This window comes from Adlercreutzia agrestimuris (genome assembly GCF_943193125.1).
Lineage (GTDB): Bacteria > Actinomycetota > Coriobacteriia > Coriobacteriales > Eggerthellaceae > Xiamenia > Xiamenia agrestimuris.
This window is the reverse complement of sequence record NZ_CALPCX010000002.1, coordinates 115343-230685: the sequence shown is the minus strand read 5'-3', so window position 1 is coordinate 230685 and position 115343 is coordinate 115343. Positions and strand designations below refer to the sequence as shown.

At 49.1% G+C, this 115343-nt stretch carries 89 protein-coding genes, 2 tRNA genes and 1 riboswitch (2 of these 92 running past the window's edge); of the genes, 16 read left to right on the top strand and 75 right to left on the bottom strand.

Going from position 1 to position 115343, the window contains the following annotated elements:
• The 5 genes from NFR28_RS04150 to NFR28_RS04130 all read left to right on the top strand — a co-directional run.
• A protein-coding gene (locus tag NFR28_RS04150) for a lipoprotein intramolecular transacylase Lit (protein WP_251178565.1) crosses the window boundary here: on the top strand, window positions 1–720 show its 3' portion. Its footprint begins 42 nt before the window's first position; 720 of the gene's 762 nt are visible here — the last part of the coding sequence; its start codon lies off the left edge, out of view; the stop codon is at window positions 718–720.
• Window positions 721–783: 63 nt separating this feature from the next.
• The gene (gltX, locus tag NFR28_RS04145; protein WP_251178564.1) at window positions 784–2325 is read left to right on the top strand and encodes a glutamate--tRNA ligase; all 1542 of its coding nucleotides are present in this window, start codon (window positions 784–786) and stop codon (window positions 2323–2325) included.
• On the top strand, window positions 2326–3399 hold the full coding sequence (locus tag NFR28_RS04140) for a 4Fe-4S binding protein (protein ID WP_251178563.1): 1074 nt from the start codon (window positions 2326–2328) through the stop codon (window positions 3397–3399).
• Window positions 3400–3553: 154 nt separating this feature from the next.
• The gene (locus tag NFR28_RS04135; protein WP_251178562.1) at window positions 3554–4711 is read left to right on the top strand and encodes an acyltransferase; all 1158 of its coding nucleotides are present in this window, start codon (window positions 3554–3556) and stop codon (window positions 4709–4711) included.
• A 188-nt stretch (window positions 4712–4899) separates the two neighbouring features.
• Window positions 4900–5841, top strand: coding sequence for a MarR family transcriptional regulator (locus NFR28_RS04130; protein ID WP_251178561.1), 942 nt, complete (start codon window positions 4900–4902; stop codon window positions 5839–5841).
• Window positions 5842–6407: 566 nt separating this feature from the next.
• On the opposite strand, the gene NFR28_RS04125 is transcribed toward NFR28_RS04130, so the two are convergent.
• Genes NFR28_RS04125 through NFR28_RS04110 form a run of 4 tightly spaced genes read right to left on the bottom strand, consistent with a single transcriptional unit; the run spans window position 6408 to window position 10136 of the window.
• Window positions 6408–7190 (bottom strand): hypothetical protein, encoded by a 783-nt coding sequence (locus NFR28_RS04125; protein WP_251178560.1) that lies wholly within the window; start codon window positions 7188–7190, stop codon window positions 6408–6410.
• A gap of 2 nt (window positions 7191–7192) precedes the next feature.
• A complete protein-coding gene (locus NFR28_RS04120) occupies window positions 7193–9043 on the bottom strand; it encodes an FAD-binding protein (protein WP_251178559.1) in 1851 nt (616 codons plus the stop codon).
• Window positions 9044–9550, bottom strand: coding sequence for an FMN-binding protein (locus NFR28_RS04115; protein WP_251178558.1), 507 nt, complete (start codon window positions 9548–9550; stop codon window positions 9044–9046).
• A gap of 19 nt (window positions 9551–9569) precedes the next feature.
• Window positions 9570–10136 carry a cytochrome c3 family protein gene (locus NFR28_RS04110; protein WP_251178557.1) on the bottom strand — a complete coding sequence of 189 codons (567 nt, stop codon included), beginning with the start codon at window positions 10134–10136 and terminating at the stop codon, window positions 9570–9572.
• Window positions 10137–10484: 348 nt separating this feature from the next.
• Between NFR28_RS04110 and NFR28_RS04105 the strand changes: the two genes are divergently transcribed.
• The 3 genes from NFR28_RS04105 (at window position 10485) to NFR28_RS04095 (ending at window position 14020) form a co-directional block, all read left to right on the top strand.
• Window positions 10485–11648 (top strand): DUF5692 family protein, encoded by a 1164-nt coding sequence (locus NFR28_RS04105; protein WP_251178556.1) that lies wholly within the window; start codon window positions 10485–10487, stop codon window positions 11646–11648.
• A gap of 372 nt (window positions 11649–12020) precedes the next feature.
• A complete protein-coding gene (locus NFR28_RS04100) occupies window positions 12021–13517 on the top strand; it encodes an alanine/glycine:cation symporter family protein (protein WP_251178555.1) in 1497 nt (498 codons plus the stop codon).
• 158 nt (window positions 13518–13675) lie between these two features.
• Window positions 13676–14020, top strand: a complete 345-nt coding sequence (locus tag NFR28_RS04095) for a hypothetical protein (RefSeq protein ID WP_251178554.1) — start codon at window positions 13676–13678, stop codon at window positions 14018–14020.
• 137 nt (window positions 14021–14157) lie between these two features.
• Here the strand turns inward: NFR28_RS04095 and NFR28_RS04090 are convergent, their stop codons facing one another.
• The 9 genes from NFR28_RS04090 to NFR28_RS04050 all read right to left on the bottom strand — a co-directional run bounded on the left by NFR28_RS04090 (window position 14158) and on the right by NFR28_RS04050 (window position 21601).
• Window positions 14158–14361: a cold-shock protein gene (locus tag NFR28_RS04090; protein ID WP_120360801.1), complete on the bottom strand. Its 204-nt coding sequence runs from the start codon at window positions 14359–14361 to the stop codon at window positions 14158–14160.
• 214 nt (window positions 14362–14575) lie between these two features.
• Window positions 14576–15073, bottom strand: coding sequence for a hypothetical protein (locus tag NFR28_RS04085; protein ID WP_251178553.1), 498 nt, complete (start codon window positions 15071–15073; stop codon window positions 14576–14578).
• A gap of 8 nt (window positions 15074–15081) precedes the next feature.
• A complete protein-coding gene (ruvB, locus tag NFR28_RS04080) occupies window positions 15082–16170 on the bottom strand; it encodes a Holliday junction branch migration DNA helicase RuvB (protein ID WP_251178552.1) in 1089 nt (362 codons plus the stop codon).
• Window positions 16171–16193: 23 nt separating this feature from the next.
• Entirely contained in the window at window positions 16194–16781 is a 588-nt protein-coding gene (gene ruvA, locus NFR28_RS04075) for a Holliday junction branch migration protein RuvA (RefSeq protein WP_251178551.1), read from the bottom strand.
• A gap of 13 nt (window positions 16782–16794) precedes the next feature.
• A complete protein-coding gene (gene ruvC / locus NFR28_RS04070) occupies window positions 16795–17298 on the bottom strand; it encodes a crossover junction endodeoxyribonuclease RuvC (RefSeq protein ID WP_251178550.1) in 504 nt (167 codons plus the stop codon).
• A 210-nt stretch (window positions 17299–17508) separates the two neighbouring features.
• Entirely contained in the window at window positions 17509–18309 is an 801-nt protein-coding gene (locus tag NFR28_RS04065; RefSeq protein WP_251178549.1) for a YebC/PmpR family DNA-binding transcriptional regulator, read from the bottom strand.
• A 97-nt stretch (window positions 18310–18406) separates the two neighbouring features.
• The gene (locus NFR28_RS04060) at window positions 18407–19408 is read right to left on the bottom strand and encodes an acyl-CoA dehydratase activase (RefSeq protein WP_251178548.1); all 1002 of its coding nucleotides are present in this window, start codon (window positions 19406–19408) and stop codon (window positions 18407–18409) included.
• Window positions 19405–20604: a 2-hydroxyacyl-CoA dehydratase gene (locus NFR28_RS04055; protein ID WP_251178547.1), complete on the bottom strand. Its 1200-nt coding sequence runs from the start codon at window positions 20602–20604 to the stop codon at window positions 19405–19407. The genes NFR28_RS04060 and NFR28_RS04055 overlap by 4 nt, the downstream gene beginning before the upstream one ends.
• Window positions 20597–21601 carry an acyl-CoA dehydratase activase-related protein gene (locus NFR28_RS04050; RefSeq protein WP_251178546.1) on the bottom strand — a complete coding sequence of 335 codons (1005 nt, stop codon included), beginning with the start codon at window positions 21599–21601 and terminating at the stop codon, window positions 20597–20599. The genes NFR28_RS04055 and NFR28_RS04050 overlap by 8 nt, the downstream gene beginning before the upstream one ends.
• Before the next feature lie 224 nt (window positions 21602–21825).
• On the opposite strand from NFR28_RS04050, the gene NFR28_RS04045 reads away from it, so the two are divergent.
• Window positions 21826–22995 (top strand): 3-phosphoglycerate dehydrogenase, encoded by a 1170-nt coding sequence (locus NFR28_RS04045; protein WP_251178545.1) that lies wholly within the window; start codon window positions 21826–21828, stop codon window positions 22993–22995.
• Here the strand turns inward: NFR28_RS04045 and NFR28_RS04040 are convergent.
• From NFR28_RS04040 to glmS, 17 genes are all read right to left on the bottom strand, one after another.
• A complete protein-coding gene (locus NFR28_RS04040; RefSeq protein ID WP_251178544.1) occupies window positions 22992–23924 on the bottom strand; it encodes a diacylglycerol/lipid kinase family protein in 933 nt (310 codons plus the stop codon). The genes NFR28_RS04045 and NFR28_RS04040 overlap by 4 nt on opposite strands.
• Before the next feature lie 124 nt (window positions 23925–24048).
• Complete coding sequence (gene moaC / locus NFR28_RS04035) at window positions 24049–24567, bottom strand: cyclic pyranopterin monophosphate synthase MoaC (RefSeq protein ID WP_251178543.1); 519 nt, start codon at window positions 24565–24567, stop codon at window positions 24049–24051.
• A 7-nt stretch (window positions 24568–24574) separates the two neighbouring features.
• The gene (gene moaA, locus NFR28_RS04030) at window positions 24575–25576 is read right to left on the bottom strand and encodes a GTP 3',8-cyclase MoaA (RefSeq protein ID WP_251178542.1); all 1002 of its coding nucleotides are present in this window, start codon (window positions 25574–25576) and stop codon (window positions 24575–24577) included.
• Between the two features lie 88 nt (window positions 25577–25664).
• Window positions 25665–26777 (bottom strand): sulfate/molybdate ABC transporter ATP-binding protein, encoded by a 1113-nt coding sequence (locus tag NFR28_RS04025; RefSeq protein WP_251178541.1) that lies wholly within the window; start codon window positions 26775–26777, stop codon window positions 25665–25667.
• Window positions 26778–26779: 2 nt separating this feature from the next.
• Window positions 26780–28159: a molybdate ABC transporter permease subunit gene (gene modB, locus NFR28_RS04020; RefSeq protein ID WP_251178540.1), complete on the bottom strand. Its 1380-nt coding sequence runs from the start codon at window positions 28157–28159 to the stop codon at window positions 26780–26782.
• 69 nt (window positions 28160–28228) lie between these two features.
• Window positions 28229–29155 (bottom strand): molybdate ABC transporter substrate-binding protein, encoded by a 927-nt coding sequence (locus NFR28_RS04015; protein WP_251178539.1) that lies wholly within the window; start codon window positions 29153–29155, stop codon window positions 28229–28231.
• A gap of 216 nt (window positions 29156–29371) precedes the next feature.
• On the bottom strand, window positions 29372–30004 hold the full coding sequence (locus NFR28_RS04010; RefSeq protein WP_251178538.1) for an ABC transporter ATP-binding protein: 633 nt from the start codon (window positions 30002–30004) through the stop codon (window positions 29372–29374).
• On the bottom strand, window positions 29997–30914 hold the full coding sequence (locus NFR28_RS04005) for an ATP-binding cassette domain-containing protein (RefSeq protein ID WP_251178537.1): 918 nt from the start codon (window positions 30912–30914) through the stop codon (window positions 29997–29999). The genes NFR28_RS04010 and NFR28_RS04005 overlap by 8 nt, the downstream gene beginning before the upstream one ends.
• A 3-nt stretch (window positions 30915–30917) precedes the next feature.
• Complete coding sequence (locus NFR28_RS04000; RefSeq protein WP_251178536.1) at window positions 30918–31763, bottom strand: ABC transporter permease; 846 nt, start codon at window positions 31761–31763, stop codon at window positions 30918–30920.
• Window positions 31760–32824 (bottom strand): ABC transporter permease, encoded by a 1065-nt coding sequence (locus tag NFR28_RS03995; protein WP_251178535.1) that lies wholly within the window; start codon window positions 32822–32824, stop codon window positions 31760–31762. Before NFR28_RS03995 ends, NFR28_RS04000 begins: the two co-directional genes overlap by 4 nt.
• A gap of 4 nt (window positions 32825–32828) precedes the next feature.
• A complete protein-coding gene (locus NFR28_RS03990; protein ID WP_251178534.1) occupies window positions 32829–34523 on the bottom strand; it encodes an ABC transporter substrate-binding protein in 1695 nt (564 codons plus the stop codon).
• Between the two features lie 241 nt (window positions 34524–34764).
• Window positions 34765–35100 (bottom strand): CxxCxxCC domain-containing protein, encoded by a 336-nt coding sequence (locus NFR28_RS03985; protein ID WP_251178533.1) that lies wholly within the window; start codon window positions 35098–35100, stop codon window positions 34765–34767.
• A complete protein-coding gene (ligA, locus tag NFR28_RS03980) occupies window positions 35100–37193 on the bottom strand; it encodes an NAD-dependent DNA ligase LigA (RefSeq protein WP_251178532.1) in 2094 nt (697 codons plus the stop codon). The genes NFR28_RS03985 and ligA overlap by 1 nt, the downstream gene beginning before the upstream one ends.
• A 150-nt stretch (window positions 37194–37343) precedes the next feature.
• On the bottom strand, window positions 37344–37874 hold the full coding sequence (locus tag NFR28_RS03975; RefSeq protein WP_251178531.1) for an HdeD family acid-resistance protein: 531 nt from the start codon (window positions 37872–37874) through the stop codon (window positions 37344–37346).
• Between the two features lie 152 nt (window positions 37875–38026).
• Window positions 38027–38911, bottom strand: coding sequence for an NAD(P)H-hydrate dehydratase (locus NFR28_RS03970; RefSeq protein WP_251178530.1), 885 nt, complete (start codon window positions 38909–38911; stop codon window positions 38027–38029).
• Between the two features lie 11 nt (window positions 38912–38922).
• Complete coding sequence (gene acpS / locus NFR28_RS03965; RefSeq protein WP_251178529.1) at window positions 38923–39495, bottom strand: holo-ACP synthase; 573 nt, start codon at window positions 39493–39495, stop codon at window positions 38923–38925.
• 24 nt (window positions 39496–39519) lie between these two features.
• On the bottom strand, window positions 39520–41349 hold the full coding sequence (glmS, locus tag NFR28_RS03960) for a glutamine--fructose-6-phosphate transaminase (isomerizing) (protein ID WP_251178528.1): 1830 nt from the start codon (window positions 41347–41349) through the stop codon (window positions 39520–39522).
• Between the two features lie 38 nt (window positions 41350–41387).
• Here glmS and NFR28_RS03955 point away from each other — a divergent pair, with 38 nt between their 5' ends.
• Together NFR28_RS03955 and NFR28_RS03950 are read left to right on the top strand one after the other, a co-directional pair.
• A complete protein-coding gene (locus NFR28_RS03955) occupies window positions 41388–41543 on the top strand; it encodes a hypothetical protein (protein WP_251178527.1) in 156 nt (51 codons plus the stop codon).
• 103 nt (window positions 41544–41646) lie between these two features.
• Window positions 41647–47415: a VaFE repeat-containing surface-anchored protein gene (locus NFR28_RS03950; protein ID WP_251178526.1), complete on the top strand. Its 5769-nt coding sequence runs from the start codon at window positions 41647–41649 to the stop codon at window positions 47413–47415.
• 130 nt (window positions 47416–47545) lie between these two features.
• On the opposite strand, the gene NFR28_RS03945 is transcribed toward NFR28_RS03950, so the two are convergent.
• From NFR28_RS03945 to NFR28_RS03935, 3 genes are all read right to left on the bottom strand, one after another.
• Window positions 47546–49618 (bottom strand): elongation factor G, encoded by a 2073-nt coding sequence (locus tag NFR28_RS03945; protein WP_251178843.1) that lies wholly within the window; start codon window positions 49616–49618, stop codon window positions 47546–47548.
• A gap of 243 nt (window positions 49619–49861) precedes the next feature.
• Entirely contained in the window at window positions 49862–50800 is a 939-nt protein-coding gene (locus NFR28_RS03940) for a 3-hydroxyacyl-CoA dehydrogenase (RefSeq protein ID WP_251178525.1), read from the bottom strand.
• 247 nt (window positions 50801–51047) lie between these two features.
• Window positions 51048–52349 carry an amidohydrolase family protein gene (locus NFR28_RS03935; protein ID WP_251178524.1) on the bottom strand — a complete coding sequence of 434 codons (1302 nt, stop codon included), beginning with the start codon at window positions 52347–52349 and terminating at the stop codon, window positions 51048–51050.
• Between the two features lie 258 nt (window positions 52350–52607).
• Here NFR28_RS03935 and NFR28_RS03930 point away from each other — a divergent pair, with 258 nt between their 5' ends.
• From NFR28_RS03930 to NFR28_RS03920, 3 genes are all read left to right on the top strand, one after another.
• Window positions 52608–53468 carry a P-loop NTPase gene (locus NFR28_RS03930; protein ID WP_251178523.1) on the top strand — a complete coding sequence of 287 codons (861 nt, stop codon included), beginning with the start codon at window positions 52608–52610 and terminating at the stop codon, window positions 53466–53468.
• Between the two features lie 118 nt (window positions 53469–53586).
• A tRNA-Ala gene (locus NFR28_RS03925) sits at window positions 53587–53662 on the top strand.
• 819 nt (window positions 53663–54481) lie between these two features.
• A complete protein-coding gene (locus NFR28_RS03920) occupies window positions 54482–55912 on the top strand; it encodes a S1C family serine protease (protein WP_251178522.1) in 1431 nt (476 codons plus the stop codon).
• Window positions 55913–55953: 41 nt separating this feature from the next.
• On the opposite strand, the gene panD is transcribed toward NFR28_RS03920, so the two are convergent.
• The 32 genes from panD to NFR28_RS03750 form a co-directional block, all read right to left on the bottom strand.
• Window positions 55954–56352 (bottom strand): aspartate 1-decarboxylase, encoded by a 399-nt coding sequence (gene panD / locus NFR28_RS03915; RefSeq protein WP_251178521.1) that lies wholly within the window; start codon window positions 56350–56352, stop codon window positions 55954–55956.
• 50 nt (window positions 56353–56402) lie between these two features.
• On the bottom strand, window positions 56403–56996 hold the full coding sequence (locus NFR28_RS03910; RefSeq protein WP_251178520.1) for a cysteine hydrolase family protein: 594 nt from the start codon (window positions 56994–56996) through the stop codon (window positions 56403–56405).
• A gap of 241 nt (window positions 56997–57237) precedes the next feature.
• On the bottom strand, window positions 57238–57537 hold the full coding sequence (locus NFR28_RS03905) for a CDP-alcohol phosphatidyltransferase (RefSeq protein WP_251178519.1): 300 nt from the start codon (window positions 57535–57537) through the stop codon (window positions 57238–57240).
• 138 nt (window positions 57538–57675) lie between these two features.
• The gene (locus tag NFR28_RS03900; protein WP_251178518.1) at window positions 57676–60252 is read right to left on the bottom strand and encodes a homocysteine S-methyltransferase family protein; all 2577 of its coding nucleotides are present in this window, start codon (window positions 60250–60252) and stop codon (window positions 57676–57678) included.
• Window positions 60242–60946, bottom strand: a complete 705-nt coding sequence (locus tag NFR28_RS03895) for a vitamin B12 dependent methionine synthase (RefSeq protein ID WP_251178517.1) — start codon at window positions 60944–60946, stop codon at window positions 60242–60244. Before NFR28_RS03895 ends, NFR28_RS03900 begins: the two co-directional genes overlap by 11 nt.
• A 5-nt stretch (window positions 60947–60951) precedes the next feature.
• Entirely contained in the window at window positions 60952–61863 is a 912-nt protein-coding gene (locus NFR28_RS03890) for a methylenetetrahydrofolate reductase (protein ID WP_251178516.1), read from the bottom strand.
• Window positions 61864–61879: 16 nt separating this feature from the next.
• Window positions 61880–63385, bottom strand: a complete 1506-nt coding sequence (gene cysS / locus NFR28_RS03885; protein WP_251178515.1) for a cysteine--tRNA ligase — start codon at window positions 63383–63385, stop codon at window positions 61880–61882.
• 97 nt (window positions 63386–63482) lie between these two features.
• Entirely contained in the window at window positions 63483–64187 is a 705-nt protein-coding gene (cysE, locus tag NFR28_RS03880) for a serine O-acetyltransferase (protein ID WP_420840397.1), read from the bottom strand.
• 51 nt (window positions 64188–64238) lie between these two features.
• On the bottom strand, window positions 64239–64784 hold the full coding sequence (gene ispF / locus NFR28_RS03875; protein WP_251178514.1) for a 2-C-methyl-D-erythritol 2,4-cyclodiphosphate synthase: 546 nt from the start codon (window positions 64782–64784) through the stop codon (window positions 64239–64241).
• Window positions 64781–65623 carry a 2-C-methyl-D-erythritol 4-phosphate cytidylyltransferase gene (ispD, locus tag NFR28_RS03870; protein ID WP_251178513.1) on the bottom strand — a complete coding sequence of 281 codons (843 nt, stop codon included), beginning with the start codon at window positions 65621–65623 and terminating at the stop codon, window positions 64781–64783. The genes ispF and ispD overlap by 4 nt, the downstream gene beginning before the upstream one ends.
• Window positions 65624–65735: 112 nt before the next feature.
• Window positions 65736–68303: an ATP-dependent Clp protease ATP-binding subunit gene (locus NFR28_RS03865; protein ID WP_251178512.1), complete on the bottom strand. Its 2568-nt coding sequence runs from the start codon at window positions 68301–68303 to the stop codon at window positions 65736–65738.
• A gap of 397 nt (window positions 68304–68700) precedes the next feature.
• A complete protein-coding gene (locus NFR28_RS03860; protein ID WP_251178511.1) occupies window positions 68701–68982 on the bottom strand; it encodes an LPXTG cell wall anchor domain-containing protein in 282 nt (93 codons plus the stop codon).
• 188 nt (window positions 68983–69170) lie between these two features.
• Window positions 69171–69473 carry a hypothetical protein gene (locus NFR28_RS03855; RefSeq protein WP_251178510.1) on the bottom strand — a complete coding sequence of 101 codons (303 nt, stop codon included), beginning with the start codon at window positions 69471–69473 and terminating at the stop codon, window positions 69171–69173.
• Window positions 69474–69594: 121 nt separating this feature from the next.
• Complete coding sequence (locus NFR28_RS03850; RefSeq protein WP_251178509.1) at window positions 69595–70743, bottom strand: PucR family transcriptional regulator; 1149 nt, start codon at window positions 70741–70743, stop codon at window positions 69595–69597.
• Window positions 70743–72089 (bottom strand): U32 family peptidase, encoded by a 1347-nt coding sequence (locus NFR28_RS03845; RefSeq protein ID WP_251178508.1) that lies wholly within the window; start codon window positions 72087–72089, stop codon window positions 70743–70745. Before NFR28_RS03845 ends, NFR28_RS03850 begins: the two co-directional genes overlap by 1 nt.
• Window positions 72090–72119: 30 nt before the next feature.
• Window positions 72120–74132, bottom strand: a complete 2013-nt coding sequence (gene lysS / locus NFR28_RS03840; protein ID WP_251178507.1) for a lysine--tRNA ligase — start codon at window positions 74130–74132, stop codon at window positions 72120–72122.
• 9 nt (window positions 74133–74141) lie between these two features.
• Complete coding sequence (gene greA / locus NFR28_RS03835; protein WP_251178506.1) at window positions 74142–74612, bottom strand: transcription elongation factor GreA; 471 nt, start codon at window positions 74610–74612, stop codon at window positions 74142–74144.
• A gap of 78 nt (window positions 74613–74690) precedes the next feature.
• Window positions 74691–74999: a twin-arginine translocase TatA/TatE family subunit gene (gene tatA, locus NFR28_RS03830; protein WP_251178505.1), complete on the bottom strand. Its 309-nt coding sequence runs from the start codon at window positions 74997–74999 to the stop codon at window positions 74691–74693.
• Between the two features lie 234 nt (window positions 75000–75233).
• A tRNA-Pro gene (locus tag NFR28_RS03825) sits at window positions 75234–75310 on the bottom strand.
• Window positions 75311–75463: 153 nt separating this feature from the next.
• Window positions 75464–75973, bottom strand: coding sequence for a PaaI family thioesterase (locus NFR28_RS03820; protein ID WP_251178504.1), 510 nt, complete (start codon window positions 75971–75973; stop codon window positions 75464–75466).
• Between the two features lie 23 nt (window positions 75974–75996).
• Window positions 75997–77052, bottom strand: a complete 1056-nt coding sequence (locus tag NFR28_RS03815) for a lysylphosphatidylglycerol synthase transmembrane domain-containing protein (RefSeq protein ID WP_251178503.1) — start codon at window positions 77050–77052, stop codon at window positions 75997–75999.
• Window positions 77049–78197 (bottom strand): ATP-grasp domain-containing protein, encoded by a 1149-nt coding sequence (locus tag NFR28_RS03810; protein ID WP_251178502.1) that lies wholly within the window; start codon window positions 78195–78197, stop codon window positions 77049–77051. The genes NFR28_RS03815 and NFR28_RS03810 overlap by 4 nt, the downstream gene beginning before the upstream one ends.
• Before the next feature lie 21 nt (window positions 78198–78218).
• Window positions 78219–79787: a lysylphosphatidylglycerol synthase transmembrane domain-containing protein gene (locus tag NFR28_RS03805; RefSeq protein WP_251178501.1), complete on the bottom strand. Its 1569-nt coding sequence runs from the start codon at window positions 79785–79787 to the stop codon at window positions 78219–78221.
• A 259-nt stretch (window positions 79788–80046) separates the two neighbouring features.
• Entirely contained in the window at window positions 80047–81816 is a 1770-nt protein-coding gene (locus NFR28_RS08935; RefSeq protein ID WP_420840396.1) for a CAP domain-containing protein, read from the bottom strand.
• A gap of 165 nt (window positions 81817–81981) precedes the next feature.
• Window positions 81982–83160: a phosphoribosylaminoimidazolecarboxamide formyltransferase gene (locus NFR28_RS03785; RefSeq protein WP_251178500.1), complete on the bottom strand. Its 1179-nt coding sequence runs from the start codon at window positions 83158–83160 to the stop codon at window positions 81982–81984.
• 39 nt (window positions 83161–83199) lie between these two features.
• Entirely contained in the window at window positions 83200–83835 is a 636-nt protein-coding gene (locus tag NFR28_RS03780) for an IMP cyclohydrolase (protein WP_251178499.1), read from the bottom strand.
• 65 nt (window positions 83836–83900) lie between these two features.
• Window positions 83901–83995, bottom strand: a riboswitch (ZMP/ZTP riboswitch).
• 104 nt (window positions 83996–84099) lie between these two features.
• On the bottom strand, window positions 84100–85089 hold the full coding sequence (locus NFR28_RS03775; protein WP_251178498.1) for an XdhC family protein: 990 nt from the start codon (window positions 85087–85089) through the stop codon (window positions 84100–84102).
• Window positions 85082–85714: a phosphoribosylglycinamide formyltransferase gene (purN, locus tag NFR28_RS03770; protein ID WP_251178497.1), complete on the bottom strand. Its 633-nt coding sequence runs from the start codon at window positions 85712–85714 to the stop codon at window positions 85082–85084. The genes NFR28_RS03775 and purN overlap by 8 nt, the downstream gene beginning before the upstream one ends.
• A gap of 177 nt (window positions 85715–85891) precedes the next feature.
• A complete protein-coding gene (locus NFR28_RS03765) occupies window positions 85892–92254 on the bottom strand; it encodes an isopeptide-forming domain-containing fimbrial protein (RefSeq protein ID WP_251178849.1) in 6363 nt (2120 codons plus the stop codon).
• Between the two features lie 328 nt (window positions 92255–92582).
• Entirely contained in the window at window positions 92583–93668 is a 1086-nt protein-coding gene (gene purM, locus NFR28_RS03760) for a phosphoribosylformylglycinamidine cyclo-ligase (RefSeq protein WP_251178496.1), read from the bottom strand.
• Between the two features lie 123 nt (window positions 93669–93791).
• Entirely contained in the window at window positions 93792–94838 is a 1047-nt protein-coding gene (gene srtB, locus NFR28_RS03755; protein ID WP_251178495.1) for a class B sortase, read from the bottom strand.
• Between the two features lie 311 nt (window positions 94839–95149).
• Window positions 95150–96847: a polyphosphate--AMP phosphotransferase gene (locus NFR28_RS03750; RefSeq protein WP_251178494.1), complete on the bottom strand. Its 1698-nt coding sequence runs from the start codon at window positions 96845–96847 to the stop codon at window positions 95150–95152.
• A 166-nt stretch (window positions 96848–97013) separates the two neighbouring features.
• On the opposite strand from NFR28_RS03750, the gene NFR28_RS03745 reads away from it, so the two are divergent.
• Complete coding sequence (locus tag NFR28_RS03745; RefSeq protein WP_251178493.1) at window positions 97014–98000, top strand: Ppx/GppA phosphatase family protein; 987 nt, start codon at window positions 97014–97016, stop codon at window positions 97998–98000.
• Window positions 97972–100518, top strand: coding sequence for a polyphosphate kinase 1 (gene ppk1, locus NFR28_RS03740; RefSeq protein ID WP_251178492.1), 2547 nt, complete (start codon window positions 97972–97974; stop codon window positions 100516–100518). The genes NFR28_RS03745 and ppk1 overlap by 29 nt, the downstream gene beginning before the upstream one ends.
• Window positions 100519–100647: 129 nt before the next feature.
• Here the strand turns inward: ppk1 and glmM are convergent, their stop codons facing one another.
• The 10 genes from glmM to NFR28_RS03690 form a co-directional block, all read right to left on the bottom strand.
• Window positions 100648–101982, bottom strand: a complete 1335-nt coding sequence (gene glmM, locus NFR28_RS03735) for a phosphoglucosamine mutase (protein WP_251178491.1) — start codon at window positions 101980–101982, stop codon at window positions 100648–100650.
• Between the two features lie 100 nt (window positions 101983–102082).
• Window positions 102083–102604: a phosphoribosyl-ATP diphosphatase gene (gene hisE, locus NFR28_RS03730; RefSeq protein WP_251178490.1), complete on the bottom strand. Its 522-nt coding sequence runs from the start codon at window positions 102602–102604 to the stop codon at window positions 102083–102085.
• Between the two features lie 99 nt (window positions 102605–102703).
• A complete protein-coding gene (locus tag NFR28_RS03725) occupies window positions 102704–107101 on the bottom strand; it encodes a DNA-directed RNA polymerase subunit beta' (RefSeq protein ID WP_251178489.1) in 4398 nt (1465 codons plus the stop codon).
• The gene (gene rpoB / locus NFR28_RS03720; RefSeq protein ID WP_476723726.1) at window positions 107102–110644 is read right to left on the bottom strand and encodes a DNA-directed RNA polymerase subunit beta; all 3543 of its coding nucleotides are present in this window, start codon (window positions 110642–110644) and stop codon (window positions 107102–107104) included.
• Window positions 110645–110846: 202 nt separating this feature from the next.
• On the bottom strand, window positions 110847–111761 hold the full coding sequence (locus tag NFR28_RS03715) for a DUF4097 family beta strand repeat-containing protein (RefSeq protein ID WP_251178488.1): 915 nt from the start codon (window positions 111759–111761) through the stop codon (window positions 110847–110849).
• Window positions 111762–111770: 9 nt separating this feature from the next.
• Window positions 111771–112457: a helix-turn-helix domain-containing protein gene (locus NFR28_RS03710; RefSeq protein WP_251178487.1), complete on the bottom strand. Its 687-nt coding sequence runs from the start codon at window positions 112455–112457 to the stop codon at window positions 111771–111773.
• Window positions 112458–112598: 141 nt separating this feature from the next.
• The gene (locus NFR28_RS03705; protein ID WP_251178486.1) at window positions 112599–113135 is read right to left on the bottom strand and encodes an NYN domain-containing protein; all 537 of its coding nucleotides are present in this window, start codon (window positions 113133–113135) and stop codon (window positions 112599–112601) included.
• Window positions 113136–113172: 37 nt separating this feature from the next.
• Window positions 113173–113952 carry a 23S rRNA (guanosine(2251)-2'-O)-methyltransferase RlmB gene (gene rlmB, locus NFR28_RS03700; protein ID WP_251178485.1) on the bottom strand — a complete coding sequence of 260 codons (780 nt, stop codon included), beginning with the start codon at window positions 113950–113952 and terminating at the stop codon, window positions 113173–113175.
• A gap of 58 nt (window positions 113953–114010) precedes the next feature.
• The gene (locus tag NFR28_RS03695) at window positions 114011–114910 is read right to left on the bottom strand and encodes a trimeric intracellular cation channel family protein (RefSeq protein WP_251178484.1); all 900 of its coding nucleotides are present in this window, start codon (window positions 114908–114910) and stop codon (window positions 114011–114013) included.
• Between the two features lie 26 nt (window positions 114911–114936).
• Window positions 114937–115343, bottom strand: partial view of a response regulator gene (locus NFR28_RS03690; protein WP_251178483.1) — the 3' portion only. It continues 1870 nt past the right edge of the window; the window shows 407 of its 2277 coding nt (coding positions 1871–2277); the start codon falls outside the window, past its right edge; its stop codon occupies window positions 114937–114939.

Below are 115343 nucleotides of genomic sequence, written 5' to 3'. Positions count from 1 at the left end.
AAACGCCCATTGGGCTTTGCGGGGGCCCTTATCTGTGTGCTGGCTACGCTTTTTTTGGCGGTGAGTTTCATATATATAGGTTTTGAAGTATGCGCAACTCCCGATATAACCACACGCCTGCTTGCTTCCGCCTTCAGCAATGACGCCGATTCTCCTTTTACTAAAGAGCAGTTAGTAGACGCAGCCGTTGTCAGCAAAGACTACACGGTGGGAAGCCACAACGAACAAGAAACCCTTGACATGATGGCTCTGCTTAATGGGAGAGACACACCTGCAACCGCCGACGCCCTTGCTGACCTAGACGACACCCACATTCTTTCTACTGATGCACTTAGCCATCTTGATGACGTTTTTTATGTGGTGCAAGACGCACGTGTGTGGTTACGCGTGATCTGTGCGCTTGCTCTCTTTTTGTGTATAGTCTGCGCATTTACGGGCGGCAAGCGACGCCTAGGCGCAGTCCTCACATGGACCGGATGGCTTGTCGTTGGCCTCTTTGCTGCTTTGGCTCTATGGGTTGCAATTGACTTTAATGGCTTTTTCGCCGCTTTTCATTCGCTCTTTTTTGCGGCCGGAACATGGACATTTGCCTGGGATTCACTTTTGATCTGCATGTACCCACCTAATTTTTGGATTGGCATGGGAGTCGTCTGGCTTGTTGTTACCGTATTCCTTTCAATCGCAGCAATTTTCATAGGCAACCACCTCCGCAAAGCTTAGGCTTGTGTGTGGTAGTATTTTCGTCAATCAGATACTTCAAATGAACACGAAGGAAGGACGTTCATGACTGATAAGGACAAGAAGGTTCGTGTACGATTTGCACCTTCGCCAACAGGACGCTTACACGTCGGAGGCGCGCGCACCGCAATCTATAATTGGGCTTTTGCAAAGGCCACAGGCGGTGATTTCATTTTACGCATTGAAGACACGGATCCTGAGCGCTCAACACCGGAAAACACGCAAGTCATCTTAAATGCCATGAATTGGCTAGGGCTTGAGTGGGATGAAGGTCCCCTTGTTGGCGGCTCAACAGGTCCTTACTTCCAAACCCAGCGTATGGACACCTACCGCGACGCACTGGAGCGTCTCAAAGAACGCGGCGCAGTCTATCCTTGTTTTTGCACCAAAGAAGAGCTTGACGCAAAGCGAGAAGCAGCCGAGAAGGAACATGGTGGATACGCAGGATACGATCGCACCTGCCGCTCACTTGATCCCGCCGAAGCGCAGGCACGTATTGATGCAGGTGAAGCGCATGTATGGCGCCTTAAAGTGCCGCTGGATCATGGTCCTATTGAGTTCGTTGATGCCGTATATGGCCCGATGAGCTTTCCCGCTGATGTCATGGACGACATGATTGTTGTTCGCAGCGATGGAACACCAACCTATAACTTCGCCGTGGTCTGCGACGATGCAAACATGGGCATCACGCACGTCATTCGCGGCGACGATCACCTTTCAAACACGCCGCGCCAAATCCTCATTTATGAGGCGCTTGGTTTTGACATCCCAACCTTTGCCCACCTCTCTATGATCTTAGGCCCAGATGGCAAGAAACTCTCTAAGCGCCACGGAGCGGCATCGGTTGAAGAATTCCGCGATCGCGGCTATCTACCTGATGCTATGGTGAACTTCTTGGCGCTTTTAGGTTGGTCGCTTGATGGTGAAACTACAATCATCACGCGTGATGTGCTTTGCAAAGAGTTCTCGCTTGATCGCATTACCAAAAAAGACGCTGTTTTTGACGAGACGAAACTTGACTGGATGAACGGCGTCTATATCCGCGAAATGCCTGCCGAGGCGTGGGTTGAAGCAGCAACACCTTGGCTGATTCGCGCATTCTGTGGATGCAGTGCTGATCAAGAGCCCACCGACGAAGAAGCTGTTTTAGGTGCAGCAGACATTGAAGTGCGACCTGAATGGTACGAGTCACTCTACCCGCTTGTTGCCGAACGCCTGGTTCGTCTTGACGAAATTCCCGAGAAGCTTGCTTTTATGTTCTGGGGCGATGAAGTAAAAACCCTTGACGAAAAAAGCGTCCAAAAGGTGCTTCTCAAGGAGGGCGCTCGCGCTGATGAGGCGCTTCGTGCATGCAGAGAAGTACTTGCTGACCCCTCTCTTGCTTGGGAAGCCGAGCCGCTCCAAGAAGCTTGCCGTGCACTCTGTGAGCCACTAGACATCAAGCCAAAGTTTCTGTTCCAACCGCTTCGCGTAGCAGTATGCGGCAACATGGTATCTCCGCCGCTTTTTGAGAGCATAGAGCTTTTGCCGCGCGAAGATATATTGGCACGCATCGACAACGTGTATAACCAAGTTTTCGGCGCATAAATGGACGACAGCAACACCATATTAGTTCTTCAAGACTATTGCATTCGCATGAGGGGTGCCAGCTGTGAGCGTTGCTCGCTGGCATGCCCTCATGCTGCTATCACCTACGCAGAAAATGAACGCCCTACTATCAACCTTGATACTTGCAGCAACTGCGGGATCTGTTTGGGTATTTGTGACGCTTTCACTTCTACACGCGTTACCATGATTGACCTTCATGCACGCATGCGCCGCATAGCACTCCGCGGCGAAGAGGTCATAATTACCTGCGGGGTATACGTTGATGCAGCCATAGAAGCTGGTAGTATTACAGCAGCTGATGAGCTTGCCCACAATGTGGTTGTGCTGCCTTGCATAGCAGCGCTTTCTCCTGAGTTTTGGACCGTGCTTCTCTCTGAGGATCTCACCGTTTCAGTAGCCTGTGATCTTGGGCTTTGCGATGTATGCACACGCGCCCCTGGTATGGGCGAGCCTCTTTTTACGCATGCAATTGCCGAAGCGGAACGCTGGTGTAGTACCGCAGTTGGTTTTTCCGAATATCTCCCTGAAAAGGAAAATCTTGTTCGCGGCCTGGCAAACACTGAAAGCGTTGATCGGCGAAGCGTGTTTACCAACCTTGCATCCGATGTATCCGACATCACATCAGGCAGACGCCGACTTCGCAATTCTGAAACACTACAAAAGTTTTACGAGCAAAAGGAGCGCGCTCGCGCACGCGCTCAACTGCAACTCAACGATGTAGGACACCTTAACAATTTCGCACCACTAGGGCGCGTCAAGCAAACCATGTGGCCAAAACGCCAACTCCTCTTAGAAGCATTGGACAGAAAGCCTGAAATTGGCACGCGAATAACGCTGGCAATTTCTGAAACTGATCTGGATATGTGCACCAACGATCTTGCATGCACGCGCGTGTGTCCAAGTTCTGCGCGCTATCCTGATCCGTCCACCGGCCAGCTGGTATACGATCCGCGCTACTGCATTGCATGTGATCTTTGCGTGGGCGCGTGCCCTCAAAAAGCAATAACTATTGTCGAAAAACCAGCTAGCTCACTTCATGACGACACAGAATGATCTCCTCATAAGTGAACTGAGGCGAATTCGCAAACCTTCAATCATGTTGACACAAGCGAAGCAGCACAAATAGCTTACAATCTATACCGCCGTGCGCCAGACATCGGTCGCACACGACAACACTCAAGCCTATCAATAAACAGCGAGGTTATTTGTGAGCAAGCAAACGAGCACCACTCGTGCAACGAACTGGGATCTTTTACGCGCTTTAGCTATGTTTTTAGTGGTTGTCACGCATGCATCGGGCTACCTCGGTCCGATCCATGGACAGGGCACCCACGGTCTTGTTTCAGCGGCGGCGCTCATTTGCGACCCTATCTTTTTTGCGCTCTCGGGTTATTTCGCCATCAAACCTATGAGACGAAACCTGAAGAGCTACTACCTCAATAAAGTATGCACTATCATCTTGCCGCTTATTCTCTACTCAATCTTGCTTTATTGCTACACAACGCGATTAAGCGGGATTTCGCTTGGTGATTACTTTTTATACTTTTCTAACATTTTGGCTGGTGGCTGGTGGTTTATACCCGCATTGATCCCCTGCCTTGTTGCAGCGCCTTTTATTACCAAAGGCTTCGAGGCGCTTTCCGATAAACAGATACTCATTTTAGGAATAGTGCTTGGGGCACTTTTCTGCTCAGGTGCAATTTTTACGTATCTTTCCTGGCTATTTGCGTCTTGGGGAATTGAGACGCTTTCTAACTTCTCGTCTCTTATGCTCAATCTCGTGCCGCCATCAATTCTGGTCCGCGAGCCTGCTTACTTTGAGTTTTTCCTACTGGGCGGCATTTATCGCCGTCTTGCCCCTCATATCAGCAAAAAGGTCAGCACACGAATCATCCTTGCTGGTCTTTTATGCTGGGCAACTGATGTTCACTTCGCCTATTACGGCATTCCGCGCCAAGATCCAAGCTACTTCTGGCTCTTTATTGCGTTTGCGGCAATGGCACTTTGTGATCGCATTCGCATCAGTGCGCCTACAGCCCAAAAGGTTATCTCGTGGGCAGCGCAACGTTCCTATTCCATCTATCTTTTGCAATACACCACGCTGGCCATTGCGGCGGGGCTTTTTTATGAGCAATCTGTTTTTGGCGTAATTGCCGACATGGCTGCGCCTTTCCGCATTCTGCTTTGGGTTGCCATGATTTTGATGGCTTACCTTCTTGCCCTTGCCGTTGCCAGTCTTGTGGATCCTTTTGTGCTCAAGCCTTTGCAAAATCTCTTCAATAAAGTCAGTGCGAAGTGGCTTACACCCAAAGAACCCGCTTTGCAAACACCCCCTGCTGACAAACCCCCAACACCCAAGCTTTAAGCTGAGAATTGTGTAGGCAATGTGCGTCTTTTAGCAAACTGTGCATCCACTTTGCTTCATTAAGAATATACTTATTGTTACATTTATGAAGTAATAGCTTTGCGTATTTGGAGTCATTATTTCTTCGATAATTCTCCTTCCTACGCCTAATCATACACTCTATATTTCCAGCTTACAGGGGCATTACTATGACAGTAACAAACAGCGCAGCGCCTTCAATGGATCGCTTTAATCTTGATTCCACATACTTCATTGCGTTCGAAATGGCACATGAAGCATTGCTTCGCGGACTAAATAGCGCAAGTGATTTGAACGTTACGCAATATCGCATTCTCACTAAACTACTTCAAGCTGGAAAACCTTTTAGTCAGGGCAAGCTCGGTACCATTTTGGATCTGAAAGCCAACGTCGTGACACAGGGCGTTAACGCTCTTGCAGAGCACGGCTTTGTCAATCGCGAAGCAGGCTCTAAAGATGGACGTACACGTATGCTTTCAATCACCCCTGAAGGTGAAAAGCATGTTTCAGTAGTGAATGACGCTATTGTCGAGAGCCTTTATTCGCACTTCCCTACCGAAAACCCTACCTACCGCACCATTTTAGAAGCAGCAGTTTCAGCTGCTGCCCAAATTGAACCGCCGCTGAATGGAACCATTGCAAAACGTTTCCCCGCCACACGTTCGCTCGTTTCCATCGAGCTTGTTCGTGCAGAAACCGAGCGTACGCTGCGTGAAGCAACAGGGGCTTCCATGAACGAATGTCGTATCGTACAGCGGTTAGGAGAAAGCAACCACCCGGTACGCATTGGCGCGCTTGCCGAAGCGCTCCATATCTCTCCAGTCAACGCAGCGCGTGCCGTTGAAAGACTTGCGCAGCGCGGTTGGGTAAAGCGTCTCAAGTCTCCCAAAGACAAAAAAGCAGTATATGCCGCGCTCACCGAAGAAGGCATCTACGAGGGCTTTCTCATCAGCGCAACCGTCAACGAGCTTGCCGCGAATAAGCTCTGGAAACATCTTACTCCTGATCAACGCAGCGCCATTGAGCAAGTAGGCCATGTTGTTGTTGCTGATCTTGATGCTCAACGCCAGGCACAAGAGCTTGCCGAGATAGATCAGCTACAAGAGGTCTAGTTGCACTACCACCATCCGCATGCGTGGTGCGCATCATGCCTGGTACGCGTTCCCAGTTCGCACGCGTGATAAAATTTGCAATAAAACACCAAACTTTGGCAGGAAATGTGCCCAATTAGGCGGATTGGGCCTCAAATTGGCTGGAAAAGTCGCCAATTAGGTGGGTCAACCTTCAAAAACCGCCTAATCGTACACATTCCCTGCCACACTTCGCCAAAAACCGCCATATTTTAGTTCAGCGCTGTAACAAAATTCTGGCACAATTTAACAAGATTGTGCCAGAATTCGCCATAACTCCTAATCAAGACAAGGTAGCTATCTTTATGCACTTGATGCCGGTTTTTGGTGCTAGCTCTTGGCGCCGGATCTTGTGGCTTTGATAACGGCTTTTGGCTACAAAAGACACAACTTTTCCCTGGCACACTCCCTCTTCTCTACCCCCGAGCTTTCTTGCACCACAAAAAAGGGGCGCACTCTTGAGCGCGCCCCCGCATTCATCAGATAACGACCCTCTGAAATGAGTCTCAGACTCTCGCTATCTTCCTACTCAACAAACAACTCTTGTTTTAGGCCGCACCATTCGCAGTCTGCGCACGACCAGCCTTCTTTTGGCTGCTCTTATTTTCTCGTGGCTCTTCAGCTTTTTGCACAAACCCACGTGCTGTGAAGAGAATAGCCAGATTCATAATGATGTCAGCAACGAACCAGGTTCCTAAAACCGGCAAATTAATTGCCGTCGTATTCAAGGAGGCGAAAGTACCAACAGTCAGCACCATAACGATCAATCCGCAGACCGTTACAGCAAGAGCCAATTTTGCACCCAAGCTTCCTTTACGACGCGCACGTGCCACACAAGCGCAAACCACTTCTGCAGCAGCGCCCAAAAGCGTACCCAAGAAAGCAGCAAAAACAATCACGCCCAAAATAATAACGGGCATACTTGGAAGCTTTGAAGACATTGATCCAACTTGAACCGCAGATAGAATACCAAGCGCTAAAATCACCAAACTCACAATGGCTACTAACGCTGTTGCCCATCCAGCCAAAAATGCCGTTATGGGACGAGCCTTAATATCACCACGCGCATAAAGAGCCCCATAAAGCACAACACCTGCTGTTGATGCACAAAGAGCAAGACCTGCTGCAAAGAGGAACGCAACAAATGCACTGCCTGTCAGAATTGAGCAAATGACATCTAAAATGGCCACGCCTGATGCCGATATATAGTCAAATGCAAGCACGCCAGTAGCGCCCGCAATACCCAAACCAATTCTTCCAATAATCGCAATGATTAATACTAGAGCGAACAACCAACCAAATGGTTTCACCATCTTCTTCGCGTCAGCCATATCTATGCTCCCATCTCATTTTCAACAGCGCTTGTACCACAGAGGTAGCCACCACAGAACGCCAGACCCACATCGCCCATCAATGAACCTAAAATTGGATCACCAATGTAGCTATTTTCACCACATGCGCCGCCAGCTGTATGCCAGCCTGCATAGAGTCCAGCAATGGGACGTCCATTTGTACTTATAACCTGCATTTGATCGTTAATCATAAGACCAGCTTTGGTTCCATAGAGATTGCCACCGATGCGACAACCATAAAACGGTGGTGTTGTAATCTCATGCAACCACTCTGCGGGCATAGGATACAAAAAGTCATCTTCACCTGCGGCGCATGTTTCATTCCACTTTGCAACAGCCTCCGTCAAGACACCCTCAGCAAGTCCGAGATCAGCCTCTAGTTCTTCCAACGTGTCGCGACGCTTCAAAACGTCAGCGTCTATTGCGTCTTGTACGCCATGATGCCAGTCTCGATAATGCTCGGGAACCTTGTCAATCTGCTCCAAGTCTGGCGTAATGAGTTTGCGGCAATGCTCCTGCGCAAATCCTGCTAGATGGTCTTCGTAATTTGCGTCAAAAATGATGTAGGAACGGTGACCCGGAGGCGTCATCTGAATTGTAGCCAGATCACCCAATGCATAAATTGCATTTGCGCCGTCTTCGCCAACACGAGAGTCCATATAGCGAAGCCTGTTGCCGCAACGATCTATGGTCAACCACGGCTGACGAGAAAGCTGCGTCATGCCGTCATATAAAAAGCGTGCCCACTGACCGCCTTCAGCTTGCCAATCAACTCCGCCGTCAAACGATGCCGAGCTATTAAAGCCAGACACGTCAGCGCCAACGCCCAGTCCCATACGGAAGCATTCCCCGGTCTCGGAAGCAGTAAGGTAGCTTGAGGCGCATCCCATTGCAGCGGTGGGAATGTATTTATCCAACAGCGCTTTGTTGTTGCAAAAACCTCCAGCGGTCAGTATGACAGCGTTGCGCGCATGTATATAGCGCTCGTCGCCATAATCCTCATTGATCACTACACCAACAATGCGATCATTGTCGTCTTGTACGAGTGCAACAGCAGGACTTTGGAACTTATAGTCAACACCATGACGCTGTCCATAAGCAAACATTGCATCCGTTGCATCTTTCATCTTAAGCACATGATGATCAAGCGTAGAGTTTTTCGGTGCAACATATACGGGTACTTCGCCCAAACGCCACTGCACGCCGCACTCTGCCATCCAGTCAAGCGAATGGCCGCCCTCACAAGCAATCTTGTAAATCAAGTTCGGGTCGGCTGCATAGTGATACTCGTCCATTGCCCAATCAGTAAGCGCTTTTGCGTCAAACGGATAGCTCGGGAAAGCAAACTGCTTCTCTTCTTGCCCCGAATATCCACCAAGAATGCCGCACATACCTGCTTCTTGCGCATTTCCCCCCGGAAGCCCAAGCGCCTCAACGCAGATGGTCTGAGCCCCAAGCTGAGCCGCACGAGCAGCCGCGTTCAAGCCACCGCCACCAGCACCAACAACACAAATGTCGCATTCATAGTCCCAGACATCTGGAACCGAACGCGGCGGAATTGGTGTTGCATCATTTGCCGGAAACGCTTCAGCATTGTGCTCACGATAAGTTCCATCTGGTGCACTGGCATTAGATTCATTGCTTGCAGGAAGTTTGAAGTCTTGTCCATCTTTTGACCAGCTTCCAATGCGCTCTGAGGCAGGTCCGTTTACCTCAGCCGCATGCGCCGCCTCACTGCCAAGCACAGCGGCAGCTGCAGCACCAGCAGCAGCCATAGCGCCACCTGCAAGAAAATCTCTACGCGAAAAACTGCGAGAACTTTGTTTTTTCATTTATTGTTCGCCCCCTTGTGCAGCAGACTGGTCTTCTACACCCTGCTCAGCTTTTTCAAGCGCATCCTCAACCGCTTGCTTGACGCCTGCCGTTGTGATGGTTGCGCCCGAAATCGTGTCAATATCAGCACTTTGTGCAGCTTCTATCATCTGAGCATATTTGCCATCGCGAATAGCTTCATAGCCACCGCGGCTTTGGCTTTCGCCTTCTTGTGTCATCTCTAAGCAGGTGATGCGGTTGTCCTCAACTAAAAGCGTGACAGTAATGGGGCCTTCCATGCCCTTACCCTCGCCTACATATACGCCATCATGCAAGTTACCTTCAGCCTTTGCCGCAGGGTCGGCTTGGACCTCTACCGCCCACGGATCATCAGTACGCAAGGCAAGTTGCTCTGCCGATGCCGCATCTTTAGAGCCCGAACCTTCAAAGGAGGCTCCGCAACCCGACAGCGAAAGCGTCAGAACGGCGAATCCACACGCTGCAGTTGTTAGTGCACGTTTCTTCATGTCAATCCTCCTTTAAGATTTACGCGGTTGCTGCAGTAGTTGATGCTGGTTCAGCCCAGCCATCAGGTACTGCGAATTCGTGACAGGTGTTGCAATACATATACGATTGACCGTGTGCGGTATGGCAGCTGCTGCAATCAAGAGCGTATCCTTGGTGCGAATCATGAGGATTGACTCCTGCTTCACCACCCCAATCTTGCGTGGCCGCCACAATCTCTTCCATATCGTGGCATCCGCTTGTTGCGCACATGTTTTTGTCTGCGCGCACACCTACGGTAGCAAGCATGCCATCTTCATCCATTTCGTAATCACCATTCACCCAAACCAGAGCTTCGTGAATCTGCTCGTCAATCTTAGGCTCATGACACTGAAGACAGGTCACATCTTCAACTTGATGCGTGTATGACATTTGCGAAGGATCCTTATAGTAACCTTCTACATAGGCATCCATCGGTTCATGGCAAATCGCATTACAAAAACTTGGTTGCTCATGCCAAACCCAAAAACCGGCACCCGCTGCAATCACGATAACCGCTACCACGCCAATAATAATTGGTGCCTTTTTGCGCCTGCGTTTACCTTCCATGTTCCCTCCTACTACTCTTTTTTATAAATGGGTTTCTAGCCAAATTGATCGTTTTGCAGAGGATGAGTTGCAAATCACAATATTGTGTATCTTTTTCTACATTGTGTTTACAATATTTCTTTTCTAATGTTTTTCTTTTATTACTTCACTGAACTATTATTCTGGTCATAATATCAGTGTTTTTCCTTTTAATCAATGAATTCTAATTATGTTGTTCAATGTATTATATTTATTGCCATTTTGTTAATTTATGTATATTGACTGTATATATTAAGTTGTGTATCGTTCTGGGCATCGATTGCAGAGGGCAATTACTAAACGGCAATGACAACTAAAGGAGGCGTCGTTATGCTATTCGATGTGTACGGTCCGAATGCGCTGTACCAATGGCTCGGTTTAGCCATGGTTCTCATCGCGCTTATTCTTCTCAATGAATTTGCCCGGCGAACCAAATTTGGCGGATGCTTTATGTTCTTCGGTGTATGCGGTGTTATGACTGTTTACTGCCTGGCTGTTGAAATTGGTGCAGCTGCAGGTGCAGAGTGGGCACTCACGAACCCCACACATACCGACATGAACAGTTGGTTCCACTATGCAAAGGTATATGCAGCAACCGCAGGCTGCATTGGCTTTATGATGATCAAATACTCTTGGGGCAAAATTGGCCGCTCTCATTGGTTTAAGGCCTTCCCCTTCATTATCGTTGCCATCAATATCTTGATTGCTGTTGTATCTGACTTTGAAAGCGCTTTCCGCGCATGGGGAACTACCTGGGTTTCCACCGAAGGTGTTACCCTTTATGGTGGCTGGCACAACGTCTTCAACGGCATTGCCGGACTCATCAATATTGCCTGCATGACTGGCTGGTTTGGAATCTATATCTCAAAGAAGCGCCAAGACATGCTGTGGCCTGACATGACCTGGGTATTCATCATTGCTTATGACCTGTGGAACTTCTGCTACACCTACAACTGCCTACCAACACACTCTTGGTATTGCGGCGTTGCCTTACTGCTTGCTCCAACCATTGCTGGTCTGGGCTGGAACAAAGGCGGATGGATCCAGAACCGCGCCTTTACCCTGTCAATGTGGTGCATGTTCTGCCAGATGGTTCCGATGTTCGCAAACGACTCAGTCTTTGCCGCTCAATCAGTTAACAACCCTGCCGTAAACACGGTGGTATCTCTTGTCGCACTCGTTGCCAACATTGCAGCCCTTGCTTATATCCTCGTACGCTCCAAGAAACTCGGCGTCAACCCCTACAAGCAAGAAGTATTCGTTGGCACCAAGGACTTCCGTATTGCTATGGAACGTCGTGCTGACACCGCATACCTGCTCGAGACCGAGCCGAAGAGCGCAACTCCTGCTGAAATCGCCGAAATGGTTGCCTACAACGCTCTTCCCGCTAATGGCGAAGTTGGATTTGTGTACGTTGCTAAAGACGCTCAAGAAGTTGAAGCTGTCGTTGAAACTCAAAAGCGCGTGAACACCAATCGTTCTAAGCGTGAGTAATTACCCTCTCTCAATAGGTGCACCGCATAAGCTCTCTTAAGCGTACGCAAATTTCATCCAAACCCCCAACTGGCTTGAAGCCAGTTGGGGGTTTTCTCGTAGGATGCATGCCCCTATAACATTACGAACATGTAAAGACTACTTAACTAAAACTTTACCATTCAGCATATTTTTTCACACCAAGTTTGCGAATTGGCAAACGCTCTTACCTGCCTTCATTTCCTGACCATTTGCCTGATACATTACTAAATACTAAGAGATTTAACTCGGGCATCTGCGGACGCGTTTAACTCATATGCGTTTGACAATCACGAGTGCACCTCACGCACAAGCTTCACACTTAAGTCCACGCATAAACCCAAAGGAGCAAACATGGACTCAAGCAGCATAAGCACTTCCCTTGTCTTTGCTACAAGCGCAATCGACAACTTTATGTACACCTACATCTTAGTGATACTCTTGGTATTTACCGGAATCTACTTCACTATTCGAACAAGGTGTGTTCAAATTCGCTACCTCAAAGATATGGTGCGCGAGTTATTCGAAAAGCGCGTTAATCCCGGAGAGCGTGCAATCTCTTCATTTCAGGCTATGATGGTCTCCACGGGATCTCGTGTTGGCACCGGCAATATTGCTGGTATTGCAACCGCCCTTGCAACCGGAGGACCGGGCGCGCTGTTTTGGATGTGGGCTATGGCGCTTGTTGGGGCAGCTTCAGCATTTGTTGAGTCTACTCTGGCTCAAATATGGAAAGTCAAGGAGATAGATGGCGAATTCCGCGGCGGTCCTGCTTACTATATCCAACAAGGTCTTGGCAAGCGCTGGATGGGCATTGCTTTTGCGATATCGCTTATTGCTTGTTATGCCATTGGTTTTAATGAACTGCAAGCTTTTAATGCCACTTCGGCTTTAGAGTATTACGTTCCTGACTACGCCACAAATGGTGGCGCCATCATCATGGGCATCATCCTGACCGTTCTCACAGCACTGGTTATTTTTGGCGGTGCAAAACGCATTTCTGTTATCAATTCTTGGGTAGTACCTATTATGGCTTTTGCATACTTAGCGCTTGGTCTTTGGGTTACCGTCTCAAATGTTGGACTTTTGCCTGAAGCCTTTTCCCTTATGTTTGCGTCAGCCTTTGATTTCCAAGCTATTTTTGGAGGCTTTGCAGGATCTGCTGTTATGTTAGGCATCAAACGAGGGCTTTTCTCAAACGAGGCCGGCATGGGATCTGCTCCTAATGCCGCAGCAACAGCAAGTGTTTCTCATCCCGTCAAGCAAGGTCTTGTACAGACGCTTTCTGTATACATTGACACCATGTTTATCTGCACCTGTTCAGCTATGCTCGTGCTTGTTTTTATGGTAGAAGATCCTCTCACCGCACAAACGCTCAATGGTATGCCACTTGTTCAAATGGCAGTGAAATACTTCACGGGAGACATAGGAATTTTCTTCATTACTATAGCGGTGTTTTTATTCGCTTACACATCCCTCATAGGCAATTACTTCTACGCTGAATCTAATCTAAAATTTATCACAGGTGAAAAACCGCAGCTTATCTTCTGGTTTAGGATTGCGTGCCTTGCCATCATATTCATCGGATGTCTCTCAAGCTTTGACTTGGCCTGGAATGTAGCAGATATCCTCATGGGCATCATGTGCATCATCAATTTGGTTGCCATTCTGGCTTTAGGCAAATGGGCAATTTTATGCCTCAATGACTACAGCGCACAACGCAAACGCGGAGTAAATCCTGTTTTTCATGCACGATCAATTCCCAACTTGCCAGCTTGCGAGTGCTGGAATGATGACTTTGATTTCATAGTAGATGAAGAGCAAGCTCTTCACGATCAAACGTACAGCTAAAAGCCGCATAGCATGCGCCACAGCTTGCAAACAAAGCACGAACAGCTTGGCAAACATTTCTTGGTAATCATCTATTCGCATAACTCTCAACATATGATGTGAGTAGAAGATTTATCACTGTATAACCATACAGTGGAAAACAACCGATAGGAGGACTTATGACCACCACTGATGAGGCAAAGGCTGCCGCCGCGAAAGCAACCGAAGAAGCAAAAGATGCTGCTGCATCTGCAAAAGAAGCTGCCCAAAATGTAGCCGCTCAAGCGAAAGACGCTGCTGGCGATGCTGTTGACAACGCAAAAGAGGCTCTTGGTAAAGCTGCCGACAATGCAAAAGAAGCAGTTTCAGGTGCCGTAGAAACAGCAAAGAAATCTCTTGATACCGACCACGATGGCAAAGTGAGCGTTGAAGAAGTTGGCGAAGGCATCAAGAAAGGTTTTGGTGAGCTGAAAGATAAGATCACCGATGCTGTCCATGATCTCACCGACAAGGACGAGAAATAAGACACATACGCTTTACTTCTCTGAGTAAAAGCACCTAACGTTGAGCTTAATCCAGTTTGCATAACTGAATTAAGCTCAACAAAAAAACGACCCCACCAAGGTGGGGTCGTTTGGCATTTTAGTGTTGATGCAATTTTTTAACGCTTCACCACATTGCTTGCTTGAAGCTTGCCATTTTGGCCCGTGGTAACGTCGAAGGATACAGCTGCTCCTTCTTCGAGGGTTTTAAACCCATCCATCTTGATCTCGGAGAAGTGAACGAATAAATCTTCACCATCGTTCTGAGAGATGAAACCATAGCCCTTCTCAGGATTGAACCACTTCACAGTACCTTCCGCCATTTTATTTCCTCTTTCCTCTTCTCGGTCACCCGAAAAGGTATTACCTGCGTTGCATGGCGGCAACACACCCTCTCACTCTGAGAGGATATTCTCACTATACGCTATCATGTATAAAAAAAGCGCGCAAATGAGTACTTTCACCAATTTTTTCTTAAAATTTGCCGTAATTTTTAGTTATATCTTGCAGGCGTAGATTTATAATAGTTTCTTTTCGCTATAGCTGATTGTTTTCCTCATCAATAGATCGTACGAGCGCCTCTTTCTCGTCTTCCTTAAGAGTAGCAATATCAATGATTGGTTTCTCGGAAGCATCTTGATCGAATTGCTCTTCTGCCCATTGTGCAAGTTCTTCAAGATTCTCGGGTAAATAAAATCCGTAAGTGTTTGCAAGCGATCGCGCTTGTTCAAGACGAAGGTCTGCTAACAAATGCTGACCATCTTCTCGCAGATACTCAGATGCAAGTGCAAGGCTTCGCGTAATATACTCCACTACGCGCTCATCAACACCAGAAACTTGCAAGATTGCTCCCATAGATTCAGGAGCAAGCGAAAGAAGGGTTGCTCCATCAATATCAGTGGCTTCCCCGATGGAAGCCTCCAGCATTTCCGCTGCACCACGAGGATCTTTTTCGTGATTCGCCTTAAACCAGCTTCGCCGCAATATCTCAGCATATTGCAACAAGATGCGCATCAGGTAATCTTGCTCAAACATAGTTTCTCCTAGATGCTCTCGGGAAAAGGTATTCCAAGATGATCATATGCACGCCTTGTTGCCTGGCGACCTTTTGGCGTACGAATAATGAGTCCTTGCTGCATAAGATAGGGCTCATAAACGTCTTCTAATGAATCGGTACTTTCAGACAGCGCTGACGCAAGGGTGGTAAGGCCTACTGGTCTTCCTCCAAATTGCACACTCAAAAGCTCTAATATGCGATTATCCATAGCATCAAGCCCAAGAGAGTCAACTTCATAAAAGCTCAAAGCTTGCGCAGCAACATCTTCATCAATCACGCCATTTCCGCGAACCTGAGCCCAATCGCGAACACGCTTCAGGAGGCGGTTTGCCAATCGTGGCGTCCCACGAGAGCGCCGTGCTATTTCCAAAGCGCCATCTTCTTCAATTCCGACATCTAGAATTGATGCAGAGCGACGCACAATATCAGCAAGTTCTTCGGGCGTGTAATATTGCAAACGAAAGACTACACCAAACCTATCACGCAAAGGACCAGTCAAAAGACCAGTACGCGTCGTTGCACCAATAAGCGTAAAACGCGGAAGATCAAGGCGAATTGAACGAGCAGCTGGGCCTTTGCCTACCACGATATCAAGCGCAAAATCTTCAAGTGCCGGATAGAGCACCTCTTCAACCATGCGATTCAAACGATGAATCTCATCAATAAAAAGTACATCGCCTTCTTCAAGATTTGTAAGGATGGCGGCAAGGTCTCCTGTACGCTCAATAGCAGGTCCGCTTGTTGCGCGAATGTTGGCGCCTAATTCATTGGCGACAACCGTTGCAAGTGTCGTTTTTCCCAAACCAGGAGGGCCTGAAAACAAAATGTGATCCGCAACATCTCCTCGTTCTTGTGCGGCTTGAATCATGATGGCAAGCGACTCTTTAATCTTTGTCTGCCCCAGATACTCGCCCAAACGTTTTGGACGTAAGCTTCTATCTAAAACGAGATCATCTTCGGTTAGCTCAGGAGCCACTGAGCGTTCGCGCACAGAAGCCTGCTCAGCAAAGCCGTCGCGATCATCTGAGCCTGCCTCAAAAACCAATCCTTCTATTTCTACGCCACCGTTAATCATGATCTCCTCACCGATTAATACTCCTAGGCACCAAGACGCTTAAGCGCATATTGCAAAAGCACATTCTCAGAGGCTCCCTCTGGGGCACCCTTCAACGACAACTCGGCTTCTGCCGAAGTAAATCCCATAGACAGAAGCGCTTCAAGAGTTGCCTTTTGAGCGGCATCAGCAGTCGAAGACGCATCTTGATCGAACAAGCTTGCTACACCTTCGTCAAAAGAGCCTTTAAGCTCTAAGATTATACGCGATGCAGTCTTTTTTCCTACTCCAGGAATTTTTTGCACACGCGCAATATCCTGCGCTGCAATTGCGTTGATGAGTTCTGCTGGCGAAAACGCCGACAAAGCCGCCAAGGCCACTTTCGGACCTACACCACTCACGCTAATGAGTCGCTCAAAAAGCGCTTTTTCTTCAAGCGTCAAAAACCCGTAGAGAGCAATGCCATTTTCACTCACTTGCAAATAGGTAAAAATCTGTACAGCATTTCCTGTGTCAGGAAGTTTCACCAACGCCCCTTGAGACATAGCTACTGCATAGCCCACACCTCCGACATTGATGAATGCAGACGTAGTATTTTTACCAGCAAGCGTGCCTTCTAAAAATGCAATCACTTTACCTATCCTTTCAGCCTCTATACCCATCAATGCCGTCATGGGTGGCAAAACAAATTGCTGCAGCAAGTGCATCAGATGCATGATCAGGCTCGGGCGGCTTGGGAAGAGAAAGAAGCCGTTGTACCATATATTGCACTTGATCTTTTTCAGCAGTACCGGTCCCAACAACAGCAAGTTTAATTTGCCGCGGTGTAAACTCAAGTACTTCCATCTCGTGTTCGGCGCATGCAACAAGAGCAGCACCACGCGCTTGCCCTGTTGCAAAGGCAGCCGTGATATTTTGACCAAACCACACCGTCTCAATTCCCACGCACGTTGGATTAAAACGCGCAGCAACCGCGCCAATTTGTTCATGTATTTTGCGAAGGCGTTGTGCAAGTGGAATTGAGGTATCTGTTGCGACACACCCGTAAGCAACACAAGTGAGGCGCGAACCAATTTGCCGTACTACGCCCCACCCCGTATGGGCAAGTCCGGGGTCTATGCCAAGTATAATTCGCTCTTCACTAGCCATGCATATCCTAATCACAAACGTTTGTTCGCTATAATACCACAGGAGCTCTACTGCGAAACCCGCATTCTGCAACATCTTTACAAGTGCTTCAAAAAAGTGCCCTGACAAGCATTTGCCTGCCAGGGCACATCCCCTCTCAACTTCGTCCAAACCTCAAGACAAAGTTTGAATATGTCTGCTCACCATAAAACTCAAGAGCAAAAGGAGCACTTATTCGTCAAGTGCCTCAGCAATCTCATCCGTCATATCCATGGTGTGATAAACGTTTTGCAAGTCTTCAAGCTCTTCCAGTTTATCAACAAGACGCATAACTTTTTTAGCATCTGAAACGCTTACCTCAGTAGGGGTAGTTGGAATCATAATGAGCTCAGCACCCTTTACCTGAATGCCTTGCGCCTCAATGGCCTTTACAACGCCCATCAACTCTGTTGGAGCGGTGTAGACGATCCACTCTTCATCAGCATCTTCGTAATCGTCTCCGCCTGCTTCTGCAACAGCCAACATAAACTCTTCTTCATCAGCTGCAGCGCCATTAGGTCCGATCGGGTTTTTCTTGTCGCCCGTTTCAATCTCTTTTGCTACAAGAATTTGACCTTTGCGCTCAAATTGGAATGCAACCGAGCCAGAAGTACCCAAGTTGCCACCATGATGATTAAATGCAGCACGAACATCTGCAGCAGTGCGATTACGGTTGTCGGTCAACGCTTCACAATATACTGCTACGCCGCAAGGACCATATCCCTCATAAACAACCGTTTCATAATTAGCGGCATCTTTACCTGAACCGAAAGCCTTATCAATAGCGGTCTTGATTTTATCTTTCGGCATTGAGTAGCCCTTGGCCTTCTCAACAGCTGCCGCCAGCGATGCATTGTTATCAGGATTCGGGTCGCCGCCCTCTTTTGCAGCAACAGTAATATTACGTGCAAGCTTAGAGAAGAGCGCTGAGCGCTTTGCATCCTGAGCCGCTTTACGATGCTTCGTGGTTGCCCACTTTGAATGTCCTGACATAAACACCCTTTCGAAAATTTGCAATACCAGCGCGCTATTGTATCACTCATTGCGACAGTTAGTAATACCAATACGCTATTCGTAAGCGAACGTGTGATTACTTAGTGGTTTTGACTGCTCCGCGATCACAGCGATTACCCCACGAGTCAATGATGTCACTATCGCGATACACGCAAATGATTTCACAATGGTTAGCGCATTTGCCGCACTCAATCTCACGCGTTTTGAAATCAAAATCAAGCAGCGCTTCAAAGTCAAACTTTCCACCAGCAAACGGACCCGCCACCGCATCTTTAATTGGGCCAGCATCCGCTGCAAGCAAAGCAACACCATATGCGCCCATTAAATGGCCATCGGGGTCAACTAATACTTCAACCCCCAGTTGCTCTTCAAAAGCGTGCACAACACCTGCGTTTTTAGACACGCCTCCCTGAAAGACAACGGGCGAATCAATCTTTTTACCTTTGCCAACATTATTGAGGTAGTTTGAAGCAACAGCATTGCACAACCCAGCAATAATATCTTCACGCGCATAACCCACTTGAATCTTATGCACCAAATCACTCTCAGCAAATACTGTACAGCGAGCTGCAATATTAGCCGGTTTCGTGGAGGTCAGCGCAATATCGCCAAACTCTTCAACCTCAACACCTAAACGATGCGCTTGTGAAGACAAAAACGAACCGGTACCAGCTGCACACAGTGTGTTCATGGCATAGTCAACCGCAATACCATCAGAGACACAAATGATCTTTGAGTCCTGGCCACCAATTTCAAGAATAGTGCGTACGTCAGGGTGAAGTGACGTGGTGCCTACGGCATGAGCAGTGATTTCGTTTTTGATCACCGACGCGCCTAACATAGCTCCCACCAACCTGCGTGCGCTTCCTGTTGTACCAGCGCCTACGATAACAATCTCTTGCGCATCAGGCAGCGCTGCCACCTGAGCCTCAAGTTCACGCACCACGTTTTTCGACGCTTTGGTTGGGTTTCCTTCCGTCCATAGATACGAACGCGCAATAATATTTCTGTCCTGGTCAATCACTACGCCTTTGGTTGAGATGGACCCAATATCAATGCCGAGATAGGCATGTTTCATGATAACTTCTCCTTCTTCATGGCAAGCATGTCGTAAAACGCCTCTAAACGCGTATCTAAACCGGTATCAGATGTTTGCGAATCATAGGTCAAATACAAGATGGGGACACCGAAGTCTTCACTCACTTTTTGCAATACAGGAATACAGTCAATCTCTGGTGTGCAACCAGCAGATTTCGCATGGATAATGCCATCGAAACCACTTTGTGCATATTGCTTTGCCGCCGCAATCGTAAGCGTAGAGGTCGGCCCCATGTCATAGGTGATGTAGTCTTTTGCACCAACGCGCAAATTGGGTTCGTTGTAGTGCAAATAACGGTTTGTAAAGTTCAACATACGATGCACCTCAACCCCAAGATCCATGAGTTTATGATCAAGACCGAGGTTTGAGCGCTCATCAATAGCGGTAAACATCTCCCCGACAATACCAATGCGAATAGGATTTGCGGGTTTTTGTATTTCTATGTCAGCGAATTGCTCCATGACATGCTTATATGCTTGGTTGATATCGCGCTCGTCGGTTGCACAACGAAGTTCATTCATATAAGCGTTCCATGCCTTATCAAATGAGCCGCGAGTGCATTCAAAACCACCATGTGCCAAAAAATAATCACGTACAGCATCAAGGTGTTCCATCATCTTGGCTGTTCCTTTGAGCTTAACTACACCATGCGGTATATCTATATCAGGGTTTGCAGTACTCAAAACTTCCTTCGCCCACCCCAGGTATCCTTTTTCAATACCGCGAGCAAAGTTCAGCATCTCAAATTCGTACCCCATATCGCGCAATGTTGATTCTTGTAGCTCTCCATAGTAGCCCAAACGACACGGACCACCAAACTGTATGACCAGATCAGCGCCAAGATCAAGCGCCTCAACGAAGTCGCCTAAGATATGTTTATAAGGGGTGCAGACATAGTCGCTTGAGTTTTGTACACCCACCTCAGTAGTTTGGCGCGTTGCCTCTGGAAGCGGCAAATAATCAACGTCTAAAACCTGCTCAACGAAAAACTTAAATGCCGGATCATAATAGCAATAGCGAAAAAATGCCGCCTTTTTTGGTCGATGATGCTTGGCGTAGTGCTTCGCCTTCTTTTTCGCCTTTTTATCGCGGCGCAGCGTTGGCTTGCGCTTGCGAACAAACTCCACGGCAACAGAGGAGCGCACCTGTTCAATCATTGATTGTGGCTTAGCCATGCGTATAGCCTCCCTTCTGCTGGAAGCGCAAAATATCAACAAAACTCTCAACGCGCGTCTCAACGCCTGCCGTGCCTGACTGCGCATCAATCATGAGATTCAAAATAGGCTTGCCTTGGATGCAACGCATAATGGCATCGTCGGTCATAGAATCAGGACCACAAGGAAATGCGCTAATCAGCACAATGCCATCAACCTTATCTTCAACCGACAAAATAGCACCAATAAGCTCGCGATTGATAATCCAGGGCATAGTGTCGGAAAACTCAAAACTCTTCTTATAGGTGTGGTCGTGATCAAGCGCATCGGCAAACACAACTTGTGCACCCATGTCGCGCAGCGCATCTAAAACCGCACCTGAAAGATATGTATCGTGAGCAATATAGGGATGCGCGACGACCAAAATTCCCAACGGTGGCTGCTTGAGCGGTTGGGTTGCTGCCGATCGACGCTCTGCAACAAGTTGGCGAAGCACGCGTTCTTGTGCTTCGTTGCATGCTTTATCGTGGGCGGCTTGCGCTGACCACGCTGTCTTGAAAGCTTTATGCGCATCTGCACGCGACACGCCCATCCGAAGCGCCATCTCTTCAAACGGACGGCGAACATCGCGCATTTTGCGCACGTTGCCTACTTCGCACGAAATAACTTCAAGATGCTTATCGCGAAAAGTGTTTCGCACCATATCAGTAACGGACTGAAACTTCGTGCAGAAACCACTACGATGATCAGCCGTGGGATAACTGGGCACAAAAACTGCATCGCAGCGACCCACGAGACTATCAACATGACCCATAAACACCTTTGAGGCCAGGCAGCATTCGTCAACTGAAAGCTGCTCTCCCCTATCAGCAATAGCTTTATCGGTAGCCTCACTCACAACAACATGTCGTCCGAGCGCTTCAAAAAACGTCGTCCACAAGACTCCGAAGCGGTAATACAGCAGAGAACGCGGGATTCCGACTACAAAAACGTCAGCCCACGGAGCTTTTTCGGGCACGGATACCTCCAAATTTGTTTTATGCAGCAAGCACGTAGTGATTAGTTGATGACAAAAACTGTATTTTAGCATCACTCTTCACTTGGGAAATAAAATAAACCAACACACGATAACTTACGCCGCAGACAGAGGCCTTCATTGACAAACAACGCTGATCACCGCAGTATAAAGTCATAACTTTACCATGCCGCACCCCATATGCGGCTTCATGCAAAGGAGTCCCTATGCGTCTTATCCACTGTCTGAATAACATTTCTTCTCAAGGCACTGATTTGCTCAGTGACGCATACGGTTTGAGTGAAGATGCCACAACCGCAGAAGGCATCTTAGTTCGATCAGCCGCAATGCATGATATGGAGTTTGGCGAAAACCTTCTTGCTATTGCCCGAGCTGGTGCAGGCGTGAACAACATCCCCCTTGAGCGATGTGCACAAGAAGGCATTGTGGTATTTAATACGCCTGGCGCAAACGCCAACGCTGTTAAAGAGCTTGTACTTTGCGCACTTTTACTAGGAAGCCGCGGCATTATTGATGGTATTGCGTGGTGCAAAGACAATGCAGCTGACGAAAACATTGCCAAGTCTGCCGAAAAAGCAAAAAAAGCATTTGCCGGACGTGAGATTGCCGGTAAGCGTTTAGGTGTTATTGGCTTGGGCGCCATTGGTGCGCTGGTTGCCAATGCGGCAATTGACCTAGGAATGGATGTGTACGGCTACGATCCGTATGTTTCTGTTGGGGCTGCTTGGCGCCTCAACCCAGCCGTTCACCACGCTTGCGAACTCACTGAGATTTTCGCCGAGTGTGACTACATCACCATTCATGTACCAGCACTCCCTAACACCATCGGCATGATCAACGAAGATGCCATCAATCACATGAAAGATGGTGTGGTGTTTTTGAATTTCTCCCGCGATACGTTGGTAGACAACAACGCTATGGCTACTGGTCTTTCAAGCGGCAAAGTAGGAGCCTATATCACCGACTTCGCCACGCCTGAGATTATGCGCATGGAGCACGCCATTGTGCTGCCCCACCTTGGCGCTTCTACTGAAGAGGCCGAAGATAACTGCGCCATGATGGCGGTTCGCCAAATGATGGCTTATCTGGAAACCGGGTCAATCACTAACTCCGTCAACTTCCCCGCATGTCAGCTTGGGCCGGTTGCTTCGGGGTGTGCACGCATTGCAGTATTGCGCGCTAATGATCCTGAGGTGCTCGGACGAGCAGCATTGGTTTTGCAAGATCAAGGTTGCGTGATAGAAAACTCAGTTGATGTAACGCGCAAAGATACTGCCTACAGCGTCTATGATGTGGCAGATACAGCTGCTGCAGATCAAGCAGCTGCTGCACTGTCTGACTGGGATGGCATCTATAAGGTGCGCGTTATCCGCTAAGATTGACGCATACCTAAAGGCGCAATAACACGCAAGGCCGCATGTTCAAGACGTATGTCGAATGTGCGGCCTGTTATTTTTTCGCCATCTACCTGCGCAGGCGGTTCTTCATCAAATTCAACATGAAGCGCAGAGGCAGACAGAAGCTCCATGTTTTCTGACGAAACATGATTGCCATTTTTTGCACGCGCAAAAATCATGAGCGCCTTGGGCAAGGTTACCGGTGGATGCGCAATGCAAATATCAAAAACCCCGTCGTCTAAACATGCATCGGGGCAAATCTTAAAACCGCCACCATAATACGGACCATTTTGCACCGCAAAGGTAATGGACTGCCCGCATTGTGGCTGTGATCCATCAAAACTTGCCTGATAGGCATATGCCTTTAAGTTGTGCCTTAGCTGATGGAGGCCTGCTTCAACATAGAGCAGCGTTCCAGCACGCCCTGTTTTCTTTCGGCGTTCCATCGTATCAAGCGCTATAGCGGCATCCAGTCCAAAAGAAAGTGTTTCAATAAAGTAGTTGTCATTAACCCAACCGACATCAAGAGGCAACGCCTCTGCACTAAGGAGCACGCGTACTGCTTCGGCAATCTGGGTAGGCAAAGCAAGCGAACGTGCTAAGTCATTCCCTGACCCAACAGGAATAATGCCTAAAGTCGGCCGATCAAACGAAGTACGCTTCATAAGCCCTTGTACGACTTCATGAATAACTCCGTCTCCACCAAGTGCAACGATGGTATTACAACCACTTGCGCGTTCTGCTATATCGGTAGCATGGTGCGGACCTGCTGTCTTCGCGAGTACAACGCTTTGATGCCCACACGCCTCACGCAGCAGCTTAACCGCCTGGTCAGCCGCCTTATCACCCCGACCGCTCTGAGCTGCAGGGTTAGCTATAACCAGTATTTTTCCCAAGGATTCAGCCATGACGGCATCTCCTTCTTATAAGAGATACAGAGTGTGTCTATTGGCTTTATTATAAGAGGTTGTGCGCGCCTGTGAAGACAGCATCCTACATCGTAACGGAGTCGTTTAAGCGCCCCACGAGCGCTCAGACCTCACGCTCCCATAAACCTGTTTTGCCGCCGTCCTTTTTAAGCAAGCGAACATCGGTAATTTCCATACCACGATCAACCGCCTTACACATATCGTAGATAGTAAGGCAAGCAACGCTTGCGGCAGTGAGCGCCTCCATCTCAATGCCTGTTTTACCCGTCACGCCACAGGTGCACGAAACATGGATTCCAACGCGCCCATCACTTCGCTCTCCTACAGAAATAGGCTCACACTCCACCTTTGCTTTTGTGATATTGAGCGGATGACACATCGGAATGAGATCGCTGGTGCGCTTCGCCGCCATAACGCCCGCCACACGAGCGCACGCAAGTACATCACCTTTGGCAGCCTTGCCTTCAACAATAAGCGCAAGCGTTTCAGGGTGCATAAGAATTGAGCCTTCAGCAACTGCCACACGCTCGGTGTCGGGTTTTGCCGACACGTCAACCATGCGCACGTCTCCCTTTTCATCAATATGGGTTAGCTGCTGGTTGTCTACTGCTTGATCTTTCATGACTATCCTATCCGCCAATCTGGCTCATCTTGCGTTCAGTACCAACTTTATCGTGGTGCGCGTCAGGCTTACCCCCAATAGCTTGTCGCAATAACTCACGCGCCCCCTCCTTGCCGCGATTGTTCAAAGCCTCACGGATATCATATTCGTCATCCGAGAACAGACACGGTCTGATCTTGCCATCTGCCGACAAGCGCAAACGATTGCATTCGCTGCAAAAATGGCGTGAAAGCGGGCTGATAAATCCAAGCGTTCCTTGCGCACCCTCAAACTCATAATAGCGCGCCGGCCCCCAGCCATTAGGCTTATGTTTTGCAGCTGGAACAAGCTCTCCTAATCCTGCTGCTACCGCCTGCGCATTAATGGTTTCAAGCAACTCATCTGAAGGAATCACATCTTGTTTGCCCCAGCCCGAACCATCCGCTCCACTGCTTTCTCCAACAGGCATATATTCGATAAAGCGAACATGTAAGGGTTGATCAATGGTCAGCTTGGCAAAACCTAAGAAGTCCTGATTTAAGCTGCGCACCGTCACAGCATTCACCTTAACGGGTTCAAAACCATGCTCAAGCGCAGCTTCAATTCCGCTGAGTGTCTGATCCAGTGAACCACAACGCGTAATCTGGCGAAACTGCTCAGGATCAAGTGTATCGAGCGAAATATTGACACGCGAAAGTCCTGCCGCCTTAAGCTCTTGAGCCATGCGCGGCAAGAGCACCCCGTTGGTGGTCATAGCAATGCTTTCAATGCCTTCAATCTTATTGAGCTCAGCAATAAGATCTGCAACACCTTTTCGCACAAGTGGTTCGCCGCCCGTTAAACGCAAACGCTTAATGCCCATTTCAGAGGCAATTTGTACAATATCAACAATTTCGTCAAAACGGAGGATCTCATCGTGATCCATCTGACGTACGCCCTCTTCGGGCATGCAATAAATACAACGAAAATTGCAGCGATCTGTTAAAGAAATACGCAAATAGTCGATAGTACGACCATGACTATCCTTCAAGACGAACCCCCTCATTCTCATTTGAGAATATTATACGCCAACGAGGAGAATTAACCTAATATATGCCATCTCCCCCGCTCTGCTCTCGTCAATGAGTCACCAGATAGAGTTGATCAGGAGGAAAGCGAACCCACAGCTCATCGCCTTGGCTTGGAATGCTGTCGTGATTATCTCGTGGCTTGGAAACGCGCCAAAACACATGTTGGTGCAAATAGCGCATCTCATCGTCTTGAGCAGCAACCGAAGGCATATCCGATTCGTCTCGGTTCACAAAGCCCAAAAGACACATACGATCAAAGCGCGAATCATTCGAGCGATCAACGCGAACCCTAAAACAGTTTTCACCTGGTCCGCTCACTTGCTCAATATAGTTCGCCCGAACTCCCAAATACGCAACGTCATTGGGTACCTTTTGATTACATACCAAATCAATGCCCCATTTGGGCAAATGCACTTTGTGGTCTGACACATAGTGAGCAGGAGTAGCATTTTTACACCCAGAAAGCTTCATTGCTGCAAGCGACTTCGGGTGATGAATGAGTTCTTCGCCCTGAGCAATCTCAACAATGCGCCCGTCCTCAACCACAGCAATACGCCCACAAAACCGCAGCGCTTCGTCAATATCGTGGCTAACATACAAGATAGTATGCGCATAGGCTTCAAACAAGCTATTCAGGTTCAGCTCCAATACGCCCTTCAAATGGGCATCAAGCGCGCTAAAGGGTTCATCAAGCATGAGAATTCCCGGTTGCGCTGCTAACATGCGCGCAAGCGCTACGCGCTGCTGCTGACCGCCTGAGAGTTGTGCTGGATAGCGCTTTCCAAACGCGTCCAAACTAAAACGTTTAAGCTCGGCGGCAACAATTTCTGCTTGTTTTTGCTTGGAGAGTTTTCTTGATATGCCAGCTGCAACATTTTGCTCAACAGTCATATTGGGAAAAAGCATATAGTTTTGAAACAACAGCGCAGTCTTGCGCTCTTGCGGTGACAAATTGATTTTTCGCTCAGAATCAAAAAACACCTGACCATTAACGACAATTCTGCCTTCATCTGGTTTTTCAATGCCCGCAATACAGCGAAGCGTATAGCTTTTCCCGCATCCTGACGCGCCCAAGAAACCCAGCGTTTCATTACCGGCATCAAGGGAAACATCCAGCGTGAAAGAAGAGAGTTTTTTCTTGATATGCATTTCCAGACTCAAGCCTATTCAACCCTCTTTCTATACTTTGTTGTTTGTTTGCCCATAATGTTGATAAACAAAATAACTATGAAACTAAAGACAATAATGATGCCCGTCCAAAACAGCGCTACATCAATATTGCCGCTCATCCATTCAAAGTATATGGCAATAGGAATTGTGCGGGTGATACCTGCATAATTGCCTGCCAAAAAGAGCGTCGCGCCAAATTCGCCCAATGCACGCGCAAACGAAAGCACGGTGCCTGCCGCAATAGAAGACCACGAAAGCGGCAACATCAGGCGAAAGAAAATTTTGGCATTTGACCAACCCAAGGTGCGTGCAGCATCAAGCATGTTCGGATCTAGCCCTTCAAAGGCACCCCGCGCGTTTCGATACATAAGCGGGAAAGCCACTACAACCGCTGCAATCACTGTTGCCGGCCAGCTAAAGATAAGCGGGAACCCAATGTCAATAAACCATTGGCCAAGTGCAGTATTACGTCCGAGACACAACAGCAGCAAAAAGCCACACACCGTTGGCGGGAGCACCATAGGAATAGTAAAAAGCGCATCAACAATAGTTTGCGCACGTGCAGGTATGCGCAAACTGAAATATGCCGCCAAAAGTCCCAGAACGAAAATAAAAACGATAGCGGTACCTGTTGTCTTCAGCGTCACCCACAAAGGCGATAAATCAATGCGCGAGAGAAAATCACCAAACGCCGCAATGCCTGTTGCGGGAGCCACAAACTCCATGTCTTCTGCGGCGCAAATGCGCAAAAAGTCTACGTGTGTTGGTTTATTTGTACGTGGCGAAGTTGTATGGCTTGCTTCTTCCTCATCAGCTTCAAGGCCTTCGCTTACCACATCTTCGCCTTGCTCGCCTATCACACACACATAGTATTTGCCGGAAGATACTTCCTCAGCAAATTGATAGACAACGCCATCAAGATTCATGGAAGGTTCACTGGTGAAATACCACGGAACCCCGTCACTCATAACAACGCCACCGTTTATGGCGGCGGCGTCTAATGCAAGAAAGTACTGCTTAAGCACATTTTGATCTTCGGCATCATCGAGATTGCATAAGGATTCGTCAGCCTGCGGCACATACACCACAACAAACTCCTGTGTAGCAATAGCGCATGCATAATCAGGAGCCGATCCGGCATAGTAAGTGTATCCAACATAGACGTCATTAATATCTCTGTTTGACCCTTTTTGCGCACGGCTGAAATCTTGCACACCAAAAGGAGCATCTGGAATAACAGCTGCATCGTGATCGGCAGAGATCTCCACAGCATTTGTATCAACATAGGCGCTGCTCTCATCTGCAAACGCCCATGATGTATTCAGGTGCAGGCAAAGAGCGCATACGCTTACGATAAGCACAAAAAAGCGCATACAGCTCTTTGAACGCATTGAAGTCATCTGCCTCACTTTTTCATACCCAACGCTTGCTAAAAACCAATCTTAGGCAAGCTCAAATCCCCACTCTTGCCATATTTTAACGGCATCTTCATTAGTAAATGCCCACTCTAGAAACTCTGATGCTGCTTGCGCTTGTTCGCTATCAGCACACACCGCCGCTGGGTAGACAATGGCTTTATGCGTGTCATCTGCAACTACAGAAACAATCTTTACGCCGCCAAAACGATAAACGTCTGAACTATAAACCATTGCCACGTCAACATCGCCTGAATTGGCATACGAGCACACATTACCAACGCTTGAGCCTTCGGTTACCAATCCTTCAAGCGGCGTACCTTCAAAGGTGCCCTCTTGCCCGGAGCAATCCTTTCCGATGGCGCCATCAGCACTAATCCAGCATTGCGGATCTGTTGTTGTGAGCGATTGTTTTGCATAGTTGCCCGCAGGAACACTTGCATCTCCTACTGCAAGCGTGTAATTACCACTCGCAAGATCTTCCAACTCAACTGAATCCAACGCTGAATCAGCACCTGCAACAATCACTAAATCATTCGTAAACATATCAAAGCGCGTTGTCGCGTCAACATAGCCCTCTTCTACCGCCGTATCCATAGTGCTTTTCGATGCAGTAATAAGAATATCGGCATACGCTCCACCATTGAGCATCTCATTCAATGCTCCAGATGCTTCATACTGCGTGTCGGCAAAGGCTACCTCAGGATGTTCCGTGGTATAAAGCGCTTGCACTTCATCCATTGCTTTTGAAAGTGAATTAGCTGCAAAGATTTGCAACTCAACTGGTTCACCAACTGGCTCTTCCGCTTCAACCTCAACCTCCGTTTCTGTTTCTTCAACAGAGGCCTGTTCAGAATCAGCTTCAGGAGTGCTTGAGCAAGCAGAAAGCGCAAGAACGCCCATAAGGCCCAAAGCGCAAAGTGCCGCAATTAGAATGTGTTTCGAACTTTTCATACCATGCCTCCCGACGAAATAAGTGGCATATGAGACCAACCCAGAGGAGAGAACAGATTATCTCATATGCCTATACAATTGTGCATTAACACGGTCATATATATTATTCTCAATTAGATATAATTTCAATCAGAAATATTCTCGTTTGAGAATAATATAGAAGCGAACGGCACACAAATGCTCTTACGAGAGAACTATAAGCCCAACTTGAACAAGCTATATTTTTGCAGATTCATCAGGCAATGTGCGCAAATCAACAACGCGTGTAGCTACTCGTTTGGTGAGCGCGGGAGAATGTGACACAAAAAGAAGCCCCATAGAACGCGCTTGTGTTTCGCGAATCAAAAACTGCCACAAATCTGCTTGAGTGACCGCATCAAGCATGGTGGAAATCTCATCCGCCACCAAATATTGCGGATGACTTGCCAGCGCGCGGGCAATACAAATACGTTGCAATTCCCCACCTGATAGTTCATGGGGATAGCGATGTAACCACGCTTGTTTAATGCCCAAAGCTTCGCAAAGACGAGCAATTTCATGCGTATCATGCGTTGACTCGGCAAGCGTTTTTTCAAGACGCATATGAGGGTCAACCGCAAGTTCAGGATGCTGAAATATCATTTGCACAGGACAGACACCGCGCCGCGGTAAGGGCAACCCATCCACCGTAACACTTCCCTGAAATGAGCGAATATACCCTGCTGCAATTTTGCATAAGGTTGTTTTACCAAAACCCGATGGCGCCACAAGTGCCACGCGCTCTTTATTCGCAACGCTCAGTGTCACTTCCGATAAAGTAGGATATAAAGCATCGGGATAGGCATATGAAACGGCCTTTAGCTCAAGCACTGATATGCGCCTCCCCTACAAAATCATGTTCAGGCAAAGCATGCCACAGTGCCCGCGAATACTCATGCTCCAGAAGCTCTGGTGACGAAAATGCTGATACCGCGGTTTCTTCGACGATGCTTCCCTCATAAAATACCGCCACTCGATCAGCCACATGAAGCGCAAGCTCAATATCGTGGGTGATCAGCATCACTCCTCCGCCTTGGTTCGCGAAATCGCGAAAATCACTCAGTGCTTGTTCGGCTAATTCAAGATCAAGGCCAGGTGTCGGCTCGTCTGCAACAATAAGACGCGGGTCATCCATAAGCGCACAGCAAAGCAAAATGCGTCGTGCCATACCGCCTGAAAGCTGATGCGGATATAGCGCAGCTACCGACTCTTCCAAACCATAGCGAGAAAACAACTCACGACGTCGCTTTTTGCGAGCCTGTCGTGTTGATTGCGGATGCCCAAAACCTTCCACCTGCTTGCCGACACACATAAGCGGATCAAGGCTGGCCACCCCTTGTGGCACAAGAGATATCCCGTGCCCGCGAAGTTGCGACAATGAGCGTGCATCTTGCTCGATACCTTCATACCAGATTGTGCCACTCACCTGGGCATTAGGTTCATAGATTCCCAAAATAGTGTCAGCTAAGAGACTTTTACCTGAACCCGATGCGCCCACCACGGCTACAATTTCACCCGCATGGACAGCTATATTGACATCAGAAATGACATTTACCATACGCTTTTTTGCCTGAAAAAATGATGCATCCTCATCATACATTTCAAAGGCTACACTGAGATGTTCCACCTGCAACAGATGCGCACCATGCTCATGATGTGAGTTTGAGGCATGCAAATGATGATGGTGAAATTCTTGGTCGGTATGTGATTGCGAATGAGAGAGCGAATTCTTATCAGACATATCTCACTCCTGATTTCGCTTAGGATCAACAAGTTTACGCAGCGAACTTCCCGCGCAATCAAACAACAAGACGACTGCGACCAACGCCAAACCGGGAAAAACCGCAAGCCACCACATACCCGAAGACAGATATGTCATAGCCTCGCTCAGAATCACGCCAATAGCGGGCTGTTCAGGAGGCAGCCCAAACCCTAAAAAGGTTACAGCGGCTTCATGAAGAATTGCATGGGGAAAGAGCAAGATAAGACCCACGATAAACTGTGGGAGCACATAAGGAAACATATGCGTAAGCGCAATTCGCCATCTGCTCTGTCCTAGTGCGCGCGCAACACCAACATAAAGCGATGCTTTACACTGGAGAATTTCTGCACGAATAACGCGCGCAAGTGAAGGCCAATGCGTTAAAGCAATGCCAACCGCAACACCCCAAAACCCCTTACCAAGGGCGTAGGAAATCAAAATAAGCAGCACAATATGAGGGATGCCCATCATAAGGTCTATGCTCCATGACACTAAAGCATCAACGCGTTTCCCTCCCAAGGCTGCAAGAGCCCCCAAGATAAAGGCTAATACTGCCGAGACAAGGGCTGCCACAACGCCCAACAAGACACTGGTAGACAAACCCGCTGCCGTGCGCAAAAACATATCGCGACCCATCCAGTCAGTTCCGAAAGGATGTTCTAAAGATGGCGGAAGGTTTTTTTGGTCAAAATGAGTGAGAGTGGCCTGATCATAGACAACACACCCGAAAACCACGAGCACCACCAGCGCCACAAGCGCTCCAATAACCGCAGCTAAACATACACGACGGTTCGCAATGCGACCGCGTTTTGCCTCATGCAATATCATGAGACCTCGCCATCCTGAGGCCGACCGTCACGCGAAATGCTACTCTTCAATTGGTGGGATGCTTTTTCACCCTCGTTCGCCAAACAAGGTTGGCTAAGACTCATTCGCACATCAATGAAGCCATAGATCAAATTAGCAATCATATTGCCCGCAAACACAAGCGCCGCAGAAACAAGCGCAATTCCTGCAAGCAGCGCAACATCTCCCCCCAAACCAGCGGTAACAGCAGCCTGGCCAAGTCCTGGATAAGAGAACACTTCTTCTACCAGCACCGATCCACCAAATATTTCAGCAAGAGACGCGCATTGAAGCGTAAGCGCCGGAAGCGCAATGTTGCGAAGGCCATGATGAAGCAAGGCTTGCTTGCGCGAAAGTCCTCGCGAGCATGCAAAACGGATATAGTCAGACTCCAGAACATCCACCGTTTTTTCGCGCGTGTGAAGTGCAATATTTGCAACACCCACCACTGAAAGCGTAAGCGCAGGAAGCGCCATATGATGAAGCGCGTCCCCTAAGCCGACGTCAGCTGCAGACATACCAAGCGGTACCGAAAAACCTACCGGGAACCATCCCAGATAAACTGCGAAAACCATCAGGATTATAAGACCAAGCCAAAAGGTTGGGACTGAGGCAAGCACAAAACAATATCCTTTTACCAGCCGATCAAAGATGCTGTTTTGCCATAATCCCGCCGTTATACCAAGCACAAATCCCAACACACCACTAATGACCCATGCACTACCCATCAGCGCAAGTGAGTTTACCGCGCGGGTTGCAATAACCTCAACCACCGGTGCATTGTAGCGAAGCGACATTCCCATATCTCCGCGCAAAAGATCACCAAGCCAGCTGCCATAACGCTCCCACAAGGGAATACCACTACCCCAATAGTGGGCAAGCTGAGCACGCTTGGCCTCACTCATGTTGAGATAGGCGGCCTGCCCAACGTTTGCCTGCACAGGGTCTATAGGCGAGAGGCTCACCAGGACAAAGGTAACCAAACTGACGCCGAGCATCAGCAAAAGAAACTTCGCTATGGTATGAAAAACTACTTTACTCACTACGCTATTGCTCAAGCCAATCCCACTGGTCAACATTGTTGACAAGCGACCATCCATGACCGTGCGGATGCGGCTTTTGTTCGGCAAGATTCAGCCCATCCCGAACAAAATAGAGGTGATCAATATTGGCAAGCCAAACCCACGTAGCAGCCCCCTCGGGCGCAATGCCGCTTGTGCCATCCCACTGAGCATCTTTCCAGAGCTCAAAGGAGTCCTCTACGTTTGGACAAGCAAGCGCGGCATCCAGATAACCATCAACAACGTCGCTTTTATACTGTGCGAAGTTGCCCCAGCCCTCCGAATAGGTCAAGTTATATATTTCAGTTGGGGAATTAGAACCCCAACCCCACAGCACGGGATCACTGTATTGATGGGGGTAAATGTCGTCAAAAGAAGCACCCTTTACTTCAACAGCAATGCCTAAATCATGCATCTGAGCCGAAAATGCTTCTGCCAAACCTTGTCGTACGGAATCTCCTGCCATATACCACAGTACAAACGAAGCACGCAGCCCCTCTTTTTCGCGAATGCCATCATCACCCATGAGCCACCCCGCATCATCAAGAAGACGTTGTGCGCGTGCCACATCCGTGCTCACACACATATCTTCTGATGCCCACGGCATCCCATCGCTCACACTAAAAGCTGGCGAGCCATACCCGTTGAGCACTTGCTCAACAAGCAAGTCTCTGTCCACGCCATAGTTGATAGCCTGGCGAATAGCGAGATCTGCAGTAACGTCATTACCCACGCTATAGACCATGTCTCCTTCTTCAACCAGCGTTGCTCCTGACGCAACACTCGGCAGTGAGATACCTCGTGAGTCTACCGAATTGCAGTTGATAAGTTTATAACCCGAAGGCAGCGCCGCAGCTAAGGTGGCCGACGTATAGGCAACATCTACTTGTCCAGCTTGCGCGGCTGCCAAGGAGGCATCTTCTGACATGAATACGACTACCACTCTATCAATGGTAGGTGCATCACCGTAATACAACGGATTGGCTTGCAAAATAACTTGCTGACCCCTATCCCACTGCTCTAGCAGGTAGCGCCCCGAACCAATAGGGTGCGTTCCATACTCTTCGCCATACGCATGCTCAGGCACAATGCCTACCACTGCAAGAGTGTACAACAGCGCGTTAAAGGGCTTGTTGAGCGTAATAACTACCGTGGTGTCATCTGGTGCTTGCACCTCTGACACCATAGACAAATCAGCCTCCGCTCCATCGTTAGTAGCAATACTTCTAAGCGTAAAGGCCACGTCTTGGGCGGTAAGCGGCTCTCCGTCTGAAAAGACGACGTCATCGCGAATAGTAAATGTCCAGGTCAAACCATCATCTGAGCACGAGTAGCTCGTGGCAAGGTCATTTTTGAAGGTAAGATCAGTATTGGTGGTAATAAGCGTCGATTGAATAAGCGGTTCATGCACGTGCTCCCCGCATCCCCAGCTCACAAAAGGATTAAATCCAGCCGGAGGTTCAGAACCCGGAGTCATACTTACAATCACTTGCGAAGAAGTCTTTGATCCTGATGCAACCGAAGATGCCTGATCACCGGAAGCGTCAACCTTTACATCATCTGCACCGGATGTACACCCCGAAAGCGTAGCCGCCAAGAGCGCCCATGCCCCCACACATGCCGTGCTTCCTAAAAAGCTTCGTCGAGAAATAGCTGATGATGTAACCTCTCTTTTGGCCATCAAGCTTCCTTTCTTACAAGCACCTCTTCTGCTTGGCAGAAAACCCAACCAAGCAAGTTGTAGAACAGGCACGCGGAAATCGTGTAACAGTTGTAGTGTTACACATTTGTCTTTCGTAACACATCTTAACAGAGACTTCTTTATATAGTGTTACGAAATAAGGATTAATAACTTCAACGGTACAAGAAAACACCCCTCGGCGCGCCATGCACCTCAAGAATCCTCACATCAACCGTATGCCTTAGGCGTCATCGCGCCATGAACGATTCAAGAAAGTTTGTACGTAGGCGCACTCTTTCGGAAGATGATGAGCAAAAAACACCGTTGAAGGAGTAAGTTTGCGACAGCGTGCGCATTGCACAAACCGATCATCATACACACTACAAAGCCGCGTTTGCAGATCTAAGAATTCGCACGGCGCGGCAAAATTCACCACCACGTCTCCCTCATCGGTTACTGCACGCTCAAAACAGCATCGTCCACACTGTTGACAAAGCCTTTCCCAATCATCTGGTCGCACATGATACATTTCAAGCGCTGCGGCAAAGGCACGCATGGAAAAGCGCGGCTTTTCCATCAGCTATCACTTTCGGGAACGCGACCGGTGTCAAGCAAAACAAGAAGCTGCTGCTCATTTAGTACGGGCACACCAAGCGAAAGCGCTTTGTCTAGCTTAGAGCCTGCTTCTTCACCAGCCACCACATAGCTTGTTTTCTTAGAGACACTTCCGGTCACCTTCGCGCCAAGCGCTTTAAGGGCACTTCCCGCCTCATCACGCGTCATACCTGATTGCACCAAGCTTCCTGTCAGCACAAAGGTAAGCCCCTCAAGGGGTTTTTCGCCCTCTTCGTCTGTCATTGAAGTCTCATCTGCCATGGTCACACCATAGCGCGCAAGGCGCTCAATTACATCTACGTTGTCAGGTGTACGCATAAACATAAAGATGGCATGCGCAATTTTTTCACCAATACCATTGATGCGCGCAAGCTGCTCTTCAGTAGCAGCACTCAGCGCATCCATAGTAGGAAATACCGCTGCAACAAGCTCCGCAACTGTCTTTCCAACATGACGTATTCCCAGACCATATACGACTCGCGCAAATGAGCGAGACTTGCTCTCTTCAATGGCAGCAATAAGCTTTGCGGCTATGGTCTTTCCCAGCGTAATTGGTTCGCCTTTTTTGTTGAGACGTCCCATATCAAGCGCGGCAAGCTCAAGTTCGCTCAGCGTGTAATAGTCAGCTACATCAGATAAACGACCCGACGCCACCAACCGCGCCACAATCTCTTCACCCATTCCATCAATATCAAGCGCGCCACGACTTGCCCAATGAAGCAGCCTTTCAAGCGCTTGAGCAGGACAATCAATAGAAATGCAGCGATAATCTGCTTCGTTTTCTTCGCGAATAACCAAACTACCGCAGCTCGGACAAGTCTGAGGCATCTGCCAAGGTTGCGCATCAGCCGGACGAAGCGACAATACCGGGCCGAGGATCTCTGGTATAACATCGCCCGCTTTTCTCACAATGACCGTGTCACCCACGCGAACGTCTTTGCGTGCAACCTCATCTTCATTATGCAAAGTAGCACGCGAAACAGTTGACCCTGCAACAGAAACAGGATCCAGTTCAGCCACTGGAGTGAGTTTGCCTGTTCGGCCAACCTGCACAGTGATGTCGCGTAAAAGCGTAGTTTTTTCTTCTGGCGGAAACTTATACGCAATAGCCCAGCGCGGAGCACGCGCGGTAAAGCCCATAAGACGTTGCTCAGCAAACGAGTTCACCTTCACCACAACGCCATCAATTTCATATGCAAGCGCGCCTCTTCGCTCAAGCGCTCGCTCGCAAAATTCTCTGACCTGCGCTTTTGTAGTGCATAGCTTAACGTCTGGGTTTACATGAAAGCCCGCTTCTCGCAGCCACTGCAAAAGCTCCCATTGCCCTTGCACTTCAAGAGCGTCATCGTCTGCTATCGCATACAAAAACGTCGAAAGATCGCGTCGAGCTGTCACGTGTGGGTCTTTTTGGCGAAGACTTCCCGCTGCAGCATTGCGCGGATTTGCAAACGGCGTTTTGCCCTCCATCTCCGCAGCGGCGTTAAGCATCTCAAAGCTTGCCTTGGGCATATATACCTCACCGCGCAGTTCAATGGTCTCAGTGTTTTGCGCAACGCTTTCAAGCGCTGCAGGACGCAAACGAAGCGGAATATCACGTACGGTGCGAATATTAGCCGTCACATCTTCGCCCGTAGTACCATCACCACGCGTTGCTGCACGAACAAGAAGACCATTTTCATAGGTCAGCGCAATTGAAGACCCATCAATCTTGAGTTCACAACAAAGCGGTACCATCCTGCCAAAAGCGTCCTCAACCCTATCCATCCATGCGTCAAGTTCGCCAAAATCCATAGCGTTATCAAGTGAGTACATGCGACGTTCATGAGTAACCGGAGCAAATTGCTCGCCCACATATCCACCAACGCGCTGAGTGGGACTTTGGGGTGTAATCAGTTCAGGATGAGCTGCTTCAAGTTCGCGCAATTCACGCATCAGCGAGTCAAATGCCGCATCAGATATCTCAGGGGCATCCTGGGCATAGTACAAATAGGTGTGGTGCTCAATTTCTTGACGAAGCGCATCTATGCGCTGAGAAATCTCAGGCTGATCAGACATAACGTTCCTGCTTTCGCATTTGAAAACAACTCATGTGAGCCCCCATTATAACGTTGGCTCCGACTAAGCGGAGCCAACGTTGTTCATGATCATGATAAACCGACGTAAACATTCTCACATGCTTACACACAACCTCATAAGAGGGCTTAGTTATGCTACATAAAGCCCCTTGCTTGCATTCCAACCATAGTAAATCATAGAGATACCACGCATTAAAACGAACACTGACAAGAAGATTGAGAAGCTCTCAGGCGACACAAAGAACATCAAGCCGCACAAGATTGATATGATGCCAGAGAAAATCAGCCAACCCCAACCGTTAACGCTGCCACCTCGTGCTCGCACCGCAAGCACAATCTCCATGATGCCAAAAGCCACAAAGAATACGCCCACAACCCACGGAATTACTGCTGCAAAAAGAAGCGGATGAACAAGCAGCAGAAATCCCAAGATGATATCGCAGATAGCATAAACTACAGCCCAAGCAGACAGACCCTCAGCTTTTCGCATACGGATATATGCAATGATGTCGAAAATACCAGCCACCAGAAAAGCTGCGCCAGCAATAGCGGCAAGTGATACCAAGGTTAATCCGGGCCAGAAGAAGAACACGAATGAACAGATGATGAGCAAAATACCAGCGACAATAAGTCCCCAGTCGTGCCTTTTCGTTGCGTCCATAATACAACTCCTTACCATGATTGAATTACTTTCTTGCATTGTAAACATGATCAGGAAGCGTAAATTATGTCAGTAACACAGCGTTTGGCACTCGTTACATGTTGTGTTCCAAACTGTGAGAATCGCGTGAGGAGCTTTTTTATAATGCTTGATTATGCATGCTCAACGCCGCAGTTAAGCTCATCAATTGCCGGGCTAATAGCCCCAATCACATCACTTGCTATAACACTAATTTCGCCAAGACATTTTGCGGCAATTGACCCGGCATAGGCATGCAAGGTTGCCGCAAGCATGCACGCATCAATTGGCTGAAGCCCCTGAGCAAGAAGGGCGGCCACCATACCCGAAAGCACATCACCTGTACCCGCCTTCGCCAAAACAGCACTGCCTTCATCCATGACAAACGCCTGCTGGCCATCGGAAACGTACGAGGTGGGCCCTTTAAGGAGTACAACCACCTGATAAACACGTGCAAGCGCGCAGGCAAGTTCAACAGGATCATCGGTTGGGATTCCGAGCGGCTTTGCAAGGCGAGCCGCCTCGCCCATGTGCGGTGTAATAACAGTAATAAGACCATCATCTGCACGCTGGGACAAAACGCGAGACACTTTTTCGCTTGTCAGCGCATCAAGACCGCCCCCGTCAACTACCACGGGCGCCTTTGCGCGTTTGAGTACCAGGCGGCAGCGCTGCTCAGAAGCTTCATCAGCACTATCAAAACCACTTCCCACCAGATATGCCACAGGATGAGCTGGTCGCGCCTGCGGCCAGGTTGCAGCCTTAAAACGGCTCCACGCGCGTACCACTAGCGAAGAGCTTGCCAGATAGAGCGGCAAGAAAGCTTCCTCGTCAGTGACAACTTCCACATATCCCGCGCCCATGCGCTCAGCAGCACGAGCGCTCAAGCATGCCGCCCCAGGATAGGCGGCACTCCCCACGACAGCAATAAGCCGTCCACGAGTATATTTATTTGCATCTGACGCGGGAAAGGGCAGCAATTTTGCCAGGTCATCTTTGGTGTAGCGCAAAAGCTCCATAAGGGCATCCTTTATGATTGTGCAGGTGTTTGCGAGGCGCCGGGAACCTCATCCAGCAAAGTGCGTGCTTCTTTAAATTGTTTGCTCAGCTCTTCAAGTGGGTTCACGCGTTCTTCTTTAACACGCACCGACTCCTCAGTAATAGCCATCGCGCAAGCAACCGCATCGGTGTGGGTATACGAAAGCGAGAGAGGAATCTCGCGAACCCCTAGCTCTGCAGCCACCTCTTTTGCGCGGCCGGATAGATGCACGGTCGGGCGGCCTTTCGCATTGCGGCGCACCTCAATATCACGCACTCCTATACCCTGCGAAAAGCCTGTGCCAAGCGCCTTAAGCACTGCTTCTTTGGCCGCAAAACGCGTTGCATAATGAATTGCAGGTTGCGCGGTTTTGTCGCAATAAGCTCGCTCTTCCTCGGAAAATACGCGTGTCCGAAACGATGGCGTGCGCTGCAAAATTGCTTTCATGCGCGCTATTTCAACAATATCTACACCCAGGCCAACGGCGCCTTCAACCCCTTCAAACTCAGACATACTCTCTGCGTCTTGCATTTGTTCTGGCGCCGATTGTTTTTGGTCGGACATAGCCATCCTTTCAGGTAGCGTTCGCTATTCCACTGTTACCGACTTAGCAAGATTACGCGGTTGATCAACATCGCATCCGCGCTTGATAGCAATAGCTCGCGCGAACAATTGCAGCGGCACACTTGCGGTAATAGCAGAAAACACATCGCGAACTTTTGGGATATAAATTACATGATCAGCATGCTTGACGATCTCTTCATCGCCTTCCGTAGCAATAGCAACAATCATAGCACCTCGCGCCTTGCTTTCTTGCAAATTTGAGATGACTTTGTCATAGACCGGACTCTTAGTGGCAACCGCAATAACCGGAAAACCTTCGTCAATCAGCGCAATGGGACCATGCTTCATTTCACCCGCAGGATAAGCTTCTGCATGTAAATAGCTAATTTCTTTTAACTTGAGCGCGCCTTCATAGCTGATAGCAGCCCCCATTCCCCTGCCCACAAACAGCGCGCTTGTGGCGTCCACGCACGCCGCAGCCGCCCTGTCTATAGCGGTGGTATCTTCAAGAATTGTTTCAACTTGGTGGGCAGTATCTGCCAATTCACTAAAGAGCAGGCGAACCTGATTCATCTTTAGCTTGCCTTTGACCTGCGCCAACAAAAGCGCTAGCAGCGTGAGCGAGACTACCTGGCCCAAAAATGACTTCGTAGATGCTACCGCAATTTCTTTATTTGCCTTCGTATAGATCACGCCGTCAGACTCGCGCGCCACAGGGCTTCCCACAACATTGGTAATACCAAACACCCGCGCACCTTTCACGCGCGCATCACGAATAGCAGCCAACGTGTCCGCTGTTTCGCCCGATTGAGAAACGGCAACCACCAAAGTAGTCGGCGTAATGATGGGGTTTCTATAACGAAATTCACTTGCTACTTCAACTTCAGTTGGAATGCGCGCCCAACCTTCAATAAGATTTTTTGCAATGAGTCCTGCATGATACGACGTGCCACACGCAATGACATACACCCGATCAATAAGATTGAGCTCTTCAACCGATAAATCAAGCTCATCAATAGAAAGTGCGCCGTTTACAAGGCGGCCAGCAAGCGTATCGCGAATAACACGAGGTTGTTCGTGAATCTCCTTCAGCATAAAATCTGGGTAACCGCCCTTTTCGGCTACGTCTAAATCCCAATCAACATGAGAGATGATCGGTTCAAAAGCGTTTCCATCTTCGCCGTAAAACTCCACCGATTCGGACGTCAATCGAGCAAACTGCCCGTCAGAAAGCACCACTACATCGCGCGTTTCTTCAATCATAGCAATAATGTCACTTGCCACAAATGAGCCGTCTTCGCCAACTCCAACCACCAGCGGCGAGTCCTTTCGTGTGCACACAATGACACCGGGCTCTTTAGCGCTTACCACCGCAAGCGCATAAGCTCCCACTAGTTGCTGAGTTGCCAACCGAAGCGCGTCCAAAAGACTAGCACCCCGCGCATATTCCTCTTCAACAAGATGAGCTACTACCTCAGTATCGGTCTCAGATGTGAAATGATGACCGCGTGCAATGAGGTTTTCGCGCAGCTCAGCGAAGTTTTCGATAATGCCATTGTGCACTACGGCAATCTGAGCGTCGCATGAGGTATGCGGATGCGCATTTGCTTCGCTTGGCCGACCGTGCGTTGCCCAGCGCGTATGCCCGATGCCGCATGTACCCGTGAAGTGGAAATGCAAAAGCGTATGCTCAAGTGCCTCAACTTTTCCCTTGCGATGCACCACTTCAAGTTCGCCATCTTGCTCAATGGCTACGCCCGCTGAGTCGTATCCGCGATATTCAAGTCGCTTAAGACCGCCCACCAAAATTGGTTGTGCGCTTTTAGATCCGGTATACCCAACAATGCCGCACATACAGCTACTCCTTTTGCCTCGTCAAGGATTTATTCGTCATGGTAACCAAGCTTTATTTCGCCTTCGTTACGTCGTATGCAATTGAGGTGCAACAGGTATGCAAACGGCGTGAGATTTGCTTGTCTTGTGCACGCAATTTGTCGACAAGTGAGTTTTCTGGTGAGAGCAAAGCTGCTTTCTTTTCTCTGAAATAGCCCGCAAAAGATATTTGATCTGCATGTACTTTTTTCCAGAAGTGCCTGTTTCAATGCTTTGAACTGCTCTTTTTATGTACGTCCATTGCAAGGAGGCACACTTATGTCAAACAGACTCATACACTCTTTCAAACCTCCCATAAAACGTCTGGTAGCGTGTTTGCTTTCGCTTTTACTTATAGGCACGCTTTTGCCGGCAACTATTGGCGTGCATCCCTGCAAAGCGCAAGCACAAACCAAACCAACCACCATCTCCACTTTGCTTGGAATATCGCGACAAGATTTCGTGAGCTATCTAACTAACAACAAAGACAACTATCTCAATACAGCCTATAAGCCCACTTGGCCCAATCCCACCACCTACCAAACTGGCCCTTGGTGGTCACGCGGAACACATCCTTATGAAGCCAATGAATTTAATGGCGTAAGCGGATATGGCATGAATTGCGCGGGGTTTTTGGCGCGTGTTTGGTGCGATATGGGCTTGGAAAACAATGCATTGATGCAACGTTGGAAAAACGCTCATCCGTGGATGTGGGCTAACAGCGAAACACTTCGTGAAACTCTTATCGCACTTGGGGCAACGCATTACACCTTTGCAAGCAAGGCCGATCTTTTAGCGTCCGGTAAGCTGCAAAAAGGCGACATTGTTCAGATGGCGTCCGATAGCGGAATTGATGATCATGTTGGCATCTTCTGGGGCGAATCATCATCTGATGACCGATTTTGGCATTCCATCTTTGACCAGAATTCATCAACAACGGGGAGAAACAAGATTTCTGAAATATATGGAAAAATGACTTCAGGAACTTATTATCTTTTCAAATTTGACGAACAGGGCTGGTTTAAACTCTGGAAAGAATCAGACAACAAAGCACTGACCCAAAACAATGCTTGTTATTCATTAGCCGGTGCTACTTTTGGTGTATATGCCTCAGAAAGTGACGCCCAAAACGATAGCAATCGCATCACAACACTTGAAACAAAAGCCCATCCTGATTATGCGGTAGACAGCTGGGGGTACGCAGAAAGTCCCTGGCTTGCTCCTGCTACCTACTTCGTTAAAGAACTCACGCCCGCAAAAGGCTACGGCATACCTTCAACAAATCCTGTTAAAAGTGTCACTGTCTCCGCCAGTGAAGAAGCCAGCACTTCGCTTACCTTCGATGACCCACCAAAAGCTGCCCCTATAAAGATTGCAGTTAATAAGATTGACAGCGCCACCAAAACCAACACCGCTCAAGGAGACGCGCAACTCTCAGGAGCTGAGTTTGTCCTCAGCTATTATGACGATATTTACAAAACCGCAGAAGAAGCCCTCCAATCTGGTAAACCAACTCGTACCTGGGTCATTAAAACCAACAAAGATGGTGAAGCACGCCTTGATGAGACTTGTTTTGTTTCAGGGGACAAGTTCTACTACAACAAAGCCAACGAAGTTGTTGTTCCTTTGGGCACTCTCCTTATCCAAGAAAGAAAAGCGCCCTCGGGATATGAGCTACCCTCGGACACAAAACCACTTCTCTACTCCATCACCGACACCACCTCTCTCAGTGAGACAGTGATTATTTATCATGCTCCAACCGTTGCAGATGACGTCATTCGCGGTGGTGTAAAAGTTGCCAAACTCGACAAAGAATCCCACGAATCATCACCTCTCGGAGGCGCCTCTCTTGACGAAACAACCTTTGAGATTACGCTTGCGTCAAGCAAGCCTGTCTATGTTGACAAAATCAAATACCAACCAGGTGACGTCGTAAAAACGGTCACGACTAAAAACGGCATAGCTCAGACCCCAGCCGATTGCCTTCCATTTGCAACCTATACGATCGCAGAAGTTTCAACGGGACAAGGATATAAGCTCACCGATACTTCTCCGCGTACGTTTTCCATCACTAAACCTGGTGTCATTGTTGAACCATTCGCCACACAGCAAGCATTTGAAAATCAAGTTAAACGCGGCGATTTAAAACTTATTAAAGTAGGCGAAGGCTCCATGGAACGCCTTGGGCACGTTCCCTTCCAGCTAACAAGCAAAACCACTGGTGAAAGCCATATTCTTATCACTGACGAAAACGGTGCTTTATCAACACACGCAAGTTGGAACGCGCATACACACAACACCAATGCCAACGACAACCTTGACGAAGATGGCTTTGATGAGGAAGCAGGTACCTGGTTTGGTTTGACTCAAAACGGCACCATTACCGAGCCAGACGATGCACTTGGCGCACTTCCTTTTGACACATATCAACTAACTGAGCTGCCTTGCCAAGCTAATGCAAATTATCAATTAGTCACCATTGATGACATCGTTATAAAAAAGGATATGTATACCATTGACTTAGGCACCGTCATTGATAATGCCGTGCGACCGCCAGAGATTAGCACGTATGCATACGATGAAGTTGATGAAGACAAACTCCTCTCGCCCACAACCGACGCAATCGTACTTGATACCGTCTTTTATGAAAATCTCCAAGCGGGCAAATCCTATTTACTCAAGGCAAGTCTTCATGTGGTTGAAACCGACGAAGACGAGCAAGTGCAAGTTACCCCTGTTGCTGATGCCAATGGCAATGCCGTTGAAATAAACCATGTGTTTCTAGCAACTTCAGCACAAGGAACCACGCAAGTTCCCCTCACCTTTGATGCAACACGTTACCGAGATAAGACGATCGTTGTTTATGAGGAACTCTTTGACAAACAAGAAGATCGTCCTCTTGCAGCGCATACTGACCCGCTCGATCCCGACCAACAAGTGACAATAATGCAACCCAAAATCCAAACAGAGGCAAGTGATGCAATTGACCACGATTCTATTGTGAGTGCAGAAACGCAAGTAAGTATTGAAGATGAGGTGAGTTATACCAATCTAGTACCACACAAAAACTATGAGCTTAACGGAACGCTCATGCTCAAAGAAACCGGAGAGCCACTCACTAACGAAGCTGGCATTCCTATTACAGCAAAACAAACTTTTACACCCGAGGCCCCTAACGGAAGCATATCTCTTGTCTTCACCTTTGATGCAGTCCTTTTAGCAGGGAAAACTTTGGTAGCTTTTGAAACGCTTTCCCATAATGGGCAAGAAATTGCCATTCATGCAGATATTGACGATATAAATCAGACCGTTGAAGTACGAGAGCCTTCGCTTATCTCTTTTGCAAGCGACTTACAGGATGGCGCCAAAGCGCTTAAGCTTGGTAGCCCAGCAACACTTGTCGACCTCATTCATTACGACAATCTCACCCCGCCAGACGCTGTATCAGAATGCAAGCCCCTCTCCCTACTTCCCACCGAAGACAACCTCATCTCTTACCCCATTTATCTTGCAGTTGGTATTTTGATTGATAAAGAAACTGGAAAGCCCCTTGCACTGGATCCTCAATATCAGAGCCAGGTTGATGCTTTTTACGAACGATTTCAGCACATTGTAGACAATAAAGCTCAGAATAGTTTCACTATGCTTGAGGAGTTGTTAAACGAATATACGCCTTACCAAACAGCCCTTCCCGTCTGCGTTAAATCATTCACTCCTGAACAGGCAAAAGGTACCGTGGAAATGCAGTTTGAACTGCCTGAAACCCTTCATGAAGACAAAGAATTGGTCATCTTTCAGTATGTCTATAAACTGACTGATGAAAAAACAGGCAGCCTCGTAGCAGTTGACGCTGACCTTAAAAACGAAAATCAAATGGTTGCACTCATTTCTCCTCCGCAAGAGCAGCAACCCCCTGCGCCCCTTACGCCCGAAGAGCCTCAAACTCCTAAGTCACCTGAACCGCCACTACCTAATACCCCAACCACCCCTTTAGCGAAAACAGGAGATAGCCTTTTTGTCGTAGCAGGTGTTGCTGTGGTTATCATTTGCTTAGCGGGCATCACACTTTTGGTACTACGCAAGAAAAAGAGGGGTACTTTCACGCTTTCCTTCGCACTCATAATAATGCTTGGCGTGTGTGCAGTAAGCGGAGCGAGCCTTATACAACCAAGCTTTGCGCTTGCTGATGAGGCGCGCATCACCATCTGTCAAGGAAGCGTTTTTGATGCACCTAAACAAGGGATTGTGCTTGATAGCAGGCGTGTTTTTGATATTTCAAAAGCGGAGTTTTCCACCACCAATCCTGCGCAGCTTGGTATAAGAAGCTGTCGCATTGATCGGGAGCCCCTTCACCAAACCTATCGCGGTATTGCCTACCTTGGCACACCTCCCAAAGGAACAGAAATCACTCTTGCAGGAACCGCTTCGTTGCTATGGAGTGACATAGGCACGGATGCACAAGGTGATCGTGTTGATATCGAGATTACCCTCTCAGATATTACGCTACTCAACAAAACAAGCAACGATAAAGAGATTTTGCTTCTTACCGAAGTAGAAGGCTTAGGAGTTCTAGAAGCACAGGCCATAACAAATACGGGTATATGCGGCAATAGCAAAACGTTCTCGCTCAATGTCTACAAAACGGGCACCAACACGCCCGCAAGTGGATGCTTTTTAATGGGTATCAGAGATCTTGATATCGCTGATCGCACAAATGGTGTTTTGCCGAACTACTTTGGCAAGTATGCGGAGTCAATACAGCTTATGCACGGGTTTGAGCCAGACATCTATATCAATGATTCCTGCTTCTTGTCCATTGACGCTTCACGTGCGCTTTTCAAACCAACGAAAGAAGATCTTGCCTCATCGTATGATTCAGGATTTGTGGTGGCACTTGATACTGCAGGTGCATCCTTTTCATGGGCGGGAGCTGCCTGCGGTACAGTCGTGTTTGATCAGTTTGAGTCACACAATATTATTGCAAGCGCCAAACAAGGTGGCACAATCAGCAATCCTGGTATTACTCGCGTTGGATGGAAAAACGACAAAACATATACCATAACGCCTGATGAATACCATGAAATTGATGATGTTGTTGTCGATGGAATATCTCAAGGAGCGCTTTCAGAATACACATTCACACATACTACAGCCGATCACGAAATTGTCGCATCCTTTAAGCCAATTATGATCACGGTAGACTTCACCGATGGCTTAGACACTATGCTCTCCCATATCAAAATCCCCAAAGGAACTTGTCCCACACCACCTAATCCTCCGCAGAGAAACGGATACCTTTTTGACTCCTGGGATAAGCCGATTGAACAGCTCTTTGCCAACACCACCATCAATGCTCTCTGGAAACCAATCGTCTATTACGTCGCCTACGAAAGCAACGGAGGTGAGGGTGAAATGACCAACCAAACCTTTACCTTTGACGAAACTGCACCACTTGACCCATGCATGTTCACCAAATCTGGGCACTCGTTTGAAGGCTGGATTGACGAAAAAGGTGACTTTTTTGAAAACGAAGCACTAGTAAGTAACCTTGCCTCCAACGACCAGGCAATAGTTACTCTTGTGGCGCAATGGGAAGACGCACCCGCAATACCCGAGCAAGAAAAACCTTATACACCGCAAGACCCCGTTGAGCCAATAGAACCTGCTCAACCGGGAGAACCCTTTGAGCAACAACCAGATATCCCCCAGCCGCCTAATCCTGACGCACAAAATCCTTCAATCGGAATATCCCAGACATCATCGCCTATCAAACCACAGGATTCGCCTGAGACAAAAGGAGAAACTAACAATCAAGATATCGCAATCAAAGAGACCGAAACTCCACCGAAGACACCCGATGAGCAAACAGAAACAGAAACGCTCGTTCAGGATGAAGAAGAGCCAAACAACCATCTTCCTCAAACGAGCGACGAAACACTCTCGCAAGCTCTTCTTTCGGCTCTCGCTTTGACATTGGTTTCCGCTATGAGCATTGCCCTTTTCGCGCACATGAGACTCTCATACCACCGAAAGCGCTTCATGCAATAGCTTGTCTGGGCTTTTGCTCACATGCTTCGCTTGCGCACGCAGCCCTCACATACAAATCGGGTGCCGACTACTGTCGGCACCCGATCAAACGAAACGCACCTACGACACAAGCACGTCTTCAGAAAAGGTTTTAGTTACCAGCAGCGCGTGCAGCCTGATAAGCCTCAATAAGCTTCTTGGTTACATCGCCTGGAGCTTGCTCGTAGCCCTCAATCTCAATTGAATATGAGCCTGATCCACGCGTAATAGAACGAAGATCTTTGGTGTAAGAGACAACCTCCGCATAGGGAACACGTACCAAAATAACAGTTTCACCTGCATCATTTGAGTCAGTACCAACGATGCGACCACGACGTGTTGAAATATCTGACATAACAGCACCCGCGTACTCTTCGCCAACGGTTACTGCTACATTAGCCATCGGCTCCAAAATAATTGGATCGGCTTTTTCGCAGGCTGCCCTAAATCCAATACGAGCTGCAGTCTTAAACGCCATTTCGTTTGAGTCTACCGAGTGATAAGAACCGTCATAAACAGCACATTTGATGTCAACCATGGGATAACCAGCCAAGAAGCCTTCTAACATGGCATCCTGAACACCCTTGTCAACTGCAGGAATGAGGCCGTTTGGAATTGCGCCACCGCGAATCTCATCAACAAATTCATATCCAAGACCCGGATTGGGTTCAAGTCGCAACCAGCAATCACCGAACTGACCAGAACCACCAGTTTGCTTCTTGTGGCGGCCTTGTGCTTCTGCGGTCTTACGAATGGTCTCGCGATACGGAATCCGAACAGGAACTAAACGAGCTTCAACACCCGTTTGCTCCTTTAGGCGAGCAAGCAGTGTTTCAACCTGAGCCTCACCCATTGCCGTAACCACGGTTTGATGCGTCTCTTCACTGCGGCTTACACGAATGGTCGGGTCAGTATCAATGACGCGCGCCAAGAAGGTACCCAGTTTATCTTCTTCCTTTTTGTTCACGCACTCAATTGCAACAGGGTATTGCGGTACTGGCAACGGCAGTGGATCAATTGCAACGTCACCCGATTTAGAGAACGTATCACCTGTGCGAGCATCGCTCAATTTCGGAATAACAATAATGTCACCTGCTTTTGCACTTTTTACATCATTGGACTCTTTGCCCATCATGACATACAAATGTCCCAAGCGATCCTTTTTACCTGTGCGCGCATTAATCAATTCCATGCCCGGCTCAAGTACGCCAGAAATAACCTTTACAAAACTCAGACGACCAACATAGGGGTCAGCAGCTGTCTTAAAGACGAACGCTGCAGGTTCGCCGCTCTCATCAACATACGTAATATCCCCGTTTGCCAAACGGAACCGACCATGATGGCGCGGATGCGGGAAGTAGGTTGCAATATCTTCCATAAGTCCCTGAATACCCTGCTCAATGATGGTAGAGCCAACGAACACCGGGATAAAGAGTTCTTGGGCAATTGCTTTATCAAGCAACTCTTCCAACTCTGCTTGCGTCAGTTGTTCTTCACCATCAAGGTATTTCATCATCAGCTCGTCATCAGCCTCAGCAACCAAGTCGCAAAGCTTATCGCGGGCAGCTTGAGCAGCAATCATATAATCAGGCGGGATATCTTCAACACGCTCAGAAGTGCCACCTTGATCAAAGTAGCGAGCCTTCATGCGAATAATATCAATGACGCCACGGAAGTCTTTATCTTGCCCAATTGGAATAGTAACCGGACCCAAACGGCTACCAAAACGAGCATGCAGCTGAGCCATAGCAATTTCAAAGTCTGCATGTTCGCGATCAATATGATTAATAAATACTGCGCGCGAAAGACGCATACCTTCCGCCTCGCGCCATAGTTTTGTGGTCATAACTTGAGGACCAGCTACAGCGTCCACTACAAACAACGCCATTTCAGCTGCTTGCATGGTAGCCAAGGTGTCGCCAATAAAGTCAGGATGACCCGAGGTATCAAGCAAGTTAATCTTATAGTCTTTATAGGGAATAGGAGCAATAGAGGTGCCGATAGTGAATTTGCGCCGGATCTCCTCATCGTCATAATCGAGGTAGGATTTCCCGTCATGGGTTGTACCCATACGCGGCGTACGCCCAGAGACGTGCAGCATCGCTTCGGCAAGCGATGTCTTGCCGGCGCCATCTTGGCCGACCAGCACAATGTTTCTGACGTGTTCGGTAGCAGGAGCTGCCATAGTGACCACCAACTTCCTTTTCGCGCAATCGATAAAGCGCAAGCGTCCCTGCGGGCGCTTACCGATTACAGTCGGGTCTGTCGCGCTCAACCGGGCGGTCACTTATGATGCGCCCGATCAGGCGCAATTACGATGTCGTAAGTGTATCGCACCTGCCAGGAACCATCAGGCAAACTGGCAGGTGCAAAGTTGACAATTTAGTAACGTCCCAGTTCAAAGGCAAGTTGATGAGACTTGGACAATCTAGTTGTATTTATAGAAGCCCTCGCCTGCGTTAACGCCTGTTTTGCCTTCATCGATGTATGATTTGAGTGTTGCCGCAATTTTTGCCGCAACAGAAGAGGGGTCTTGCGCAGCGGGGCTTGCTGCAACAATGTTATAGGCAGTAGTTAACCCAACAATATCTAAGATGCGGAACGGTCCAAGCGGAGCACCTGTACCAAGCATCCATGCCTTATCAATTGTTTCGACGTCAGCAACACCATTTGCAAGCAGAGCTTCAGCAGAATTAAGGAAAGGAACAAGCATAGAATTAAGCAGATAACCCGGTTGTTCTTTCTTGAGCTCAAGGGCAATCATGCCAATAGCCTGCGAGAACGCAACCACGGCATCATAGGCTGCCTGGCTTGTTTCAGATTGGCCCATAATCTCTGCGGTATTGTTGATCCAAATATTATTTGCGAAGTGCAAGGCTAAAAACTTATCTGGTCTGTCAGTAAACCTGACCATATTGCTTGGCAAAAGTGTCGAGGAATTAGTGCAGACAATAGTCCGTTCAGGCATAAAGGGACAAGCTGCTTTATAAAAAGCGTCTTTCTCATCAATTATTTCAGCAATGGCCTCAATAACCAAATCAGCATTGCCAAATGCTTCTTCGTAATCGCAAGTCATCTGAATAGAATCAGCCGCTTTATCAACTGAAGCAATAAGCTCATCAAGCTTTTCGGTTGGAACATCAGGTGAGTCTACCAAGCCACGACAATAAGCGTTTGGGTCAGTTTTCATAGCATTGAGTGTCTGCTTGTAAATGCCACGCAAGCGCTCCAATTTTGGCTTTGCACGCTCAATGGAACCTTCACTACGCAACCACATGGTTACCTTAAACCCTTTGTAAGCGCTTTGTAGAGCTATTTGGCTTCCTAAAACACCACCACCAGCAATCGTAACGTTTTGAATATCCATGATGACTCCTATCTTGTCGCACGTGTTTGCGCGCGACAGCTGCGCCGCTTAAACGCGACAAAATCAAACTGCATTCGCAAATGCTCATTCAGCGTATCAAAGTTACGTATTCATTATGTTACGGCTCGGTATCGCTTGGTTAGTTCATGAAAATTGCAGATAAATGACCCTTTGCGCACCTGATACTCCTTGCAAGGATGGCATCAACAAGGGCTATAAATCTCATCTATTGCATAAGGTTTTCGCTTTACAATTCACTTATGATGCGTTGCGTGCGTGAAGACACTTCGTATTTTGCCTGGTCAATATCAAGCGTAGGCCAAATGCCGTCTTCGTAGACAACGCGGCCATCACACATAGTCAAACAGACATCTGAGCCATGCCCCGCATACACCACATTGACCAGGGGATTTGTCATAGGCGTCCAGGATGGACCCGAGATATCAAGCACGCATAAGTCGGCTTTAGCGCCCACCTCAATCATCCCGCAATCGGATCGACCTTGCGAAAGTGCTCCTTGACGCGTTGCCGCAAAAAGCGCCTCTTGCGGCGTGATAAGTGCTGGGTTTCGCATATCTCCTTTGGGTAATAGTGCGAACAAATACATATCTTGCATCATGTCATTGTTATTGTTTGAAGCCATGCCATCAGTGCCCAAACATACGCGAACTCCTCGTTCAAGCATTTTTGCCAAAGGCGCAAAGCCACTTCCAAGCTTCATGTTGGATGCAGGGTTCGCAGCCACAAACACCCCGCGATCTGCCAGGATTTCTATATCGGCATCATCAACCCACACACAATGCGCTGCCGTGCATGGGCCATCAAAAACTCCTAGATTGTTAAAGTATTGCACCGGCGTCAATCCATCATGGCGATCCTTGCACTCTTCGTGTTCAAGCTCAGTCTCTGAGACATGCACCTGAATACGCATATCATGCTCGTGCGCAAAGGCAACCACATCAGCAACAGCAGCAGGATTGCTCGTATACTCTGCGTGAATGTTGCAGTCAACTACAATTCGCCCATCTTCTGCTCCTTGAAAATATCGAAGCAGACGTTTGTGATTCTCTGCAAGAGGAAGATCTTTAAGGCGCGTTTCGCCAAAAGCAATAAGCGTGTCTGATAAATTCGCCTTCAAACCCGCCTCAATTACTGCGCGAGCGCCTTGGTCCATGTGATAGTACATATCAGAAAACGACACAACTCCATAGCGCGCCATTTCCGCACACGACAAAAGGGTTGCCCAATAACAATCCTCTGGCGTGATCTTCGCTTCAAAAGGAAAAACCGAATCATTCAACCAAGATTGCAAAGGAAGGTTTTCTGCATAACCGCGCAAAAGCGTCATCGGCGCATGAGCGTGAGCGTTGTAAAAGGCGGGCATAAGAAGCTTATTTTCACCATCGTAGAGCTTACCCATCCGAGCAGCACTCGCCTCATCAGGCGCCGTATCGCCAATGTAGGTAATGCGAGAACCCTCAACTCCCACCCACTGGTTTTCACGATACTGAAAGTCCTTATCAATAAGGTTAATGTGCGCAAATAACATGTATGCTCCTACTATCTACATTAATTAAAGCAAGCCCATCTTTGCAAAGCGGGCCGAACCATCTGAAACAGGCTCGCTTGCACATAGCAAGTCAGCTGACGCCACAGACGTCTGTCGTTTTTTATGTTCCCATTATAGAAAATGGGTTGTGCTATTATGCAAACAACTTATGGGGAGTTGTAACGATAGGGTGTTTGGACACTTCGCCAACACCTTCTCACCAAAACAACAAGCATACATCACGAAAAGAGGTAACTTATGGCAGAAGAATGCTCGCATGAGTGCGGCAGCTGCGGCGTTTCTGGCTGTGGAGATCGCACCGCAGAATCACTTAAGTCAGGGCCAAATTCCAAAAGCAATGTCAAACATGTCATCGGCGTTGTTTCTGGCAAAGGTGGCGTTGGCAAGTCGCTTGTCACAAGCCTGCTTGCAAGCCAGCTTCAAAAACAAGGTAAAAGCGTAGCCATTCTTGACGCTGACATTACCGGACCTTCCATCCCGAAGGCATTTGGCGTTAATTGCAAACTCACTGCTGATGAATTTGGCATCAACCCTGCTCAAACCGCAAGTGGTATCAAAGTTATGTCCACCAACCTCATGCTCCCCCAAGGAGATATGCCGGTTGCATGGCGCGGGCCTGTGGTTTCAGGCGCCATCAAGCAATTCTGGGAAGAAGTCAACTGGGGCGACATTGATTATCTGCTCGTTGACATGCCTCCAGGAACATCGGACGTATTCTTGACAGTTATGCAGCAGATGCCCGTTGAGGCAATTGTGACCGTATCAGCTCCACAAGAACTCGTCTCAATGATCGTGGGCAAAGCGGTCAACCTAGCACACAACCTTGACATCCCCGTGGTTGGTCTCGTTGAGAATATGGCCTACTATCAATGCGATGACTGTGGCAAGAAACACTACATCTTTGGTGAGCCACAAGGTAAAGAGGTGGCAGAGCACTATTCAATCCCCGCCTACACCACTCTTCCGCTTGATCCTAAATTTGCAGCCATGGTAGATGCGGGCGAGATTGAAAACTACGAGGTCAATGGAGCTCTTGATGCAATCATCGAGGCAGTTGAAGTTGCCGCAGAAGCAGCTCATATTGCCGATGGCGAATAACTCTCATGCTCAGGAGACCAATTTGAACGTGCATGCAGCTTGAGAGCTCACAAGGCAGAGTTCAAATTGGGACTTGACCTGAAGTCACAGTGCGTTATACTAGTCCTCGCACTTTTTTGGGGCGTTAGCTCAGCTGGGAGAGCGCATGGCTGGCAGCCATGAGGTCAGGGGTTCGATCCCCCTACGCTCCACCATAGAACGATTATGCGAACCTTGTTCCAACGCGGGACTCGGTTCGCATTTTTTTGTTTTGCCCGCAAGCTCTGCCTATACTCTCACCGTTCAAATTCTAGCGAACGCCCTGTTCAGAGCCACAGCCCGGCACCCGCTTACGACTTGGTTTGCTCGCGGCTTGGCTTGCTGCGCCCGCAGCTTGCCTCGCCCGCAGCTTGCCTCGCCCGCAGCTTGCTTCGCCCGCAGCTTGCTTCGCCTTGTCCCGCCCGAGGTTTACCTTACCCCACTCGCAGCTTTGATAAAATTTGCAATAAAACGCCAAACTTTGGCAGGAAAAGCACCCGATTAGGCGGATTGGCCCTCAAAATGGCTGGAAAAGTCGCCGATTAGGTGGGTCATCCTTCAAAAACCGCCTAATCGGCAACATTTCCTGCCACACTTCGCCAAAAACCGCCATATTTTAGTTCACCGTTGTAACAAAAATGGTGCGCAAATTCGCCATATTTTGACATAACACCAGGTCAGGTCATTTTTTTGAAAGGGCATCCTCAGACGGCCATAAATGACCACGAGTGCCGAGGGCGTCACAAGCAGCACGAGTGCCACGAGCACCGAAAGGCATGAGGGGCGCTGGGAGGATCACCCGAAAGTTGAGACGCTGGAGCCAAACTGCCAAAAGGTATCGAAGCACTGACACCCCTTCTACACCCACCGGCTACACCAAACGATGTATATTCGTGTACCAATAATGGTTCACCCTTTGTGTCAACGTTGCTGTAATCATAGACGTGTTAGAGTTCGGTCATCGCAAGAAACGTCCCTTTTCAAAGGAGCACATAATGACTGAATTTCACAACTATCACAACCCCACCGGCAGCCATACTCGCAAACAAGGCGCTGGTTTTGAATCCCCTCTTCACGCACAAGCAGACGAAGTTATTGACAACAACATGGTTGAGGACAGCATCAAGCGCAACATGCCACAGAGCAAACCGAAGCTTGGCCGTCGCTCGTTTCTGACTGGCTTTGCAGGCGCTGCACTTGCATGCATGCTGGCTTTCGGCGTACAAAGTGCCTACATTAATCCGGAAACCGCAGAGGCTGCCAATGAAACTGCACCACTTTCGCAAACCGTTATCAAAACTAATGACGATGCAACACTTGCAGAAGCAGTTGCGGCCAAGTGCCTGCCTTCAGTAGTTGCTGTGGATGTCTACACCAATAGCTCGTCTCTCGTCTCAATGAACCAAGTCTATGGCATGGGCCAAGGCCAAGGCACTCAAGGCGGCGAAGGCGAACTTACCCCGTATTCGCAGGGCTCGGGCGTTGTGCTCTCTGAAGACGGCTACATTATCACCAACAATCATGTCGTTGAAGGTGGCGCCGCATACGAAGTAACCATTGCTGGCGAAACCTACGAGGCCGAACTCGTAGGCACTGACCCCTCATCAGATGTCGCAGTTCTCAAAGCAAAAGACGCTTCAGGGCTGACCGTCATGGAGCTTGGCGACTCGGATGATCTCACTATCGGCGAATGGGTCATGTCGCTTGGATCGCCCTTCGGTCTTGAGCAGTCAGTTGCCACCGGCATTGTCTCAGCAACAAGCCGCTCGCAAATTATGGATGCTGCCGAATCAGCCCAATCAGGCGGTACGGGTGAAACCACCATTTACCCAAACATGATCCAGACTGACGCTGCCATCAATCCTGGCAACTCAGGAGGGGCGCTTGTGGACGGCGAGGGCAAGCTCATCGGCATCAATACGCTGATCACTTCCTACTCAGGCAACTATTCTGGTGTAGGTTTTGCCATCCCGGTAAACTATGCAGTTAACTTAGCTGAGCAGATAATTGCAGGCGAAACGCCAACCCATGCTCAACTTGGCATCAGCCTGTCAACCGTCAATAGCCAGACCGCCCAAAGCTATGGTCTCTCAAGTGACGAAGGCGCATATGTTGCAGCTGTTTCTGAGGGATCAGGCGCTCAAGCAGCGGGCATCCAAGAGGGCGACATCATTACCTCATTTGATGGCGAAAAAGTAGAAGGTGCATCTGATCTAATGCTCGCCGTTCGCGGCAAGCTTCCCGGCGATACCGTGAAGCTCACTATTAACACCAATGGTGAAGAACGCGAAGTAGAAGTAGTACTGGGAGATGATGCGGCAAGCCAACAAGAGCAGCAGACGCCTCAAGATGGCAACGGCTCTGACCAAGGCAACGCCTATGGCTATGGTTGGGATGACCTAGAAGATCTCTTCAGCCAGCGCTAAGAGACAACAACAATGCGACACTACGACTAGAAGGCGCGGCGCTATGCCAAGCCTTCTAGTCGTCCGTGTTTTTCGTAACGCGCTTGAGCGGTTATTGCATTTGCTTCGTCTACAAACACGACGTATGGAGCATGCATCGGATCTGCCGCCTCTTCGGGACTCATTTCCGCAAATGCCATAATGATAACCTTGTCACCAGGCGAAATATTATATGCCGCAGCTCCATTAAGGCACACCATACCACTTCCCTCTTCGCCAAAAATGACATACGTCTCAAGGCGCTCGCCGTTAGTGGCATCAGCTACTAAAACGCGTTCGTATTCGCGAATATGGGCTGCCCGAGCAAGAGCTGCATCCAACGTAATAGAGCCAACGTAGTCAATTTCTGCCTGGGTTACTGTCGCTCGATGAATCTTTCCTTTGAGCATAGTTAAGCGCATATGTTTATCCTCAAGAAGCCCTCATACGAAACAAAAATACCTTGCGTCTTTTAACGTAAGTACTCTAAAACCTTCTCGGTAGTTACCACACGAGAGTCATAGCAACGCGTGAAATACTCAAGTCCCGCTTCTTGTGTACCGATCAAAAAAGTAGCGCATGCATCAGCAGCAACAATGCTTTTATAGGTTCTAAAATAAGCACCAGCAAGTGTTTGCAAAACGCAAATATTGGTGTCAGCCCCTATTGCAATGAGGGTATCAACACCTAATTCGCGCAAAAGTAAGTCAAGGTCAGTTTGAAAAAAGCCATCATAGCGGCGCTTCGGAACGATAAAGTCTTCCTCGCACGCCTTCAAACACGCAAGAGGCTGCGCAGCTTCACTATCTTTGATGCCGTGCTCGCCCCACAGCTCCAACTCCCGATCAACCCCCGGCAAATGAGCGTCACAGCTAAAGATAACCGGCACACCCGCCTGACGCGCGGCAACGCAAATACGCTCAGCGTTTTCTGCCATCTTCTCAAGACCAGGCACAATGCCGCCTTCGCCACCCAAAATATCAATGACCAAAACAGCGGTCTTTGCCAGATCAATCTCGTCGGATTGCTGCCATTTGGTTGTTTGTGCCTGCGGTAAATAGGTCATGAGATTCCTTCCATATGATGATCTTTGCATATAAACCCTAGAGCTTACATCGTGCCCAGCATCAATCAAAGCAATGCTATTTGAAGTGGTGCCAACAAGATCCTTACCCCTTAATTGTTGAGCAGTTTACCTGGTAAATGTTGCCAAAGAGTTTCGCGGCATAATAAAGCCGACAAATGGTTGCCGGCTTTTAGATCGTATGGACTGATGTCCTATGAAATTGTCCCTTTAAAACAGTTGGTTATTCTGCCTTTTCAGATGCATAGAAAACAGCATCATCAAATACATCAGCAATAGAAGCGTCGCCCACGAAAGGAAGCGTCAAAAACTCGCTAATTGTTGGCACTAACTCGCTTGCATCTACGTAATGCCCCTTGTCATTGAGTTGCGTAGTGTCCTGCGCGCGCCAATACCTATCGTTGACATCTGTCAGGTAATACGTTGCACCGTCAACGTCCATATACACAGAATGATTCGTGTGCAAATAGGGCGTCAACTCCTCAAAGGAAATGTCGAGTGCCTCAGCAGCTTTCGTTCCCATTTCAACCCCTTTCGTTGGGTTTTGACCTTGTTCATATAATAGCAAGTCGTCTGGCTAATACTGCCGCAATTCAAAGATTCGTTAGCGAATTATTATTCCTTTATCGCATCTTGCAGCTTTTAAACAGCCGCGCGTGCATCAATGAGCTTCGTGGGCGAAAAAGCGCTCAGCAATGCGGGCTGTTTCGGCGGCATCTTTCGCGTAATAATCCGCACCCATACGTAAAGCATACTCAGGCGTCAAAACCGCACCAGCCACAATGACGCGCACCTGCGGCGCACGCTCATGCAAAAGTGATACTGTTTGCTCCATGGCCTTCACGGTTGTAGTCATAAGCGCCGAAAGCCCCACCAGCGTTATGCCACCATCTTCCACCGCAGAAAGAATGTCCTCAGGCGAAACATCTCTACCTAAATCAACAACGTTATAGCCGTAGTTTTCCAGCAACATTTTTGCAATGTTTTTACCGATATCGTGGATATCGCCCTTTACGGTTGCCACAGCAATAGTGCGCCGATCTGCAATTACTTTAGCGTCAGAGCATGCATCCATATGTGCGCGAACAACATCGAACCCCGCCTTTACCGCTTCAGCTGATGCCATCAATTGCGGCAAGAAAAACACTCCACTATCAAAGCGCCTGCCCGCCTCGTCAAGCGCAGGAATAAAAACGCCGTTAACAACATCAAGCGCATCGTGGGCTTCTAACAGCGCCAACGTAGCATCAGCCATAGGACCTCGCTGACCAGAAAGAATATGATGCATCATGCATGTCACTTCTGAAGCAGCATCAGCCAAGGCAGGCGAAATGGGAAGAGACAATTCAGGCATAGTGCGCTGATCGGCTGCAACAACCGAACCTTGCGCCCCTTCAGCAGCTCTTGGCGCATAGGGATCAAGGGCGTTTGCGAAGGTCTCAATGTAGGATCGAGAACCCACATCTTGCCCATTAAGCACACGAAATGCTGCCACGACATCACGATATCGAGCAGAAAGCGGATTCAAAATAGGTAGATCAAGGCCAGCCCCGAATGCGGCAGACAAAAACGTTGCATTCATAAGACCGCGCTGAGGAAGCCCGAAGCTAATATTGGACACGCCAAGCGCAGTTCTCACACCAAGTTGTTCTTTGACAAGCGACACCGCACGCAAGATTTCACACGCTTCATCTTGATTAGTAGCAGCTGCCATAACCAAACAATCAATCACGATATCTTCACGCGGAATACCTGCCGCTTCTGCTGCGCTTACAATCCGCTGAGCAGCACGCAAGCGACCTTCCGCTGTGGGCGGAATACCCGTTTCATCAAGCGTCAGCCCGAGCACCGCGCATCCATATTTTTTTACCAACGGAAGCACTGCCTCCAAGCTCTCCTGCTTGGCATTAACCGAGTTGATCAGCGGTTTTCCCGCATAGCTGCGCACAGCGCACTCTAATGCCTCCGGGTCTGACGAATCAAAGACCAAAGGTAGCGTGAGCGTTGCAGCCAGCTTATCTACAACACAAGCAAGCGTAGTCGGCTCATCCAGCTCAGGTAAGCCAACGTTCACATCCAACACGTCAGCCCCCGCCTCCGCTTGCGATACCGCCTCACCTACCACATAGTCGAAGTTTCCTGCCTTAAGTGCCGCTTGCAATTTAGGCTTTCCGGTAGGATTAATACGTTCGCCAATAACTGCAACACGTGGGGTACCTGCAGGCAGGACAACCGCTTTTTGAGCACTGGCCAGCACCAACGCTGGCTCATAAGCACGCGTCACAGGAGCAACAGCCTCATCTACGACTGCGCGCAATGCGCGAGTAAAATCTGGACTGCTGCCACAGCAACTGCCCACAATGTTAGCCCCGCATGCTATGAGCGCCTTCATTGACATGGCGAATTGTTCAGGCGTCACGTCATAGACGGTCATATCATTTTCCATACGTGGCATGCCCGCATTGGGCTGCACCATGAGCGGGCAGCGCACGCGTTGCGCCATGGATTGCGCAAGCGGCAAGAGCTCATCTGGACCAAGCGAGCAATTGATGCCCACAGCATGTGCGCCAAGCGACGAAAGCACCTCAGCTGCCACTTCTGGTGGTGTGCCCAGAAACGTCCGTCCGTCCTCACCAAACGTCATCGTTATAAAAACGGGTAAGTCAGTGTGCTCTTTAGCTGCAAGTAATGCCGCTTTAGCCTCACGCAGATCAGCAAGTGTCTCAATTAAAATCAGATCACATCCAGCCGTATCTGCTGCTTGCACTTGCTCGGCAAATATCTCATATGCATCATCAAATGAAAGCGTCCCAAGCGGTTCAAGCAGCGCTCCTGTCGGCCCAATATCGCCTGCAACATATCTTGCGTGCGCCTTTTTTGCGCACGCAACTGCCGCCTCATACACTTCCTGAACGCTTGCGTGACCCTCAAGCTTAAGCGCGTTCGCCCCGAAAGTATTGGTGGTAATAACCTCAGCACCTGCTGCAACATATGCAGCATGAATGTCGGTAATGGCCTGAGGGTTCGTTAAGTTTAATAAGTCGGGATTCACGCCCGGTTGTGCTAAGCCGCGCGCTTGCATCTGCGTTCCCATAGCGCCGTCAAACACCAAAAACTCGTTACCTAACAGCACTTGGCGCAAATGTTCATCGGCTATACGAAGCCCTGTGTCAAAAGATGATTTTGCTGGTTCATTCATCCCGCGTGATGTCACCTCATACACTGTTTCACCTACCATGACACGAGGTTCCTTTCTTTCGGAGTTCACAATGATAACGAAGTTGACACGCGCTACAGCGCGAACCCTCATCAGGAATAGTTGCTGCAGCATCGAATAGCCCCACAACCGCCGTCACGCTCTTAGTGGGAACCAAGAAGTTGTCGGGTGTGCACGTCAACCCAATGCGAACTGTGGCTTGCAGCGCACGAACAAACCCAGGTTGTACGTCAAGGGGCAGATCTCCATAACCAGGGCTATAGCGAAAGTTCGTGCGCAAACCGCGCTCAGTGGCATATGCCACCACCGACGCTTCCACGGCATTTGCAAGCGATTCCACCAATGCAGATGCGCACGCCCCATACAACATGCCATCAACTGCGCTTGTGGCAGCATATTTGCGCAGCTCGCGCTCGCTTTCAACACCAAGCGTGCAAGCAAGAAGCACAGCCTCTTTAGCTTTTGCCAGATGCGCGGCGATATCAGTACCCTCAAGCACCAATCCCGAAGCAAGCTTCACGCCTGTTTGAGTTACTTGTTCAATGGCGAAGCTTTCCCACACCCCTGCAGGCGACAAATCTTGCTCACATGCCTGCGCCAATAGCTCAAACCGCCCAAGTAGAGCATCATCTATAGCTTGACCGTTGTAGCCAACGTAGCGCAGCGCCTCTTGCCTATCAAGCGTTAACCCCTCGGGTCGTACCAACTGCGCCATGCAGCCTACACCTGTCCCGTTGCACGCAAAGCGCTGCAAGCAGCGTGCGCAATATCGGGCTGATTCATCGTATAAACGTGCAAGCCGTCAACGCCATGACGCGCCAGGTCAACAAGCTGGTTGCATGCATATTCAATACCCGCTTGGCGAAGTGATTCAGGATCACTTTCCCAACGTGCCAAAAGCTTAATAATAGGAGCAGGAAGAGATGCTCCGCACATAAATACCATGCGCTGAATTTGCGCTTTGCTCAAAAAGGGCATAATGCCACAAGATAAAGGCACATCCACGCCTGCCTTCAGCGCTGCTTCGCGAAACCTATAAAAGCAATCATTGTCGAAGAACAGCTGCGTGATTAAAAATGAAGCTCCCGCATCTTGCTTAAGCTTAAGATGCTGAATGTTAGCCGCATCGTCAAAGCAAGTTACATGCCCTTCAGGATATGCCGCACCACCCACACAAAAGCCATCAGCAACAAGTCGCTGCATCAAATCACACGCATAGACAAAAGGTTGCTGCTGCATATCGTGATCTTGATGGACAGCTTTTGCGCTAGTATCGCCTTGCGGCAAATCTCCTCGCAACGCCAAAACATTATGAACGCCATATGCCTGAAGCTCACCAACAGCGCGCTCATATGCCGCTTCATCCATTCCCGCACAGGTCAGATGAGCAACCGTAGGCACGGCAAAATCATCCTGAATCATAGACGCTATTGCTGCGGTGGCTTGCTTGTTTCCACCACCGCCAGCTGAGTAAGTAACGCTTATGAAGTCCGGATGCAGCTTAACTAAATGCGAGGCCATTTCACGAGCAACTTCATGGGTAAGATCACCTTTTGGCGGAAAGACCTCAAAGGAAATGGGCTTTTTTGCCGCACGTGCAGCTGAGTGAAAGATATGCGCAACGTTTCTCATGTGCTTGCGTCAACACCTAGCCTTCAAATGTCACACGTGCACCTTGCGGGGTATCTTCTATTACAAAGCCTAGACCCACTAGACCATCGCGCACCGCATCAGCCACTGCCCACTCTTTTGCAGCACGAGCTGCCGCGCGCGCATCCAACAAAGCTTCCACTGCGTCAAAGGCGTCGTCACCATCAAAACCAGCCAATTCTGCTGCCAGCGCGACCACCTCAACTGGATAAGCTTGCGTACCTTCGCCAGTAGCTTGCGCCTCAATGTCTATACCAAACACGCCCATCAGCGCCACGATGGTCTCGCGCACTTCACGCACAACCGCCGCGTCTGCCTCGGCAATTGTTTTGTCTGCCAACTCAGCATTTACGTCATTGACAAGGTCAAACACTGCTCCAAGGGCACGCGGTGCATTAAAGTCATCATCCATTGCTTCAATAAAAGCCTCACGAGCGTGTTGTGCCTGCTCAGCTAAGCGCTGCACGTTTACCGACGAAGCAACTTCAGCCGTGCTTGCCAGTTGCCAATCCAAATTCTTAACCGCGTTTTCAATGCGACCAAGCGCCGCGGCTGCCTCCGACAAACGCTCCTCAGAGAAATCAAGCGGCGAACGATAATGCGTCTGCAACATCAAAAAACGCAAGACTTCAGGTCGCGTGGTTTCCAACACATCACGCAACAACATAAAGTTCCCAAGCGACTTACTCATCTTCTCTTTATTGATTTGCAGCATGCCACCATGCATCCAGTGCTCAGCAAACGTGCACCCACACGCTGCCTCAGATTGCGCACGCTCGTTTTCGTGATGAGGAAACGCCAGGTCAGCTCCGCCTCCGTGAATATCAAAAGGCAGGCCTAAATACTTGCGCGACATAGCCGAGCACTCTATATGCCAGCCAGGACGACCCATACCCCACGGAGACTCCCACGCAGGCTCGCCCGGCTTTGCTGCCTTCCAGAGAGCAAAGTCAAGCTGGTCACGCTTGCGATCTTCGATGCCTTTTCCATCAGCACGCAATTCGCGATGACCTGCCTCCATCTCATCCACATTGCGACCAGACAGCTCACCATATGCCGGATATGAGCGCACAGCGAAATATACATCGCCTTCAACCTCATAAGCATGCCCTGTTTCAATTAAGTCACGCACCAATTCAATCATAGACTCAATTTCTTCGGTTGCTTTGGGTCTAATGGTCGGATCAAGTACACCAACTTTGTGCATATCCTCAATAAAGGCTGCGGTGTACTCAGCCGCTACATCGGCAGCACTTCTGCCTTCTTCATTTGCTTTTGCAATGATCTTATCGTCTACGTCGGTGACATTTTGCACGAAGGTCACGTCATAGCCACGCCACATAAGATAACGCCTAATGATGTCGAAAGAAATGAAGGTACGCGCATTACCAATATGAATGTAGTTATACACAGTCGGACCGCATACATACATGCCAATTTTGCCTTCATGCAGCTCTTTGAGGTCTTGCTTTTCGCGCGCTTTAGTGTCGTAAAGTTTAATCATGTTTTGTCCTTTGTAGTTAGTGCCTTTTGGGTATCTGAAAAAGGTTGTATCTTGCTTTGTTCACATATATGCCCACAAAGCAAGGCCCCATGCGTCTTTAATCTTCCGAAGCAGTGAACTCAAGCTCCTGTTCATTTACGCTCAGCAATGCGCGCAGCTGCATCATTTCTGCTTCAAGTTCTGCAATGCGCTCGCCTAAGCCTTCACACTTCTCTCCTACCAAGTCAGGTAGGTTCTCCTTATGCTGTGCGGCGGCCTGTTTTTCAATTTCAACACGTTGCCCATCGCGCACAACCACGCGTCCCGGAATACCAACTGCTGTTGAATTGGGGGGCACATCCGAAACTACTACCGCGCCACCGCCTACCTTAGCGTTGTCACCAATAGTAATGTTGCCAAGTACCGAAGCCCCCACGCCCACCAAAACATTATTACCAAGCGTTGGATGGCGTTTGCCCGTCTCTTTGCCGGTACCACCCAAAGTCACGCCCTGATAAAGCGTGCAATCATCACCAATGATTGTTGTTTCGCCAATGATGACCCCCATGGCGTGGTCAATAAAAAAGCGTCTGCCAATACGCGCAGCGGGATGAATTTCCACACCTGTCATAAAGCGTGTAAACTGCGACGATATGCGCGCCAAACTGCGCAAGCCATGATTCCATAACCAGTGCTCAATAACGTGTGACCAGCGAGCATGCAAGCCCGGATACGTCAACCAAATAACAAATGAGTTCTGCGCTGCGGGGTCTCTGTCTTTAACTGCTTGTATGTCTTCAGCAATAACACGAAAAATGTTCACGAGGATGTCCTATCTGTTGTTTAACCAGCGATGATATCAGGAGTTTTCCCTTTAACATCGACACAACAGACAAACGGCAGAAGCCGAAATACCCTCTTCGCGACCTTCAAAGCCAAGCCACTCTGTCGTGGTTGCTTTGACCCCCACCGACTCAACAGAAATTCCTATGGCGTCTGCCAAGTTTTGTCGCATCTGATCTCGGTAAGGTGAGAGTTTTGGCGCTTGTGCAGCAATAACGCTATCAATATCCAAAATGGCAAAGCCCAGCTGCCTGACATAGTCAGAAACATGCGCTAATAGTTTGAGTGAATCAGCGCCTGCGTATGCCGGATCGGTATCAGGGAAAAGCTTCCCGATGTCACCTGCACGCGCGGCGCCTAAGATAGCATCAGAGATAGCATGCGCTAGCACATCTGCATCTGAATGACCCAAAAGCCCACGATCGTGAGGGATATCAACCCCGCCTAAGATGAGCTTGCGATCTTTCGCCAATGCATGCACGTCATATCCTTGACCAATGCGTAAGCGTGCAAAATCTGCGACCGCAGCGTTGGCCGTGGCTGCAAGAGATTCTCTGTTCTGCTCAGGCGTTGTCATCGAGCTTCCTCTTTCATATATTGCGCCCGTACGGCAGCTGCCAAAAGCAAATAGTCTTCAGGGACGGTGAGCTTAATGTTGTCACGCTTGCCTTCAACTACCAACACGCGGCCTCCAAGCCGCTCAATAAGCGAGGAGTCATCGGTTCCCACAAATCCATCGGAAAGCGCACTCGCATGAGCACGACGATAAATACCAGCGCGAAAAACCTGAGGGGTTTGCGCGTTCCAAAATACGCGCCTGTCAGGGGTTCCAACAACAACACCGTTTTCGACAACCTTAAGCGTATCAACCGAGGGATGCGCTACCACCGCGCCGTCGCAATCAATGTTGCCCTTAAGTGTAGCTATGGTATGCGCAATCAGCTCAGGGGTGATCAGCGGCCGCGCTCCATCATGCAAGATGACATATTCGAAAGTATCAGGCACGTACTCAAGTCCAGAAAAAGCCGACTCTTGGCGGCTTTGTCCCGAAGGTGCCACCACAACAGGCGTTACAAAGGGAAATGGATCAATTGCGCGCTTGAGATATTCGCTCTCACGTTCTTCTGGGCACACTATTACGATAAGACCAATGTCTCCGACCGCATCAAATGCCTCAGCAGACCACGTCAAAATAGGTTTACCTGCAATTTCAACAAGCTGCTTGCCCCCTTCGTTGCCGAAACGCTCACCAGTGCCACCAGCCAAAATAATGGCTGCTGTTTGCGGATTCTTGTCCACCTGTCCTTTAAGACCAGTCAGCGTTTGCGTCAGCGCATCAAAGTCAAACACATCTGGAATGGTCTCCGGAGCATGGAGTGCCTCTGATGAAAAAATGGGGTCCACAATCTTAGGCATATGCGTATCCTTTTATTCGCGAAATCATGCTTGATAGTATAACAAAAAAGGCTGCCTGCGCTTGGCAAGCAGCCCTTCGATATATAAGAGACGCTGATGCTTGTTGCGCTTCTTAGTCGGCAGCGCCGCCTGAAGCAGATCCACCGCCGATGCCGGCACCAGCATGACCAAGATCGTAATTTGTGAGCAACAACTCTGTTTCTCGCGCAATGTTGTCGCGTTTACGTGGTGCAGGAATTGACCCAGACCCTGCCGTAAAGATGAGCTCGCCATCAACTGCGTCAACATCAACAACAGAACCGCTTGTCCATTTGCCTTCCAAAATTTCCTCGGAGAGCGGGTCTTCCAGCAAACGCTGGATAGCACGACGAAGCGGACGAGCGCCATAAGCAGCGTCAGTGCCTTCCTTCGCCACGAGCTTGCAAGCTTCATCAGTCAAGTTGATAGTCATATTCTGAGCAATCATGCGATCGCGCAGGTCAGCAACCATAAGCTTAACAATCTCAACAATCTGCTCGTCGGTCAGTGATTTGAACACGATAATCTCATCAATGCGGTTCAAGAACTCTGGCCTGAACAACTTTTTCACTTCAGCCATAACGCGGCTATTGATCTCTTTGTCAGAAAGACCTTGCTTGCCCTCAGTGGAGAAACCAAGCGTAGTAGGCTGAGCAATCTCACGTGCGCCCACATTTGACGTCATAATAATGACGGTATTGCGGAAATCAACGGTGCGTCCCTGTGCGTCAGTCAGGCGACCCTCCTCTAGAATCTGGAGGAGAATGTTGAATACATCCGGATGTGCTTTTTCTATCTCGTCAAAGAGCACCACCGAATATGGACGCTGACGTACAGCTTTGGTAAGTTGTCCGCCTTCATCAAAGCCAACATAGCCAGGAGGCGAACCCACCAGACGCGACACCGAATGCTTTTCCATATATTCAGACATGTCGAAGGACAAAAGTGCATCTTCTGAGTTAAACAAGAACTCGGCAAGCGCCTTAGAAAGCTCCGTTTTACCAACACCAGATGGACCAAGGAAGATAAACGAGCCAGCCGGGCGTTTGGGATCTTTGAGTCCTGCGCGCGAACGGCGGATTGCCTTTGACAAAGCCGTCACAGCTTCTTCTTGTCCAATAACGCGCTCGTGAAGCACTTTTTCCATGCGCAAAAGCTTCTCTGTTTCAGCTTCAGTCAAGTTGGATACCGGCACGCCTGTGGTCATGGACACGACATCGGCAATATCTTCTACCGTGATCTGCTGAACTTGTTTACTTGCGTCTTCTTCCCACTGCTTTTGGGCTTCCGTGCGCTTATTTTTGAGCTCTGTTTCTTGATCGCGAAGGCTTGCCGCGCGCTCAAAATCTTGAGCTGCAATTGCTGCATCCTTTTCTCCGCGCACACGACGAAGTTCATCATCAAGATCTCGCAGCTCTTTTGGCAACGTCATATTGCGAATACGCATGCGGGCGCCAGCCTCATCAAGTACATCAATTGCCTTGTCGGGCAGGAATCGATCTTGGATATAACGATCCGAAAGCGAGACTGCTGCCTGAAGCGCCTCGTCAGTGAAGTGCACCTGATGATGTGCCTCGTACCTATCACGCAAGCCTTCCATGATGCGAACCGCCTGCTCTTCAGAAGGCTCCCCAACCGTGATAGTCTGGAAACGTCGCTCAAGCGCAGAGTCTTTTTCCAGGTGTTTGCGATATTCGTCAAGCGTTGTGGCACCAATAACTTGAATCTCACCTCGAGATAGCGGCGGCTTCAAAATTGCAGCCGCGTCAATTGAGCCTTCCGCAGATCCAGCACCAATAAGCGTATGCATCTCATCAATGAACAGAATAACGTCGCCTGCATCCATAACTTCTTTGATGCACTTTTTGAGACGATCTTCAAATTCACCACGATATTTTGAACCGGCTACAAGCGCTGAAATATCAAGCGTAATCAGGCGTTTCCCGCGCAAAATATCTGGAACCTGATTAGAGACAATCAATTGGGCTAGGCCCTCAGCAACAGCTGTTTTGCCTACGCCCGGCTCGCCGATAAGCAACGGGTTGTTTTTCTGGCGGCGGGACAAAATCTGCATGACGCGCTCAATTTCACCTGCGCGGCCGATGACTGGGTCCAGCTTTCCTTCACGCGCCTTCTTTGTAAGATCGGTGCCAAATTCCTTCAGCATACTGTCAGTGCTTTGGCTTGTCGGGTCAAACGGACTTCTTCCAGCGTACACCGGAGACTGCCCCACCAGATCATTAAGTGCCGTGCGCACATCATCACCGCTCACATCAAGGCGGTTCAAGACCTCAAGCGCTGTACCTTCGCCCTCGCGCACAATACCAAGCAGCAAGTGTTCGGTAGAAATGTAGCTTTGTCCCATCTGCATAGCTTCACGCAAGGAATTCTCCAACACGCGCTTAACGCGTGGCGTAAAATTAAGATGACCGGACACATCAGCGTCTTCGTCAATAACAACAGCTTGGCGAATTGCCTGCACAACCCCATCGTAGGTAACATTGAGTCGATCTAGTGCCTGGGCAGCCAAACCGTCTTTTTCCTGAATAAGACCGAGCAGAATGTGCTCGGTACCGACGTAGGGTTGATGGAGCGAGCGCGCCTCGTCTTGAGCTAGGACAAGCACTTTGCGCGCTTTGTCCGTAAATTTCTCGAATGACATAGGATCCTCTATTCTCACATGCTCGTACGTACAATGTAACGAATACCATGTTAGCACTCACGTCAATAGACTGCTAAGAACTCTTCTACAAGCCATAGGAAATGCGTATTACGAGCTACCGAATACTACAAGAGGTGCACAGGGCTCGCCTCGCTTTGCATGCGACCGCTCTGCCGAAACCCGCATTGCGCCTGCTTCGCATACGTTCGCAGGGCGCCTTTCGCGTTTTCGCGTCGTTTTGCCGCATGAAGCCTCTTAACGTCACGCATGATGTCTCACACACAAAAAAGTTGACGCCGAATATAATTTCGACGTCAACATGCGCGTGCTTGGTATATTTATTCTCAGAACTACTATTGCCCTGGTTATTGGTACGGCGACTCTATACCCATCCGTACTATCTTGAATGCTTTCCGCGACGCTCCTCTGGTGCTGGCGATGTAGGCATCTGATATGTGCTACGCACCTGGTTAGAACCTCGCAATGGATTCACATCTTGTGTTTGCGATGATTGAGATTGTGCCGCTTGCGTACTTGACAAAAACGCATTTCGTGCGCGCCGCTCGCTCTCCTTACGCTTGCGAAGCGCAACCAAGATCACAATCAGAGCCACCACAACCACAATCAGCACAACTATGATGGGCAGTAGCGTGTCACCCGTTCTTGCTAAAGTGTACATTTCTTATCCTATCTGCGCTTTCGCTTATGGTTTCTCTCCAAAACAAACCACAAGCATGTACCCCACAATTGGCAATCTTAGCACGCATTACACGCAGATAAAACAGCCGATCTGCCTAAAGCGTGTGCACGTGGCGAGAACGTGCCACCTTCTCATGAGTCTTGCTTTAGGCAAAACAGGTTGGCGAACTATTCGGCTGCAAGAACCTCAGGAGAAGAAAGCAGCTCATCAAGTGCGATATTTTGAGTGCTTTGGGCTTTTTGGCTTTTTGCTTTCCTTGCGAAGATGCCTTTAAACATTGCTGGCGTAGCTGCCCATGAGCCAGACTGAGGAACTGCATCTTCTTGTGCAAGTGTACAAATTGCATCTGATGCCACCTTTGAGCTAATGCCCATATGAGCAAAGCGCTGCTCAAGCTTGTTGCAGTATGATGCATCGACAGAATCCATAGCTGAAATGGCATTTAAAGCCTGATCATTGAAAAGTTTCATGGTTTGCTCCTTTCGACACAAACTAGTATATGCATCCAAGTCATGTATCAATTGGTCGAAAGAACGAATCAAAGCACATCCTTTTGTGCAGTTGCACAAAAGCTTTGTCGTGCTTAAAACACTACGACAAGTATGTCAGCATGAGCAGCACAGCTAATTCCCGGTCAGAAAAATGCTCAACTGCTAAAACTTCCTTGATCTTTTTAAGTCTATAGCGAACGGTATTTGGATGTTGAAAGAGCAACTCTGCCGTCATTTTAACCTCGCCAAGCGCCTCAGCAAAAGCTTGCGCAGTTGTACCAAGCTCACTCTCATGATCTTCATCGTAGTCATACAACAAGGATTTCACCAGGTGCGATGCACGCATATACATGCGATCGGTGCTAGCAGCTGCTCGAAATGCATCAAGACGAAGCGTGGTCCAACGAACAGATTCAACCTGTTCTTTCTGCGCTGTGTTCAATGCCGCCATGGCTTGACGAAGCGCAATGTCTCCCTCTCCCAGTGTTACTTCTTGGCTGATTCCACAACGAAAATGTCCTGCAGTAGCAACACATTTTTCCAAGTCGGCATCGGAAATAGCAATAGCTTTTAAGGGCGGACGCTTAAACGAAACAAATCCGAGCACCATGCCTCTATATGGACATACAAAGGTGCGCTCAACGTCATCCCACCGATTCCCATAAGCATCTAACACATCAACAACATTGCGAAGCAACGCGCGTAGCGACGCTTCATCCTCAGACAAAGGCGAAAGCGCAACACATTGTATGGTTGCACCTGTCACACCAGCAATGTCAAAGAAATTTGAACGTATCGCCTGTTCATCAGAAGGCGCCAAGATCTCATCAATCAAATGAGTTCGCTCCGAGTCAAACGCATCAGCATCCAGCAAATTCATTGCACTTGCAATAATGCGCTCCAGATAGCGACCCTCATAGAAAAATAGCGGCACACCTGATTCTTGGCTATACTGCGCTACTCGCGGACTTATCTCTTTGAGGGCGACTGGCTTAATAGCAAGAGCGGACACGTTACGCTCCATAAGAGCCATGATTGCTTCATCGGCAAGCTCAGGATAATGCCCCGCAAATCCCAGAGATGTAAAAATGAATTCGCCTGGGGTAAATAAATCGTAGTTTTTCGTAAAAGGCTCATGATCAAGCGTGCCTACGCCAGTCACGACACGATCGAATGCGTTTTCGCACGTACAGGCAGGCCAGATGCGGTCAAAAACTGGCAAACCGCAAATATCACCAACAGTAATCATTACTCTTGTACTCCATGGCGTGCTGAACGTCGCGGGGTGCGAACGCGTAAAAACGATCCTACCGTCAGCAAAGAAGGCGTGGTGATCCGGTAGATATTCTTTGAGCGATTAGCATCAACCGCGCAAACCCAATCGTCATCTTGTGCACGCGCAAGCGCATCTTGTATTGTTTGAGGTGCATCTTCGCCATGCATATCTGGACCAAAAAAGGGATACCATCTCACATCTTGTACCACCAGGGCGAACGGATCGGCATCCGGACTCAATACCTCAAGCGACTCCCCTTCAGAGAATCTATTTCTACACACGACATATGCATAGCAAGCACCAGTCACTGCATCTTGACGTACCTCTACCACGTCAGCTACATGAATAGTCTCTTGTTCGTATCCATCATACTCAGGAGCTTGCACGCCTTCATGGAAGTAGAAGCCCGTGTCGTAGGGACGATGCGAGATAGCAAAGAGCTCATCTTCAACAGTCTGGGGATCTTGACCATCAAGAACGCGACGATACGCGCTCACCACCGTCGCCACGTAAAATGCCTTCTTGTTGCGGCCTTCAATCTTGATGGAATTCACACCAGCGCGGGCAAGTTCGCGAACATGAGCCAACATATTGAGGTCTTTGGCATTCATGATAAATGATCCGCGTTCGGTCTCTTCAACAGGGAAAAATTGACCTGGCCGTTTCTCTTCTTCAATCTGATAGCTCCAGCGACATGGCTGCGTGCAGTTACCCTTGTTACCAGAGCGACCAGTCAAATATGAACTGATCAGGCATCTTCCTGAAACCGCCATACACATGGCTCCATGCACAAATGCCTCAAGCTCCAAATCGTCCGGGATTTCTTGACGCATGCGCGTTATATCAGCAAGCGACATTTCTCTTGCACACACAACGCGCTTTGCTCCCAACGAATGCCACACCCGCGCCGCTTGCGCGTTTGCAACAGAGGCTTGTGTGCTTACATGACGCTCCACACGAGGCGCCACTTCTCCTGCAACCACAAAGGCGCCCATATCGCCAATGATAAACGCATCCACTCCCGCTTCATCAAGGGCGCGAAAATAGTCCGGGAGCTCATCCATGTCGTCCGGGTGCATCAATATATTGCAGGTCACATGCACTTTTGCGCCTGCCTCGTGAGCGAGTGCTACCGCTTCAGGAATTTCATCCATGGCGAAATTGGTGGCTCGTGCGCGCATACCGAACTTATCCGCTGCCAAATAAACAGCATCAGCGCCAAACGCCAGCGCGGCGCGCAATTGTTCCATGCCGCCCGCTGGCGCTAAAAGTTCCATATTAATTTTTTCGCCATTGACTTTGCCCTGATGGTTACTCACGGCATTCATCCTCACCTGAAAGCTTAATGCTTAATACAGTTTTGCGCCGGCAGGAATTCGGTCATCCAACATAAGGAGATTTAAGCATTCCTCATTTTCTGCGCCTTCGCCCTCACCAGGTATTTCACACACAGCCGAAATAAGCATACCGCACGAATCAATACCCATCATCTTACGCGGTGGCAAATTTGTGATAGCAACGCAGGTTTTTCCGACGAGCTCTTCAGGCTCATAGTAGGCATGAATACCCGACAAAATCACACGATCTTCGCCCGAGCCATCATCAAGCACAAACTTCAGAAGCTTCTTTGACTTTGGAACAGCCTCACACGTCTTCACCTTCACCACACGGAAATCCGACTTGCTGAAAGTGTCAAAGTCTACGAAGTCCTCAAACAGCGGCTCAATAACCACATCCGAATAAGCAGGCTTCGCAAGAGGTGCGCTTGCCGAGATGCTTGTCTCAGCGCTAGCAGCAGATCCACGGTTGTTGTCAGCAGGCGCCTCGTCGCGCATATGCGGGAACAGCAGTACGTCGCGAATGGACGGCGCATCAGCCAAAAGCATTACCAAGCGGTCAATGCCAACACCTACACCGCCAGCAGGAGGCATACCATACTCCAGTGCGCGAATATAGTCGGCGTCATAACCCATAGCTTCATCGTCGCCCATGTCTTTAGCTTCCACCTGTGCGCGGAAACGCTCGGCCTGGTCAACGGGGTCATTGAGCTCAGTAAACGCGTTTGCATATTCATGACCCAAGATAAAAAGCTCAAAGCGCTGCGTCAACTCAGGATTGTCTGGATGCTTCTTTGCTAAAGGTGATACCTCAAGCGGATGATCAATCACAAACGTTGGCTGGATAAGCTTTTCTTCGGCTACTGCCTCAAAAATCTCAGCGATCAGCTTACCTTTACCCCAGGCTGCTTCTGCATGTCCACCATTGCGTTCAAGAATGGCAACAAGCTCTTCGCGCGTGCGATCAAATGAAACATCTTCGCCTGCACCTTCACTTGCAAGTTCAATCATAGATGCGCGGCGCCATGATCCTGAAAGATCTACGGGTGTGCCTTGATAGGTGATCTCAAGGGTGCCACATGCGGCCATTGCTGCAGCTTTGATATAGCCCTCGGTCAAATCCATCATGCCATCAAGATCAGAAAATGCCTGATAAGCCTCCATAGTGGTGAATTCAGGATTATGATACGGATCCATGCCTTCATTGCGGAACTGGCGGCCAATCTCAAAGACCTTTTCAAAACCGCCGACCAGTAGACGCTTCAGAGGAAGCTCAGTTGCAATGCGCAAATAGTAATCGCGATCCAGTGCGTTGAAGTGCGTGATGAACGGCTTTGCATTGGCGCCACCGATAATGGCATGCAAAAACGGGGTTTCTACCTCATAGAAGCCCTGTTCTTCCATATAGCGACGAATTGCAGACACGATTTTGAAGCGCTTCTGAAATACGTCTTTAACCTCAGGGTTCATAACAAGGTCAACATAGCGTTGGCGATAGCGCGTTTCTTTGTCAGCAAGTCCATGGAACTTCTCAGGCAGCGGACGAAGGCTTTTTGACAAAAGCTCAAAACGCTCAACCGCAACTGAAAGCTGACCACGCTTTGTGCGCATCATGGTGCCGGCAACACCCAGCCAGTCTCCTACGTCAACAAAATCTTTAAGGTCTGCGTATGCCTCTTCACCAAGTGCATTTACTCGACAAAACAGCTGAATATTGCCTGTGGCATCGCGCAGCTCTAAAAACATGATCTTGCCTTGGTCACGTTTAGCCATCACGCGACCAGCAATTTGCACCTCGTCGGTAGTAGATTCGCCATCTTCAAGCTCTGCATATTTCTCATCAAGCTCTTCAATGTGATGGGAATAAGAAAATGCATGACCATAAGGATCTCTGCCTGCATCTAAAAGCGCTTGACGCTTATTTTTGCGCACCTCAATAGGATCATCCTCGATAGCCTCAATGCCGATGCGCTCGTTTGCAGCAGATTCTTTTTCTGATGTAGGATTCTTGATGGTGTCACTCATAAATCAGCCTTAATGCTCGATTTTCTCAACCGTCATAACAATGTCGCGACCAGTCGGTCCGGTAGCAGTCACCGTATCGCCCTTTTTCGCACCTAAAAGCGCAGCTCCTACAGGAGACTCGTTGCTGATTTTGCCTGCTGCAGAATCGCTCTCAGCCCCGCCAACAATGGTGAATACTCGTTCTTTGCCGCCCATGCTCACGGTAACCGTTGAGCCAATGTTTACGCGACTTGAACGCTTAGGGGTATTCACAACGGTTGCCTCAGAAAGAATGCGGCTAATCTCGGCAATGCGAGCTTCCATCATGCCCTGCTCGTTTTTCGCGTCATCGTACTCGGAATTCTCAGAAATATCCCCGAATTCACGCGCAATTTTAATGCGCTCTCCAACCTCAGCACGCTTTTCGGTCTCCAGGTAGTGCAACTCTTCTTCCAGTTTTGCCTTACCCTCTTGCGTCAAAACGTAATTTGCATCTGCCATGCGTCAAGCCTCCATATAGAAAAAACGACATGCGCACCAAGCGTGACGCATGTCGCACGTTTATGATGTCACCTAGAGCTATTCAGACTTTTTCTTCACCGTGGTCTTTTTTGCGGTGGTAGTCTTTTTAGCAGTTGTCGTCTTTTTAGGAGCAGCCTTCTTTACTGGCTCTTCGACAACTTCTTCCTCTTCTTCGATGAATTCCTCATCATCGTCGTCATCAGCGTCTTCGATCTCCTTCTTGCCAGCACCCATGCCGTCGCGCAAGTTCTTGACCGTCTTGCCCAGCGCGCTACCAAGTTTAGGAAGGTTCTTCGGGCCAAAAATGAGCAGGATCACCGCAAGGATGATAAGGAGCTCCGGGACGCCCATTCCGAAAAGTTTCATTGCTTCCTCCGTGATATTTCAAAAATGCAACTACACCGTGTAGTCACTGACCCTCGAAACTTTACCACAATCCTGTGATCTTGTGCTCATCTTCTTCAAACATTACAGGCGCTACATAACTTACGGACACCGCAGCACTGAGAAGAAACATGCAATTCAGCGATATTGCAAGAGCGTTTATGGCCACAGCAACAACAAACCCCGCTGGCAAGCCAGCGGGGTTTGAAAAATTCATGGTCGGGTTGACAGGATTTGAACCTGCGGCCTCTGCGTCCCGAACGCAGCGCTCTACCAAGCTGAGCCACAACCCGATTTTGAATGCTGAAAACAGCGACGTTTATCTTAGCATAGCCACCGCATTGCTAGCAAGATGAAAATCTTGCATCAGGAAAGATTCTTAGCGGCAACGAGTAAATTGTGAGCTGGCAGCTGCAACCTCTTAGCTGCACGCTGCAACGTGAAAGCTACTGGCCGCGATTTTGTTTGCGCTTTGCTAAGTGCTCAAGCGAAACCACTTTCGTCACAAAAATGCCCTCGCTCATCACATCGCCAGCATCATCGTAAGCTCGCACATTCCAGTACTGCTTCATGCCGCTCACTTTTGACGGCTCCTCGTGGTCAAGTTCAGCAACGCCGCGAATATGTCCTGACTGGGCGCTTTTACGATGACGAACATCAATTTCAACCCCAAAAGGACGCTCTTTGGACATATCGCAATGCATATGCGCCCCGCGTGATGCAACGGTCTCCAAGAGCGCTAGCGTGACACCACCGTGCACATAGCCAAAAGGCTGATGAAACTGTGGCAGAATAGGCATAATAGCTTCAACGCGCTCAGGATCATCGTGCGTAAACTCAATATGAAGCACATCAGCAAAGGTGTCAGAGGTAGACGCAACTGCACTATCTGAAGCCGCCGAATCATATTCCTGATCAGCAACAATAGCCTCAGAATCAGCGTGTCTCGTATCCATATCCATCCCTACTTTTACCTGGATTATTTCTCTTTAGGGGAAGTTTTGCTTTCGCCCTCTTTGACGGCGCGCTTTGCATCGCGCTTAAACGTTTTGGTGGTATTAATGAGAATGGCACCAATGAGAAACGGCATCCAAAAGACAATTCCGCGATACACCAGCGCAATGGACAAACCTGCTGCCGCCGTCTCGCCGAATGCAGTAAAAGCAACTACCACCGCTGCCTCAACAACACCAACACCTTGCGGCGTAATAGAGATCATGGCGAAAAGCGTCGCCACCACATAGCCGCAAATGAGTGCTTCGGGCGTGTGCACGCCAAACCCAACACCGACCAAGCAAAAACATGCAAGTTCGCATGTGCTTGCAAATATCGAGCAGCCAAATGCCTTTGCGGTTGTTTTTGGATTGCGAGCAATCAGACCGGCAGCCTCAGAAAAAGATGCAACGATGCGATCAACCCAGGGCTCAAGTGCCTTGCGCTTGAATTTCACGAGGATTCGGTTGACTAGGCGCTCTATGGGTCGCAAAACCCGTTTTAACACGCGGGGCTTCTTGCGACCAAGCACCATAATGACCACCATAGCGCCCACCAACACTAACACCAACAACCCCAGCAAAAACCATACCGGCGAAAGTCCGACCGTTACCGCCAAAAGAGTAAAGCCAATCAACATGATGCAAGCAAAGCCTGAATCAATGGTGATCTGCATTAACAACGCAGCAGACGTTGCCTTGCCTGGCGCAATGCCTCGCCTGCGCGCATCATCTACCACCAATGTTGTGCCTGCTAGATTAAGCGATGGAGCAATGGTATTTACGAAAAAGGTGCCGAATACCAGCGGAAGTGTTGAACGCGCATCCATGCGCTCACCAACCGCCTCAAAGGCATATGAATAGGCAAAGCTTTGCGCAAAGTATTTCCCTAGCTGCGTACAAACTGCAGCAATAAGTGGAACTACCGCTCCTTGCTTGATGGTGTCAGCTAGCTCTACTAGCTGATCGCCGCGCAAGAGTATCATTGCCAACACAATGACAATAACCACGCCGATTAGTATTTTACGGATAGACAGCTTCACTTAAGGAATTCCACCAAGTCAGTATGCATGAGAAAATCCAACTCTGCAGGATTATCGCGCTCAGTCTCAATAAAGAGAAAGCCGTAATTGCCTACACGGTTTACGTCATACTCTCGCATTTCCAATACCTTATTAAAACGTGCGCAAAAAGCATCATAATCAAACGTTTCTTTACCGGTTATCCCTGATGGCGGATTCAAAAGTGACATGGTATATACCTTGTCATCCTTGCCGGCAAAGGCGGCATCAAAATCCACTGGTTTATCATCCAAGAAAGCCTCATAGGTACGATATCCGTAACCATAGAGCGCAACATCAGTACCACCAAGACCTGCAAAACGCAGCGGGTTAAACTCGATAGGCGTTACTTTACCATCTACCACGCGAACTTCAACGTGAACCGGGAAATTACGCACGCCTATAATCTCATTTACCTGGTCAAGCCATGACTTAAACAGAGGAGCCATTTCGCGCACAAGTGGAGCGCTGGTCACATACATCCTGTCTGATGTATCCTCAGGTGACATAAAGTCATGACGAAGCACGTTAAGCATATGCGCTTTGCCCTGCTCGTCAAAGTAGGCATCAAGCGCATACTCAGTACCCGTAATGTAGCCTTCTAAGATATACGTCTCAGTGCCTACGACGCTCTCAGGATACATTGCCTTCCAGCTCTCAGCGCTTTGAGCAATATCAGCAAGCGCATTGTTCCAGTCATCCTCGCTTTGGATAGCATATACACCCATGCTGCAAAAACCCACTGAAGGCTTGAGCACAAACGGCACGGGAAGCTGAGAGAAGTCAACATTTGCCAATTCATCAGCGCTCATTGTTTTATAAAACAAATCGGGGTTGAGTGGTGCAAGCGCCTTGCGCATAGCAGCCTTATCCTTAAAGGTCTCAATTCCTTCACGTAAGCTTAGATTGTCGGTGTTTTCAAGAATCCATGCTAATGCATTTTCGGAGTTGGTATATACTCGCTCACCTTTGTTGATGCGGTTTGCGGTTTCCTCATCATCAACCATATTGAGATTAAAGCGCTTCGCCAGTCCCTCAACAAACTCATTACGACGTACCGGATGCTGAGTTTCTTCCATCCACGTCAGCAGTGGCTCTGAGGCATATGGCTCATCAAGCAAGATCATGCACAAACTCCTTTACGACCTTTAAGAAGTAATTTTTGATGCATGCTCAAGCATACCATCTTGCTGAGCTTGCATACGTAGCTTTGCGCCATTTTCGGCTTGCTGCCCCCATCCAGTTGCCTCTCGAATGCGTTTCGTCTGCGATCCAGAAGAAACGCCAGCAGCTTTTGTGTGGGGCTTTTTCGTCATGCGATTACGAAAATGCCGCCATGCTTGGCGCAGGTGCAAAGGCTCGTCGAATGCTTCGCGCTTTACAAATAACCATACTATCAGCAAAAGCGCAGCAAGCGACACCGTCCATGTCTCTTCAAACAAAAATTCCGCACCAGCAATGAGCACAAGCGCCGTGAGCGAAAATGCCCATGCCGTGCGAAGACGCAAAATCAAACCGATTGCGCAAATAATGAGCACAACCGAACAGAGCAACATTATTGGCATGGAAAAGAGATTACCGTAATCAACCCATAAGGTCAGCGTCGTAAATGGTCGCATGTCATGCGGGATGATGGCCAAGCAGATATTCGCCACCGCTACCATAAGCAGCAACGTACCCGAAATCCAACCGGCATCTTGTGCACGCTTTTCTTGGGATTCGTCGCCTTTTTGCTTAAAGAATCCCGTACGGGAAAGCATGAGCGCCCCAATACAAAACGGTATCCAGAAAATGATGCCGCGATATACCAGCGCAATTGCTGCGGCCGTAGCAACCGCACAGCCATGCGCAGTCAGAATAGCGGTAATTGCCGCTTCGGTCACGCCAATGCCCTGCGGCGCAGGTGACACCATAATAAGCACAGCAGCTATAGCGAATGAGATAACCAGCGCCCCCACTTGCTCATAACCAAACGCATATCCCACAGCTACCAAGCATGCCATGTTGAGCATTCCTGAAAATGCCGCATATGCCACACAAATTGCCGTCCCTTTCGGATTGTGCGCCAGAACATGCGCCGAAGAAACAAGAGACGCACTCGTCTTTTTTGCCCAATCGCTCCCTAAAGACTTCTTAAAAAGACCGAGGAGCTTATTACCAATCAGCTGTACCACAGCAAGCAGTTTATCCAACACAAACGGCCATTTATATGCCACCACAAAAACACCCACCAGTCCAACCAACGTTGCAACCATAGCAAGCGTCCCGAGCAAAAACCACGTATTCATCTTGCCGGCCGCAATCATTGTCACGCACCCCATAAGTGAGACCATCATGACAGCAGCAAAATATCCGATCTGAGAAAGAATTGCCCCTGAAGTAGCTTGCCCGACATCGCAGCCTTGCTCATGAGCATCATCAATGATAAAAGCCACCCCCGCTGCACCAGAAAAAAGGCAAAACGTGTTGATAAATACGAGCGAAAAAATGAGTTTGACGTTGTGCCAGAATGGTGTTTTATGCCCTACTGCCGCAAAAGCTTCCTCATACGAAGCCGCTTGCACAAAATGACGACCAAGCATCAACAAAACCGCTGCAATAAGAGGAACGACTGCACCGCCCCGCACTGACTTAATGAAGTTTGAGAGCAAATCAGCATTCGCCAACAAAAAGCATACACACGCAACGCCAAGCACCAAAAGCAGCGCCTTTTTCATGAGATGCCTCCTGAGAATCTGATGTCTTTTTTGCTACCGTCCACTTCCTACTATAGACAAAAACAAACGAGGCAACGTCTTGCTTGTTTGCGTCGTTGCCTCGTTGTTAAGCAATCTCATCAGTAACGAAAGATTCGCTGATATACCACCAGAAGAAAAAGTAGCCTAGATAAAACAAAAAGGGCGCTGGTAAAACCAGCGCCCCTAACAAATTCACATCATGCTAATTCTCAAGCTGTTTTCATCTTAATCAACAGAATTAAGAGCAATCTTTACAAGCACGCGATTTGCCCGACTGAGCAATGGTTCCAGATTGAATAACCTTTGAGCGAGAAAGTGCTGGACAACCCTTGCTGTTATGGTAAACGCTTCCGTTAGGCGTCCAATACACAATTGACTGGTCGGTTTGGCTACCACTGTTTGAGGCCGAACTTCCATAATTTGGAATCCACCTACCATCTGGTCCAACATAATAGTTTCCAACCCAGCGACTTGTTACCATTACGCCAGATCCATCAAAATAGTAATTGCCAACCCAACGATTAAATGCCATTGCTCCAGAGGAATAGAGGTAATACCATTTTCCGCTTAATTGCAGCCAACCGGTAGCCATTGCTCCAGAGGAGCGCAGATAGTACCAGGCGCCACCAATCTTTTGCCATCCGGTAAGCATGCTTCCCGATGAGTTCAGATAATACCAGGTGCCACCTACCTGAATCCAACCGGTAGCCATTGCTCCAGAGGAGCGCAGATAGTACCAGCTACTACCAACCTTCTGCCATCCAGTAGCCATAGCTCCAGAAGATTTCAGATAATACCAGCTACCACCAAGTTTTTGCCATCCAGTAAGCATCCATCCTGAAGTATTGAAATAATACCAAGTACCTGAAATTTGCTTCCAACCCTTAGCATATGTTCCATTGCTATATGAGTACCACCATCTTCCTGATGACTGTTTCCAAGAACCAGTAACCTTGGCTGGCGTTGATGGCTTCGTTGATGCAGAAGACCCTGGTTTGTTAGTTGAAGAACCATTATTGCCCGATTGCGGCGGAGCAGTAACTGTTACATCGAGAGAGAATTTAACGGGTGTGTTCGGTATAGCAGCCCATACCTTTGTTTTTCCCGCTTTCTTGCCCGTAATAATACCTTGCGCGTTGACTGAAGCAATAGCGGGATCACTCATAGACCAGGTAAAAGTTGCCGGATCTAATTCGCAAACCATGCGATCCCAGCCTGAATTTATAAACCGAGCTTCAGCTTGGACTTTTTTGCCTACTTCAACGGTGTAATAAGCGCTTCTGAATTGGAAATTTGCATTAACCAATTTATCTGTTGCAACAGCACAGCGTTTTGTGAAGCTTTGGTTAGCAGGTTGAGCTGCTGCTGTCGGGTTCTTTTCCGTTCCAAAGAGCTGCACCCACCACAAGGTAGACGAACCTTCCAGGCTTATTGCGCCTACGCCAAGTGTCGTATAGTTTGGATTCATAATACTGGCTCGATGACCAGCTGAATTCATCCATGATTGCATAACCGACGCAGGGGTAGGCTGCCCCATAGCAATGTTCTCAGCAGCAGCCTTGTCTGTAACCGTGCTCCAAGAGCTACCATCAGGACGAGTATGATCAAAACAATACATCTGCTCAACAGCGCGCGTCATAGCTGCCTCAAGTAAGGTTTTGTCCATAACCAGAGGCTTGAGCCCCTCTTTTGCGCGTTCAATATTCACAAGCTTTAAGACTTCGTATGCGTCGGTGTAGTTTTTAACCCCCGAGACAACCAGCGCATTCATCACTGCCGTGGTAGCTTGCACTGCAATTCCTGCATTGCTCTCATCGATTACAACACTTGATGCTTGTGGTTCAACCTTGCTGTTATCAATGCTTGCAACTTGAGCAACACAACCTTCCTCTGTATCAGATGCAAAGGCTGACGCAGGCACCATGCTCACACATAAAACGCCCGCAAGCACAACGCTTAACGAGCGCTTCCAGAATGAACACAGTGAATCAGTTCTGTCTTTTTTCATCCCTTTAACCTTCCTCTCTCTAGTCAATACTCTCTCAAACCTCTCGTTGTTTTCAGTTTACACCCAAATAACACACGGCGCCCCGAAAACAGGACGCCGCGTGCGAAAAGAATTATCTAATTTGAGAATGCTAAAACGCAGTGAACGCGTGGCAGCTGAGCAATTCTAGTGATGGAACAAACGCATACCAGTAAAGGCCATAGCAATACCGTACTTGTTCGCCGTTTCAATAACGTTGTCGTCGCGAATAGAGCCACCTGGCTCAGCAATATAATCCACACCTGACTTGCGCGCGCGCTCAACGTTATCACCAAACGGGAAGAAGGCATCTGAGCCAACCGTTACGCCAGTTAGTTTTGCGATCCACGCCTTTTTCTCCTCATAAGTCAGCGGCTCGGGCTTGACTGCAAATACACGCTCCCATTCGCCATCGCGAAGCACATCTTCCCACTCATCAGAAATGTAAACATCAATGGCGTTATCGCGATCAGGACGACGAATGCCTTCAACAAATTGCAGACCAAGAACTTTGGGGTTCTGGCGAAGCCACCAATTATCAGCTTTATTGCCCGCCAAACGCGTACAGTGAATACGGCTTTGTTGTCCAGCCCCCACACCGATAGCCTGACCGTCTTTTACGTAGCATACCGAGTTGGACTGCGTATACTTGAGCGTAATAAGGGCTACAAGCATGTCAATTTTTGCAGCAGCAGGAATCTCTTTATTGTCGGTCACGACGTTTTCCAAAAGTGCTTCGTTAATTTCAAAGTTGTTGTGGCCTTGCTCAAAAGTGATACCGAAAACATCTTTGATCTCCTGCTCAGCGGGCACATAGTCAGGATCAATCTGGACAACATTGTACTTGCCGCCCTTTTTCGTCTTGAGAATCTCAAGAGCCTCATCGGTGTAGCCTGGCGCAATAATGCCATCCGATACCTCAGTCTTCAAATAGCGGGCTACATCAGCATCACAGATATCCGAAAGCGCTGCCCAGTCACCATAAGAGCAAAGGCGGTCAGCGCCACGTGCGCGAATATATGCACATGCAATAGGGCTCAGCTCTCCAGCCTCGTCCACGAAATACATGGCGCGATCAGTCTCAGTGAGCGGATGCCCCACTGCAGCACCCGCCGGTGAAACATGCTTGAAGGAAGCTGCTGCCGGCAAACCCGTTGCCTCTTTGAGTTCCTTAACCAATTGCCATGAGTTAAAGGCGTCCAAGAAGTTAATGTAACCTGGCTTGCCATTAAGCACTTCAATAGGCAAATCCGATCCGTCTTTCATAAAAATGCGTGACGGTTTTTGATTGGGATTACATCCATATTTCAATTCAAGTTCGTTCATGTTACTCCTCTTTTAAATGGACACATAAAACCAGTGAGCTTAGTCACCTAAATGCTTGTTATATAACGTTACTTCGCCATTGACATTTGCATACAGCGAAACTTTATTATCTTCATTAAGCGCTGCCCAAACCTCATCAGGCGTCGGAAGGGATACCTCAATAGGCTCTCCTGCAAAAGTAGGCAACGGATTGCCGTCCCCTTGATACGTGCTAATAAAGTAGCCCGTACCCTTATCGGCGCCCTCATAGGCGAAAAACTCGCGCAAGCAACGACCATTTTCTTGATGCTTCAAAATGGAGATTTCAAAAGACCCATCTGGGTAGGTGATAGCAGAAATGCGCGGGGTAAAGTTTGGCTCGTCGGGCTCAAATTCACGCTGCATGCAGCCTGTACGGAAATCTCCTGCTTCAACAATAGTGTCAGTTTGATCACCATTGGTGACAACAAGTGCATCACCAAGCGTGCGAACAGGGTGATAAATAATGAGCGAAGGATCTTCCAAAAGCGCCGGATCATAAGCTTCGGTGCGAATGCCATCTTCGGTAGTAACAAAGATGCGATTGCGACTGTTCTGGGAACGACCCATGATGAAATAGTAGACGCAATCTTTGCCTACAACGATACCTCGTCCTGGATATGAATTGTTTTCCAATAGCTCAATAAGGTTTTGCACCGCTGCTCCTTTCGCACGATCAACTCAACACGCTGCACCAACAAAAAAGGCAAGCCACCCACAAGGTGACTTGCCCAGACGGTCGGCGATACGCTATTCACGCTGCTCCCCCGTGGTTACCCACACACAAATCTTGCTTCCGTCAGTCACAGCGCGTTTTGGTTCATTTTAGTGTAACACGTATCCTGTAATTAGAACGCATCAACCCCGAGAAGTATTTTTAACTCATCCCGCGAATGGATACCAAGGTTTCTAAAGATAAAGCTACCTATCCAAATCAGCGTCGTGTTTAGCGCGCGCTTCTTCGCTGAAGCGCTCTTTATAGCGCACATCAACCAGCTCAGCCACAATAGCAATGGCAAGCTCAGCGGGCGTTTTCGCACCGAATTTTAATCCGATAGGCCGTTTAATACGCAACCACTCATCCTCGGTGATTCCGCGAGATAAAACCAACTCATGCACGCGCTCATTCTTACCAGCACATCCCATCATGCCTACATAATGCACCTGATGGCGAAGCGCCCACACGCACCCTTCAGGGTCAAACATGTGTCCGCGTGTAACGACGCATACATAATCATGAGGCGATGCACAAAGCGTTTCAAGCTCATCAAAATTGCCACCCGTAAGCAAAACACGTTCAGCACCAGGGAAACGTGCCTCGTTCACATAAGCGCTATCATAATCAACCACTGTCACATCAAAACCAACATGCTGAGCTAACGCACTCACTTCACTGGCAGCATCGGAGGCCCCCAAAAGCCATACGCGAACTTTATCAAAGAGCGGCTGGCTTACCCAGGTCAATCCATCGAACTGCTCGTTATGCATAGACGGACCACGCGTAGCGTCTTTCATCTGAAAAGTATCACGCGGGCTCACAGGACGTGATGCGACAATCTCTTTTGCATCATTACAGAAAAATACAAGCGGCAAGCCATCAGCTGAACCTTGTTCGCCGTATTTTTTGGTCACTTCATTATCGGTATTGCAGAGTGCTTCCTGTTCGTCATACACAATCTTGAACCCCAGCCACGCCTGGTCTTTTTCATCAAGAGCACGAGCGGCGCGTTCAAATGTTGGCGCATCTGCCGCCGTCAAGCTTTGTGAAATCACCTCAAGATATGATGGTGCGCAATGCTCGTTTCCTCTCAGCGCTTCTGGCGAAAAGCAAGTAAAATCAGCCGCATCAAGCTGAACGGAGTGACCATCTCTGAGCGCTTGGGCAATTTGTGTAAGCACTTCTTTACGCATCAATATGCACCTTTCTATCAGCGCCCACGCTTACGCGACCTTCCGCGAGCAAGCGCAATACCTGCTGATAGAGACCATGTTCAACCCCATGTATGCGCGCCTCAAGCGTTTCAAGGGTATCTGTTTCAAAAACTTCCACTGCGCGCTGAGCAATTATTGGGCCTTTGTCGTATTCTTCGTTTGCGAAATGCACCGTCACGCCCGTAACTTTAACTCCCATATCAAAGGCATCTTGAATGGCATGAGCCCCCTTAAATGCCGGAAGAAGCGCGGGATGCAAATTGAGCACCTTGTCAGGAAAAGCACGCAAGACAACCGGAGTCAGCTTACGCATATATCCTGCCATCACGACATATTCAGCGCCCGCCTCTTGGAGTGCATCAACAATCCGTTGATCAGCTGCCTGCGGATCGGCATAGATTTCCTTATTGAGTACCACCACGTCAATGTTGGCATTTTCAGCACGAACGATGCCATACGCATCCGGTCGTGATGAAATCACCACCGTGATTTCTACTGGTAAACCATCATCTTTAATTGCATCAATAATTGCCTGCAAATTTGTGCCGCTCCCTGATAGCAAAACACCAATCTTGAGCGGTTGAACCGCGGTGGTTTCACTCATGCCCACTCCTGTTCGGGTTGTCAATACATGCAACATTATCTTAACTCTCAAGCCGTCATTACGACTGCTTGCTAGGATACCGCAAAAAGAGGCGACCCCTTTTGGGATCGCCTCATAAAGCATGTATCTCTCGGCTGCTTTCGCAATCATGCTTGCAGCCTGCTTAACAACGCATTGCTAGCTTAGGCGACGGCGCCTCCAAGCAATACCCAATCCAAGCAGAGCAAGAGCCGCTACGCCACCAACAAATGTCAGAGAAACTGCATCTCCTGTCTTTGCAAGCAGCTTCAGCATAGCATCGTCATCACCATTGCCGCCATCAGTGCCGGGAAGCTTATGGAGCGCATTAACTCCGTTGTCGCCACCAGCATTTGTCCCATTATTGTCGGAACCTTGACCATCGCGATATTTGATCTGCAGGTTTTCAATTCCGTTCGGGTAGGCAACCGTTGAATGACTGCTCCCCTCAATATCTTCCACATACTGCTGCCAGCCGCCCTCAGGAGTTGCAGGGCGCTTACCAAGACTTGGTGTGGCCGAGGGATCTCCGTCAAGAACAGAGGGATCAGTTGCCGAAGGATCAGTACCAATCACAACTGCAACATTTCCGATATCACCATCAATGGCTGCCTCAGTTACCACACATGTGAACTTAATGCGAACACTTTCGCCGCCAAGCACGCGCCCAACATAGATAGCAATATCTCCTGTTTCAGCATCAAAGACAGCATCCTCAAGGGCAATCTCTTCTTCTGTTCCCGGAGCAATCATCTTGAAGCTTCCAGCAACAGGCAACAGTCCTTCAGGCAGCTTGTCATAGACGGTAACGTTGTACCACGCTGTCCACGGTTCATCATTGTTGGCGAAGACCACTTCATAAGCTATCTCATCACCCACATAGATGGTGTTATCTTCGGAGTCAGCCAAAATGGTAGCAGTCTTCGTGGTTGTAAACTTCTTATGATCTGGATCGGTGTGGCTTGTTCCGTCAGGCTGAGCGGGCTGCTCGGTCTTAGGACCTGCATCGGGATTCTCCGGATCGGTAATCTCTTCCCAAAGATCCTTGTCGTCTTCTGGATCATAAGGTCCTGGCGTTGGATCAGGAAGCTCAATGTCAACAGGCTCGTCAATGCCTGGCTTGTAGTTTTCCGGATCTACCCCTGGCGGATAAGTAATGGTCTCAGACGGCTTCGTGCCAGCAGCATATGCGAAGTTAGCAGGAACAGGCGTGCCGTCCACCACCGCTTCGGGTGTTACTTTCACCTTAAACGTAATTGTTGTCGGTTCAGCACCACCATAAATGTCGCCGATCTTAAAGCCAATCGAGCGTGACTCAGCAGACGCCACATCAATTTCGGGGGTGATAGGCGTTGTGACACCCGTCAAACCATTGAAGATCTTTGCTGAGCCTGGAACGTATTCCACGCCCACTGGTAGCGGGTCATAGATCTTAGCAGCCAACCATGCTGAACCAAGCTTCTTGTTGTCAACCGTAATGGTGTACTCAAGAATGTCTCCCACCAATGCATACGTATTCTTGCGATTGGCGAAACCTTCGGTCACATTCTTCACCGTCTTTTCAACCGTCACGTCATATGCAGGCGGTGTTGGATTATCGGGGTCATCTGGGTTCTCGGGATCGTCAGGATCGTCCGGGTTATCCGGATCGTCCGGGTTCTCGGGATCGTCAGGATCGTCCGGGTTGTCCGGATTGTCAGGATCGTCGGGATTATCCGGATTATCAGGATCAACCGGATCCTTCTTATGGCTGGGAACCTCTGGATCTGTTGGCAAGAACTTCAGATCATAGTCATCTGGATCATCCTGCGGCTGAGGTGTCACCGGATCAGACGGATCGTCCGGATTAGTGGGATCATCGGGATTTTCCGGCGTATCTGGGGTCGGATCTTCAAGTATATCGTCAGTGATTGGCACAGTGACAATCACTTCAATGGTTTGCGGCGGCTGATCAGGATGCTGCGGATCAGTGCGCTCAACCGTTACCGGAATCTCAATTTCGGTGATCTTTTCGCCATCAGGCTTATTCTCGTTTTCCTTTAACACCTCTTCGATACGCTTCTTTACTTCCTCAGCAATATCCTCAGGCGTCTTCGGGTCATCAACATCACCAAAGCTTGTGATCTTATCGCCCGGTTTAATAGGCTTGGGCGTAGGAGTAGGATCATCGGTATCTTCAGTTGCGGTATCAAACGGTGAACCAGGGGTAACATCACCAACCACTACTTCGGTTGTTGGGGGCTTTGTACCCGGATCAATCTCAACGATATCACCACCCAAAATCTCCTCAATGATGCTGGGTTTCACCTCAGGGCGCTTGCGTGTTGGATCAGCGCTATCAACTGCCTCAGCAACCTTTACGCCTTCGGTTGTATCAATGCGCGTATCCCACACAAACGCATCGGGATTAATGCCATACACACCATTTACGCGACTTTCGCTCTTAAAATTGAGCTTTTCGCCACGTGCTGCTTTCAGCGCCGTATCAGCATTAACCGTTGTCTCAGCAATCAACTTATAGGTTGAGCCACCGTAAAGCACGCAGTCAGGCTCATAAGCATACGTACGCGAGCCGTCTGGATTAACCACTGGCGTAACATCAAGCTCAATAACATTGCCCTCAGGATCTACTGCCATCAGCTTATTGATCGTCACATCCGCCGGAATAGTGATAGAAAGCTCAGGGTTGAACAACGCGGTATCAGCCACGGTGTTTTTCATGTTCGCCGTATAGACAATAGAGTCGTTCGGACGAATTGTGCCATCTGAGCGCGAAGTGTTCGTGGCAGTCTCAGTCACCTTAAGCACCGGTGGAGTGTCAAGGTCAGGATAGATGTAGACCGTAAATTCACGCACCGCCTCGTTAAAGGAGCCCGATTGAGCAGCTTTAACGGTAATGGTCGTCACACCTGCTGAGCGAACATATGCCTTCACGGGCGTCTTGTACATCACTTCGTCAGCGGTGTATGAGTTGCGAATAACTGACGGGTCAAACGAGATCACGCCCGGATTTGAGCTAGTCAGCGTCACTGAACCAATAGTGTTGGTGGTTACCAACAGGTTCATGAAATCATCTTTTACGATACCATCTTCGCCCGTACGGAAATCAGAAATCTCATAGCGATAATTCTTGTGCAGAATCTCGCGCTCGTCCTTGTCGTTAAAGGCAACATAACTGGCTTTGTAATCATCGCCTGGCTCATCGGCCACCGCGCTGACTGAACCTGTCCACTCGGGAGCCTCAACATTGTCGCCGTCTTCATTAAGAATCGGCTTTGCCTTATCGTCAAGCAAAACGCCACCTTTAGCGTTATAAACCGTCAGATCAGGGTCAGCCATCTGAATGCGAACAGGCATTGTTTGCGTTTGCGACTCATAGTAATTCACATAAGCGTAGTCAGTGTATCGAGGATCAACATCCACGCCAGCTGAACTGTTCTGCACAGCAGACCCGTCTGCCTGTACGGCCAACATATCCGAAGCGACCGCAACTCCTTCGTCGGTTGCTGGATTGCGCTCAGTGAGTCGATCTTCGGGCAACACAACAGAAGTGTAGGTCACCAAAACCTTATGCTCATTGCCTTCGCCTAGATCAATGGTGCCATTCTCTAAGGCCTCGCGATACTCGGCGGTATTAAAGAAGGCGTTAATCTGCATGCGGTTCATGTCAAAGTACGCCATCGTATGCTCACGGTTGCCATTCTTAGCATCATGGCGAAGATAAACATTGCTCAGCGTGCTATCGTCATTGAGACCCTTACCATCTTCGTCAAAGCCAGAAACGGTAATCGTTCCGCCAAAGCGCTCAGGCACCTTCACGCCATCCATGTAGAGCTGCAGGATACCGGTCGGAGCAGCGCAAGTAGCTTTCGTCATAGTTGACTTGTCCGCATATGACTGACCAAACGGAAGCAGGTAGCTGGTTACGTCAACAGGAACCACAAGATGATTGTTCGTCACGACATTGTGATTGCCTGAATCTTGAACCCACGTAGGGAATGTGTATTTCGTGCCGTCAATCTCAATGGCTGTCTCGTCGGTCAGTTCGCAATTGGACTGCGATGTTACCGGCGAAATAGTAGCATCACCAATCATGCGATGACCCCAATAGCTAGCCGAGTCATTCACGTACTGGCTTGAGGTAATCTCAATCTTTTGGTAGCCAGAATTTGTCGGCATGGTTGTGCCTGCAGCTAATGGCTTATCGGGATCGTCGCCGATAGTCTGAAAGCTTGTCTTCAGTGCGGTAGGATCATTCAAGATCTTGTTTTCAAGCGGGTCGTCTTCAAGCCCTAAAGTACTAATTGGGTTTTTAACCACATCAAAAGTAGGCAGCGGGCTGCCGTCGTAGAATTTATCAAGATTGCTAAAGAATTGACGAAGCGTTTCATAGGCAGGAACAGAATGACCTTCATCAATCATTTCCTTCATGCGCTCCAAGTCAAGGTCAACATAACGACGAAGACCTGATGCGCCATCGTTGCCTAACTCATCAATATAAAGCGGCGAAAGCGTAATCTCGCGCAATTCGCCATTTACGTCTTTAAGGTAGCTCAGGCGAACCTCAATCTTTGAGCCGGGCTTATCAGCGGTTTGGCTGTATTCCGAAGGCAGCCACAGATAGAGAAGGCCGTTGTCCAACATTGATGGAGCGCCATATTGATATTGCATACCATCAATATAGAGCTGCCATTTCGTAATGAGATTAGACTCAATGCCATCTTCTTTAGACAGGTCAATAGTAACGATGGTTACATCAGATCCTGCTGGCTTAATTTTTCCGTCCTCAATAACGGCTTTGCCATATGCTGTGCCATCGAAGCGGAAACGATTTCCTGATTTTCCAACAAAGATTGAGCCACCCGTAATAATCATATGCGCGGCGTGATCGGTGTTAGCGATTTTGTCAGGACTATAACCTGTACCTGCGCCACCAATATCTTGCGAGTAATTACCAAGGTTGGTACCACCTTTTGGAATCATGGTGCCACCAGTAATATAGATGGTGTAATCAGAGTTGTCGCAAACCTGCGTTTGGCCATAACAGCCACGGCCAAAACCGTTACCATCTTCGCCGCCATTAGAGAGAATGTAGCCACCATTGATGCGAATATTGCCCGTACCATGAGGATGCAAAGATTTCGTTACACCAGCAGGAACCGTTTTTGTGGCCTGATTCCAACCGCCACCAATACCTGCTCCATGGAAAGCAGCCGTCGCGTTGATGTTTCCGCCATTAACAGTGATCCATTCACTCGGTGAAGTTCCTGCAGCATTGCCGCCGCCGCCAATACCCGGTCCAAAAATGTCACCGTTAGCATTGGCTGAACCTGCTGACCTGCCTGCGCCGTTGGTAACCACAATGTTGCCACCGTTGAAGGTCATGTTGCCGCCGTCTTCGCTATATTTACCACCAAGACCTGCACTCTGGCCGCCGCCATGCACCTGTAAGGTACCAGGATTTTTGCTATCCAAAAGCGTAAGATAGTTATCGGCTGTTTCTTTGGCTGTGCGAGTTGTGCCATCATTTGCCACAAACGTCGTGCCCACAGGAATCATACCGTCAACTGGCACGATAGCGTTTCCGTTTACATCCACATTAGGAACACTGTCATCAATATATATTGCTGCACCTGTTCCGCAGTGTATGCCCGGGAACTGAAGATTACCGCTTGAGTTGCGATACGAATCAAAATTATTAAGTGTACCGTCAGCCAAAACAATATGAGCAATACCACCTGTTTGGATATCAAAAGGAGCATCCACTACCAGGTTAACTCCAGCAAAAACAACATGCGCCTCAACTCCATTTGGCACAACAATACCTGCAGCAACCTGTGTTGGCGCTTGCGGTGTGCCGCCGGTAGTTATGGTAAGTTGTTTGCTCGTTTTAATACTCACCTTGTTGCCAGCAACTTCAAAGTCGGAAGCCGAGATACCTACGCCACTAAAAGTAATCCCTTGCAGCACAACATCTGTCGTGCCATCTGCATAAGCTATAACTTCCGCTTCGCTTTCGTCTGCATCTTCTTCCGCGTCATCTAGCTCAGCAGCATCAGCATCATCCGCTTCATCTGCGTTATCTAACTGCGCCTTCGCTGGCGTCGATACATCTTCTGACGCGAGAGCCTTTGTGGCCGCCCCCACAGAAGTTACTTCTTCATCTTCGGTTTCATCAGACAAAGCAGAATCTACGTTGTCCGATTTCCCCTCTTGCCCCTCTCCTGCTGCCTTATCTGGCTCAACCGTCTCATCTGTGGCTTTGTCCGTAATAGTAGCATCGGGCTCATCGACCTCAGTTACGGCGGATGCCCCCACATCCACCAACGAGATACGATCAGATGAATTGGTAAGCGGTACTAATTCATCTGTTGTTATGGTTTCTGGAGTTTGTTGACCGTCAGCCTGATCAACCCCTTCACCATATGCACTTTGCGTCAACGGAGCTGCCATAAGTCCCGTAACCAGAGTTAAGGCTAAAAGGCATTGCAAGAATTTGCTCTTGATGGTCGTTGCCCTCATACCTTCTCCATTCTCTATATTGCTTCCTCAAAGAAGCAATTTATCTCCGTGCTCATTTATTGCTTAAGCTTCTCTTCAGCGCAAAACAAGCGATAGCTATACGGATCTTACAATAACGTATTGGTAACAGATTGTGAACAGTTAAATTACAATGCGGTCATACAAACTCCTCCATAAGCTGGGGTTTATATGCCCGCATTACCCAACAAGCTTCACGGGATTCAATGGCTTCATTGCCTCTTAGGTCAGACAGTGCAGCAGATAAAACAAAACGCACGCTCGTTCATTTGAAAGAGCGTGCGTTTTTTCGTCTGAGCTTTTAAGTAGTTTACTTATCGTAGGTATAAAGCGAACCGTCGTGAACGTAGGTGACCGAGCCGGTGCCATCAACAATACTACCGATCATGTAGGGTTTTTCGCCAGCTGCTTCAAGTGCATCAAAAACATCTCCTACAAAAGCAGGATTTACAATTAGCACCATTCCAATACCCATGTTGAAGGTTTTAAGCGCCTCTGTTTCGTCAAGATGTGCAGCGTTGCAAACCATGCGAACGATTGGCGGAACCGGCCATGTTCCCAGCTTAACTTCTGCGTCGCATGTTTTCGGAAGCGCGCGGTTGAGATTCTCGGTAATGCCACCACCTGTGATATGAGCAAGTGCATGAACGGCATTCGGGCATTGCTTCAGCACGTTGAGCACTGGCTTCACATACATACGCGTAGGAGCAAGAATGGCTTCACCTAGAGATATGCCGTCTAATTCTTCGCAAGGGGCAAGCACTTCTTCAGCAGTTTTGCCCTCAATGCAGACTTTACGAGCAAGCGAGTATCCGTTTGAGTGAAGACCGGATGAAGCAAGACCAACAAGGATGTCACCTTGCTGCACGTTGGCAGGATCAAGCATAGTTGCACGATCGACAATACCCACGCAAAAGCCCGACAAATCGTAATCATCAGGATCCATAACGCCAGGGTGTTCAGCCATCTCGCCGCCGATCAGCGCGCATCCTGCCTGCTTGCAGCCCTCAGCAATACCCCCAACAATTTCTGCCATGGCATCTGCCTGTAGCTTGCCAACCGCCACATAGTCCAAGAAAAACAGCGGCTCAGCTCCAGTGGCAAGAATGTCGTTTGCACACATAGCAACCAGGTCAATGCCCACGGTGTCATGCTTGTTAATCAGTTGTGCGACCTTTAATTTGGTACCTACGCCATCGGTACCACTCACCAAAAGCGGATCAACCATATCCTTTGCGGCAGCAATGGAGAACAGACCGCCAAACCCACCAATATCGCCTACCACTTCAGGACGATATGTAGCATGGACAGCGCCTTTGATAGCGTCAACAGCACGTGCGCCTTCTTCAATATCAACACCCGCCTGGGCATATGTAATACGTTCTTGGGCTTCCATGGCCTCCCTTTCACCTGGATGGTTTCCTGGTTAACTACTTACCTAAACAAAACTTGAAACGAACTCAAAATAACTCTTTTGCAAGGTGCACTACATCATAGCGCGTTCATGGTTCTCTATTGCCTACGAAACAGCATCTCGTGCACCATCTGCAATTGCTTGGGCGTCCTCAGCGTCATCAATGCCAGCTTCAATGCCCTGCTCGGGCTGTTCGGCTCCATCACTGTTATCAGCATCCTGGTCGGTCATATCAACTTCGGCGGCATCAGCGCCGGTAACACTTTGCTCTGCTGCATTTGCGTCAGCAGAATCAGTCAGCTGATCAGTCCCTTCAACTCCAGGAACCGTTGACTTCGTCACATACGCAAACAGTGCCCAACGACCATCAGAGGCCAGGTTATCGCAGGTAGCAAACACGAAGCTCTTTGTAATGTCGTCAATGGGCGCCAGCCCAGAAGGTGTGACCACTGAGCGATCAACCTTGTCCTGCAGATATTCATGGTACGACTCAGTGCTTTCAAAACGCGCCTGCGCTAATGGGTCGTCAGCTTCACAATGTACGATTGACATGGTTTTTAGTTCATAATTGCCCTCAGGGGTAAGCACATAAACCGTGCGATGCTCGTTAAAAACACCCGTGTCGCCAAAGTCAGCAATTGCAGCAAACATGGAACCGTCGTTGAGGTGATGACCATAAATAACATTGTTTTCATCGGCGAAGGTTCCGTCGTTATCTGCAGACAAAAAGATACAACCAAAGGTAGCAATATAACCTTCTGAACCCTTAAAGTCATGATAGAGGTAATACTGATCGTCATTTCCTTGCACAATAGGATAGTTAATAACGGTGCCAGGTATATAAATCCAACCCACCAGATCAGGATTAACCGCTAAAAGCGCATCCCAATCTACCGCCATCTCCTCAAAGGTTACTTCTTGCACCTGCACATCTGCAGTGACGGCAATTTCCTCATACGTCTTTTGTCCCTGTAGATAGCTCCAGATTATGGCGCCGAGCGCAACCAAAGCTCCAATCAGCACAATTAAAGCAAGCCAAAAGATAACGCGCCACACGCCACCCTTTTTCTTCTTTGGTATTTCTGGTCTTCGCCCATAACCTGGGGTAACAGGTTGATAGTTGCTATAGTTTTGCGGAAACTGATCTGCCATACAATCCCCTTATTAACTCCTCAATATATGTCATGATACGCAAAAGCGCTCCCAAAAGAGAGCGCTATGCAATTTTTCGCAAGAACTACGAAGATTATTGTCTGGCTATTACTTCTTCATCTCGTCAATAAAGCCCTTGACGATAAAGATCACGATAATCAAAACGATGACCGCGGCGATAATCCAAATAGCCTCTGTTGGAATCCAACTCATAAAGCTCATAATAGCATTCCTTCATGTCGTATTACTACTGCGCCCGCACACTACTCAAGCGCAACAACTTACTTGATTAACCTCATCATACTAACGTTTCACGCCTTTTCATGCAAGCGCAACTCAAGGGCATCGTTGATGATTTTTAAGGCTTTGACCCGTGCAAAGCGTTTATCGTCACTCTCAAGAACAATCCAGGGAGCGTAGGTTGTAGACGTTAAACGGAACATATCGTTGACCGCTGCCTTGTATTGCGGATACTTATCACGATTACGCCAATCTTCATCAGTAATCTTCCACTGTTTAGCAGGGTCAAGCTGACGAGCTTCAAAACGGCGCAGTTGCTCTTCAGGCGAAATGTCCACCCAGAACTTCAAGAGAATTGCACCCCACCTTACCAACTCTTGCTCAAATTCATTAATCTCGTCGTAGGCACGTGTCCACTGTTCAGACGTGGCGAAGCCTTCAACACGCTCCACCAAGACACGCCCATACCAACTGCGATCATAGATTCCAACATGCCCTGCTTTTGGCAGACGTGTCCAATAGCGCCACAAAAACGGATGCAAGAGCTCAGGCTTCGTGGGCGCCGGCGACGGGAAAATGGTATACGCACGCGCATCAAGAGCCTGCGCAACGCGCTTAATGTTCCCTCCTTTTCCAGCCGCATCCCACCCTTCATACATCAAAATAAGCGGCACGCGATCTTGATACATTTGCATCTCAAGCTGATTGAGGCGCGCCTGCTCTCGCTTGAGTTGCGCTTTATAATCTTCAGGATCAAGCACTTTGTCGTGAGCAATATCTTCAACACGCAAGAGATGATCTACTTGGCGAAAACGCGAAACCTTTGGAGCACGTGCGCTATCTTGACGTGCGCGAGCTTCCCCCGCTTCAAGGATACGCGCCTCGTCTTCGGGTGTGCGCCCCTCAAGCGGCATCTCCGATAATGCGCCAGCCGAATTTGCTTGAGCTTTTTCAGCTGCAGCTTGAGCTGCTGGATCTTGCTGAGCATCAAGGGCTGAGCGGAATGCTTCTACCAGCGTTGAAGCAATATCAAGGTTGGCCCGACGCTTGTCTTCGCCATTTATCAAATGCCATGGCGCATATGAGAAGTCTGTCCCTTCTAACAAGTTGTCATAGAGCCTATATGCCTCTTTGTAATTACCCGTATCAGCAAGCTTTTCCTTGCTTACACGCCAACGCGTTGCAGGATCTTTATGAAGTTGCTTGAGGCGCTTTTTCTGCGCTTTATGAGTCACATGAACAAAGAATTTTACAATGACATACCCATCGTCTACCAGCTGCCGCTCGAAGTCGGCACATGAATCTAGGTAATAGCGAAGCGCAGTGATAGATCCATCGTGAGATTGTTTTTCAGGAAGAGACAGTTCGCCAAATTGTTCAAAAAGCATATGCTGGACAGCAGTGGTATACCATCCGCGATCGTAAAACGTGCAGGTTCCGCGCGAGCCAAGCGCCTCCCAGAATTGTTTCATCTCTGGATTCATGCCGCGTACGCCAAACGGACGCCCCGAAAACTTATCAAGCGCTTTCACGTCAAGGTTTTCCGTCACGTAAACGCTCGTGGCGCGCGCATCAAGGTGATACATTAGATCGGAAATGCGCGAACCTTTACCCGCACCATTCCAGCCTTCAAAAAGCACTACCAGTCCAACACCTTTGGCACGTGCCTGCTGCTGCAAGACCACCAACTGCGACATCAGCTCGTCGCGTTGCTGCTTGTACGTTTCTTTGTCTAAGGGTTGTTGAGAAAAATCGACCGACTCCAGCATAGCTTCTCCAATCTGTTGGCCTTTTTGCATCGTAACACAGCGCTTGCCGTAATGCGCGTTTTCACGTAAAGCGAAAGTAAAAGGTTTCCAACGAAGCTACCCTCAATAGAGTTTAGCGCTCATTTAGCATTACAATGGTATTATCTTTGGAGGAGAAGATGCAATCATGTCTCATTGCGCGGTAATTGATTTGGGTTCTAATACAATTCGCTTAGTGGTGTACGAGATTCGCTCATCGCAAGACGCGCGCGACAAGAATCGTCCCTTTAGAAGCCTCGTTAACGACAAAGTTATGGCAGGATTGGCTGCTTATGTGGTGGACGGAGTTTTTAGCGACGAAGGCATCAAGTGCGCAACTTCCGTGCTACGAGGTCACCTAAAGCGCGCAACAGCACTTCGCTGCAAGCAGGTCCATATTTTCGCCACGGCGGTTTTGCGCAATGCACGCAATTGCAAAGAAGCCGTTAGTGCGCTTGAGCGAAATATTGGACATTCCATCGTAGTGCTCTCCGCTGAAGAAGAAGCGCGTCTCGGTTTTATAGGTGCAGGCATTGACGAGCCGCTTACCAATGGCACGCTTGTTGATATCGGCGGCGGTTCCACCGAGCTTTCGTGTGTGCGCAACTCACGAGATCAAGGCGGTCTGTCTATTGCTATGGGGTCGTTGTCGTCGTTTACGCGCTTTGTATCTGCCATTTTGCCTACCGAAAACGAGATGGCAGCAATTAATCAGGCGTTTTGCGACTTATTGGCCGAGCAGTTAGACAAAGGAGAATTGCCTGCAAATGCGCTTTGCGCAAACCAACTCTATGGCGTTGGTGGAAGCATTCGCGCGGCAGCAAAAATGCTTGTGCAAGTTCGCCACCTCTCTGAGCGACCAAGCGTTTTGACTCCTGCTGATATTGATGAGTTATTAAAACTCTGTGTGGAGGAACCACATCGTTTCGCCCACGCGGCGCTCAAAGCTTGCGTTGAGCGCGTTCATACGATTGTGCCAGGGTGTGTCATTTTACGTGCTGTCTTTGAGGAGAGCGGCGCGCGTGAATTGCGAATTTGCAAACACGGGATTCGCGAAGGGTTTTTGATGACCCAGGTGATTGAGAGACAGAGGGAAGGGATTAATAATGAGCGAACCGAAAACGGAAGCAACTGAAAAACCTGTTGCTCCAGCATACTTACAAAACCGCGAACTCTCATGGCTCGCATTCAACGAACGCGTGCTTGACCAGGGCGCCGATGTAACCGTACCTCTTCTTGAGCGACTCAATTTTATCTCCATTTTCTGGAGTAATTTGCAAGAGTTTTTCATGGTTCGCGTTGGCAGTTTGACTGACTTAGCACTCGTCAAAAAGTCCATCATTGATTCAAAATCAGGGATGACTCCCGCACAACAACTTGATGCCATTTATAAGCGCTGTCATGAGCTCTACCCCATCCAAGAGCGTACCTACAAAACGGTACGCAGCGAGATGTCCGAACAGGGAATAAACCAGCTTACGCTCAGTGATCTTACCGATGAGCAGCGTTCGTTTTTGCGCGATTACATGGAGAGCAATGTTATGCCGTTTCTCTCTCCGCAGATTGTCAACTCGCGCCACCCCTTCCCCCATCTTGAGAATGGTGCACTATATGTGGTAGTTCGCCTCAACGAAGAAGTTGAAAACAAAGGGAAAAAGGACAAAGAAAAGCACAAAGAGAGTAAGCTTGACGCAAAAGGCAAGCAAGATACCAAGAGCAAACCTGATGCAAAGAGCAAGCAGGATAAGGCGAAAAATCTTGGGGCCGAAGGTGTCACCCTCGGGCTTGTCCCTCTCCCACGCCAATGTGACCGTATCATTTTGCTCCCAAGTGAAAACTTGGACTTTATCTTGCTTGAACACGCGATTGAGCTGATGGTGCCCACCATTTTCTCTATGTACGAAGTCAAACACACCAACATCATTTGCGTAACACGCAACGCCGACCTTGACGCAACGGAAGGCACTGACGAACAAGACGACGATTATCGCGAGCATATGAAACGCATTTTGAAGAAGCGTTCTCGTTTGGCTCCTGTTCGCCTTGAAAGCGAGCGTCCTCTTTCATCTATGGTTCGCAAAACCTTGCTGGAGCGGCTTGGACTAAAAGAGTATCAAGTGTTTAGCACCTCAGTACCCCTTGATATGAGTTATACCTTTGGCTTGGGCGACCTTTTGCCCGATCATAAGCGCGCAAGTCTGAGTAATACCCCCTTTGCGCCCGCATGGCCAGCCTGTCTTGACCAACGCAAGCCCATACTTGAGCAAGTGTGCGAAAAAGAGGTACTTCTCTCCTACCCTTACGAATCTATGGATGCATTCGTACAACTTTTACGCGAAGCGTCACAAGATCCGTCGGTACTTTCTATCAAGATCACCCTTTATCGTCTTGCACGCCAATCCCATCTAGCAGAAGCACTCATTGCTGCAGCCGAAAATGGCAAAAACGTCACCGCGCTCTTTGAGCTTCGCGCGCGCTTTGATGAGAGCAATAATATCGAATGGTCGCAGCGCTTTGAGCAGGCTGGCTGCAACGTGATCTATGGCTTTCGCGACTATAAGGTTCATTCAAAAATCTGCTGCATAACACGCCAAACCGATCAGGGACTTCAGCACATTACCCAGCTTGGTACCGGTAATTACAATGAAAAAACCGCGAAGCTCTACACCGACCTGTGCTTTATCACCACTGATCCATCTATCGGAAAAGACGCTACAGAGTTTTTCCGCAATATGGCACTTGAAAACACTTCGGACAACTATGAAACTCTCTGGGTTGCTCCGCTCCAGATCAAACCGATGATCTTGGCATCAATTGATCAAGAGATTGAACGAGCACACGCAGGACAGCCATGTGGTCTCTTTTTCAAGACCAATTCCATCACCGACAAGGAAATAATTGAGCGTATTGTTGACGCTTCAAAGGCCGGCGTGCCCGTAACGCTCTTTGTGCGCGGCATTTCCTGCATCGTTCCCGGTATTGAGGGAGAAACCGATAATGTGCGCGTCGTCTCAATTGTAGGAAGATTGCTCGAACATAGCCGCATCTATGGCTTTGGCGCGCATGACAACATGAAGATGTATCTTTCAAGCGCCGATCTCATGACGCGCAATATGGACAAGCGTATTGAAATTGCGTGGCCAATTCAAGACGAAGCACTGCGCGACTATGTGCTGAGCTATGTGGATGCTTGCCTCGCCGATACCGCCAAGCTTCGCGAATTGCAGCCGGACAGAAGCTACACCCCTCTTGGTGCATGCGCCAATGGCGAAGAGCTCTTCGATTCGCAGACATTCTTTATTAACCGCGCACAGCGCAAGCATCTTGAAGCCGCTGACGGTCAGACGGTCTCCGACCTTGACTACTTCAAAGAGAAGCGCGCGAAAAACGCAAAGCTTGAGGCAGAAGGAGAAGCCGAACTGGCAGCAAAAGAGGCAGATGCTGTTGTGCGTGAATCCGAGATTGACGTCATTGTTCCTGACGAAGTTGAACCTCCGCAAGCTGCTACAGCTACACCAGAAGCACCTACAGCAGCTACAGATGCTTCCACTGCAACCAATGCATCCGTCACTGCAATTGAGCGAGCACAACTGCAGCAAGTGCGCAAACGTGGTTTCTTCGGCAGATTGCGCTATCTTCTCACCGGCAAATAGCTTGCAATCAAAAAGACAAGTTATGCGATAAACGCAAGAAAGAAAATAAGCCCCTCAACAAAATACGTTGAGGGGCTTACTACACAACACTCGCTCATCACGAGGATTATTTCTCAATGAGCTATACTCTTACACTTCGCGTGCCACTACATCTGCAATTGCTTGCGCATGACGATCAGCTTCCTCAGCGCTTGCTGCTTCCACCATCACGCGCACCACCGGCTCGGTACCCGATGCACGCAAAAGCACACGACCTGAATCACCTAACTCCGCTTCAGCAAGGCTTACCGCCTTCTGAACTGAAGCGTTATCCTCAACAGCATGCTTGTCTTTCACGCGTACGTTGATGAGCGTTTGCGGGAACCGCGTCATAACCGCTGTTGCCTCGGCAATAGATGAGCCCATTCGCTGACAGGCTGCCAAAAACTGCAACGCTGTCACCAGACCATCCCCTGTTGAGTTGTGCTCTAGAAAGATCATGTGACCAGACTGCTCGCCGCCAATAACAAAGCCACCCTCACGCATTGCTTCTAGCACATAGCGGTCGCCCACTTTGGTTTGAATCAGATCAATACCCGCATCGCGCAATGCATGCGATAGACCCAAATTGCACATCACCGTTGAAACGGCCGTATTGTGCGCAAGCAAACCGCGATTCTTCAGGTCTATTGCACATACTGCCTCAACCATATCGCCGTCAATCTCATTGCCTTGAGCATCAACAAGCATCACACGATCCGCGTCACCGTCATGCGCAATGCCCACATCGGCACCCGTTTGAGCAACTAGCTCGCGCAGGGGTTCAAGGTGTGTTGAGCCGCACTGGACATTAATGTCAGTTCCGTTGAAGTCCTCATTGATAACGACAACCTCCGCACCTAAACGGCGAAGTGCTTCTGCACTCGTCATGCATGATGCTCCATGCCCCACATCAAGCGCAACTTTGAGACCGTCAAAGTTAATGTTCTGTTCTTCGATAGTAGAAACTGCATGCTCAATATACATCTCGCACGCTTCATCAACAGGAACAATGACACCAACCGCATCTCCCGCCGGAAGACAATGTGCCCCTGCGCCACCTTCTAAGACAAATGACTCAATTTCATCTTCAATTGCATCAGGTAGCTTAAAGCCTTTACTGTCGAAAAGCTTAATTCCGTTATATTCGGGCGGATTATGAGATGCCGAGATCATTACGCCACCGTCACAGCATAACTCGCGCACCAAAAGTGCTATAGCCGGCGTAGGAATAATACCAGCCATAAGCGCTGTGCCACCCATTGACATGACACCAGCTGCTACGCATGATTCAAGCATATCGCCTGATAATCGCGTGTCTTTTCCAATAAGTATCGTTTTCCCTTGAAAGCATGCGGCAGCTTGACCAAGCTTAAATGCCAGATCACACGTCAGTTCGGTGTTTGCAACTCCGCGAACACCATCAGTTCCAAACAAACGCGCCATAGATTTCTCGATTTCTCCTCAAACGTTATTTTAATGAGCAAAGCATTTATGAAGAGAACACTTCCCCAAAAAACTCTCCTCGTAAAGCTTGCCCGCTCTATTATCCCCGATTTACACACTCATCGCGCAAACGCACCGCTCCTGCTGGTCGCTCTTCGTCGGTCATACGATTGTTTAACTCAGCTGCAAATTCATCGAGCGAAATTCCATACCGCTCTAAAACAACCATCAAATGATATACGACATCAGCTGCTTCATAGCGCAGATGATCCACCGACTTTTGATAATCGTCGGGCAATTGCACCGCTATATCTTCAGCGTCAAGATCTTGCTCAGCCCCAGCCGCATACGCCAAGGCGGCAGCTAACGAAGAGGTTGCCCATGACTCTACATCTTTGGCAGCAAGTGCAACTTCACCGGCTTCTTCCATTACCTTCTTAAGCACTTTATCAGGTGATTCGCTCAAAAGTCTATACGTGTAGCTAGATTCATCAGCATCTCGACGCAAACGAATGGTGTGCGCAAGTGCTTCAAGCGTTGCACCAATTTGCGAGGCCGGAGCCTCCTCGTTATCAGGTATGTAGGTCTTAGAGATATAAGAACTGTCAGATGTGGTAGTCATACCATTTCCTTTCGCATAAACAGCGTGCGAAATAAAGCATGCGGAACTTAAAGCGTTCCAAAAAAGAGGGGGCGTTTGTTAACACCCCCTCAAACTTCGTTAGTCGTCTAGACTTGCATCGGAAGCTGCTTCATCCTCTTTGCTGGTCAGACCGAATCCGAAAGATCCAACTGATCCAAGCAGAGCGTCAAGCTCCTCTAGGTTTCGCTGATACGAGCGAGGCGGCAGTGCTTCACCAAGCATGTCTTCGCCATCCGTATTAAATGTTGGAGGCTCGTCGCCACCGATGAGGATCGTATCATCGGGGCTAAAGACCATATCCAGCAATTGACTCATGTCGTCAGAAGTAGCTGACAGATCGTCTTCAATTACATGAAGCAGACCGCGCTCTTCAAGACCCTCTTTGAGTTCCTCAATTGCTTTTACACCAATACCCTCAATGCGAAGGAGGTCTTCTTCAGTACGGCCTGCCAAGTCAGCAACTGTCTCAATGCCAGCTTCTGAGAACTTGTTAGCCCAGCGCTGCGATACGCCCAAGTCATCATAGATATACAGACGAGCATCCTCATCAGAAAGGCGCGGTCCGATATGACCAAATGACGCACCCGGATAAATGCCATAGCTACCGTTGTTGAAGTAAGCATCATCAAGAGACCAATCCTGCGGCTGCGGCAACAGCTCTTCAATGTCGCGCAGTGCATCAGGAGCAAAGTCAGGCAACGCATCTCCGTTGACCGCAGAAACCGGACGACCCTTGTAGGTCAAGCCGACTTCGCGATAACGCGGCAAACCGGTACCAGCCGGAATTGGCTTACCAATGATAACGTTTTCCTTAAGTCCTGCCAGGTGATCCACTTTGCCCTCAATAGCGGCATCGGTAAGCACCTTGGTGGTCTCTTGGAACGAAGCGGCTGACAGGAATGAGTCGGTAGCAAGCGACGCCTTGGTAATACCAAGCAACAGAGGTTGACCAACTGGCGGCTCTTTGCCTTCAGCAATGAGCTCGTTAGCAACATCTTCAAACTCAAAGCGGTTGACTTGGCGACCGGGCAGGTAATCAGAGTCACCTGCATCAAGTACTGCCATCTTACGCAGCATCTGACGCGCGATAACTTCAATATGCTTGTCGTTGATGTCTACGCCCTGTGAAACATATACGCCCTGAACTTGGCTTACGATATAGCGAAGCGTCGTGTTCGGATCGGTCAAGCGCAGCAAATCGTGCGGGTTGATTGAACCTTTTGTAAGCTGCTGTCCAATGTGTACTTCGCAGCCATCAACCACTCCGGGAACCATCTGAGCACGTGCTGAAACAACATACTCGCGATAGTTGCCTTCCTGGTCATGAATGGTCAGCGTCTTGGACTGCTTATCGCCCGAGATTTGCAACGTACCAGAGATCTCTGCCAAGACAGCAAGACCCTTCGGCTTGCGTGCCTCAAACAGCTCTTGAACACGAGGCAGACCGTGCGTAATGTCCTCACCTGCAACACCACCAGTATGGAACGTACGCATAGTAAGCTGCGTACCCGGCTCACCAATTGACTGAGCGGCAATAATACCAACTGCTGTGCCAATGTTGACCGGACGTGCTGTTGCCAAGTCCCAACCGTAGCACTTCTGGCATACGCCATGCTCGGCATGACAGGTCATAACCGTACGGATAACAACCTCTTCAATGCCTGCAGCCTCAAGCGCGCGAAGCTGATCAATGCCTGAAATGTATTCATCAGCATCAACGATGATCTCGCCATTTGCGTCTGCCAACGACTCAAGAACACAACGGCCAATCAGGTTCTCATCCAGATCGCCCTTCTCAGTGTGCAGCGGATACGGCACACCATCAGTGGTACCGCAGTCAATTTCGCGAATGATCACATCTTGCGCAACGTCAACCAGACGACGGGTCAGATAACCAGAGTCAGCTGTACGCAGTGCGGTGTCAGCCAGACCCTTACGAGCACCGTGCGTTGAAATAAAGTATTCCAATACCGACAAGCCCTCGCGGAAGTTTGCCTTAATAGGACGGTCAATAATCTCGCCCTTCGGGTCAGACATCAAACCACGCATACCAGCAAGCTGGCGAATCTGCTTGATGTTACCACGAGCACCAGAGAACGCCATCATGTAGATGGGGTTGAACTTGTCGAAGTTCTCAGCCATGGCTTCGCCAACTTCTTCATTGGCTTCGTTCCAGATATCAACAACCTGCTTATGGCGCTCTTCGCGGCTCATAAGACCCATCTCGTAGTCTTCATCAATGGCGGCAACTTTTGCATCTGCTGCAGCCAAAATTTCAGGCTTGTTAGGCGGCACCGTTGCGTCATAAACCGATACGGTTACGCCTGCACGCGTAGCGTAATGGAAGCCAGCGTCTTTCAGACCGTCCAAAATGGCCGGCACTTCAGAAAGCTCGTAGCGGTTGCAAACATCCTCAACCAAACGACCAATCTCTTTTTTGTTCATCTCATAGTTGAGATAAGGATAGTCATCAGGCAAGACTGAATTGAACGTAATGCGACCGATGGTGGTCTCAATGCGCTCGCCAGCCTTATGCTCTTCCATGGTTCCGAAAGCGGTTGCCACCTGTGTGTCGCGAGAGAGACGCACCCAGATCTTGGCCTGCAAATCAACCTCAGCACGAGCGTCGTAAGCATTGAGTGCATCGGCAAAGTCAATAAACGCACGACCCTCGCCCGGGAAGCCATCACGAGCAGCAGTCAGGTAGTACAGACCGATAATCATGTCCTGGGTTGGTACGGTCAGCGGACGACCATGTGCCGGTGACTTAATGTTGTTTGCAGAAAGCATCAACACGCGAGCCTCAGCCTGGGCTTCTGCACCAAGCGGCACATGCACAGCCATCTGGTCACCGTCGAAGTCAGCGTTAAACGCTGTACATACCAGCGGATGAAGCTTGATGGCTTTACCTTCAACCAACACCGGCTCAAAAGCCTGAATGCCCAAGCGGTGCAGGGTTGGTGCACGGTTAAGCAAAACCGGATGCTCGGTGATAACCTCTTCAAGTACGTCCCAAACGTAGCTTGCGCCACGATCAACTGCTCGCTTTGCAGCCTTGATATTTGCAGCATACTCAAGCTCTACCAGGCGTTTCATAACAAACGGCTTGAACAGCTCAAGCGCCATCTGGCTGGGCAGACCGCATTGGTGCAGCTTCAACTGCGGGCCAACAACAATTACCGAACGACCAGAATAGTCAACACGCTTACCAAGCAAGTTTTGACGGAAGCGACCTTGCTTGCCCTTGAGCATGTCAGAAAGCGACTTCAGCGGACGGTTGCCCGGACCTGTTACCGGACGACCGCGACGACCGTTGTCGAACAAGCTGTCAACTGCTTCTTGCAGCATGCGCTTTTCGTTGTTCACGATAATCTCAGGCGCACCTAAGTCAAGGAGGCGCTTCAAACGATTGTTACGGTTAATAACGCGACGATACAGATCGTTTAAGTCTGACGTTGCGAAACGACCACCGTCAAGCTGCACCATAGGACGCAGGTCAGGCGGGATAACCGGAATAACATCCAAAATCATGTCTGAGGGTTTGTTGGATGACTTCAAGAAGGCATCCACAACCTTCAAGCGCTTGATAGCCTTCGCACGCTTTTGGCCCTTGCCGTTTGAGATGGTGTCGCGCAGCTCTTCTGCTACTGTTTCCAGATCCATCGCATCAAGCAAATCGCGAACAGCTTCAGCACCCATGCCACCGGTGAAGTAGTCGCGATAGTTCAAGCGCATCTCGCGATACAGAGCCTCATCAGGCACAAGTTGCTTAGGCTCAATCTTCATGAATGCTTCGAAGGCATCCTGACGAAGAGCTTTACGCTCGTTGAACTCCTCATAGATGTCGGCAATCTCTTCGTCAACCTCTTCAGGAGTAAGACGCTCGTCCTCTTCAATGTCGTCTACAAAGTCATCGTCTTCGGGGACATAGTCAACAGAGAGCTTGCGCGTAGCTTCAACGATGCGATCGCGCTCTGCGTCCAACTCTTCCAAGTCAGCCGCAAGCTCATCGCGCAGTTCATCAGCGTCTTCTTCGCGTGCTTCTTTATCAACAGACGTGATAATTGAGCTGGCAAAGTATAAGACCTTCTCAAGCTCCTTCGGCGGAATATCAAGCAGATAGCCCAAACGCGAAGGCGAGCCCTTAAAGTACCAAATATGGCTCACCGGAGCTGCAAGCTCAATGTGACCCATGCGCTCGCGGCGCACTTTTGAACGCGTAACTTCAACACCGCAGCGTTCGCAGACGATGCCCTTAAAACGTACGCGCTTATATTTGCCGCACGCACACTCCCAGTCCTTGGTCGGACCGAAAATCTTTTCGCAGAACAAACCGTCTTTTTCTGGCTTGAGCGTGCGATAGTTAATGGTCTCCGGCTTCTTGACCTCGCCGCGCGACCAGCTGCGCACGTCTTCGGCACTTGCCAGGGAGATACGCAGAGCGTCGAAATTATTTACGTCGAATTCCGTCGTCATTTACAGCTCCTCCCCCTCTTCGATAAGTTCGTTTACTTCAGTGTCATTTTCAGCGTCAGCATCCCCCATGAGCTCACCAAGCTCAGCAGCAATGCTATCAAGGGCGCTTGCATTGTCTTCTTCAGTCTTACGCGCGTCTTCAGCAATTGCCTCAAACAAACCGCGATCTGAATCTTCCTCATCATGCTCTACCGTGACGTCAATGGTTTGATGGTCATGACCTTCAAGCTCAACGTTCAAGCACAATGACTTCATTTCCTTCACCAAAACCTTGAAGGACTCAGGCACTTCAGCCGCCGGGATATTCTCACCCTTTACGATGGCTTCGTAGCTCTTAACGCGTCCAGCCGTGTCGTCAGACTTGACCGTCAAGATCTCCTGCAGCACGTTTGAAGCGCCATATGCATACAGCGCCCACACTTCCATCTCACCGAAGCGCTGACCACCGAACTGTGCTTTACCACCAAGCGGTTGCTGCGTAATCAAGCTGTAAGGACCAGTTGAACGTGCATGGATCTTGTCGTCAACCATGTGGCCGAGCTTAAGGATGTAGGACTGACCAACCGTAATAGGCTCGCGGAACTTCTCACCGGTGCGGCCGTCATAGAGCCACGTCTTACCCGTACGAGAGAGCTGCGGCACAAACTCATCACGTGCCATGTCGCCATACTTCGCATGGTTGATGTTGATAAGATTGCGATTTGCCTTTTCAATTGCATCAGAGATCTCACGCTCGTTTGCGCCGTCAAATACTGGCGTTGCAACATGCATAGGACCTTCAACAACTTCAGTGGTGTCCTCAGCGTCATCCCAGCCCCACTTAGCAGCCCAGCCAAGGTGGTTCTCAAGCAGCTGACCAACGTTCATACGAGACGGAACACCCAGCGGATTCAAGATAACGTCAATTGGCGTACCGTCGGCCAAGTAAGGCATGTCCTCAACAGGCAAAACGCGGGAAATAACACCCTTGTTACCATGACGACCAGACAACTTGTCGCCCTGCTGAACCTTACGCTTTTGAGCAACATAAATGCGTACCAACTCATTAACACCAGGAGCCAGTTCGTCGCCTCCTTCACGGCTAAAGCGGTTGATACCAATAACACGACCACCAGAACCGTGCGGCACCTTCAAGGATGTATCGCGAACTTCACGTGCCTTTTCGCCAAAGATTGCACGCAACAGGCGCTCTTCGGCTGTCAGCTCAGTTTCACCTTTCGGGGTAACTTTGCCAACAAGCACATCACCCGGGAACACCTCAGCGCCAACGCGGATAATGCCGTCTGCATCCAGGTCAGAGATCATGTCGTCTGAGATATTAGGAATCTCACGCGTGATTTCCTCCGGACCGAGCTTAGTATCACGAGCATCAATCTCGTACTCAGAAATATGGATAGAGGTTAGCAGGTCTTCTGCTACGACACGCTCAGAAACGATGATAGCGTCCTCGTAGTTGTAGCCTTCCCACGGCATGTAAGCAACCATGAGGTTCTGACCAAGAGCAAGCTCACCGTGATCACAAGAAGGACCATCAGCCAACACATCGCCAGCGAAGACTTCGTCGCCCTTGCGGACGATCGGGCGATGGTTGATGCAGCCACTTTGGTTAGAACGCTGGAACTTCGGTACGAGATACTCATCGTATTCGCCCTCGTCGTTCAAAATAATGATGGTTTGACCGTCAACATAGTCAACCACGCCGGGGTTCTGCGCGACCAAAATCTCACCCGAGTCAACAGCAATGCGATGCTCAATGCCTGTACCAACCAACGGTGCTTGCGGCTTGAGCAGCGGAACTGCCTGGCGCTGCATGTTTGAACCCATCAATGCACGGTTTGCGTCGTCGTGCTCCAAGAAAGGAATCAGCGATGTAGCAACGGATACCATCTGGCGCGGAGATACGTCCATGTAATCAACTTGATCAGGCGCAACTTCGTCCGGCTCACCAAATTCACCCGTAGCGCTCATCGTACGGCAGAGAACACGAGTTGCCTCATGGAACTCACCGTTTTCATCAAAGGCACCAAAGCGGCGCGTTTGCGGGTCAAACAGGTCGTTTGCCTGAGCGATGGTGTAGTTTTCTTCTTCGTCAGCAGTCAGATAATCAACTTCGTCTGTAACTTTGCCATCCACTACGCGACGATACGGCGTCTCAATAAAGCCATAGGGGTTTACGCGAGCATACGTTGCAAGCGAACCAATCAGACCGATGTTTGGACCTTCAGGAGTCTCAATCGGGCACATGCGACCATAGTGAGAAGTGTGAACGTCGCGAACTTCAAAGCCTGCGCGCTCACGTGACAGACCGCCCGGACCCAAAGCAGACAGACGTCGCTTGTGAGTAATGCCTGCTGCGGGGTTGGTTTGGTCCATAAATTGCGAAAGCTGTGATGAGCCGAAGAATTCCTTGATAGCTGCAACAATCGGACGAATGTTTACGAGCGACTGCGGCGTGATCTCATCGGGCTCCTGCATGGACATACGCTCGCGAACGACGCGCTCCATACGAGACAGGCCGATGCGGAATTGATTTTGGATCAACTCTCCTACGGTGCGAATGCGACGGTTACCAAAGTGGTCAATGTCGTCAACCGACACACCCTCTTCGCCTGCATGCAGCGCGATGATATAGCGCATTGTCTCAACAATGTCTTCATCTGTCAGCGTAGAAGACTCAAAGTCAGGATCAAATCCGAGCTTCTTGTTAATCTTGTAACGACCAACTTTTGCCAGGTCGTAGCGTTGCGGGTTGAAGAACAAGCCATCAAGCAACGTACGAGCCGAATCAATTGTTGGGGGCTCACCGGGACGGAAGCGCTTGTAAAGCTCAATCAGCGACTCCTCTTTAGTAGTAGCCGGGTCGCGATCAAGCGTACGCAGAACCATCTCGTCATCACCGAGCAAGTTGATGATCTCTTCGCGCGTCTCAGCAAGACCCAATGCGCGCACCAGCAACGTAGCCGGTTGCTTGCGCTTGCGGTCAATGCGAACTGAGAGCATATCACGCTTGTCGGTTTCAAACTCAAGCCATGCACCACGGCTTGGGATAACCTTTGCATTATAGATAGTCTTGTCGCTTGCCTTATCGCGCTCAGAGGCGAAATAAACACCAGGCGAACGAACAAGCTGTGATACAACAACGCGCTCAGTGCCGTTGATGATAAAAGTGCCACGCGGAGTCATGAGCGGGAAGTCGCCCATAAACACCTCTTGCTCTTTGATCTCACCGGTTTCGCGGTTGATGAAACGAATTTCTACAAACAGGGGTGCTTGGTAGGAGACGTCTTTCTCCTTGCACTCGTCCACCGTGTATTTGGGCTCACCAAATTCATGGCGCCCAAACTCAACACACATATCTTTTGTGCTGTTTTCGATGGGGCTGATGTCATTAAACGCCTGGCTTAAGCCTTCAGTCTTGAACCATTCAAAACTTTCTGTTTGAATAGCAATCAAGTTCGGGACGTCCATGACGTCGGGGATCTTAGCAAACGAGCGTCGATCCCTATAAAGCATGCTTTGATCAGTGGTTTTACCTTCAGTCACGAGGCATGTCCTCCTTCATGAGCTTCCGCTAAATCGCGAAAAAGTCGCAATTTCCTAAAATAGCTTTTAGAACATGCCTCGTCAAGAAAAATTTTTACGAAGTATGAAAATTTCTTGTAGTTTTAGGCTTTTACCAGGTAATTTGTCTTGTGCTTTCGGCTTCATAATCGCAAGCGAATTGCCCGGTTGCTGCAAATGCGCCTTATTGTGCGCAGATATCTACAGAACCAGAAACAATATCAATCGCAATTGGAGACTCACCCGATCCGCAAATCCAGCGATTATCCTGTTGCATGCAGTCAAACCCGGTAACCGCCAAAGAACCTGCAACTTTATCAAGATCAACGGTAAAGTTAGACTCCTTTGGCAAAACGAGCTTAAACTGGCCACTTGCAAGCGAAATATTAGCCTGCTTCAAAGAGTCTACGCAGGTCACGTTAACCTTCCCCGATGCGCTGTTGGAATTAATTCTTCCAACATTTCCGACAACCTGAACACTACCGCTCGCAATATCAAGCAGCAAGTCAGTCGCATGCACGTCCTGCACGTCCACTTCCCCAGAAGCAAGCGTCACGTCTAGCGTTTGCGCCGACAGTCCATCAAAACGATATGTTCCTGATGCGGCGTCAAGGGCGAACAGCTGAAGCGAGTCATTCATTGAAGAAGGTATGCAAATCTCAAGCTGTTTGGAACCAAAATTGAATGCGCAACCTACGAGGCCTATTGCATGGGTGGCATAGTTTATTTCAAGCGTCGTCCCGTTCAACCTGCAGTCCATCGGCACAGAACGACTTCTTCCGCTAGATATTTCTCGCACTTCAATTGTTTCTATATCTGCAGTGTGAACATATGCGCTGCCAGCCGCCCATGCAACAGTAATTTTTTCTACGTCATCTGCATCAAAACTGTATGCATTCTCAGTAGCATCGGAAGAGTTTTTGTTAGCACCTGCGGGCGAAGGCGCGGCAGGCGAAGAAGGCGCGATGGGCGGTACGGGTGGCTCATAAAACCCCATAGGTGAGCAACAAAACAACGAACTGAGACCGACAACAACTACGAGACAAAGAGCAATAATGCCCGCTATTTTGACTTTGGTTTGCTTGGTAAGATAGGCCATAGTGCACCTCTATTGCTGGTGGTTTTGTCGATAAATCGGATCATCGTGAATGGTTTTCACGAGCCAGTAATAAAACGGAATCGTGAAGAAGATAATCCATGCTGGATGCCACCAACCAAAACAAAAGCCGATAACCAAATAAGCAAGCGCGCAGGCAACGGGATAAGGAAACGTCGACCACGCACTTCGCTTGATCGGCGTGGGCGCCACCGTAGGCGCAGCTCCAACCGTAGGTGCAGCCGTGGGCATTGCTGTAGGCGCAGCCGTGGGCATTACCGTAGGTGCAGCCGCTGGCTCAGGCGCCACCGTAGGGGTAGGCTCAGTCACCACGGACGCAGGCGAAGATACGGGCGTTGCCGCAGGAGCAGGCTCAGATACTGTTTCTGCCGGCATCGCAATTGGCACAGGCGTCCCCACTGGCTCAGGCGCTGGCGTTTCCGCCGGTACAGCTACAGCCGTGGACTCCTCTGCTGGATGTCGTTCCGTATCAGCATCTGAACCACATACGAGTTCATCCAAAGTAACACCATATAACCGCGAGAGCGCCAATAAGTTACCGGTATCGGGAGAAGATTCAGCGCGTTCCCACTTCGAGATAGCCTGTCGCGATAATCCCAGTTTCCACGCGAGCTCTTCTTGACTATAGCCGCGAGATCGTCTCATCTCCGCTAAACGTTGGGCAATGTCATTATTCATATACGAACCCTTCTGCACCATTGATTCTTTAATCCTTCTCCTCAAAAGCCTATCGGTTCGTTTTTTATTGCACCAGCAAGTACAGGTGTCAATTCCGTTTTTCTTCAGGCAACCCACGGTTGCCTCTCTTGTGATCTGGGTTTATTTGCCGTCGCGTAGCGCTTTAAGCTTTGCCAACGTGGCGCTATCTATACGCTCAGCAATGGTGTTTTTCCGAGCAACACGAGGTGATTCATCAAGACGCACTTCATCGTAATACTGCGCAACCTCGTGACTAAATCCATCTGCGCTCATGCGGTCAACCCCTTGACCGAATACCGTGTCTTGAATAGTGGCATCGCTCGTAACCACAAGCGTCTCAACGTTTCGCTCGCGTGCATCATGAGCCAGTTTTTCTATCACTTTGTCAGCCGATTGCCCCGCAGGCGAAAAAATAATGCGCACGCCCCCAATAGTCTGTGCTTCGCCCGTTGAGAACTCATTGTAAGCACCATCAAAAACAATGATTGCTTTGTATTCGTGCCCGGCAAAATTAACCACATCTGTCAGCAGTCGCTCACGTGCAGCATTATAGGGATCATCGGTATAGTCAGGGTCGGTGTTGCGCTTGTAGCGTTTACCCGAGCGCAACACGTTATACCCGTCAACAATGAGCAATTTATTTCGTTTATGAGCCACGCTTTGTCCTTCGTCACGCTATCGCCATGTTGGCTGTTTAACAAGACGATTGCCCACCAGACAACCACGAGCCAGCATTTTGGCGAAGCCATTCATACATGCATGCCGTAGCTGCTTGCGCAACATTAAGCGAGGCAACCTCACCTGCCATAGGGAGTTTGCCGAAAAGGTCACAGTTCTCCAAAACTAAGCGAGATACGCCTTCGTGTTCATTGCCCATTACAAGAGCTATTTTGCCCTTCATGTTCACATCCCAAAGCACATCCGACGCATGCTCAGTAGCAGCAACTACCCAAAAACCCGCTTCTTGTAAACGCGAAATTGCTTGCACCAAGTTCGACACCTGCGCTACCGGCATGTGCGAAATGGCACCTGCTGAACTTTTGTATGTTGCCGCATCCACACGCGCACTCCGCTTGTTAGGAATAACCAGCCCACTGGCTCCAACCGCCTCAGCGCTGCGCGCTAAAGCGCCTAGATTTCCCGCATCGGTAATATGATCAAGCAGAACAACCAAAGCTGCGCCTTCGCGCTGCTCGGCACTTTGCGTAGCTGCATCAATAACTTCACCAATGCCAACATAAGCAAAAGGTTTTGCCTCCGCCATAACACCTTGGTGAGACCCGCGCACGGAACGATCTTCAAGTGCTTTGCGTGGCACCATTTCAACGGGCACCTTATAACGCTTAGCTTTGCGCATAATATCTTCAATCATGCCATCGCGTTTAACAAAATCGCCAATGAGAATACGCCTCATAGGCACACCGGTTCTGAATGCCTCAATGACGGGGCGCTTTCCTTCTATATAATCTGCCACGGTAAATTCCTTTACGAAAACTTGTGTTCACTAGGCTAAAGCTTACGTCGCGCAAGTCTTAGCCCTCAAATCCGCTCTTGTCGTCAGACGATACGACATGCTTGTCATATGCTGCATCGTCATTATGATCTTTATGCCTGAGTATAAACCCACTTTTGTGTTTGCGAATGGCTCGTTCGGCATCTCCACCATGCAAAAACACACCAACGATCCCTCGACCCAGCCTGCTCACCACACGCCCTGCAAAATGACCCACACGCCCTGCCTTGTGCGTCACTACGCGAACACCCTTCGCCACTTTGGGTGTCAAATCTGCCTCAGAGCGCGTCTTCCAGTCAAAATAAACACTCCAATAGCGCAGAAACACAACGCAAAATACGCATGCGATACCTGCCAACACCAAGGGACTTCCTGCTGCCGCCAGTGCAACATACACCACGGAGCCACCCAAACCAGCTACGGCATAAAAATTGCTCCGCTGGAAAATGCCCGGAGTTTCGCCTACACAAATATCACGGATTGCCCCGCCACCCACTGCGGTAAGGCCACCTAAGATGATAGACAAAACGATGCCTTGTTCACACGAGTATGCCTTTGAAGCGCCTGCCAACGCAAAAAGCGCAACAGAGAGCGCATCTGCAAAGAACACTGTCGCATCAAGATGGCGAAAAATCCCGCGGAAATAAAATACGAATGTGCAAATAAAGATGCAGATCAAAATCAAATCTGGATGTGAGGTGAAATACACCCCATAATCTTGCATGAGCAGGTCACGAACAATGCCGCCACCGTAGCCCGTCAAAAGACCAAGTACGACGGTGCCAATGATGTCAAGCTTGCGATCGCATGCGAAAAGCGCACCGGTAAGCACACCAACAATAACCGAGAAGTAATCAATACTCCACGGCACGGTAAGTACTTGGGCTTCTACCATTTGTTGCCAAAACGCTGTTTCCATACTATAAGTATCGCAAACATGCCGCCTTAGGACAAATACATTCGCAAAGTTCGATTCAACTCTTTGACATCAATTGGCTTGGTCATAAAACCTTCCATGCCTGCATCTAGCGCACGTATTCTGTCTTCGCTAAATGCATTTGCTGTCATGGCCACAATAGGAGGCATGCGACGTTTGTCTTGAACCGCTATCTCGCAAATAGTTCTTGTCGCTTCAATGCCATCCATGCGGGGCATTTTCATATCCATGAAGACCAGGTCATAGTAGCCATCCGGCGCTTTTGAAACCATGGAAACTGCTTTCACACCATCGCAAGCTTCCTCAACTACAGCACCAGTTTGCCCTATTAGTTCACGCGCAATTTCGCGATTAAGCTCATTGTCTTCCACGAGCAAAACGCGTCCAGTCAGTTTTTTCTCTTCCTGTGCCTTGC

Bases quoted from the DNA above. Each gene is read 5' to 3' on its own strand.
- gltX (WP_251178564.1), top strand. From the start codon at position 784: ATGACTGATAAGGACAAGAAGGTTCGTGTACGATTTGCACCTTCGCCA.
- srtB (WP_251178495.1), bottom strand. From the start codon at position 94,838: ATGGCAGATCAGTTTCCGCAAAACTATAGCAACTATCAACCTGTTACC.
- NFR28_RS03765 (WP_251178849.1), bottom strand. From the start codon at position 92,254: ATGAGGGCAACGACCATCAAGAGCAAATTCTTGCAATGCCTTTTAGCC.
- ruvB (WP_251178552.1), bottom strand. From the start codon at position 16,170: ATGATTAACGGTGGCGTAGAAATAGAAGGATTGGTTTTTGAGGCAGGC.
- moaC (WP_251178543.1), bottom strand. From the start codon at position 24,567: ATGAAAGATCAAGCAGTAGACAACCAGCAGCTAACCCATATTGATGAA.
- NFR28_RS03950 (WP_251178526.1), top strand. From the start codon at position 41,647: ATGTCAAACAGACTCATACACTCTTTCAAACCTCCCATAAAACGTCTG.
- NFR28_RS04140 (WP_251178563.1), top strand. From the start codon at position 2,326: ATGGACGACAGCAACACCATATTAGTTCTTCAAGACTATTGCATTCGC.
- NFR28_RS03905 (WP_251178519.1), bottom strand. From the start codon at position 57,537: ATGGGAACGAAAGCTGCTGAGGCACTCGACATTTCCTTTGAGGAGTTG.
- NFR28_RS03860 (WP_251178511.1), bottom strand. From the start codon at position 68,982: ATGTACACTTTAGCAAGAACGGGTGACACGCTACTGCCCATCATAGTT.
- NFR28_RS03935 (WP_251178524.1), bottom strand. From the start codon at position 52,349: ATGTTATTTGCGCACATTAACCTTATTGATAAGGACTTTCAGTATCGT.
- panD (WP_251178521.1), bottom strand. From the start codon at position 56,352: ATGCGCTTAACTATGCTCAAAGGAAAGATTCATCGAGCGACAGTAACC.
- NFR28_RS04110 (WP_251178557.1), bottom strand. From the start codon at position 10,136: ATGGAAGGTAAACGCAGGCGCAAAAAGGCACCAATTATTATTGGCGTG.
- NFR28_RS03725 (WP_251178489.1), bottom strand. From the start codon at position 107,101: ATGACGACGGAATTCGACGTAAATAATTTCGACGCTCTGCGTATCTCC.
- NFR28_RS03955 (WP_251178527.1), top strand. From the start codon at position 41,388: ATGGTAACCAAGCTTTATTTCGCCTTCGTTACGTCGTATGCAATTGAG.
- NFR28_RS03890 (WP_251178516.1), bottom strand. From the start codon at position 61,863: ATGAGAAACGTTGCGCATATCTTTCACTCAGCTGCACGTGCGGCAAAA.
- ligA (WP_251178532.1), bottom strand. From the start codon at position 37,193: ATGTCTGATCAGCCTGAGATTTCTCAGCGCATAGATGCGCTTCGTCAA.
- NFR28_RS03990 (WP_251178534.1), bottom strand. From the start codon at position 34,523: ATGGCCAAAAGAGAGGTTACATCATCAGCTATTTCTCGACGAAGCTTT.
- lysS (WP_251178507.1), bottom strand. From the start codon at position 74,132: ATGAGTGACACCATCAAGAATCCTACATCAGAAAAAGAATCTGCTGCA.
- greA (WP_251178506.1), bottom strand. From the start codon at position 74,612: ATGGCAGATGCAAATTACGTTTTGACGCAAGAGGGTAAGGCAAAACTG.
- NFR28_RS03855 (WP_251178510.1), bottom strand. From the start codon at position 69,473: ATGAAACTTTTCAATGATCAGGCTTTAAATGCCATTTCAGCTATGGAT.
- modB (WP_251178540.1), bottom strand. From the start codon at position 28,159: ATGCGCTTTTTTGTGCTTATCGTAAGCGTATGCGCTCTTTGCCTGCAC.
- NFR28_RS03715 (WP_251178488.1), bottom strand. From the start codon at position 111,761: ATGGCCTATCTTACCAAGCAAACCAAAGTCAAAATAGCGGGCATTATT.
- NFR28_RS08935 (WP_420840396.1), bottom strand. From the start codon at position 81,816: ATGAAAAAAGACAGAACTGATTCACTGTGTTCATTCTGGAAGCGCTCG.
- NFR28_RS04130 (WP_251178561.1), top strand. From the start codon at position 4,900: ATGACAGTAACAAACAGCGCAGCGCCTTCAATGGATCGCTTTAATCTT.
- glmS (WP_251178528.1), bottom strand. From the start codon at position 41,349: ATGTGCGGCATTGTTGGGTATACCGGATCTAAAAGCGCACAACCAATT.
- NFR28_RS03975 (WP_251178531.1), bottom strand. From the start codon at position 37,874: ATGGACGCAACGAAAAGGCACGACTGGGGACTTATTGTCGCTGGTATT.
- NFR28_RS04055 (WP_251178547.1), bottom strand. From the start codon at position 20,604: ATGGCTAAGCCACAATCAATGATTGAACAGGTGCGCTCCTCTGTTGCC.
- acpS (WP_251178529.1), bottom strand. From the start codon at position 39,495: ATGTCCGACCAAAAACAATCGGCGCCAGAACAAATGCAAGACGCAGAG.
- NFR28_RS03710 (WP_251178487.1), bottom strand. From the start codon at position 112,457: ATGAATAATGACATTGCCCAACGTTTAGCGGAGATGAGACGATCTCGC.
- NFR28_RS04065 (WP_251178549.1), bottom strand. From the start codon at position 18,309: ATGTCAGGACATTCAAAGTGGGCAACCACGAAGCATCGTAAAGCGGCT.
- NFR28_RS03895 (WP_251178517.1), bottom strand. From the start codon at position 60,946: ATGGCGCAGTTGGTACGACCCGAGGGGTTAACGCTTGATAGGCAAGAG.
- NFR28_RS04015 (WP_251178539.1), bottom strand. From the start codon at position 29,155: ATGAAAAGTTCGAAACACATTCTAATTGCGGCACTTTGCGCTTTGGGC.
- NFR28_RS04100 (WP_251178555.1), top strand. From the start codon at position 12,021: ATGGACTCAAGCAGCATAAGCACTTCCCTTGTCTTTGCTACAAGCGCA.
- NFR28_RS03900 (WP_251178518.1), bottom strand. From the start codon at position 60,252: ATGGTAGGTGAAACAGTGTATGAGGTGACATCACGCGGGATGAATGAA.
- NFR28_RS04105 (WP_251178556.1), top strand. From the start codon at position 10,485: ATGCTATTCGATGTGTACGGTCCGAATGCGCTGTACCAATGGCTCGGT.
- NFR28_RS03985 (WP_251178533.1), bottom strand. From the start codon at position 35,100: ATGGAAAAGCCGCGCTTTTCCATGCGTGCCTTTGCCGCAGCGCTTGAA.
- purN (WP_251178497.1), bottom strand. From the start codon at position 85,714: ATGAGTGAAACCACCGCGGTTCAACCGCTCAAGATTGGTGTTTTGCTA.
- hisE (WP_251178490.1), bottom strand. From the start codon at position 102,604: ATGACTACCACATCTGACAGTTCTTATATCTCTAAGACCTACATACCT.
- ruvC (WP_251178550.1), bottom strand. From the start codon at position 17,298: ATGGCTAGTGAAGAGCGAATTATACTTGGCATAGACCCCGGACTTGCC.
- NFR28_RS03820 (WP_251178504.1), bottom strand. From the start codon at position 75,973: ATGGATACGAGACACGCTGATTCTGAGGCTATTGTTGCTGATCAGGAA.
- ispD (WP_251178513.1), bottom strand. From the start codon at position 65,623: ATGCCTAAGATTGTGGACCCCATTTTTTCATCAGAGGCACTCCATGCT.
- NFR28_RS03850 (WP_251178509.1), bottom strand. From the start codon at position 70,743: ATGATTACTGTTGGTGATATTTGCGGTTTGCCAGTTTTTGACCGCATC.
- NFR28_RS04090 (WP_120360801.1), bottom strand. From the start codon at position 14,361: ATGGCGGAAGGTACTGTGAAGTGGTTCAATCCTGAGAAGGGCTATGGT.
- NFR28_RS03920 (WP_251178522.1), top strand. From the start codon at position 54,482: ATGACTGAATTTCACAACTATCACAACCCCACCGGCAGCCATACTCGC.
- ppk1 (WP_251178492.1), top strand. From the start codon at position 97,972: ATGAGCGAACCGAAAACGGAAGCAACTGAAAAACCTGTTGCTCCAGCA.
- NFR28_RS04000 (WP_251178536.1), bottom strand. From the start codon at position 31,763: ATGATATTGCATGAGGCAAAACGCGGTCGCATTGCGAACCGTCGTGTA.
- NFR28_RS04095 (WP_251178554.1), top strand. From the start codon at position 13,676: ATGACCACCACTGATGAGGCAAAGGCTGCCGCCGCGAAAGCAACCGAA.
- cysS (WP_251178515.1), bottom strand. From the start codon at position 63,385: ATGATTAAACTTTACGACACTAAAGCGCGCGAAAAGCAAGACCTCAAA.
- NFR28_RS04005 (WP_251178537.1), bottom strand. From the start codon at position 30,914: ATGTCTGATAAGAATTCGCTCTCTCATTCGCAATCACATACCGACCAA.
- NFR28_RS04040 (WP_251178544.1), bottom strand. From the start codon at position 23,924: ATGGCTGAATCCTTGGGAAAAATACTGGTTATAGCTAACCCTGCAGCT.
- NFR28_RS03945 (WP_251178843.1), bottom strand. From the start codon at position 49,618: ATGGCAGCTCCTGCTACCGAACACGTCAGAAACATTGTGCTGGTCGGC.
- NFR28_RS03750 (WP_251178494.1), bottom strand. From the start codon at position 96,847: ATGCTGGAGTCGGTCGATTTTTCTCAACAACCCTTAGACAAAGAAACG.
- NFR28_RS03695 (WP_251178484.1), bottom strand. From the start codon at position 114,910: ATGGAAACAGCGTTTTGGCAACAAATGGTAGAAGCCCAAGTACTTACC.
- tatA (WP_251178505.1), bottom strand. From the start codon at position 74,999: ATGAAACTTTTCGGAATGGGCGTCCCGGAGCTCCTTATCATCCTTGCG.
- NFR28_RS03785 (WP_251178500.1), bottom strand. From the start codon at position 83,160: ATGAACGAACTTGAATTGAAATATGGATGTAATCCCAATCAAAAACCG.
- NFR28_RS04125 (WP_251178560.1), bottom strand. From the start codon at position 7,190: ATGGCTGACGCGAAGAAGATGGTGAAACCATTTGGTTGGTTGTTCGCT.
- NFR28_RS03775 (WP_251178498.1), bottom strand. From the start codon at position 85,089: ATGCGTAAAGAAGTGCTTACACAAATTGCCCAAGCGCTCAGAGATGGT.
- glmM (WP_251178491.1), bottom strand. From the start codon at position 101,982: ATGGCGCGTTTGTTTGGAACTGATGGTGTTCGCGGAGTTGCAAACACC.
- NFR28_RS03910 (WP_251178520.1), bottom strand. From the start codon at position 56,996: ATGACCTATTTACCGCAGGCACAAACAACCAAATGGCAGCAATCCGAC.
- NFR28_RS03930 (WP_251178523.1), top strand. From the start codon at position 52,608: ATGGCAGAAGAATGCTCGCATGAGTGCGGCAGCTGCGGCGTTTCTGGC.
- NFR28_RS04120 (WP_251178559.1), bottom strand. From the start codon at position 9,043: ATGAAAAAACAAAGTTCTCGCAGTTTTTCGCGTAGAGATTTTCTTGCA.
- NFR28_RS03865 (WP_251178512.1), bottom strand. From the start codon at position 68,303: ATGTCATTCGAGAAATTTACGGACAAAGCGCGCAAAGTGCTTGTCCTA.
- NFR28_RS03745 (WP_251178493.1), top strand. From the start codon at position 97,014: ATGTCTCATTGCGCGGTAATTGATTTGGGTTCTAATACAATTCGCTTA.
- NFR28_RS03970 (WP_251178530.1), bottom strand. From the start codon at position 38,911: ATGGAGCTTTTGCGCTACACCAAAGATGACCTGGCAAAATTGCTGCCC.
- NFR28_RS04060 (WP_251178548.1), bottom strand. From the start codon at position 19,408: ATGAAACATGCCTATCTCGGCATTGATATTGGGTCCATCTCAACCAAA.
- NFR28_RS03940 (WP_251178525.1), bottom strand. From the start codon at position 50,800: ATGGATATTCAAAACGTTACGATTGCTGGTGGTGGTGTTTTAGGAAGC.
- NFR28_RS03810 (WP_251178502.1), bottom strand. From the start codon at position 78,197: ATGATCTTGCTTGATGAGCCATATGCCTCAGAGCCACTGCTGACGTGG.
- ispF (WP_251178514.1), bottom strand. From the start codon at position 64,784: ATGACAACGCCTGAGCAGAACAGAGAATCTCTTGCAGCCACGGCCAAC.
- purM (WP_251178496.1), bottom strand. From the start codon at position 93,668: ATGGAAGCCCAAGAACGTATTACATATGCCCAGGCGGGTGTTGATATT.
- NFR28_RS04045 (WP_251178545.1), top strand. From the start codon at position 21,826: ATGCGTCTTATCCACTGTCTGAATAACATTTCTTCTCAAGGCACTGAT.
- NFR28_RS04115 (WP_251178558.1), bottom strand. From the start codon at position 9,550: ATGAAGAAACGTGCACTAACAACTGCAGCGTGTGGATTCGCCGTTCTG.
- NFR28_RS03805 (WP_251178501.1), bottom strand. From the start codon at position 79,787: ATGAAAAAGGCGCTGCTTTTGGTGCTTGGCGTTGCGTGTGTATGCTTT.
- NFR28_RS04085 (WP_251178553.1), bottom strand. From the start codon at position 15,073: ATGTTTGAGCAAGATTACCTGATGCGCATCTTGTTGCAATATGCTGAG.